The organism is Collinsella sp. BG-O-102 (genome assembly GCF_023656745.1).
Classification (GTDB): domain Bacteria; phylum Actinomycetota; class Coriobacteriia; order Coriobacteriales; family Coriobacteriaceae; genus Collinsella.
This window is the reverse complement of record NZ_JAMOKO010000001.1, coordinates 57,672-173,014: the sequence shown is the minus strand read 5'-3', so window position 1 is coordinate 173,014 and position 115,343 is coordinate 57,672. Positions and strand designations below refer to the sequence as shown.

98 protein-coding genes, 5 tRNA genes and 1 pseudogene (2 of these 104 cut by a window edge) are annotated in these 115,343 nt (G+C 59.9%); 23 read left to right on the top strand and 81 right to left on the bottom strand.

Features of this window, described 5'->3' with window-relative positions; genetic code table 11:
- Together NBH09_RS00770 and yqeB are read right to left on the bottom strand one after the other, a co-directional pair.
- A protein-coding gene (locus tag NBH09_RS00770) for an XdhC family protein (protein ID WP_250786779.1) crosses the window boundary here: on the bottom strand, window positions 1-970 show its 5' portion. 74 nt of this gene lie to the left of the window's left edge; only the first 970 of its 1,044 coding nucleotides appear in the window; the start codon lies at window positions 968-970; the stop codon falls past the left edge of the window.
- A 9-nt stretch (window positions 971-979) separates the two neighbouring features.
- Complete coding sequence (yqeB, locus tag NBH09_RS00765; protein ID WP_250786778.1) at window positions 980-1,774, bottom strand: selenium-dependent molybdenum cofactor biosynthesis protein YqeB; 795 nt, start codon at window positions 1,772-1,774, stop codon at window positions 980-982.
- 102 nt (window positions 1,775-1,876) lie between these two features.
- Here yqeB and yqeC point away from each other — a divergent pair, with 102 nt between their 5' ends.
- Window positions 1,877-2,611: a selenium cofactor biosynthesis protein YqeC gene (yqeC, locus tag NBH09_RS00760; RefSeq protein WP_250786777.1), complete on the top strand. Its 735-nt coding sequence runs from the start codon at window positions 1,877-1,879 to the stop codon at window positions 2,609-2,611.
- Window positions 2,612-2,721: 110 nt separating this feature from the next.
- Here the strand turns inward: yqeC and hydA are convergent, their stop codons facing one another.
- The 5 genes from hydA to dpaL all read right to left on the bottom strand — a co-directional run bounded on the left by hydA (window position 2,722) and on the right by dpaL (window position 9,107).
- Window positions 2,722-4,089, bottom strand: a complete 1,368-nt coding sequence (hydA, locus tag NBH09_RS00755) for a dihydropyrimidinase (RefSeq protein WP_250786776.1) — start codon at window positions 4,087-4,089, stop codon at window positions 2,722-2,724.
- Window positions 4,090-4,098: 9 nt separating this feature from the next.
- On the bottom strand, window positions 4,099-4,713 hold the full coding sequence (locus NBH09_RS00750; protein ID WP_250786775.1) for a nucleotidyltransferase family protein: 615 nt from the start codon (window positions 4,711-4,713) through the stop codon (window positions 4,099-4,101).
- Window positions 4,714-4,864: 151 nt separating this feature from the next.
- The gene (gene ygeW / locus NBH09_RS00745) at window positions 4,865-6,067 is read right to left on the bottom strand and encodes a knotted carbamoyltransferase YgeW (protein ID WP_195644111.1); all 1,203 of its coding nucleotides are present in this window, start codon (window positions 6,065-6,067) and stop codon (window positions 4,865-4,867) included.
- A 201-nt stretch (window positions 6,068-6,268) separates the two neighbouring features.
- Window positions 6,269-7,654 (bottom strand): YgeY family selenium metabolism-linked hydrolase, encoded by a 1,386-nt coding sequence (locus NBH09_RS00740; protein ID WP_099432046.1) that lies wholly within the window; start codon window positions 7,652-7,654, stop codon window positions 6,269-6,271.
- A 238-nt stretch (window positions 7,655-7,892) separates the two neighbouring features.
- Entirely contained in the window at window positions 7,893-9,107 is a 1,215-nt protein-coding gene (gene dpaL / locus NBH09_RS00735; protein WP_117583046.1) for a diaminopropionate ammonia-lyase, read from the bottom strand.
- 277 nt (window positions 9,108-9,384) lie between these two features.
- Between dpaL and NBH09_RS00730 the strand changes: the two genes are divergently transcribed.
- Together NBH09_RS00730 and NBH09_RS00725 are read left to right on the top strand one after the other, a co-directional pair.
- Window positions 9,385-10,038 carry a helix-turn-helix transcriptional regulator gene (locus NBH09_RS00730; RefSeq protein ID WP_040359230.1) on the top strand — a complete coding sequence of 218 codons (654 nt, stop codon included), beginning with the start codon at window positions 9,385-9,387 and terminating at the stop codon, window positions 10,036-10,038.
- Between the two features lie 123 nt (window positions 10,039-10,161).
- A complete protein-coding gene (locus NBH09_RS00725) occupies window positions 10,162-11,145 on the top strand; it encodes a hypothetical protein (RefSeq protein WP_117839667.1) in 984 nt (327 codons plus the stop codon).
- Window positions 11,146-11,182: 37 nt separating this feature from the next.
- Here the strand turns inward: NBH09_RS00725 and NBH09_RS00720 are convergent, their stop codons facing one another.
- Window positions 11,183-12,505, bottom strand: coding sequence for an ATP-binding protein (locus NBH09_RS00720; protein ID WP_117839666.1), 1,323 nt, complete (start codon window positions 12,503-12,505; stop codon window positions 11,183-11,185).
- A gap of 288 nt (window positions 12,506-12,793) precedes the next feature.
- Complete coding sequence (locus NBH09_RS00715) at window positions 12,794-14,917, bottom strand: DUF262 and DUF1524 domain-containing protein (protein WP_117839665.1); 2,124 nt, start codon at window positions 14,915-14,917, stop codon at window positions 12,794-12,796.
- 193 nt (window positions 14,918-15,110) lie between these two features.
- Between NBH09_RS00715 and NBH09_RS00710 the strand changes: the two genes are divergently transcribed.
- Together NBH09_RS00710 and NBH09_RS00705 are read left to right on the top strand one after the other, a co-directional pair.
- Window positions 15,111-16,577, top strand: a complete 1,467-nt coding sequence (locus NBH09_RS00710) for a restriction endonuclease subunit S (RefSeq protein WP_250786774.1) — start codon at window positions 15,111-15,113, stop codon at window positions 16,575-16,577.
- Between the two features lie 33 nt (window positions 16,578-16,610).
- Window positions 16,611-17,408: a tyrosine-type recombinase/integrase gene (locus NBH09_RS00705; protein WP_117839663.1), complete on the top strand. Its 798-nt coding sequence runs from the start codon at window positions 16,611-16,613 to the stop codon at window positions 17,406-17,408.
- On the opposite strand, the gene NBH09_RS00700 is transcribed toward NBH09_RS00705, so the two are convergent.
- The 6 genes from NBH09_RS00700 to NBH09_RS00675 all read right to left on the bottom strand — a co-directional run bounded on the left by NBH09_RS00700 (window position 17,398) and on the right by NBH09_RS00675 (window position 26,638).
- Window positions 17,398-18,999, bottom strand: a complete 1,602-nt coding sequence (locus tag NBH09_RS00700; RefSeq protein WP_250786773.1) for a restriction endonuclease subunit S — start codon at window positions 18,997-18,999, stop codon at window positions 17,398-17,400. The genes NBH09_RS00705 and NBH09_RS00700 overlap by 11 nt on opposite strands.
- Window positions 19,000-20,478, bottom strand: coding sequence for a class I SAM-dependent DNA methyltransferase (locus NBH09_RS00695; RefSeq protein ID WP_117839661.1), 1,479 nt, complete (start codon window positions 20,476-20,478; stop codon window positions 19,000-19,002).
- A 19-nt stretch (window positions 20,479-20,497) separates the two neighbouring features.
- Entirely contained in the window at window positions 20,498-22,828 is a 2,331-nt protein-coding gene (hsdR, locus tag NBH09_RS00690) for an EcoAI/FtnUII family type I restriction enzme subunit R (RefSeq protein WP_117839660.1), read from the bottom strand.
- Between the two features lie 191 nt (window positions 22,829-23,019).
- The gene (locus NBH09_RS00685) at window positions 23,020-23,754 is read right to left on the bottom strand and encodes a 3'-5' exonuclease (protein ID WP_117839659.1); all 735 of its coding nucleotides are present in this window, start codon (window positions 23,752-23,754) and stop codon (window positions 23,020-23,022) included.
- A 464-nt stretch (window positions 23,755-24,218) separates the two neighbouring features.
- Window positions 24,219-24,860 (bottom strand): SIMPL domain-containing protein, encoded by a 642-nt coding sequence (locus NBH09_RS00680; RefSeq protein ID WP_117839658.1) that lies wholly within the window; start codon window positions 24,858-24,860, stop codon window positions 24,219-24,221.
- Between the two features lie 398 nt (window positions 24,861-25,258).
- A complete protein-coding gene (locus NBH09_RS00675; protein WP_250786772.1) occupies window positions 25,259-26,638 on the bottom strand; it encodes an ATP-binding protein in 1,380 nt (459 codons plus the stop codon).
- Window positions 26,639-27,228: 590 nt separating this feature from the next.
- On the opposite strand from NBH09_RS00675, the gene NBH09_RS00670 reads away from it, so the two are divergent.
- Window positions 27,229-28,227 (top strand): hypothetical protein, encoded by a 999-nt coding sequence (locus NBH09_RS00670; RefSeq protein WP_250786771.1) that lies wholly within the window; start codon window positions 27,229-27,231, stop codon window positions 28,225-28,227.
- Between the two features lie 424 nt (window positions 28,228-28,651).
- On the opposite strand, the gene xdh is transcribed toward NBH09_RS00670, so the two are convergent.
- The 5 genes from xdh to NBH09_RS00645 all read right to left on the bottom strand — a co-directional run bounded on the left by xdh (window position 28,652) and on the right by NBH09_RS00645 (window position 38,028).
- Window positions 28,652-31,429 (bottom strand): selenium-dependent xanthine dehydrogenase, encoded by a 2,778-nt coding sequence (xdh, locus tag NBH09_RS00665; RefSeq protein WP_250786770.1) that lies wholly within the window; start codon window positions 31,427-31,429, stop codon window positions 28,652-28,654.
- Window positions 31,430-31,441: 12 nt separating this feature from the next.
- Entirely contained in the window at window positions 31,442-31,921 is a 480-nt protein-coding gene (locus NBH09_RS00660) for a 4Fe-4S binding protein (protein ID WP_055252516.1), read from the bottom strand.
- A gap of 11 nt (window positions 31,922-31,932) precedes the next feature.
- Complete coding sequence (gene ygfK, locus NBH09_RS00655; protein WP_250786769.1) at window positions 31,933-34,932, bottom strand: putative selenate reductase subunit YgfK; 3,000 nt, start codon at window positions 34,930-34,932, stop codon at window positions 31,933-31,935.
- Between the two features lie 149 nt (window positions 34,933-35,081).
- Window positions 35,082-36,437 (bottom strand): putative aminohydrolase SsnA, encoded by a 1,356-nt coding sequence (gene ssnA, locus NBH09_RS00650; RefSeq protein ID WP_250786768.1) that lies wholly within the window; start codon window positions 36,435-36,437, stop codon window positions 35,082-35,084.
- A 196-nt stretch (window positions 36,438-36,633) separates the two neighbouring features.
- Window positions 36,634-38,028, bottom strand: a complete 1,395-nt coding sequence (locus tag NBH09_RS00645; protein ID WP_161144905.1) for a uracil-xanthine permease family protein — start codon at window positions 38,026-38,028, stop codon at window positions 36,634-36,636.
- 352 nt (window positions 38,029-38,380) lie between these two features.
- On the opposite strand from NBH09_RS00645, the gene NBH09_RS00640 reads away from it, so the two are divergent.
- Window positions 38,381-39,037 carry a helix-turn-helix transcriptional regulator gene (locus tag NBH09_RS00640; RefSeq protein WP_250786767.1) on the top strand — a complete coding sequence of 219 codons (657 nt, stop codon included), beginning with the start codon at window positions 38,381-38,383 and terminating at the stop codon, window positions 39,035-39,037.
- A 240-nt stretch (window positions 39,038-39,277) separates the two neighbouring features.
- Here NBH09_RS00640 and NBH09_RS00635 read toward each other — a convergent pair whose 3' ends face one another.
- Entirely contained in the window at window positions 39,278-39,655 is a 378-nt protein-coding gene (locus NBH09_RS00635) for a RidA family protein (protein WP_035137477.1), read from the bottom strand.
- Window positions 39,656-40,033: 378 nt separating this feature from the next.
- On the opposite strand from NBH09_RS00635, the gene NBH09_RS00630 reads away from it, so the two are divergent.
- Together NBH09_RS00630 and NBH09_RS00625 are read left to right on the top strand one after the other, a co-directional pair.
- Window positions 40,034-42,529, top strand: a complete 2,496-nt coding sequence (locus NBH09_RS00630) for a U32 family peptidase (protein ID WP_250786766.1) — start codon at window positions 40,034-40,036, stop codon at window positions 42,527-42,529.
- Between the two features lie 15 nt (window positions 42,530-42,544).
- Window positions 42,545-43,204 carry an RluA family pseudouridine synthase gene (locus NBH09_RS00625; protein ID WP_250786765.1) on the top strand — a complete coding sequence of 220 codons (660 nt, stop codon included), beginning with the start codon at window positions 42,545-42,547 and terminating at the stop codon, window positions 43,202-43,204.
- Between the two features lie 431 nt (window positions 43,205-43,635).
- Here the strand turns inward: NBH09_RS00625 and NBH09_RS00620 are convergent, their stop codons facing one another.
- From NBH09_RS00620 to NBH09_RS00490, 27 genes and pseudogenes are all read right to left on the bottom strand, one after another.
- Complete coding sequence (locus NBH09_RS00620; protein WP_250786764.1) at window positions 43,636-44,382, bottom strand: DeoR/GlpR family DNA-binding transcription regulator; 747 nt, start codon at window positions 44,380-44,382, stop codon at window positions 43,636-43,638.
- A 3-nt stretch (window positions 44,383-44,385) separates the two neighbouring features.
- A complete protein-coding gene (locus NBH09_RS00615; protein ID WP_250786763.1) occupies window positions 44,386-45,465 on the bottom strand; it encodes a Gfo/Idh/MocA family protein in 1,080 nt (359 codons plus the stop codon).
- Between the two features lie 470 nt (window positions 45,466-45,935).
- Complete coding sequence (gene rplX, locus NBH09_RS00610) at window positions 45,936-46,241, bottom strand: 50S ribosomal protein L24 (RefSeq protein ID WP_099432059.1); 306 nt, start codon at window positions 46,239-46,241, stop codon at window positions 45,936-45,938.
- Between the two features lie 13 nt (window positions 46,242-46,254).
- Window positions 46,255-46,623, bottom strand: coding sequence for a 50S ribosomal protein L14 (gene rplN, locus NBH09_RS00605; protein ID WP_006235041.1), 369 nt, complete (start codon window positions 46,621-46,623; stop codon window positions 46,255-46,257).
- A 118-nt stretch (window positions 46,624-46,741) separates the two neighbouring features.
- Window positions 46,742-47,002 carry a 30S ribosomal protein S17 gene (gene rpsQ, locus NBH09_RS00600; RefSeq protein ID WP_006235040.1) on the bottom strand — a complete coding sequence of 87 codons (261 nt, stop codon included), beginning with the start codon at window positions 47,000-47,002 and terminating at the stop codon, window positions 46,742-46,744.
- Window positions 47,003-47,018: 16 nt separating this feature from the next.
- Entirely contained in the window at window positions 47,019-47,234 is a 216-nt protein-coding gene (gene rpmC, locus NBH09_RS00595) for a 50S ribosomal protein L29 (RefSeq protein WP_006235039.1), read from the bottom strand.
- 86 nt (window positions 47,235-47,320) lie between these two features.
- Window positions 47,321-47,737: pseudogene (gene rplP, locus NBH09_RS00590) on the bottom strand (50S ribosomal protein L16); the annotation flags it as partial.
- Complete coding sequence (gene rpsC / locus NBH09_RS00585) at window positions 47,737-48,447, bottom strand: 30S ribosomal protein S3 (protein WP_006235037.1); 711 nt, start codon at window positions 48,445-48,447, stop codon at window positions 47,737-47,739. The gene rpsC and the pseudogene rplP, both read right to left, overlap by 1 nt.
- Window positions 48,448-48,453: 6 nt before the next feature.
- Entirely contained in the window at window positions 48,454-48,825 is a 372-nt protein-coding gene (gene rplV / locus NBH09_RS00580; RefSeq protein ID WP_006235036.1) for a 50S ribosomal protein L22, read from the bottom strand.
- 14 nt (window positions 48,826-48,839) lie between these two features.
- Window positions 48,840-49,100 carry a 30S ribosomal protein S19 gene (rpsS, locus tag NBH09_RS00575; RefSeq protein ID WP_006235035.1) on the bottom strand — a complete coding sequence of 87 codons (261 nt, stop codon included), beginning with the start codon at window positions 49,098-49,100 and terminating at the stop codon, window positions 48,840-48,842.
- 32 nt (window positions 49,101-49,132) lie between these two features.
- Window positions 49,133-49,963 (bottom strand): 50S ribosomal protein L2, encoded by an 831-nt coding sequence (gene rplB / locus NBH09_RS00570; protein WP_250786762.1) that lies wholly within the window; start codon window positions 49,961-49,963, stop codon window positions 49,133-49,135.
- 179 nt (window positions 49,964-50,142) lie between these two features.
- Window positions 50,143-50,430, bottom strand: coding sequence for a 50S ribosomal protein L23 (gene rplW, locus NBH09_RS00565; protein ID WP_006235033.1), 288 nt, complete (start codon window positions 50,428-50,430; stop codon window positions 50,143-50,145).
- On the bottom strand, window positions 50,431-51,057 hold the full coding sequence (gene rplD, locus NBH09_RS00560; protein WP_006235032.1) for a 50S ribosomal protein L4: 627 nt from the start codon (window positions 51,055-51,057) through the stop codon (window positions 50,431-50,433). It lies immediately after the preceding gene.
- 46 nt (window positions 51,058-51,103) lie between these two features.
- Window positions 51,104-51,724 (bottom strand): 50S ribosomal protein L3, encoded by a 621-nt coding sequence (gene rplC, locus NBH09_RS00555; protein WP_035137484.1) that lies wholly within the window; start codon window positions 51,722-51,724, stop codon window positions 51,104-51,106.
- A 448-nt stretch (window positions 51,725-52,172) separates the two neighbouring features.
- On the bottom strand, window positions 52,173-52,799 hold the full coding sequence (locus NBH09_RS00550; protein WP_250786761.1) for a histidine phosphatase family protein: 627 nt from the start codon (window positions 52,797-52,799) through the stop codon (window positions 52,173-52,175).
- A 39-nt stretch (window positions 52,800-52,838) separates the two neighbouring features.
- Window positions 52,839-53,993 (bottom strand): cation diffusion facilitator family transporter, encoded by a 1,155-nt coding sequence (locus NBH09_RS00545; protein WP_250786760.1) that lies wholly within the window; start codon window positions 53,991-53,993, stop codon window positions 52,839-52,841.
- Window positions 53,994-54,142: 149 nt separating this feature from the next.
- Window positions 54,143-55,357: a PTS sugar transporter subunit IIC gene (locus NBH09_RS00540; RefSeq protein ID WP_250786759.1), complete on the bottom strand. Its 1,215-nt coding sequence runs from the start codon at window positions 55,355-55,357 to the stop codon at window positions 54,143-54,145.
- 40 nt (window positions 55,358-55,397) lie between these two features.
- On the bottom strand, window positions 55,398-57,122 hold the full coding sequence (gene accD / locus NBH09_RS00535; protein ID WP_250786758.1) for an acetyl-CoA carboxylase, carboxyltransferase subunit beta: 1,725 nt from the start codon (window positions 57,120-57,122) through the stop codon (window positions 55,398-55,400).
- Window positions 57,109-58,452 (bottom strand): acetyl-CoA carboxylase biotin carboxylase subunit, encoded by a 1,344-nt coding sequence (locus NBH09_RS00530; protein WP_250786757.1) that lies wholly within the window; start codon window positions 58,450-58,452, stop codon window positions 57,109-57,111. The genes accD and NBH09_RS00530 overlap by 14 nt, the downstream gene beginning before the upstream one ends.
- A gap of 10 nt (window positions 58,453-58,462) precedes the next feature.
- Complete coding sequence (gene fabZ / locus NBH09_RS00525; RefSeq protein WP_099432064.1) at window positions 58,463-58,885, bottom strand: 3-hydroxyacyl-ACP dehydratase FabZ; 423 nt, start codon at window positions 58,883-58,885, stop codon at window positions 58,463-58,465.
- Between the two features lie 9 nt (window positions 58,886-58,894).
- A complete protein-coding gene (gene accB / locus NBH09_RS00520; RefSeq protein WP_117629227.1) occupies window positions 58,895-59,368 on the bottom strand; it encodes an acetyl-CoA carboxylase biotin carboxyl carrier protein in 474 nt (157 codons plus the stop codon).
- Window positions 59,369-59,371: 3 nt separating this feature from the next.
- Complete coding sequence (gene fabF, locus NBH09_RS00515) at window positions 59,372-60,619, bottom strand: beta-ketoacyl-ACP synthase II (protein WP_117563765.1); 1,248 nt, start codon at window positions 60,617-60,619, stop codon at window positions 59,372-59,374.
- A 39-nt stretch (window positions 60,620-60,658) separates the two neighbouring features.
- A complete protein-coding gene (gene fabG, locus NBH09_RS00510; protein WP_089572490.1) occupies window positions 60,659-61,432 on the bottom strand; it encodes a 3-oxoacyl-[acyl-carrier-protein] reductase in 774 nt (257 codons plus the stop codon).
- A 30-nt stretch (window positions 61,433-61,462) separates the two neighbouring features.
- Window positions 61,463-62,389: an ACP S-malonyltransferase gene (locus NBH09_RS00505; RefSeq protein WP_117757103.1), complete on the bottom strand. Its 927-nt coding sequence runs from the start codon at window positions 62,387-62,389 to the stop codon at window positions 61,463-61,465.
- Complete coding sequence (fabK, locus tag NBH09_RS00500; protein WP_117563768.1) at window positions 62,377-63,321, bottom strand: enoyl-[acyl-carrier-protein] reductase FabK; 945 nt, start codon at window positions 63,319-63,321, stop codon at window positions 62,377-62,379. Before fabK ends, NBH09_RS00505 begins: the two co-directional genes overlap by 13 nt.
- Before the next feature lie 2 nt (window positions 63,322-63,323).
- The gene (locus tag NBH09_RS00495) at window positions 63,324-63,560 is read right to left on the bottom strand and encodes an acyl carrier protein (RefSeq protein WP_006235019.1); all 237 of its coding nucleotides are present in this window, start codon (window positions 63,558-63,560) and stop codon (window positions 63,324-63,326) included.
- A gap of 51 nt (window positions 63,561-63,611) precedes the next feature.
- The gene (locus NBH09_RS00490) at window positions 63,612-64,571 is read right to left on the bottom strand and encodes a 3-oxoacyl-ACP synthase III family protein (protein WP_055309399.1); all 960 of its coding nucleotides are present in this window, start codon (window positions 64,569-64,571) and stop codon (window positions 63,612-63,614) included.
- A 176-nt stretch (window positions 64,572-64,747) separates the two neighbouring features.
- On the opposite strand from NBH09_RS00490, the gene NBH09_RS00485 reads away from it, so the two are divergent.
- On the top strand, window positions 64,748-65,524 hold the full coding sequence (locus NBH09_RS00485) for a biotin--[acetyl-CoA-carboxylase] ligase (RefSeq protein WP_250786756.1): 777 nt from the start codon (window positions 64,748-64,750) through the stop codon (window positions 65,522-65,524).
- A gap of 116 nt (window positions 65,525-65,640) precedes the next feature.
- Here NBH09_RS00485 and rpsJ read toward each other — a convergent pair whose 3' ends face one another.
- The 6 genes from rpsJ to NBH09_RS00455 all read right to left on the bottom strand — a co-directional run bounded on the left by rpsJ (window position 65,641) and on the right by NBH09_RS00455 (window position 71,123).
- On the bottom strand, window positions 65,641-65,949 hold the full coding sequence (gene rpsJ / locus NBH09_RS00480; RefSeq protein WP_022094184.1) for a 30S ribosomal protein S10: 309 nt from the start codon (window positions 65,947-65,949) through the stop codon (window positions 65,641-65,643).
- A gap of 61 nt (window positions 65,950-66,010) precedes the next feature.
- Complete coding sequence (gene fusA, locus NBH09_RS00475; protein ID WP_022094183.1) at window positions 66,011-68,110, bottom strand: elongation factor G; 2,100 nt, start codon at window positions 68,108-68,110, stop codon at window positions 66,011-66,013.
- A gap of 19 nt (window positions 68,111-68,129) precedes the next feature.
- On the bottom strand, window positions 68,130-68,603 hold the full coding sequence (gene rpsG, locus NBH09_RS00470; protein WP_006235013.1) for a 30S ribosomal protein S7: 474 nt from the start codon (window positions 68,601-68,603) through the stop codon (window positions 68,130-68,132).
- 73 nt (window positions 68,604-68,676) lie between these two features.
- Entirely contained in the window at window positions 68,677-69,054 is a 378-nt protein-coding gene (rpsL, locus tag NBH09_RS00465; protein ID WP_006235012.1) for a 30S ribosomal protein S12, read from the bottom strand.
- A 523-nt stretch (window positions 69,055-69,577) separates the two neighbouring features.
- A complete protein-coding gene (locus NBH09_RS00460) occupies window positions 69,578-70,654 on the bottom strand; it encodes a DUF4179 domain-containing protein (RefSeq protein ID WP_195569127.1) in 1,077 nt (358 codons plus the stop codon).
- Window positions 70,605-71,123 carry an RNA polymerase sigma factor gene (locus NBH09_RS00455; RefSeq protein ID WP_195364297.1) on the bottom strand — a complete coding sequence of 173 codons (519 nt, stop codon included), beginning with the start codon at window positions 71,121-71,123 and terminating at the stop codon, window positions 70,605-70,607. The genes NBH09_RS00460 and NBH09_RS00455 overlap by 50 nt, the downstream gene beginning before the upstream one ends.
- Before the next feature lie 21 nt (window positions 71,124-71,144).
- On the opposite strand from NBH09_RS00455, the gene NBH09_RS00450 reads away from it, so the two are divergent.
- Window positions 71,145-71,303 carry a hypothetical protein gene (locus NBH09_RS00450; protein ID WP_250786755.1) on the top strand — a complete coding sequence of 53 codons (159 nt, stop codon included), beginning with the start codon at window positions 71,145-71,147 and terminating at the stop codon, window positions 71,301-71,303.
- Window positions 71,304-71,325: 22 nt separating this feature from the next.
- Here NBH09_RS00450 and NBH09_RS00445 read toward each other — a convergent pair whose 3' ends face one another.
- From NBH09_RS00445 to NBH09_RS00420, 6 genes are all read right to left on the bottom strand, one after another.
- Window positions 71,326-75,804, bottom strand: a complete 4,479-nt coding sequence (locus tag NBH09_RS00445; RefSeq protein WP_250786754.1) for a DNA-directed RNA polymerase subunit beta' — start codon at window positions 75,802-75,804, stop codon at window positions 71,326-71,328.
- A gap of 6 nt (window positions 75,805-75,810) precedes the next feature.
- Window positions 75,811-79,302, bottom strand: a complete 3,492-nt coding sequence (rpoB, locus tag NBH09_RS00440; RefSeq protein WP_199408647.1) for a DNA-directed RNA polymerase subunit beta — start codon at window positions 79,300-79,302, stop codon at window positions 75,811-75,813.
- 508 nt (window positions 79,303-79,810) lie between these two features.
- The gene (locus tag NBH09_RS00435) at window positions 79,811-80,719 is read right to left on the bottom strand and encodes a UTP--glucose-1-phosphate uridylyltransferase (RefSeq protein WP_117635355.1); all 909 of its coding nucleotides are present in this window, start codon (window positions 80,717-80,719) and stop codon (window positions 79,811-79,813) included.
- A gap of 314 nt (window positions 80,720-81,033) precedes the next feature.
- Window positions 81,034-81,411: a 50S ribosomal protein L7/L12 gene (rplL, locus tag NBH09_RS00430; RefSeq protein WP_006235005.1), complete on the bottom strand. Its 378-nt coding sequence runs from the start codon at window positions 81,409-81,411 to the stop codon at window positions 81,034-81,036.
- Window positions 81,412-81,513: 102 nt separating this feature from the next.
- Entirely contained in the window at window positions 81,514-82,035 is a 522-nt protein-coding gene (gene rplJ, locus NBH09_RS00425; RefSeq protein ID WP_006235004.1) for a 50S ribosomal protein L10, read from the bottom strand.
- Window positions 82,036-82,538: 503 nt separating this feature from the next.
- On the bottom strand, window positions 82,539-83,675 hold the full coding sequence (locus NBH09_RS00420) for a pyridoxal phosphate-dependent aminotransferase (protein WP_250786753.1): 1,137 nt from the start codon (window positions 83,673-83,675) through the stop codon (window positions 82,539-82,541).
- 93 nt (window positions 83,676-83,768) lie between these two features.
- Between NBH09_RS00420 and NBH09_RS00415 the strand changes: the two genes are divergently transcribed.
- Entirely contained in the window at window positions 83,769-84,431 is a 663-nt protein-coding gene (locus tag NBH09_RS00415; protein WP_250786752.1) for a hypothetical protein, read from the top strand.
- A 1-nt stretch (window position 84,432) separates the two neighbouring features.
- Here NBH09_RS00415 and NBH09_RS00410 read toward each other — a convergent pair whose 3' ends face one another.
- The 5 genes from NBH09_RS00410 to NBH09_RS00390 all read right to left on the bottom strand — a co-directional run bounded on the left by NBH09_RS00410 (window position 84,433) and on the right by NBH09_RS00390 (window position 91,648).
- Entirely contained in the window at window positions 84,433-84,996 is a 564-nt protein-coding gene (locus tag NBH09_RS00410; protein WP_250786751.1) for a DNA-deoxyinosine glycosylase, read from the bottom strand.
- Window positions 84,997-84,999: 3 nt separating this feature from the next.
- Window positions 85,000-86,376, bottom strand: coding sequence for an alpha-amylase family glycosyl hydrolase (locus NBH09_RS00405; RefSeq protein WP_250786750.1), 1,377 nt, complete (start codon window positions 86,374-86,376; stop codon window positions 85,000-85,002).
- A 153-nt stretch (window positions 86,377-86,529) separates the two neighbouring features.
- A complete protein-coding gene (locus tag NBH09_RS00400) occupies window positions 86,530-87,726 on the bottom strand; it encodes an MFS transporter (RefSeq protein WP_250786749.1) in 1,197 nt (398 codons plus the stop codon).
- Between the two features lie 121 nt (window positions 87,727-87,847).
- A complete protein-coding gene (gene feoB, locus NBH09_RS00395; protein ID WP_250786748.1) occupies window positions 87,848-90,259 on the bottom strand; it encodes a ferrous iron transport protein B in 2,412 nt (803 codons plus the stop codon).
- A 489-nt stretch (window positions 90,260-90,748) separates the two neighbouring features.
- Window positions 90,749-91,648 (bottom strand): alpha/beta hydrolase, encoded by a 900-nt coding sequence (locus tag NBH09_RS00390; RefSeq protein ID WP_161115128.1) that lies wholly within the window; start codon window positions 91,646-91,648, stop codon window positions 90,749-90,751.
- A gap of 243 nt (window positions 91,649-91,891) precedes the next feature.
- On the opposite strand from NBH09_RS00390, the gene NBH09_RS00385 reads away from it, so the two are divergent.
- The 10 genes from NBH09_RS00385 (at window position 91,892) to NBH09_RS00340 (ending at window position 103,935) form a co-directional block, all read left to right on the top strand.
- Complete coding sequence (locus NBH09_RS00385) at window positions 91,892-92,455, top strand: PTS sugar transporter subunit IIA (protein ID WP_040359007.1); 564 nt, start codon at window positions 91,892-91,894, stop codon at window positions 92,453-92,455.
- Window positions 92,456-92,636: 181 nt separating this feature from the next.
- Complete coding sequence (gene asnS, locus NBH09_RS00380) at window positions 92,637-94,040, top strand: asparagine--tRNA ligase (protein WP_055285210.1); 1,404 nt, start codon at window positions 92,637-92,639, stop codon at window positions 94,038-94,040.
- 259 nt (window positions 94,041-94,299) lie between these two features.
- Window positions 94,300-95,085 (top strand): hypothetical protein, encoded by a 786-nt coding sequence (locus NBH09_RS00375; RefSeq protein ID WP_195444122.1) that lies wholly within the window; start codon window positions 94,300-94,302, stop codon window positions 95,083-95,085.
- Between the two features lie 160 nt (window positions 95,086-95,245).
- Window positions 95,246-96,226, top strand: a complete 981-nt coding sequence (locus tag NBH09_RS00370; protein ID WP_250786747.1) for an ABC transporter substrate-binding protein — start codon at window positions 95,246-95,248, stop codon at window positions 96,224-96,226.
- A gap of 203 nt (window positions 96,227-96,429) precedes the next feature.
- Complete coding sequence (locus tag NBH09_RS00365; protein ID WP_006234992.1) at window positions 96,430-97,353, top strand: ABC transporter permease; 924 nt, start codon at window positions 96,430-96,432, stop codon at window positions 97,351-97,353.
- On the top strand, window positions 97,346-98,140 hold the full coding sequence (locus tag NBH09_RS00360; protein WP_055250279.1) for an ABC transporter ATP-binding protein: 795 nt from the start codon (window positions 97,346-97,348) through the stop codon (window positions 98,138-98,140). The genes NBH09_RS00365 and NBH09_RS00360 overlap by 8 nt, the downstream gene beginning before the upstream one ends.
- 157 nt (window positions 98,141-98,297) lie before the next feature.
- On the top strand, window positions 98,298-100,322 hold the full coding sequence (locus NBH09_RS00355) for a bifunctional metallophosphatase/5'-nucleotidase (protein ID WP_250786746.1): 2,025 nt from the start codon (window positions 98,298-98,300) through the stop codon (window positions 100,320-100,322).
- Between the two features lie 129 nt (window positions 100,323-100,451).
- Window positions 100,452-101,219 (top strand): mechanosensitive ion channel family protein, encoded by a 768-nt coding sequence (locus NBH09_RS00350; RefSeq protein WP_250786745.1) that lies wholly within the window; start codon window positions 100,452-100,454, stop codon window positions 101,217-101,219.
- A 92-nt stretch (window positions 101,220-101,311) separates the two neighbouring features.
- On the top strand, window positions 101,312-103,228 hold the full coding sequence (locus tag NBH09_RS00345; protein ID WP_250786744.1) for a BMP family ABC transporter substrate-binding protein: 1,917 nt from the start codon (window positions 101,312-101,314) through the stop codon (window positions 103,226-103,228).
- A complete protein-coding gene (locus NBH09_RS00340) occupies window positions 103,225-103,935 on the top strand; it encodes a metallophosphoesterase family protein (RefSeq protein ID WP_117799696.1) in 711 nt (236 codons plus the stop codon). Before NBH09_RS00345 ends, NBH09_RS00340 begins: the two co-directional genes overlap by 4 nt.
- 125 nt (window positions 103,936-104,060) lie before the next feature.
- Here the strand turns inward: NBH09_RS00340 and rplA are convergent, their stop codons facing one another.
- The 11 genes from rplA to NBH09_RS00285 form a co-directional block, all read right to left on the bottom strand.
- Window positions 104,061-104,768, bottom strand: a complete 708-nt coding sequence (rplA, locus tag NBH09_RS00335; protein ID WP_022093892.1) for a 50S ribosomal protein L1 — start codon at window positions 104,766-104,768, stop codon at window positions 104,061-104,063.
- A 117-nt stretch (window positions 104,769-104,885) separates the two neighbouring features.
- Window positions 104,886-105,314 (bottom strand): 50S ribosomal protein L11, encoded by a 429-nt coding sequence (gene rplK / locus NBH09_RS00330; protein ID WP_022093893.1) that lies wholly within the window; start codon window positions 105,312-105,314, stop codon window positions 104,886-104,888.
- 120 nt (window positions 105,315-105,434) lie between these two features.
- A complete protein-coding gene (nusG, locus tag NBH09_RS00325; protein ID WP_099432095.1) occupies window positions 105,435-105,971 on the bottom strand; it encodes a transcription termination/antitermination protein NusG in 537 nt (178 codons plus the stop codon).
- A gap of 3 nt (window positions 105,972-105,974) precedes the next feature.
- A complete protein-coding gene (gene secE, locus NBH09_RS00320; protein WP_035137537.1) occupies window positions 105,975-106,313 on the bottom strand; it encodes a preprotein translocase subunit SecE in 339 nt (112 codons plus the stop codon).
- 76 nt (window positions 106,314-106,389) lie between these two features.
- A tRNA-Trp gene (locus tag NBH09_RS00315) sits at window positions 106,390-106,465 on the bottom strand.
- Between the two features lie 13 nt (window positions 106,466-106,478).
- A complete protein-coding gene (rpmG, locus tag NBH09_RS00310) occupies window positions 106,479-106,628 on the bottom strand; it encodes a 50S ribosomal protein L33 (RefSeq protein ID WP_022093895.1) in 150 nt (49 codons plus the stop codon).
- Window positions 106,629-106,907: 279 nt separating this feature from the next.
- Window positions 106,908-108,098, bottom strand: a complete 1,191-nt coding sequence (tuf, locus tag NBH09_RS00305) for an elongation factor Tu (protein WP_035137538.1) — start codon at window positions 108,096-108,098, stop codon at window positions 106,908-106,910.
- A gap of 96 nt (window positions 108,099-108,194) precedes the next feature.
- A tRNA-Met gene (locus tag NBH09_RS00300) sits at window positions 108,195-108,271 on the bottom strand.
- Window positions 108,272-108,274: 3 nt separating this feature from the next.
- A tRNA-Thr gene (locus NBH09_RS00295) sits at window positions 108,275-108,350 on the bottom strand.
- Between the two features lie 10 nt (window positions 108,351-108,360).
- A tRNA-Tyr gene (locus tag NBH09_RS00290) sits at window positions 108,361-108,442 on the bottom strand.
- Between the two features lie 813 nt (window positions 108,443-109,255).
- Window positions 109,256-109,330: transfer RNA gene (locus NBH09_RS00285), tRNA-Thr, on the bottom strand.
- Between the two features lie 224 nt (window positions 109,331-109,554).
- Between NBH09_RS00285 and NBH09_RS00280 the strand changes: the two genes are divergently transcribed.
- Entirely contained in the window at window positions 109,555-110,895 is a 1,341-nt protein-coding gene (locus NBH09_RS00280) for a DNA-binding protein (protein WP_250786743.1), read from the top strand.
- Window positions 110,896-110,922: 27 nt separating this feature from the next.
- On the opposite strand, the gene NBH09_RS00275 is transcribed toward NBH09_RS00280, so the two are convergent.
- From NBH09_RS00275 to ispD, 5 genes are all read right to left on the bottom strand, one after another.
- The gene (locus NBH09_RS00275; RefSeq protein ID WP_055285223.1) at window positions 110,923-111,600 is read right to left on the bottom strand and encodes an NYN domain-containing protein; all 678 of its coding nucleotides are present in this window, start codon (window positions 111,598-111,600) and stop codon (window positions 110,923-110,925) included.
- 3 nt (window positions 111,601-111,603) lie between these two features.
- Entirely contained in the window at window positions 111,604-112,518 is a 915-nt protein-coding gene (gene rlmB, locus NBH09_RS00270; RefSeq protein ID WP_195520840.1) for a 23S rRNA (guanosine(2251)-2'-O)-methyltransferase RlmB, read from the bottom strand.
- A 186-nt stretch (window positions 112,519-112,704) separates the two neighbouring features.
- Window positions 112,705-114,171, bottom strand: coding sequence for a cysteine--tRNA ligase (gene cysS, locus NBH09_RS00265; protein ID WP_250786742.1), 1,467 nt, complete (start codon window positions 114,169-114,171; stop codon window positions 112,705-112,707).
- Between the two features lie 3 nt (window positions 114,172-114,174).
- Window positions 114,175-114,669: a 2-C-methyl-D-erythritol 2,4-cyclodiphosphate synthase gene (gene ispF / locus NBH09_RS00260; protein WP_006234975.1), complete on the bottom strand. Its 495-nt coding sequence runs from the start codon at window positions 114,667-114,669 to the stop codon at window positions 114,175-114,177.
- Window positions 114,659-115,343 carry the 3' portion of a 2-C-methyl-D-erythritol 4-phosphate cytidylyltransferase gene (gene ispD / locus NBH09_RS00255; protein WP_250786741.1) on the bottom strand. It continues 44 nt past the right edge of the window, so 685 of the gene's 729 nt are visible here — the last part of the coding sequence; its start codon lies off the right edge, out of view — the gene reads right to left on this strand; it ends in the stop codon at window positions 114,659-114,661. The genes ispF and ispD overlap by 11 nt, the downstream gene beginning before the upstream one ends.

Sequence of the window (115,343 nt, the reverse complement as noted above, 5' to 3'; positions counted from 1 at the left end):
TGGGGTCCTCGGCCTCGATGGCAACGCCGATCGGAAGGTGCAGCTCGTCGATCTGGTCCTGCGTAAAACCTTCCTGCTCCAGGCGGGCACGCACAAAGGCCGTCTTGCGGCGCGAACCCAGACAGCCCAGATAGGCAGGCTTGGCACGCATGGCCTGAATCACCACGTCGATATCGGACTTGTGACCCGCCGTGGCGACGACCACCAAGTCGCGCGGACCGATGGGACACAGCTCGCTCAGGTTCTTGTAATCGACCAGGCGACGATCGTAGACACCGGGCACCCATTCGGGCGTCAACGTGCCGGGGCGGTCATCGCAGGCCACGACGGCAAAGCCCGCCGCCGTGAGCACGCGCGCCGTCGCGGCGCCCACGTGTCCGCAGCCAAAGATATAGGTCAGGCCCTCGGGGCAGAGCGTCTCGATGTGCGCGGGAGGAATCTCGGAGGCGGCGTTTGTATAGGTAACCTTACTCCCCTCCTCCACCAGCGAAAGCCCGGGGCAACCCGCAATGGTGCGGCGCGATTCCTCGCCATGGTATTCAGTAGCGTCGCTTTCGAGCGCGCTTGCGATAAACGGCTCAAAGTCGATGACGAAGTCGCCGATACGTCGATACGTCAAGACGTCGGCAATTTCCTGGAACAACGGTGCCTGGATCGCATCCAGATGCAGATAGCACAGGCAGATGGCTCCGCCGCAGATCATACCGCTATCGGAGTTCTCGCCGCCCATGGTGTAGCGGACCAGACGCGATTGCCCCGCGGCCAGCAGCTCTCGCGCCTCGTCCAGCGCAAAAAGCTCGATCTTGCCGCCGCCGATGGTGCCCGCCTGGCTACCGTCGGCAAAGACGGCCATCCAGGCGCCCACGCCGCGCGGCGACGACCCCGCCGTGCCGGCCACGACCACGAGCTCGCACGTCTCGCCAGCACGCAGGGCGACAAGCGCCGCATTCACAACATCGAGCTTTTCCATTGCCGCCTTCTATCCTCTAAAGATATCGGTGAGCATAGCGAGTGCCTCGAGCACGCCGCCGCCGACCGACGTCGCCTTGTCCGAAATGTAGTTGATATAGCTGGCATCGCCGCGCGGATCGACATCGGCGCATTTAAAGCCCTCAGTCACCTGCACGCCGTTCGCCAAAAGCCCGCGCAGACAGCCATCGATCTGCGTGCACATGGGCGAATCGCCCGCATACCCGATCACATCGCCGGCACTCACGATGTCGCCGATCACATGGTCGGACCTAAACACGCCGGCGGCGGGGCTGTGGATAACACGCTCTTTGCCATATCCGGCGATGACGCCCGGCACGCCCGTGTTGGGCTGGGGCGAACCTTGGGTAATGACACGGCCCAGGAAATGCCCACGCATGGTTTCGATCACGGCGTCGCAGTCAACCGGCGCGGTGAAGCCCGGCCCCACAGCGATGACGGCAGGAGCCATGTCGCGCGTGGTACCCAGATTGCGCTTGGCTAGAATTGCGTCGACCACAGCCGCGGGCTCCAGTTCGTCGAGCATCTGTGCCTGGGGGTCCACCACAACGGCGACGTCTCCGGCCTCGGTAATCTCAAGCGCCTCGGCCGACGTCTGCGCCAAGCGGGCGCGAATGCCCTCGACCTCGACCTCGCCCAGGCGAATGGCCTCGCAAAAACTGATTGTGCGACGGATGCACGTGGGAACCGCGATATCGGCCATGACAACTGACACGCCGGCGCGCACCAAGCGAGCGGCGACGCCCGTGGCGATATCGCCGGCGCCGCGAACATAAACGAGCATTCCCGGGACACCTCCCTGTGCTACGGTTTGAGCAGAGCAAATGCGGTTCGACCGCTACTCTGATGATTATTTATTATCACAGTATTATACGGCGGTGAACAGATGGAAACGACGAGCGGAAACCTTGCCTCCGCGCTCAAGATCGAGCCGGGCATTACCGCGATTATCGGCAGCGGTGGCAAGTCGACCTTGCTAAAGACGCTCGGCCTTGAGCTTATGCGCGCTGGCGGCCGCGTGCTCCTCTGCACCACCACGCGCATGTTCCCCGTCGCCGGCGTGCCGTGGGACGGGTCGAGCCGTCGCCTGGACGCCGCGCCCTGGAAGCCAGGTGCCTCACACGCCCTAGGCTGCACCTGCGAGGCCTGCGCGGGGCTTGTGCGGGGAAGCATCTGCCAGACAGGTGTCTTGGACCCCCAGACAGGCAAGTTCTCCTCCCCTGCCGAGCCGCTCGACCAGCTGGCGCAGCGCTTTGACTACGTCCTGGCCGAGGCGGACGGCAGCAAGCGGCTCCCGCTCAAGGCGCATGCCGCCTGGGAGCCGGTGATCCCCTCTGGCACGGCCAACGTCATCTGGCTCGTCGGCGCCTCGGGGCTCGGCAAGCCCATCAACGAAGCTGTCCACCGCCCCGAGCTCTTTTGCGTGCGTTGCGGCTGCGAGCCCACCGACACTGCCACGCCCGAGCGCGTCGCCCAGGTGCTCAATGCCGAGCTGCAGGCGCTGAAACTCAGCACCGCACGCGTCGTGCTCAACCAAGTCGACACGCTCAGCGACCCCACGATGGCCGACCGCTTTGAGGCCGCCCTCGGCCGCCCCCTCATCGCCACCAGCCTCAAATAGCCGGCCCCATCTCCTCAGTTGCGGTGAAATACGGACTGTTTGGCCGCCTGACGGCCGCAAACAGTCCGTATTTCACCGCAACTGAGGGAGGGGACACGGCATCTTTGCTGCTAGCGGGGCACGTAGCGACCGGGCTGGGCTCCGGTAGGCTCGCCGTCGCGTGCCGCCAGCACGCCGTTCACAAACACGGCCTTGGCGCGGCCATGTGCCTCAAAGCCTTCGAGCGGCGTGTAGTCCACAGCCTGATGCTGTGTCGCGGCGCGAATGGTCCAGCGCGCCTGGGGATCCCACACGCACACGTCGGCATCGGCACCCTCGGCAAGACAGCCCTTGCGTGGATACATGCCAAAAACGCGCGCCGGGTTCTCGCTCATCAAGCGGCACAGATCCTCGGGACCCAGCTGTCCCTCAAAGCTCGTGGCAATCGCGACGGGACGATGCTCCACGCCGGGCCCGCCGTTGGGAATCGCGCGGAAATCGTCGCGCCCGCGGTCCTTTTGCCCGTGCAGGTTAAAGCTGCAGTGGTCGGTCGCAATCGTATCGATCTCGCCGGCCACAAGCGCCTCGCGCAGCGCGGCACGGTCACCGGCATGGCGCAGCGGCGGGCTCATCACATACTTGGCGCCCGCAAAGCCGTCCTCGCCCTGCTCCAGATAACAGGTGTCGTCGAGCATCAGATACTGGGGGCAGGTCTCGACATAGATATCCTTCTGCCCGCGCGCTTTGGCAGCGCGAATGGCCTCGAGCCCCAGCTTGGTCGAAAGGTGCACCACGTTGACCGGAGCGTCCCCGGCCAGGTGCGCCAGATACAGCAGGCGGCTCACGGCTTCGGCCTCACACACGTCCGGGCGGCTGAGCGCATGCCCCTCGGGCCCATGAATCCCCTGCTCGTACACGCGCTTCTGCAGCTCATTCACCAGCGTACCGTTCTCGCAATGCACGCACAGTATGCCGCCAATACGCTTGAGCTCCTCGAGCACCTCGAGCGTCTCGGCATCGTCCAGGCGCAAATGATCGTAGGCAAAGTAGGTCTTAAACGACGATACGCCCGCCTCGCGCATGGCCGAAAGATCGGCGCGGTTGCGCTCATTCCACTCGGCGAGTGCCATATGAAAAGCGTAGTTGGCCGTGCAGGTTCCGTCGGCGCGGCGATGCCACTCGGCCAAGGCATCGGGCATGGTCACGCCGCGATCGGCCGTCGCGTAGTCCACAATGGTCGTCGTGCCGCCGCAGGCAGCCGCGCGCGTGCCGGTCTCAAAGCTATCGGCTGTCCAATCCATGCCAGTCCAGCACTGCATGTGCGTGTGGCCGTCGATAAAGCCGGGGAACACCCAGCAGCCCGCGGCATCCTCGACGGTATCGCCCTCGGCCGGCTCAATCGCTGCGGCGATCCGCACGATCTTATCGCCATCCATGGCAAGATCGGCGCGGCGCAGCCCCTGGGACGTCACGAGCGCGCCGTTTTTGATGATGATCATAATTGCTCCTTATTGATTGATGCAGTTGGCCACGCGATCAAAATACGAGCAGGCGGCAATATGCTCCGTTATGCGTCGCTGTCCCTTGACGGTATCGACGTCCCACAGCTCGTAGGCACGCGCCTCGACCAGCGCAACGTCGACGCGACCTTTGAGAATCGAGCCCCCGCCGTCCTTGCCCTCAAGACACATAAGTGCATCGAACAGTTCCGCCGGAAAGAGCACCGGGCTCGAAGGCTCACCGTTGCACGCAAGACGCACCGGATGCTTGCGGCCACGCTCGTCAAATGCACGAACCATAGCCTCAAAAGAATCCGAACTCACGAGCGGCTGGTCGCCCGGCAAAAAGAGGCAACCTTTCCAGTTGCGTTCGACTCCCCACGAAAGGCCCGCACGGACGCTTTCGCTGCGCAGCTCGCCATCGTGCAGCACGCACGAACAATGCTTGTCCTCGCAAATCTGGGCGACCTCGGGCCAACGCGTCGAAACCACGACGTCAAAGCCCTGGGGAACCGAATCGATGGTCCGGGCAATCAGCGGCTCGCCATAGATATCGGCAAGCATCTTGTTAGAGCCAAACCGCTTGCCCTCGCCCGAAGCCATAATGACGCAACCAAGTTTCATGGCGATACCTCCCCTGAAACCATCGTACCCATAACTCGCGCCGCGGGCATCTACATCGAAAGCGCTTATCCCGCACGCCCACGATGCAAAAAAGGGGGCACCCCGCCGGTTGGCAGAGCGCCCCCTTTACATGGCTTACCTCAGCCCAGCTTTAGGCCTGGAACCAACGGGCGGTGTTGCGCTCGTCGAGGGCCTTGAGGGTAGCGGCGGGATCGGCAACCTTCTGCAGGAACATCATAGCTGCGATGGCGTACGGCTTGTAGCTGGCCTCCTTGTACATGCCCACACGGTGCATGTCGAAGACGTCGGCGTTGACCTCGCCGTGCTCGCAGGAGACACCGGAGATGTCGGCGGGCAGCGGGTGCATAAAGATGGTGTCCTGGCCGTTGGCGGTCTTCTCCATGAGCTCGGTCGTGGAGCACCAATCCTGATGCGTAGCGTTCTGAGCGAGCAGCTCCTTCTCGAGCGCGGCGATGCCGGCGTCGTCGCCCTCGGCGTACAGATTGGTACGCTTCTCCATAGCGGCAAACGGAGCCCAGCTCTTGGGGATCACGATGTCGGCGCCCTCGAAGGCCTCGGCCATGGTGTTGACCTGCTTAAAGGTGGTGCCGGACTCGGCGGCGTAGCTCTTGGCGCGCTCGACGACCTCGGGCATGAGGTCGTAGCCCTCGGGGTGGGCCAGGGTGACGTCCATGCCAAAACGGGGCAGCAGGCTGATCAGCGACTGCGGGCAGGACAGCGGCTTTCCGTAAGAGGGCGAATAGGCCCAGGTAACGGCGACCTTCTTGCCCTTGAGGTTCTCAAGACCGCCAAACTCGTTGATGAGGTAGAGCATGTCGGCAGAGGACTGCGTGGGGTGGTCGGAGTCGGACTGCAGGGAGATGAGCGTGGGACGGTGGTCCAGAACGCCATCCTCGTAGGCCTGCTGGACAGACTCGGAGACCTCGGCCATGTAGGCGTCGCCCTTGCCGATGTACATGTCGTCGCGGATGCCGATGACGTCGGCCATGAAGGAGATCATGGTAGCGGTCTCGCGGACGGTCTCGCCGTGGGCGATCTGGGACTTCTTCTCGTCCAGGTCCTGCAGCTCAAGGCCGAGCAGGTTGGCGGCCTTAGAGAAGGAGAAGCGCGTGCGGGTGGAGTTGTCGCGGAACAGGGAGACGGCCAGACCCGAGTCAAAGATCTTGGACGAAACGTTGTTCTCGCGCAGCTCGCGCAGGGCGTCGGCGACGATGTAGAGCGCCTTGAGCTCATCGGTGGTCTTATCCCAGGTGTGCAGGAAGTCGCTGCCGTACATGCCCTTAAAATCGAGGCCGTTCAGCTGCTCGACGAGCTCGGTAAACTTGGCGTCCATGTAAATGTCCTTTCTAAAGGTGAAACGATCGCAATGAGTAGATGCGCCCCGGCATGCGCGTGTGGCTAGAACATGCAGAGCACTATGACGAGGACCCGCTACCGTTGAGGAAGCATGGGAGATAACGACCGCGGGCCCCAAGTCAACAGGGGGTGCCGGGGACACGAGCGGCCCCCGGCTCAACAAGATCGAGGAATGGGACTAGTCGATCTTGTTGTTGGTCAGACCGGCGCGGAACACGGTGGCGTCGCCATCGGCCTGGCTCGGATCGTAGAGGTTCAGGGCAGCCACATACATGGCGGCAGCGGTGACCAGGTCGTCCTTGTAGGTGACCTCGTTGGGAGCGTGAGCCTGAGACTCGGCACCCGGGCCAAAGCCGACGCAGGGGATGCCATAGCGGCCCTGGATGGAAACGCAGTTCGTGGAGAAGGTCCACTTGTCGCACAGCGGACGACCGGTGCGCTTGTCCATGCTGGGCTCGCAGCCGATGCGCTCGTCACCAAACATGGCCTTGTGGGCGTCGACGAGGGCCTTGACGTGCGGAGCGGTCTCCTTGTTGATCCACGTGGGGAAGTAAGCCTCGGTCTCGTAGACCTCGCCGGTCCAGGACGGACGGTCGTACATGTACATGGAGACCTTCACGTCGTCGCCGTACTTCTTGGCGGCCGGAAGGTTGCGGATCTCGTCCAGGCAGGACTCCCAGGTCTCGCCGGCGGTCATGCGACGGTCGATGGAGATGGCGCAGGAGTCAGCGACAGCGCAGCGGCTGGGGCTGGTGTAGAAGATCTGGCTGACGGTGCAGGTGCCGCGGCCCAGGAAGCGGGCATCCTCGAAGTGCTCGGGGTTGTACTTGGGGTCGAGCATCTTGACGAGACCCTTGATGTCGGTCGACTCGTCGCAGCCGTTGTTGTTGAGGGCGCGGACGTCGGCGATGATGTCGGCCATCTTGTAGATGGCGTTGTCGCCGCGGTCGGGAGCGGAGCCGTGGCAGGAGGTGCCGTGAACGTCGACGCGGATCTCCATACGGCCGCGGTGACCGCGATAGATGCCGCCGTCGGTGGGCTCGGTGGAAATGACGAACTCGGGCTTAATGCCGTCCTTGTTGTAGATGTACTGCCAGCACATGCCGTCGCAGTCCTCTTCCTGGACGGTGCCGACGACCATGATCTTGTAGCCCTCGGGGATGAGGCCCATGTCCTTCATCATCTTGGCAGCATAGGTAGCGGAAGCCATACCGCCCTCCTGGTCAGAGCCGCCGCGGCCGTAGATGATCTCGTCGGTCTCGTAGCCCTCATAGGGATCGGCATCCCAGTTCTCGATGTTGCCGATGCCGACGGTGTCGATGTGGGAGTCGATGGCGATAATCTTGTCGCCCTCGCCCATAAAGCCCATGACGTTACCCAAGCCATCGACCTTGACCTCGTCATAGCCAAGGCTCTCCATCTCGGCCTTGATGCAAGCGACAACCTCGCCCTCCTCGCAGGACTCAGAGGGGTGGGAGATCATGGCGCGCAGGAAGCGAGTCATATCAGCACGATGGGACTCAGCCGCAGCCTTAATGGCATCAAAATCGAGTTCTTTAGTCATAACAGTCAACCTTTCTACAAGGGTTTACCTACAGGTAGATATTTCAGATAGATCACTTGTGCCAAGCAGCGTGAGGTCGAGCACCCGGCAAGCAAGTAAACGTAGGGTGGCGGAGCATATGTTTGCTCCGTCGCGAGTTCCGCACGAGCCGGAGAGCACTTAATGTGCTCTCCGTGCGAGCAGGACTGTCCGAGCAGGGAGTAAACATATGCTCCGCCACCCGGACAGGCTAGGCTCGCTAGCAGGTCGGATACTCGCCCTCCCAGACGATGCGACGGTACTGGTCCGGATCGGTGTCGCCCTCGGTGGAGAAGCAGAGCACGGAGCTCGTCTTGTCCAGGCCGATGAGCTCCTTGAGCTCGGCGTACTCGGGATCGAGCATGAGGGTCTCGACCAGGCCGGTGGTCACCGCGCCGGACTCGCCGGAGATGACGCGCGGGTCGCCCTTCTCGGGAGCGCCCAGGGTGCGCATGCCGCGAGCGGTGACCCAGTCGGGGCAGGACACGAAGGCGGTGGTGTGGTTGCGCAGGATATCCCAGCCCAAGATGTTGGGCTCGCCGCAGCACAGGCCGGCCATGATGGAGGGCATGTCGCCGTCCACGATGCGCGGGTCGCCGTCGCCGGCGGCAGCGCCCTTGTACAGGCAGGCGGCAGGCGCGCACTCGACCACGACGAAGGTGGGCGGGTTATCGGGATACAGGTTGGTGAAGTAGCCCACCACGGCGCCAGCCAGCGAGCCCACGCCAGCCTGGACAAAGACGTGCGTCGGGCGGTTGATGGCCATCTCGCGCAGCTGCTCGGCCGCCTCGGAAGCCATGGTGCCGTAGCCCTCCATGATCCAAGACGGGATCTTCTCGTAGCCCTCCCAGGCGGTGTCCTGAACGATGACGCCGCGCTCGCAGGCGTCGGCCTCGGCGGCGGCCATGCGCACGCACTCGTCGTAGTTGACCTCTTCGATGGTCACCGTGGCGCCCTCGGCGGCGATGTTATCAAAGCGGGGCTTGGTGGAACCCTTGGGCATGTGCACGACGGCCTTCTGGCCCAGCTTGTTGGCAGCCCATGCCACGCCGCGGCCATGGTTGCCGTCGGTGGCGGTAAAGAAGGTAGCCTGGCCAAAGTCCTCGGCCAGCTGATCGGAGGTCAGGTAATCGAAGGTGCAGTCGGCAACGTCCTTGCCGGTCTCGTCGGCAATGTAGTTGGCCATGGCAAACGATCCGCCCAGGACCTTAAAGGCGTTGAGGCCAAAGCGGTAGCTCTCGTCCTTAACGCACAGGTTGGACAGGCCCAGGCGCGCAGCCTGACCGTCCAGGCGGGCAAGCGGAGTGACGGTATATTGAGGGAACGACTGGTGGAAGGCGCGGGCCTTCTTCACGTGGTCGAGGCTCATGATTCCCAAGTGCTTATCATCGCTCTTGGGCATCGTGTTGCCCGCCCACTGGATCTTATCGGCCATACGGTGAACTCCTTAAGTCCTCTCTTGCCGGCCCCCGCATACGCGTTTCAGCCCATTCCCATTCATGCGGCTAAACTTTTATGTGGATGCCAAATAAAAAGTTTGTTAGTACTGTTCTATCACACTTTTTGATTGGCAAACCTAACAAATTGTTTGTTGCCGTAATCGGTACCTTTTCGCCGCCGAACGGTCACATAACGCAGCGACGCTTTCGTTATTTGCGAACAAGTGTGGTTTATGGCAAAGTGTGCCCAAACTAATTTTTAGGAAGGCACCCATGACCCCCGCACAGATTGAGTTCTATAAGCGCCTTGCACACGGTCTGGCGCTCCAATTTGGCCCCAACTGCGAAATCGTCGTCCACGATCTGGAGACCGATGACGTGGACCACTCCATCGTAGTGATCGAAAACGGCCACGTCAGCGGGCGCAAACTGGGTGACGGCCCCAGCCATATTGTGTTTGAGTCCATGCACGAGGGCGCCACCGACGTACACGACCGCGAGCCATACCTCACCAAAACCACCGATGGCAAGCTGCTCAAGTCCTCGACGATCTTTATCCGCAACGATGAGGGCAAGCCTGTCGGCATTTTGGGCATCAACTTTGACATTACGCTTATGAAGGCTTTTGAGCGTTCGCTCGACGCCTTTACCGGCACCGGCGGCACGGGCTATACCGAACCCGAGCCCATTACCAAGAACATCGGCGACCTGCTCGAAGACCTGCTGCACGAGTGCGAGCAGTTTGTGGGCAAGCCCGCGGCACTCATGACCAAAGACGAGCGCATTCGTGCCATTGGCTACCTTGACCGTCGCGGCGCCTTCCTCATTTCCAAGTCGAGCGAGCGCGCCTGCGAGTTCTTTGGCATCTCCAAGTACAGCTTCTATAGCTACCTCAATGAGGCCAAGGCGGCAGCAGGCGACAAGTAGGCACTCGCCTGGATTGCCTCTCCCCTTTTGGGCGCGAGTTCTGGAAAGCATGAATCCAAGACCGAGCCGCTTGGAAAGTTCCATATAATCGATGTTATTAGTATTTCGAAAGGGTGGAACAGAATGGCGTTGAGCAAGGCATCATGCACCGGTCGCGGATTGATTCCGGCAATTGGTGGACATGTGCACCGCATGTTCGATGAGGGTGAAGACGACTTGTTTTCGCTGAGCCTTGACGACGTGATGGATGATCGCCCGTGGACCGCCGACGAACTCATGGGCGGCGGGGCTCGCCCGTCAAACCCCAATCCCGCACTTGCGCCTAAGACCGCATCTGCGCCGACTCCTGCGCAGTCGGCTGTTTCGACGCCCGCGCCTACGCCCGCACCCACTTCGGCGCCCACGCCCGCTCCCCGCCCCGCAAGCGACCCGTCCGAGACGGCAGCATTTCTCGCTGCAGCGACGCAGGGCAAATCGGCCGACAGCACCGTTATGTACAGCGCCCAGCAGTTGCCTGTTCCTGCGGCACGCAAGCCTCCGGTCGCAAGGCTCGACGAGCCCGTTGCCCATCAAGTTGCCTACGATTCCTGGGCTGCAACCGATCTGGATGAGACCTCTACCGGCATGCCGGCGCTCGATGTTCCAGTTAACCCGCTTTTTGCCGCCAACACGAGCGCCGCGGACTATGAGGGCGGTGCGGCATATTCCGACTATTCCGATGGCTATGCTGGCACCGGTCGCATCGAGACCGAGGATTATGGCACCGCATCGAGCGATTATCTCAACGATCCGTACGCTGCCACGCCTGCACCGGAATATGACCCGGAGGCCGCGTCCGCGCCGGCGTATACCAAAAGCACGGGCGAAGAGCGCTTTGCCGATTATTACGCCGAGGAAAAGGCGCTGCGTTTCTCGGAATTTCCGCAGGCAGTCAAGGTTGCCTTTATCGCCATTATCATTGCCCTGCTCGGCGTCATTGCGTTTGAGGGATTCCAGCTGTTCCGCGGCCCCACCCAAGCGGAGTCGGAGACCCAGCAAAAAGAGGACGATAACCAGTACCTGGACATCAACACCCTCAAGGGCGACCCCAACGACGGGGACGAGTAGCGGGGGTTAAGGGAGGGCCGGAAGAGCCGGCGGCATGTTACGGCTCCAAAAGCCCTGCCATAAAGATGGGCAGATACAGCACGTCACCATCGCGGTGAAGATTACATTCCGCAAGTACCAGGGCGCGATCGATTCCGTAGCCCTTCGTCGCGAGCGCGTTGTCGAGCGCCGCATGGGACTTAAAGCTCTTGCCCGACTTGACCTCGATGGCAAGAACCTCCCCATCGAGCGTCTCCTCCACAAAATCGAGCTCGCCGACTTTTTTAGACGTAAAGTAGCGCAATCTGAATCCGTGGGCTTTGAGCTCTTGGGCAACGAAGCCCTCAAACGCCGCCCCCATGTTCATGCCAAAGGCGTCTTCCGTCCCCCCATCAAAAACGCCTTGGGCGACCCTTTTGGAATACGACGACATGAGCATTCCGGTGTCCAAGTAAAACAGCTTGAACAAATTTCGTTGCTCCCCCAATAAAAGGGGTGCCACGGGCGCCGTTACGTTATACACGGGAAGCGCGACACCCGCCTCCGATAGCCAGAGAAAATGATCTGTCACCTGCGAAAAACGTTTGACACCGTTAATCGATGACAGTTTGAATCGCTTGTTTTTGGAGCCGGCCTCGCTGGGAATCAGATCATAGATATCGCGAATAACCAAGCGTAGCTCAGGCGGAGCGTACTTTGCGATGTCATCGCGATACAGGGCGTGAAGATCGCGATGGATGTTTCGAACCTCGTCGACATTGCGCGTCGCCAAGAAGGAATTGACCGCGTCGGGCATGCCCCCCACCACCACATACTGATGGAACAGATTGAGCAAGCGGTCATACAGATAGCCGGGGAGCTCCTTTTCGTCCTTTAGACAACCCCTGAGCATGTCAAACGCTCCGGCAGCAACGCCGCTTGCCCAGCAGAACTCCTCAAAGTCGAGCGGGTACATCTGGACCTGCTCGACATACCCCACCGGCAGGGAATCGATGCCCTCGAGCTCAACACCAAGGAGCGATCCGGTAAGGATGTATCGAAAGTCGCCGCGCTGGACCAGGTATTTGATAAACGTCACTACGTTGGGGCATCGCTGCACCTCGTCGATAACCACAACGGTCTTGTTCGCAACCATCGGCTGCGTTGCAGCAATAGACATGCGCATAAGCAGGTCATCCGCGCTTTTTGCCGCCAAAAACGAATCGCGCACGGACGCGTCGGCGATAAGGTCGAACGTCACGACATTTTCGAACGATTCGCTTGCAAAGACGTTGACCAAATATGACTTTCCTACCTGTCGGGCGCCCTTGACCAAAAGAGCCTTGTTAGGCGACGAGGCAAGCCAAGATTCAAACTGTGCTTTCGCTTTTCTCTGTAGCATAAGCGTACCCCTTATTACGTGCTGTTTTAGCACTAGGATACACTTTTCCGTGATTGTTATGTGCTCAAATCGACACTTTTTCGAGGTTTTGAAGTGTGTATTACGACACTTTTCCGTACTTTTATACCAGTCAATATTGCACTTTTCCGGATTTAGGCCGAATAATTGCCCGCGATTCCGACACCAACCGACCAAGAGCAGCCTCTCCCACCAGATGCGCTTTACGGTGAAGAGCCACCAACAAATCTGAGGCAATGAGGGCCGGGGGGCCAATCCCCGGCCTTCAACCTAGCACTGCTTTATAAGATCGAGCACCGCCGGAATATCGTCAGCGCTACGGAGTGCAACATAGGTCGGCATACCCGGCCCAAATCCACCCTGTGCGCGCTTGTCCTGACACATGGCCTCCGGGTCAATCAGCTCGTCCACACTCTTTGCCAAGCCAACGGCAATCCAGCCGCCGTTGCTAGTCCTGCCTTCCAGCACGGCATGCAACTTCCGTTTGCCCGACCTGAATCCTACGTAGTACTTGGCCATATAGGATTCCCACGAAGGATTGGCGTTGAGGATAGACTCGCGTATCTCCTCGAACAATTTTTGATTAAGCCCGCCCTCGGCAAAGGTTGGATGGTTCTCTTGCAAGGTCCAAATAGGCACCTCGTCAGACTTCCCACGAGAGGGGCGATACTTGTCGACGACATCTGCCGGAAGGTCGGGATATTTCCATATCTCACACGCCTCTTTCGCCAGATCGTCCGCGCGCTGCCTAATCTCCTCCTCGCCCCATTTTTCATGCGAGGCGATCGACTTGTTTAGGTAGAGCGGGCTGCATTTAAGTCCCACGTTCGGAAGATTGAGCTTGTCCGAGAACGACCGGTTTGAGTACTCCTGGTTGTAGCCCGTCAGCGTAAGATTTCCCAAGTTGTTGCACAGCCTGTCGTGGATGTCTTCCCAGTTCTCACCAAGCGATTCCTTCCAGCCGTGCTCACCATCGATCGTCTGGGGCATGACGTGCTCGATCTGGTAATCGTCAGCCGAGATGGGCTCCTTCGGGTGGTGCCAGTTCTCCATACGCTCCAGGTAATAGCGCTTTTTAGAGAAGCGGTTGTAACAGTCACGCGTCTTAAGCTCCTCGACAAAATGCTCGTCTGTCGGGAAGTACGCGGTCATACCGCTGCTGTGGATAAGGAGCATCGCCGTAACGTACTCCTCTATATCGGCTTGAAGCTCCAGGTTGCGATACATGCCTGCAAAAAAGTTGTTTAAGCCCGTGGTAAGCCTGCCGCAAACCGCGCGTCTAAACAGAAACGACTCGATGGTCTCGCAGATGCGAAGGAACGCGTTGCGGTCTAGCCTATTTCTCTCGTAAACCGAGTAGAGCAGCATCAAAAGAGGCCTGATCTGTCTCACATCAAGGCTTACGATTCTGCTGAACACCCGACGTAGGCCAGCGTCCTTTTCTTTGTCTCGGAACAGGCTGGCATACCTTTGCGCATACTCGCGCAACTCCTTGAGCAGACTCTCGGTGTCTCCGTCGTAGTCATCGGTAAAATACCGTTTGAACTCGTAATAAGCCTCATTCTCCTTTGGCTGCCTATTGGGAGCCTTGAGCCACAGCCAGTACCAAATGAAGGCGTTAAACTCGCCCTCGCCCCCTTTTCCAAACAGACGCTCAATGGGATGCCAGTAGCCCTCGTAGAGCTTGGTCTGTTCGTCGTTAGGAAGCGACATAAGAACATAGTTGCGTATGAGATCGATGGGCATGAGGGGCTTGCCCTTGGAGTTCATGGACTCAAATATGAGCTGGGCATTATCGACGCCAGCGGTGAGCTTAGTATCGATGACCTGCACGCGGTTTAGCCCCGCCCAAAGCCTTGCCGGATCGAATGATTTTCCGCGCATCTTTTCGCGGAAGAACGCATGGTTCTCGACAATGCGATCCGATTTTTCATCTGGCATGGGAAACCCAGACACGATGGAAAACAGAGTCTCTTTATCGTCCTGCGAGAGCACTAATTTGTAGCGCGCCAGGCCGTTGTAGTCATCATCGTTAAAGAGATAGTTCTTCCGCAGCGCTGAGATCTTGAGATCGCCAAGGAAGCCGGCCTTGTCGGGATTATCCTCCAGATATTCAGCCAAGGCTGTAATCATCAACGAAAACGTCGTCATGCGCTGCTGTCCGTCAATCAGAAGCACGCGCGAAATACTCGTGGCAGAGCTCTCGGACTCGGGGATATAAAGCATCGACCCCACGAAGTGCGATACGCCATCACGACCCGCTCGCATGACGTCATCCCAAAGCACCTCGCACTCTTTTACACTCCACGAGTAAACTCGCTGGTACACGGGAATGACGAACTGCATCTTCGCCACGCCCATAAGGTCGAGCAGATTCGCCTCAGTTGCTTTCATTTGCGCAATCCCCCTTGTCTTGTTTACGCCGTTTGCAGTCAGTCCTCCACTGAGCGGAGGGCGCTAAAGACGAGAGCATCGAGGTGCTGAAGCAACCGGGATGCTCATATCACTAGATTTTACAACGCTTGTTGCAGGTGCGTTTTTGCATGCATTAAAGCATGGCGTTGGGACGCGATTCACTAGGACGCGATTGTATGCAATTGAATGCCCATCAAGTTCCCATGGCTCCCCCTATGAGAAGAGGGTGGATGCCAAGGGCCGCGTGACAAGCGATAAGTGTATCGCGAACGAAATACCGTTTGAGGAACTGCCCGAGGGGTGGTGCTGGACGAGATTGGGCAATCTGCTCTCACTTGTTTCGGACGGTACGCATAAGACACCTCAATATACTGAGACTGGCGTCTTGTTTCTTTCGGTGCAAAACGTTTCTGGTGGCTCGTTTGACTTGACTAAAGTGCGGTACATCAGTCGAGAAACTCATGAAGATCTTTGTAGGCGAGTGAAACCTGGCCGCGGAGACATCTTGCTTTGCCGCATTGGAACTCTGGGCAAGCCGATTATCGTTGACGTCGATTATGAATTCAGCATCTTTGTCAGCCTGGGATTACTCCGACCAGTTTCCATAGCTATTGCGGAGTGGATTTGTTCATGCATTGATTCTCCCGTTGGTTTCGCATGGATCGAAAAAGTTAAAGTCGGCGGCGGAACCCATACTTTCAAAATTAATCTCGGTGATATACCGGACTTCATTCTCCCCCTCCCGCCCCTCGCCGAGCAACGCCGCGTCGTCAAACGCATAAACGAGCTCATGCCCCTGGTCGAGGAGTACGGCGAGCTCGAGGACGCCCGCGAGGCGCTCGACGCCGCGCTGCCCGGCCGCCTGCGGAAGTCGGTGCTGCAGCTGGCGGTTCAGGGAGGGCTTGTGCCGCAGGACCCCGCAGACGAGCCCGCCGGCGTCCTGCTCGAGCGCATCCGCGGGCAGCGCCGGCAGCTCGTGGCCGAGGGGAAGATGAGGGCCCCGAAGGGCGGCGAGTCGATCATCTTCGCCGGTTCCGATGGCCGCCGCTATGAGAAGAGGGTGGACGCAAAGGGCCGCGAGTCCGAGCCCGTCTGCATCGAGGACGAGATCCCGTTCGAGATACCCGAGGGCTGGGAGTGGGCGAGATTTTCCACGTTAATTGATCTTGCGCCAGGTACTTCCTACAAAAAGCACGAAGTGACGAGTCAGGGGATTCGTATCCTGAGGGGAGGAAACATCCTCGAGAATGGGTCACTGACGATCGGCACAGACGATGTATTCCTCGATTACGGACACGTCGTACCCTCTGCTCAAGTTCAGGTCGGAGACGTACTGTATGTTGCGTCAACGGGCAGTAAAAAGGTGATCGGCAAGCCCGGATTCGTTTCGAGAGAGATGCCCAATACGCAAATCGGAGCATTCTTGCGGATTGCGAGACCCTTGGCCTGTCAAGGCTGGTGCTGGCTCATTTTCTTTTCCGACTTATATCGAAGCCGCATTAGGGTGCTTTCGACCGGTACTAACATAAATAACGTCAAGGAATCTTACGTGCTCAACCTTCTTGTTCCACTTCCGCCGTTGCCCGAACAACGTCGCATCTTCGAGTGGCTCGAAATGTTGCGAAACACTAACGATTAGCTGTTTTCATGGCATTGTCGAAAGGATGATGCCATGAAAAAGTTTGCTCAGCACTTACGGGAGAAGGGTTATGCGGAGAATACAGTTAACTCGTACGCATTTGCGATTGATCAGCTAATCAATCGTATCCAATCCCTCACGAACCAGTCACTTCTTGCCCACAAGGAATGGCTGGTTTCGTCGTTTGCACCCAAGACCGCTAACAGCCGCATCGGAGCCATTAACGCCTATTTGGATTACATCGCATTTGACGGAATACGACTAAAAGGAGTAAAGATCCAACAGAAGCCCTTCCTCGATAATATTATTAGCAATGAGCAGTATGCACAGCTAAAGGACGGCTTGAAGGGCGACAATAATTTGTTCTGGTACTTCGTTGTTCGTTATCTTGGCTGTACGGGTGCCCGTGTGAGCGAGTTGCGGCAGTTTAGGGCTAAACATGCCTTCGATGGCTATATGGACATAGTTTCCAAAGGCCAAAAGCTTCGCAGGGTCTGGATACCTGAAATACTCTGTCGGGAGACGAAGGACTGGATGCCGGAGCGTGACCATGGCGCATTGTTGTTTCCTGGCAAAGGAGAAAACGCGATTAGCTCTCGCGGAATAGCCCTTGGGCTCAAACGTGCTGCCATTCGTTACGGCGTTGATCCAAACGTGGTCTATCCGCATTCGTTTAGACACCTATTCGCAAAGAACTTCATCGACCGCAACCCAGACATTTCGCTGCTTGCCGACTTGATGGGGCACGAGAGCATTGAGACGACACGAATCTACCTGCGACGCACCGCCAATGAACAGCGCGCCGCGGTTGATGAAGCAGTTAATTGGTAAGAGCAAATACTTCGGTGATTCTAGAAACAATTCGTTTCTGCTCGCTGGCTGGGGGAACAGGGATTAGAGCGCGATACAGCCTGTTGTCATTGATTGCCGGATAGGCAACCCCCTTTGCGTTCTCATTGGCATTTGCATAAGAGTCAAAGCTAGGAGAAACCAAAAAGTAGAGAAGAAAACTAGGAAGGAATCCATCAAGACATGAAAGGACAGCAAACCCAGTACTTGCGATGGGCTCAATATTAAAATCTTTATCTACGATACAGGCATTATGCAAATAAGGGCGAACGGTCGCATAGAGCACATCATTCTTTGCGACTAGCTTTCTTGCTCGTGAAGGCGCGTCAGCTGCATTTATAACAGTTTCCTGTCCAAGCTTTTGGTTCACATTGTCAATCGACGAGATGTCGATATAGGCAAAACGCGCCTCAGGCCTCTTCTGCCCGCGATTCAAGACAAGAGACCCTAAGCGACGCCACTCCCAGCCCTCGGGTATCTCGAACGGGATCTCGTCCTCGATGCAGACGGGCTCGGACTCGCGGCCCTTTGCGTCCACCCTCTTCTCATAGCGGCGGCCATCGGAACCGGCGAAGATGATCGACTCGCCGCCCTTCGGGGCCCTCATCTTCCCCTCGGCCACGAGCTGCCGGCGCTGCCCGCGGATGCGCTCGAGCAGGACGCCGGCGGGCTCGTCTGCGGGGTCCTGCGGCACAAGCCCTCCCTGAACCGCCAGCTGCAGCACCGACTTCCGCAGGCGGCCGGGCAGCGCGGCGTCGAGCGCCTCGCGGGCGTCCTCGAGCTCGCCGTACTCCTCGACCAGGGGCATGAGCTGAGTGAGCTGATTTATAATTCTCGGCTCCTCATTTTCTGGCGGAAGAGCAAGAAGCGTAGACCTCAAGCATCCCAACGAAACTGTTTTCTGAGCGGTACCGGTAGCCTTGGCATTGAAATATGCGTATGTTGATGGTGCCGCAAGGGCATTTATCATGAACCGTCTGTAGCCCAAGGGGCGAAGCAAGGCAATGTGACGTTGAAAGCAAAAACGCTCTTCGGTATTGACTGGCACCACAATCCCGAACGATCCCGTTACGGTTAGCAGCAAATCACTGTAACGAGGCTTTCTTGAGCCGTCGAGTGAATCGAAATAATTCGATGAAACATGTCGAGTATTGGAAAAGTCAATCTTGCCTGACGAGACGTCGGAGATGACAAGAAACGGTATCCCATCTGCTTGTTGGGGTGGAGCTTGATGGTCGCCGTCGGTAATTACTGAGCACAAGCTTTCTAGTCTTGCCCAAGCCCATCCTTCGGGCAACTCCTCAAACGGCACCTCATCCGCGATACACCTATCGCTTAGCACGCGACCCTTGGCGTCCACCCTCTTCTCATAGGGGGAGCCATCGGAACCGATATAAATAATGCTCTCCCCGCCCTTCGGGAATTTGGCCTTACCTTCAGCAATTAGCCTATGCTTTTCCTCACGAATACGTTTAAGAAGGACGCTGGCAGGCTCGTCGTTCGGATCCTGCGGCACAAGTTTGCCTTCAATTGCCATTTGAAGGATTGAGTTCTTCAGGTCTTTTGCCTTCATCTACGCCTCAATCCCAAGAATCTCGCAAATTCGAGCCAACTTCTGGTCAATCTCGGCGTCGAGCCTAGCACGCTCTTCTTTGTAGCTCCTGATCAGTTCGTCCGGCGGTAAGATCTCCTCTTCCTCGTGAGGATAGCCGCATACGTCAAAGTTAAAGCCGCCGTCTCGCAGCTCGTCAACCGTATAGAACTTGGCCTTGGGATTGCCGTCTTCCTCGATATCCCGACGATTCTCCCACCACTCCTTTACAGGCGCAAAATGTTCGATCCTAATGGGCTTGGTCTTAGAGAAGTGTTTATACCCCTCGGGCATGTCCATGCGATAGAACCAAACGCCCTCAGAGGCCCCCGTATTATCGAAGAACAGAACGTTAGTAGTGATGGGCGTGTACGGAGCGAAGACACTCTGTGGAAGGCGCAAGACAGTATGCAGGTTCATGTCCTCAAGCAGGCGACGCTTGATCTCCGTCTTTGCACCATCCTGGCCAAAGAGAAAACCATCCGGAATGATAACAGCAGCGCGGCCGCCTCGCTTAAGACGATAAAGAATGAGTCCAAGGAATAGATCTGCAGTCTCGGAGCTACGGAGTGCAACAGGAAAGTTGTTTTGCACCGATGCACTCTCGGACCCGCCATACGGTGGGTTCATAAGTACAACGTCAAACTGGCCGTCAGGCTTGTGCTTCCACTCGCGAACGTCCTTCTCGAGAGAGTTATCGTGAAAGACTTCAGGATTATCGATATCGTGCAACAGCATGTTGGTCACGCACAGCAGGTAAGGGAGCTGCTTCTTCTCGATACCGTAGACCGATCTTGCATAGAGCTCACGATCGGCCGGAGTCTGAACCTGGGAGTCGAGAATCTTGAGGGCGCTCGTCAAAAAGCCGCCCGTGCCACACGCGAAGTCAGCCACAGTCTCGCCGAGCTTGGGCGCAAGCGCCTGGGCCATAAAGTCAGTCACCGCTCGGGGCGTGTAAAACTCGCCGGCATTACCTGCGGACTGCAAGTCTTTCAGGATGGTCTCGTAAATTTCACCGAAGGCGTGGCGCTCTTTGTACTCGGTAAAGTCAACCGACCCGTCAATCTCGTTGATGACTTGACGAAGCTGAATCCCATCCTTCATGTAGTTGTTGGCGTCAGTAAAAGCAGCCTTGACGACGACGTGTCGCAAAGGCGCATCAGGTGCAAGCTCAAGACTCTCAAGGGTCTTGAATAGATCATTGTTTACAAAGTCGAGAAGCTCATCACCAGTAAGCGCCTTACCGTCCTTCGCATCGTGCGCCCAGCTATGCCAGCGCAGGCGCTCGGGGATGATGGACTGATAGGAGTCATCGTGAAACTCCCACTCCTGCTCCTTGGCATCGTAAATCTTGAGGAAGAAAAGCCAGGTCATCTGCTCGATGCGCTGCGCATCGCCATTGATGCCAGCATCTTTGCGCATGATGTTCTGCAGGGTCTTTACAAGAGATCCCAGTGCCATTTGCTATCGTTACCTTTCTCTATGCGATGTAGAGCTCGTCCTCGAGCATCTGCGCTGCTTGAATGTACTGTTGTTTGCCGCCGAATGCGGCAACGATCTTCATTGGGCTGCCAAACCGACGGAACTCCTCGAGATCGAGGACATGGGTATCGTCCAAGTCTACGAGGTTCGACGTCGCATATTTGTCGAGAAGTGCTTCAAGGACCTCGCGCGCGACGCCGGCATACTCATAAAGCACGCCCTTTTTCTTGACGCTATTGGCTCTCTCGCTGCGCGTAAGAGGTCTCTGGTCGTAAGCAATATGGCAAATGAGGTCAAAGTCGCTCATTTGCTCCTGCCCAGTCTCGAGCCGCAGCTCATCCAGGAATACGCCACGTGCGCGCAGCTCATCGATAATTGCTTGCTTCTTATGTTCAGAGTTCCACGCCGCTAGGAAGTGGTCAAGAGTGTCGTATTCGCCAAGAATGTTCTTCCGCGTATAGTCCTTAAGGCTCTCAGTTACAAGAAGACCATCGGATGAGTAATACTGCACCATCTCCGACACTACATAGACGTCGGCCCCATGAACGTGATATTTCACATGAGAAGACGGATCGTCCGGCGGTAATACGGGTGGGTCTACGATTGGAGACGGAGGCGGAACGGGACTGCCGCCATTGCCGCCGGGACCCGGATCCGCAATGGGGTCACCCGGATTAGGCTCAAACACAACAACAGGTTCGCCATCAAACTCGGGATCTGCAAACAAACGCGATGCGTCACGAAAATCGAGGATGGTGAAATAAAGTTTGTCGTAGTCCTCACAGATACGGGTCCCGCGGCCGATAATCTGCTTGAACTCCGTCATTCCGTGCTCACCGAACTTGTTGTCGAGCACGACTACCTTACACGTCTTGCAATTAACGCCAGTGGTGAGAAGCTTCGAAGTCGTAACGATGGTCGGGTATTTCTCGTCGGGGTCGATGAAGTTATCTAACTGAGCCTTACCTTCCCTGTCGTCACCCGTAATCTTCATGATGTAGGTGGGGTGATCTCTTACGATATCGGCGTTCTCGTTTACAAGGGCACGTCGCATATTTTCGGCATGCTCGATGTCAACGCAAAAGACTATGGTCTTGGAGTAACGATCCGTCTCCTTTAGAAATTGAGTTATCCGCTTGGCAACTTCCTCGTAGCGCTCTTTGATGACAATCTCGCTGTCGAAGTCTTGCTTCTCGAAAACACGTTTGGGCAGAGCTTCGCCGCGATCATCTACGGTGCCTTCCTCAGTACGGTATCCGTAAATGTCGACGTTCAGCTTAGGGCGAATAACTTTATACGGGGCAAGAAAGCCATCCTCGATGCCTTGTTTAAGGGAGTAGGTATAGACAGGTTCGCCGAAGTAGGTAATGTTTGAAACCTCTTCAGTCTCCTTTGGCGTGGCCGTCATTCCGATTTGAATTGCACAATTGAAATACTCGAGCACCTTACGCCATGCGGAGTCCGCCGCGGCGCTTCCGCGATGGCACTCGTCAACGATAATCAAATCGAAAAATTCCGAGTCGAACTCGCGGAATATTTCTTCACCGTTTTCACCAACAAGCTGTTGGTAGAGCGAGAAATAGACCTCGTAAGCAGAATCGAGCTTTCGGCCTACGACTTTGGTTGTAACCCTCTTGAGAGGCTTGAAATCGCCGTCTATGGTCTGATCGACGAGAATATTGCGGTCCGCCAGATAGAGAACCTTACGAACCTCGGTAGTCTGTCGCAAGCGATGAACGATTTGAAAAGCCGTAAAAGTCTTTCCCGTTCCCGTTGCCATAACGAGCAAGATGCGATTCTTACCTCGCGCAATAGCTTCAAGCGTACGATTGATGGCGATGCACTGATAGTAGCGAGGATGATTGCCGCCGTGCTCCTGGTAATACGGAGCGGTCACAATCTCCTGGCTATACGGATGCTCAAGTCCCTTAGCTTTTGAGTATCGTGTCCAGAGCTCCGCCGGAGCGGGGAACTCGTTCATGGCGAGAGCGCGCTCTTTCCCGGTAAGAAAATCGTGCTCAACAAAACCCTTTCCGTTTGAGCTGTATGCAAACGGAATATCGAGCAGTTGAGCATATCCCATCCCCTGTTGGAGACCGGCATCAACGGTGTGCTCCGTATCCTTGGCCTCGACGATTGCGATAGGGATACCGGGAGCGTACATCAGAAGGTAGTCCGCCTTCTTCTTGTCTTTGCGGGAGACCATGCTTCCGCGCACGACAATCTCGCCACTGGTAAAGAAATACTCAGTGAAGACTTGGGTGTTGCGATCCCACGACTTCATAATCGCAGGATCGATGAGCTTAAGCCGTGTATCAGACTCGTTCATACGTCTCGGAACTCCTCATTGCGCAAGGCGGCAACTGTTGGTGTTGAACTTATTAATTTTATCATCACCATGCAATCTAGCAGCTGCTTTATACGAAATGAGACGAAGTAAAGTCAGCTCCGTGAGAAAGCTCCAAAGAAAGCAACATGAGCTCCGATGACTTGCATCAGAGGTCATTCCCGGAGTCCTGCCTACCTCCCCTCCGCTTTCAGCTTCAGCAGCAGGTCGCCCAGCTCGGGGCACTTGCTGGAAAGGCGCGTCTGGGGTCGCTCGCCCATCCCCCACCGCTGGCGGATCTCCTGGGCACGCGGACTCACGTGATAGTCCCCGTCCATCATCTGCCTGAGCAGCTTGGCGGTTACGCGCGCATCGGCTAGGGCGCTGTGGGCGTGACCCGTCGACTCGTCGAGCCCGATGCCAAACCACGTCGCCGCGTCACTCAAAGAGACACACCCGTGGCTGCCCACGTCCATGATCGAGGTGTAAAACGCCTGCAGGTCGGCCCAGTCCGTAGGAAATGCGGAAAGGTCGATGCGCTTTGCCTGGCACTCGGTCAAAAGCTGTCGACGGTCCGCCCCGCTCCAACAGACCACCTGGGCGGAGTAGCGACCGATCCAATCGCTGAGCCTTTTGATCACCACATAGAGCGGATCGGCCATCGCGGTATCCACGGCCGATATCCCTGTGAGCTCGCGGACGGGAAACGCAACGCCTTCGGTAAATTCCGTCTGCACAAACTGCGAGAACTCGCCCATAACGTTGCCGTGGTAATCGAGCTTGACGGCGCCGACCTCGATAACCTCATTGCGCAGTCCACGGCGCTGGCGCTGCTTTGGCACCGGCGCAAACTCAAAGTCCAGCACGATCTGGCGCGCAAAGTTCGTCGTATCGATAGCCGAGATGCACGGCGTCTTTTCAGCTGACACGGTTAGGGCCTTTCTCCGTTGCCTGCCGCTTGGTTACATAAGCGGCTACATTGCCGTAAGGATAGGCGCCCGTGCGGACACAAAAGCGGGGTGCAATGCCGTGCACCAGGCACGCGCCACACAAACGGACCCAAGGGATCCCGCCCGCTCTATTCAAATGCATGTGATAAAAATTGAGGACCGGTGACTTGAATCAGAGGTCATCCCGGGCCCATCAGAGCTCACAGAGCTCTTGGTTGCTTTGGTCTTGCTCTTCACGGCGCTTATCGAACTTTCCGAGGCACTCAAGCAGCATTCGAAGCATAACAAGTCGCTGCCATTAAGGCACTGACCTCTTGACCAAGCAACGGCGCTGCCCAGCTCTTCACTACTTGGGCTGCCGTCTGCCTTATTTTACCCACGGGCGCCAGGTTCAACAAATGGTTTTTCAGTCATGAAGTCTCGACGCTCGCCCGGCTCGTCCACTATTCCAGCCACCACTCCACGTCCGCGGAACACTCGACCTCGATGGGTTCCGGATCCAGCACCGTTTCCCCAAGGCCTCCGGATGCCCCATCGGGAGCGCCCATGGCAGCGCAGTACACCGTACCGTAATCCCCCGGCCGGCTGTTATACGAGATATGCTTGATGCCGCCCAGCTTAGTCCCCGCCGCCGCAGCAAGCGCCTGCGCATTACCGCGAGCGCGCTCGACAGCGCGGGCAATCAGGACGTCCTCTGCCGCGCGCTCATCCGCAAGTTCAAATCGAATGTTCATGTCGGCATGCGATCCGCAGGTGTTGAGCGCCGCCCACACAGCCGCACAGTCAACCGAATCGACAGGCGCGGCAACCGTGCCGTACGCATAGTAATCGTAGCCCACGATGATTGCCCTTTTGCGCGTCGTCTGCGCATAGCAGGTGTACCGGCGACACGTTAACTCGTCATCCAGACCAAAGGGCGCCAGCGCGGCGGCGACCTTGGCGCGATCGGCGTTGTAATCGTCCAGGCACGCCTCCTTGGTATCAAAGCGGCCGCCAAAGCCAATGCTAAAGATCACGCGATCGGGCATGACCTTATCCTCGATCCGGGCACCAACGCTCACATAACCGGTCTTATCCGTTGCCATGGCATCCGTCCTTTCCACGAATGGCTACGTTGCAGTAAACATAGCCGTCCGTGCGGACACAAAGTTGTGTGGCGACGCCGTGTGGGGCCCCGGGACGCATGTTCCATTTGAAGCCCCTGCCGGAAAACGAATCCCATTCTGAGCGTCGAATCCGGGACACAGTTTCCGCCTGCAGCCCCGCTGGGAAAGTTCATCCCGGTTTGAGAGCTCGTTCCGGGATGCAATTTCCGTTTGAGGGCCGATTCGGAAACGGCATCCCACCCTGGGGCCGAAATCTGGGACACGCTTTCCGCTGGCTTTCCACCGGCATTCCGCCGACAGCCAACACGACAAAAGAAGGGGCCCTATTCCAGCAATTCGAGGACAGGCTCTTGCCCTCGAGCAGAGCTACCCCGTCCTCACATCTCGGCAAAGGAGATCAACTTAACGTCTCCCCTGCTCTCCGCGGCATCCCGACATCCCTGCGTAAAGCCGCGTTTTGAGAAAAGCGCATAGCTTTTTCGTTGCCGTCTAAAGAGCTCGCTTCGACGAACGAGCTTTTGCAGCACGTCTTCGCCCGCCGGTTCATTGCGCCATTTGCACTCCGCAAACAGCGCAGTGCCCTCGCCATCGTCAACAATCAAGTCGATTTCTTCCTGCGTATGCGTGCGATTATCCGTCCCCCACCAGCGCCCGACGCTCGCCGGAACCACATCGAGCTGGCCCGCGCGTGCGAGTTCGTACACGTATTGTCTGCATATAAGCTCAAAGACCATACCCATGTAATCCGATATGTGCGGCTCAATGCGCTTATACGCCATCTCGGCCATATCGTTTTGAATCAGCCCGATGTTCTGCGGAACAAACTTGTACCAGAACCTAAACATCTGGTCGCTCAGCAGATACACGGCTCGCTTATTGCTCGTCTCGTTTAGGGGCAGCTCGCGCTCGACAATCCCAAGCGACGCCAGCTTATCCACATAGCTCTTTACGTTGCTCGCAGGGATTCCCGTAGAGCTCGCAATCTCCGAGATCTTCGAGCGCCCCTGAGCAATTGCTTGCACGATCGCATCATATTGCTCGGGATTGCGGCACTCTTGCAATAGCAGGTTACTCGGCTCCTCAAAGAGATAGCCCGTAGGAGTAAGAAAAAGACGTTTGATGTTGTCCTTGAGCGATGCGGCAGGATCGACTTTCTCGATATATGCAGGAATGCCACCTGTCATGCCATAGCAAACTGCAGCGTCTTCGCGACCCATGCTCTGCCACAACCCGAGGGTCGTCGTAAAATCGAGCGGCATGATCTTAAACTGGGCCGTACGTCTACCGTATAGTGGGCTCTCGTAGCCCAACACCTGTTCCTCCATAAACGAAAGAGACGAGCCGCATAGGATCAGCATGAGCCTGGTCTCTTTGTACAGGTGATCAATCTTGTCTTGCAGCAACGAGCTGATCTCGGGATTCGATTGGGCGAGATAGGGATACTCGTCAATCACGACAATCAAACGTTCCGCGCGAGCCATGGTGGCCAATGCATCGAACGCTTCGTCAAAACTACGAAACGACACGCCTGCAGCACCAACCGAGCCTGCAAGTATCGCCTGGCTAAAGCCATGCAGGTTTGCCTCCGCATTGGTACGACGAGCTTGAAAGTAAATAGCCTTCTTGCCTTGGATGAATTCTGTGATGAGACGCGTTTTGCCCACGCGACGGCGGCCGTAAATCACAGGCATCTCAAAGGAGCCCGTGCCATACAGTCGATTGAGCTCGGACATTTCCGCCGTTCTTCCGATAAACATAGGGCCATCCTTCCTTTGCGTTATAGCTAGCTATATTATACCTTCCTATAATATAGCTAGCTATAACGCAATTCGACAAGCGGCGCACGAAAAAGGGCGATACACCGCCGCACGTGGACCGTTCCGGAAAATGTATCCCGTTCTGGAACCAAAAACTGGGCCGTAGTTTCCGCTAAGCATGCCATCCGGAAAGCGTGTCCCGTTCTGAGCCTGAATTCTGGGATGCACTTTCCGCTGAAGCTTCTACCGGAAAATGCATCCCATTCCGAGCGCTCATTCCGGGTCACAGCTTCCGCAGATACAAGGCGACAGTCCGCCGCCCTTATCACATACCTTCAAATATGCGATCCAGAAACACAAAACAGCAGATAGAATGCTCTTTTTCTGAAAAGTACACGTCCCGAAACTTACCCAGTCTTCATAACTCGTCGCCGTTCACGGTCGCCGATTACCGCCCACCGATTCGGATATAAAAATGTCGCCGAAAATAGGCCATCTACCTGCATGGTTAGATTTTGGTCAGCTTTTGGTCAGCTGAGCGGCAAGTTCCGGCTGATACGTTTTTGCTACCCAAAAGGAGGCGGTAGCTCATGACCCATTGCAATGACCAGCTCATCGACCAGCTGCTAACCCAAGCCGAACACGAGAGGCGCTGTCTGATTCCCCCGAGCACGGCAATCAGAAAAGCGCTCCTTCGGCGCACCGGCAGCACGGTCGTCTCGCCCATGCCGGGACTGTTCGCACGCAAAATGCGTTGGGATGAACTCAACCGGGCACAGCGCCATTGCGAAATCCTCCGCGCCCTTGCGATCATCCACCCCGATTGGACGTTCTGCTCGTTTTCGGCCGCCTGTTTGCTGGGGCTCGAGGTCTCGTGGCGACACCTGAATGTCGTGCATGTCTGCAGCTCGACAAAGCCGTCGGCTCGTCCGGGCGCACATATTCAGCGGCACCAGATTGAGCCGGCCGGAGCAATACGCAGAGCCGGCATATCGGTAACGCCGCCCATCCAAACGGTCACAGATTGCCTGTTGCAGACCGGTTTTGCCGACGGCATGCCCATTGCCGATTCGACGATCTTAAAGCTCGGCCTTGCGCGGGAACAGCTGATGGAGGCCGTCGAGCAACGAGCGACCGCCCGCAATGGTCGCACGATTCGCACCGCCCTCACAACGCTTCGATATGCCGACGCCCGCGCCGAGAGCGGTGGAGAATCAGTCGCCCGCGCCGTCATGATCGAGACCGGCTTCGCACCCGACCAACTGCAATACGAGCTGACGGACCCCTTCGATTCGACCGAGACTATGCGAACGGACTTTGCCTGGGAGCGCCAGGCGCGGGAGCTCACGTTGGGAGAACTCGACGGGTTCGTCAAATATACCGACCAGGCCATGTTAGCCGGGCGCACCACCGCCGAAGCACTCGTTGCCGAACGGCAACGCGAAGCGCACCTGTCGCTCTACGGCCATCCCTTGCTGCGCTTTACCATGAGTGAAGTCCGCTCGACAGGAGTGCTCGCAAAAAAGCTGCAGACAGCAGGCATCCGGCAGACCGCGCTGCCGACATGGCTCAACGACGTGGACCTGTAGGAGCTGCTAGGCCACGCATCGCCGGATCGCACCCCCCTATTTGGGCCGCGTTTTCCCAACGACCACGCCAACGGAAAGCGCGTCCTAGCCTGGACGCTCAAAACGGGATGCACTTTCCGGATGGCGGGCCTAGCGGAAAGCGTATCCCGGAATCAGGTCTCGGAACGGGTCGTGCTTTCCGGTTGAGTCCTTCAGCGGAAACCGCATCCCGGAATAAACGCTCAAGCTGGGATGCACTTTCCAAGTGAGCGGTTAACGGAAAGCGCATCCCATTCTGAGCGCCAAATCCGGGACACAGTTTCCGTATGCGGAGGCGCTCCAAACAAAAGGCCCCGACTCGCGATGGAGCCGGGGCCAAAGGCGCAGCGTATGTAGTTGATGCTGAGCGCGAACTGCCCGTCAGCAATGCCGTCCGCGCTCTACCCTACCCGCGGTGACGAGCGCGGCTGTAGGGCGTATCCACCATGGGCAGATCCGGACGCAGCTTGCCGTCAAATGCGCGATAGGCGTTCTGTACGGCGGGCGCCGTGGGGATCGTTGCGATCTCGCCAATGCCCTTGCCGCCATATGCCACGGGCAGCAGCTCGTCCTTCTCCACGTAAATGGCGTGGATATCCGGGATCTCGGGCGCACGGAACAACCCGAGCGTGCCGTACCTTGCCTGGGGTACGCAGTCCTTGAGCGGCCAGTCCTCGGTAAGCGCATAGCCCATACCCATGAGCACGCCGCCTTCGATCTGACCCTGGATGGAGATGGGGTTGACCACCTTGCCGGAATCGTGCGCAGCATAGACCTCGCTCACGCGGCCGTCATCATCCAGAATGACCACATGCGTGGCAAAGCCGTAGCAGATGTGGCTCTTGGGGTTGGAAACGTCGGCGCCCAGCTTGTCGGTCGGCTCCAGGTACACGTAGCCAAACTCGCAGCCCTCGAGCGCCTTGATGGCGGCAGCGGGATCTTGGGGATGCATACCCTGGCCGGCGACGAGTTCCTGTGTGTGCAGCTGATAGGCGCGACCGTCGTCGTACTCGATCTTGACGCCGTCGCCATGCGCGCTCACGGGAGCATCGGGCGCAGGCTTGCCAGCCTCGATGCCAACCATAGCATCGCGCAGCAGGAAGGCGGCACCGCGCACGGCCTCGCCGGTCACAACCGTCTGACGCGAGCCAGACGTGGTGCCGGAGTCGGGGGCGTTCTCGGTAGAGCACTCGCCGTTGGCGATGCAGCGAAGCGGCAAGCCACATGCCTCGGCAACGTCCTGCAAAAAGACGGTATTGCAACCCTGGCCGATGTCGGACGTGGCGGCATAGACCGTAGCCACGCCGTTCTCGACGCGAATCTTGCAGCGGCCGGCATCGGGCAGACCCACGCCCACGCCGGCGTTCTTCATGGCGCAGGCAATACCGGCGTGTCCGGGATGCGCGTAGTAGGCATCCTTGACCTCGAGCAGCGTCTCCTTAAGCGCCGTGGAGCAATCGGCAATCTGGCCGTTGGGCAAAACCTCGCCCGGCTCGATAGCGTTACGGTAGCGGATCTCCCACGGATCCAGGCCGACCTTCTCGGCCAGCAGGTCGACCAGGCTCTCGAGCGCAAACTCGGACTGGCACACGCCAAAGCCGCGGTACGCGCCGGCGGGCGGGTTGTTGGTGTAGTAGCCAAAACCGCGAATGTCGGTGTTCTGGTACTTGTAGGGGCCGACGGCATGCGTGCAGGCGCGCTCGAGCACCGGGCCGCACAGCGACGCGTAGGCGCCGGTATCAAAGTTAATCTCGCAATCCAGGCCGGTAAAGTTGCCCTCGGCGTCGCAACCCAGCGTAAAGGTGCCGTCCATGGCATGACGCTTGGGATGGAAGGCAAGCGACTCGGCACGCGTGAGCTTGCACTTCACGGGACGCTGGAACTTATATGCGGCGAGCGCGGCCAGGTGCTGGATGGACACGTCCTCCTTGCCGCCAAAGCCACCGCCCACGAGCATGGTCTCGACGACCACGCGCTCGGGCTCGTTGTCCCAGCCAAACATGTGGGCGCACTCTTTGCGCGTATCGTAGGCGCCCTGGTCGGTCGACTGCACCTTGACGCCGTTCTTGTACGGGAAGGCGACGGCGCACTCGGGCTCCAAGAAGGCATGCTCAGTAAAGGGCGTGGTAAAGCGCTGCGTCACGGTGAACGCGCTCTCCGCCAGTGCCTTGGCGGCGTCGCCACGCGTCACGTGACGGCTCTGGCATACATTGTCCTTGAGCTCCACCGTGTTGCCAAAGGCAAAGAAGCTGTCGTGCAGGCGCGGGGCGTCGGTGGCCTTGGCCTCGGCGATGTTGCGCACGGGCTCCAGCGGCTCGTAATCGATCTTTACGAGCTTCTTGGCCTTCTCGAGCGTCGCCTCGTCCTCGGCAACCACCAGCACGATGGCGTCACCCACGCAGCGGGTGATATCGCCCTGGGCGATCATGACGTCCCAGTCCTGGATAAGGTGGCCGACCTGGTTGACCGGCACGTCCTCGGCGCGCAGGATGCCCACCACGCCGGGCAGGGCCTCGGCCTTGGAGGTATCGATGGAGAGCACACGGGCGCGCGGATACTTGGAGCGCACGGCGCTGGCGTAGGTCAGACCCGGCTGATCGAGCTCGTCGATGTCGTCGGGATACTTGCCCTCGCCGAGCACCTTCTTGCGCACGTCGATACGGAAGGCGCGCTTGCCCACGCCGTAGTCGTCGCCGCGCTCCAGATCATCGTCGATTTGCTTTTCGCCACGGAGCACCGCAGCGGCCAGCGAGATGCCCTCGATAATCTTTTTGTAGCCGGTGCAACGGCAGACGTTGCCGCGGATGGCGTACTTGATCTGCTCCTCGGTGGGCTCGGGATCCTCGGCGATAAGCGCTGCACCCGCCATGACCATGCCGGGGATGCAAAAGCCGCACTGCACGGCGCCCACGGCGCCAAAGGCGTACACAAAGGCCTCGCGCACGTCCTCGGGCAGGCCCTCGACGGTCACGATGTTGCGGCCAGCGGCAAGCGCGGTGGTCAGCACGCAGGCCTTGACGGCCGCACCGTCCACATGGATGGTGCAGGTACCGCAGGCGCCCTCGGAGCAGCCATCCTTGGCGGAGTGAATGTGCAGGTCGTCGCGCAGGTAGCGGAGCAGCGGCTTGTTCTGAGTCGTCGTGCGCTCGACGCCGTTAACGGTAAAAGTGAATTCCTGTGCCATGGTGATTCCCTTCTACACGCCGGCGGCGATGCCGGTGCGGTCGTGAATGGCGCCATGCGGGCACACGACGGCGCACATACCACACGACAGGCAGTCGGCGCCGTCGATGTGGGCGCAGTTGTCCTCGATGCGGATTGCGCCGGCAGGGCACTTTTTGGCGCACATGCCGCAACCGATGCAGCTCGTGTCGCAGATCTTGCGGGCGATAGCGCCCTTATCGGTGTTGTTGCAGCGCACCAGGATGTTCTGGTAGCCGGGAACGAAGGCAATCACGCGCTGCGGGCATGCCATGCCGCACAGGCCACAGCCCGTGCACTTTGAGCGGTCCACGCGGGCGATGCCATCGACCAGCGCAATGGCGCCGTGGGGGCAGGCCGTGACGCAGGCGCCACAGCCAATGCAGCCTTCGCTGCAGCGGGCGTCGCCGCCTGCGGAGGCGCAACCGCTTCCGCAGGCGACGTAGGCCACGTTATGTTGAATGGATTTGGCCATAAGAGACTCGCCTATTTCTTAAGAAGGTACGAATAGTTGTCGCGCACGGCCCTGATGGTCAGGCGGACGGCCTCGGGAAGGCCGGTGTTGACGGCATCGACCGAGACGGTGCGGACCGTATCGGCGACGCGGACCTTAAAGTGGTCCTCGTCCACGGCCAGGAAGCCCTCGTTCTCGGAGTTCTCCATGTCCTGCTCGCTCCAGAACAGGGTGAGCTTGTCCTTGTAGGGACGACCCTCCTGGTAAGGGCAGAACACGGCGCAGTTGCCGCACTCGTTGCACATGCCGTCGACATGGACGACCTGATGCTTGGCCAGGCCCGGCACCTTAATTGCCACGTTGGCGCGGTTGGGGCACACGTCGCAGCAGACCTCGCACACCGAGCCGCAGCCCAGGCAGCGGGTCTTGGTGCAGTTGCGCTTGTCGCGGCACAGCGACCCCTTGCGCTCGTAGCAGGTGTCCTCGCGGCCGGCCTTCTCGTTGCAGTCGGCGTACTTGTTAAAGTCCACGCCGGCGATAGCGCGTGCGACTTCGGCGGCGTCGGCAATAGCCTCGACCACGGTGGCCGGACCGCGACGGCAATCGCCTGCAGCCCAGACGCCCTCGACGCCGGTGGAGGTGGCGGCAAGACGGCCGCGACGGTCGTGCTCGACGCCCGCGGCATCGTACAGGCTGGCATCGATGCCCTCGCCCACGGCGCAGATCACCGTGGTGGCGGAAAGCTCGACGGTCTCGCCCGTGGCGACGGGGCTGCGACGGCCGCTTGCATCCGGCTCGCCGAGCTCCATAACGTCGCAGGTCAGCACGGAGCCGTTGAGCGCCTTGGGCGCCAGCAGCTCGCAGAACTCAACGCCGTCGGCAAGAGCAAGATCGAGCTCTTCCTCGTCGGCGGGCATCTGCTTCTTGGTGCGGCGATACACCAGGCGCACGTTCTTCACGCCAGCAAGGCGCTTGGCCACGCGGGCCGCGTCCATGGCGGTGTTGCCGGCGCCAATGACCACGACATCCTCACCCAGCTCGAGTTTCTCGCCCTTCTTGGCGGCCTCGAGGAACTCCAGCACATCGAGCTCGGCACCCTCGCCCAGGCCCGCAGAGCCGGGCATCCAGGCACCGGTGGCCACGACCACGTCGGTAAAGCCCTGGGCCTTGAGCTCGTCAATGGAATCAACGCGAGCGTTGAGCTGCACCTTGGCGCCAAAGGCCAGGCAAAGCTCGGCGTCGTGGGAGATATCGTCGCTCGCGATACGGAACTCGGGAATCACGTGACGGACCACGCCGCCGAGAGAGTCGCGGGCCTCGAAGATGGTGACGGGCACGCCGGCACGCGTCAGGAAGAATGCCGTCGCCAGGCCGGCCGGGCCGCCACCGATAACGGCAACGTTGCGCTCGCCGTCGTTGGCGATGGCCTGAGCACGCAGCTTGGGCAGCACGGCGGTCATGGCCTCGCGGGCGGCCTTGAGCTTGCTGGCGCGAATCTGGGCGCCCTCGGGCTCGTAGAACGCACGCTCGCAGGCACGGCCGCAGGGATGTGGGCAGATGGTGCCGGTAATGAACGGCAGGGCGTTGCGCTCGATGATAATGTTGAGCGCGTCCTCGTAGCGGCCCTCGTCAACAGCCGCCAGATAGGCGGGAATATCCTGCTGAATGGGGCAGCTCGTGCGGCACGGCGTGGTAAAGCAGTCGGAAAGCGGGCTCTTGCCGGCGACCTTGCGGTCGGGCAGCGGGCGCAGCGGCTTCTTGTAGAGCGGGTTGGTGAGCGAATCGGTCTGGATCGCGGTCACTGCCTCGAGCGAGACGCCCGCGAACGGCTTGCCGTCCAGATCGCCAAACTCGCCGGCCATCTGGCTAAAACGCTCGTAGCCACCGGGCTTGAGCACGTCGGTCGCCAGGGTAACGGGCCAAATGCCGGCATCGTACAGGGCGCGGATGTTGTAGACCGTGGCACCGCCGGAGTAGCTGATGCGCAGCTTGCCATCGAACTGCTCGGTAATACGACGGGCAGCCTCGATGGTCAGCGAGAACAGCGAACGGCCCGACATGTACATCTCGGTGGAAGGCAGCTCGTTCCTCGTCACGTCGACGGGGAACGTGTTGGTGAGCTTGACGCCAAACTCCAGGCCGCGCTCGGCGCACAGGGCAATCAGGCGCTCGAACATGGGCACGGCGTCGACCCACTGTAAGTCCTCGCGGAAGTGCGTGTCATCGAAGACGATGTAGTCAAAGCCCAGCTCGTTCAGACGCTGGCGGGCAAACTCATAGCCCAGCAGCGTGGGGTTGCACTTGATGTAGGTGTTGAGGCCCTTCTCGGTGATCAGATAGGTCGCGATGCGCTCGATCTCGGCCGGCGGGCAGCCATGCAGCGTGGACTCGGTGATGGAGTTGGACACGCGCGCCGGAATGGACTCGACAAACGCGGCGTCGACATGCTCAAACTTGTCCAGGTTGGCGAGCGCCCATGCGCGGCACTCGTTCCAGACGTCGGAGCCGCTGGCGTCCTTCATGCCCTCGATGTAGGCGTCGACCTTGGGGCTCTTAATACCCTCGAGGTCATAGCCCACGGACATGTTAAAGACAAAACCGTCCGGGCTGCCCAGACCGTACTCGCGAGCGATCAGGTGGCAGGCAAACCATGCCTTCACGTACTCGGCAAAGGCCTGCGGAACCTCGAGCTCGGTCGACCACTCGCAGTTGTAGCACTCGTCTTGTGCCACGATGCAGGGTTTGTTCACACACTTGGAGAGCTCCTCGCCGTCCATAACCTGAACGGTCTTGAGCTCAAAGAAGCGGGAACCGGCCACATAAGAGGCCACGATGTTCTGGGCCAGCTGCGTATTGGGGCCGGCGGCCGGGCCAAACGGAGTCTCGATGCGCTCGTCAAAAATGGGAAGCGCGCCCTCCTGGTTGGTCGTGACCATCTTGCGCACGCCAAAGATGGCGTCCTGGGTCTTGTGCTCCTCGATGATCCAGTTCATCAGCTGCGAAAACGGGATCGGCCTCATGATGTCGCTCATAATGAGCTCCTCTCTGTAACGCCCGGCGAGACCGCGCGGCGGACGCAAATACGGTGTAGCGCCAGCACAGCGCCGGCGACCCCGCGGAGGCCGCCTATACGCGCGTCGGATGCGGCGAAACATCCGACGCGCGCGAATCTACTTGTGAATTAGTAGGTGCGATCGTTGAGCGTGCTCCAGAGCTTCTTGGACTCGGCCATGGTCCACGCGTTAATCTTTTCCTCATCGATGCCAACGAACTCGCGATCCTTGTACAGGACGCGGCCGTTGATGATGGTGGTGCGGCAGTTTTTGCCCATCATGCCAAAGAGCATGTGGCCGTCGATGTTCTCCTCACTCAGCGGCGTAAAGGGCTTGTAGTCCATGACGATGACGTCGGCGGCAGCGCCGGGCTCAAGCACACCGAGCTTGCGATCGAAGTACTTGCTCGCCATCTTGGCGTTATTCTCGAACAGCATGGTCATGGCCTCGCACCAGCCCACGTTGGGCATAGCGGCGTTGTGGCGCTGAATGATCAGGAAGACCTTGAGGCTCTCGAGCATATCGTGGGTGTAGGCGTCGGTGCCCATGCACACGGGAATGCCGCGGCGGAAGAACTCGAGCACGGGGGCGCAGCCCACGGCGTTGCCCATATTGGATTCGGGGTTGTTGACCAGCCAGGTGCCGGACTCCTTGACGATATCCATCTCGGCAGGCGTCACGTGGATGCAGTGGCCCAGCATGGTGTCGGGACCCAGCAGGTTGTGCTGCAGCAGGCGCTCGACGGGGCTGATGCCGCCGCGGTTGAGGCGGGAGTCCCACACATCGTTCATGCCCTCGCACACGTGGATGTGGAAGCCGGTCAGGCCATTGTTGGCCTCGGCCATCTTATCCATGGTCTCGTCCGACAGCGTAAAGGTGGCGTGACCGCCAAACATGGCGGCGATCATGTGATTGTCGTTATCGCGACGCTCCTTGGCGGCCCACTGGGCAAACTCGGCGTTCTCGGCAATAGCCTGGTCGCACTTTTCCTGACCACGGCGGTCGGAAACCTCGTAGCACAGGCACGAACGCATGCCCAGCTCCTGAGCGGCGTCCTTAATGGTAAAGAGGCTGCCCGGAATCTCGCAGAAGCTCGCATGGTGATCGAAGATCGTGGTAACGCCGTCGCGGATGGAATCCAGAATCGTGGCATAGGCGCTGGCCTTGGTGCCGTCGAGCGTCAGGTTGTCGTCAATCTTCCACCACTGCTGCTCAAGATTCTCCAGGAAGTTGGTGGGGTTGCAGCCCTTAATGGCAAGGCCGCGGGCCAGACCCGAGTAGATGTGGGTGTGGCAGTTGATGAGTCCGGGCATGATGAGGTTGCCCTGGGCGTCGACGTACTCGGCATCCGGGTACTTGGCCTTGAGCTCGCGCTCGGGGCCCACTTCGACGATCGTATCTCCGTCAATAGCGACTGCACCGTTGGGAATGAACGGAGTCTGAGCGTTGCGGGTAAAGACGGAACCGTTAGCGACCAGAAGCATAAATGCTCCCTTCAACATCAGAGGCGGGGTTTGACACCTCTGACATGGCGGAAGTGCGAAGCGCCGGCCTACACCGGAAACGGGCCCTCTCCCGTCAACGCTTCACCAAAGGGACAAGCCCTTTGAAGTGCGGCTTGGCGCCGCATGGCGCCGGCGGACGAGGCGATGCATCCGCCGGCGAATAGCACCGAATTGGTTACTTCTTGCTCTCGGGCAGGACCAGATCAACAGCGGCATCCTTGGCGGCATCGATGTGCTGAGCCACGACCGGCGTCTGCGGAAGGATCAGGTTGAGCACGATGGCCATGATGGCGGTGGGGGTTACGGCGTTGGAGCCGATGACGGTGGACACCCAGGTGGGCATGCCCTCGCCGGCAAGGCAACCGCTGGCCATCCAGATACCCAAGCCAAAGACAACGGAGGTGCCGACGATGGTGGTGGTGCGCTGCGTGAGGCCCTCGCGGGTGAACATGCGCACACCGTTCATGGTGATGGTGCCAAAGACGCCGACGGTCGCGCCGCCGATGACGGGCTGCGGGATAGCGGAAAGGACGGCAGAGAGCTGCGGGAACAGACCGGCGATGGCAAAGACGGCCGCGATGATCACAAAGACCCACTTGTTGACGACCTTGTTGGAGCAGATGATGCCCACGTTCTGGCCAAGGGCGCTGGTGGGAAGACCGCCCAGCAGGCCGCCGACCATAGAGGTGAGGCCCTGGGACACGATAGCGCCGGAGAGCTCGCGCTCGGTGGGCATACGGTCGATGGAGCCCAGGCAGGCGGCGGAGACGTCACCGATAACCTGGATGGCAACCATGGGGAACACGACGGCGAGGGTAATGCAGACCTCGGGATCAAACTCGAGCGCGTAGGGCATGAGCTTGGGAAGGGCGAAGACCTGAGCGGTGGCGACGCTGGAGAAGTCGATCATGCCAAAGGGGATCGAAACGATCATGCCAACGATCATGCCAAAGAACACGGATCCCAGCTTGAGCGTGCCCTTGCCAAAGTTGGCGAGCGCAAAGACCACGGCGAAGGTGATAAGAGCGACGCACCAGGCCTGCGGGGTGCCCCACAGCGGCGTACCCATACCGCCGGCCATATACTTGACAGCCGTGGGATAGAGAGAGACGCCAATGGAGAAGATGACCGTACCGGTCACGACGGGCGGGAATAGCCACTTAATCTTGCTGTAAGCCAGACCAAAGAGGACCGCGACGGCGCCGCCGACGATCTCGCCGCCCAGCAGCGCACCAAAGCTAAAGCCCGAGGCACCCATGGCCTGGAGGGCCGGGAGGAACGCGAACGAAACGCCCATGACGATGGGCAGGCCGCCGCCGATGCGACGGAAGGGAGCGAAGGCCTGAAGGGCCGTGTCGATTGCCGAAAGAATGAGCGCGACCTGGATGATGTCGGTGCTCTGCTGGCTATTAAAGCCGTAGACGCCGGCCATGATGACAGCCGGGGTGATGATACCGGCAAACGAAGCCAGTACGTGCTGAAGGGCACACGGGATCATTTCCTTAACGGGAGGCATGCCTTCACGAGTGAACAGGGCTTCAGTGCCGTTCTTAACCGTCTCCTGGGTCATTTGACCACCAATCCTCGAAATAGTTGTTTTCGCATCTAACGCTCTATTGTGACGCAGTGCGGGGTTGAGGTTGTGCCTTCGTTGCATATCGTATTAAAGATGATTCTCATTCTCAATAATAATTTTTTGTTATCAGACTATTCTTGAGCTGAGACAATGCATTTCCGCAGGTCAAGAAAGTGTCTGGTCAAAATAACATCTAACTTTTCTTTTGGTCGACCGTTTACCGCTAAATTCCTACCGCTCGTCCGTATTACGCAATGTACCTGCGAATATGTGAATCAATAGACACCGTGTTACCATGAGAAAAAATTGTTATGAACATTTCCGATTTCACCCCAAGGAGTTGCCCGTGAACGAGACCGTACGTCGCTTTTTGCCGATGGTCGATTTCCTGGAGCAGGTACTCGGTAAGAACAGCGAGATCGTCCTGCACGATTTCTCGGATCCCGACCACGCCATCGTCGATATCCGCAACGGTATCGTGAGCGGCCGCAAGGTCGGCGGTCCCGCCACCGATCTGGCGCTCAAGATTATGCACGACCCCAAGTATCGCGATCTGCCGTTTATTACGGGCTATGAAGGGCGCGGCGCCGGTGGCAAGACGTTGGAGTCCGCGACGTACTTTATCCGCGAGGACAACGAGATCGTCGGCATGCTCTGCGTCAACACCGATCTTTCCACGGTACGCTCCATCAACGCCATGGCGCAGCAGCTCATGGCCTGCTTCGACGCTGTGCCAAGGCAGGCAGAGCCCGCGTCTATCGAGGTCGAAAGTCTTTCGGAGTCTACGCAGGAGCTCATCGACCGCAGTATTGCCGAGCTGCTGAGCGCGCGCGGGCTGGATGTAGCGTCACTTGGCCAGAGCGACCGCGTGGACGTCATTCGCCACCTCAACGGCAACGGGGTGTTCATGCTCAAGGGCGCCGTGGCCTGCGCCGCCACCGCGCTGGGCATCTCGGAGCCCAGCGTCTACCGCTACCTGCAAAAAGTCCGCAAGGAGGGCTAGCGAGCAAAATGGAGCGCGGGCAGTCTTTTTGGGACGGGGCTATTTTAGCTACCCTCCCTCTGCCCGCGATTTCGATGAGCCGCAAGTAAAAGCAATCCTGCATATTGGGGTAGCTAAAATAGCCCCGTCCCAAAAAGACTGCCCTTGGTGGCTCCACAAGTGACCCATCGCTTGACAAAGGACCCTGCAGCTCGCACTGCAGGGTCCTTTTGCATGTCATGTTTAGCTGTTGCCAACGCCTTAGAGAGCGGCGACGACCTCGATCTCGACCAGGCCGCCAGCCGGAAGAGCGGCAACCTGGAAAGCGCTGCGCGCGGGGAACGGGGCCTCGAACTTGGAGGCATAAATCTCGTTCACGGCAGCGAAGTCGGCAATGTCGGCCAGGTAGACCGTGGTCTTGACGACATCGGCAAAGGTGGCGCCGGCAGCGGTCAGCAGGGCCTCAACGTTAGCAAGGGACTGCTTAGCCTGGGCCTCGACGCCCTCGGGCATCTTGCCAGTTGCGGGGTCGATGCCCAGCTGGCCGGACAGGAACACCATGTTGCCGGTCTGGATACCGGGGGAATACGGGCCGATGGCTGCAGGTGCGTTATCGGAAGACACGACGGTCTTGCTCATGTTTTTCTCCTTACGATCAGATAGAGAGCGTGAGCGCGGCGTTCGCACCGGGAGGCACAATTCGGTCTGAACACCGCGCTTGATTTGGGATAGTACTCAAGGTTTCCGCGCGATGCAAGATTATTATCACGTTGCGAGAATATTTTATCGCCCAACGGTGCCTGTCGGCCGCTGAACGGCACGACCGGACGGTGAAGCTCAAAATGATCCGTTTCCCTCTGTCCCCTATGGATCGCCTGATCCGATGGGGACGGAGGGAAACGGATCATTTTTACTGCAAGGGCTGCTGAAGACTTTATCCTGCTTGGGCCACAGGGCTCGTCCGCCGCAACTGCACCACTATACTTTTGAGTATCTGAGCATTTTGAAAGGCAGGATATGACCGCAACCGCCAGTCGAACCACCAACCGCAGGCCCGAGCTTTTGGCACCCGCCGGAGGCCCGGAGCCCTTTGCCGCCGCGCTCGCCGCCGGGGCAGACGCCATCTACTGTGGCATGGGCAGCTTCAACGCCCGCCGCAAGGCAACGAACTTTACCGACGAGGCCTTTGAGCAGGCCTGCCGCGCCGCGCACCTGGCCGGCTCGCGCGTCTACGTCACGGTCAACATCGTCATCAAGGAATCCGAGATGAGCGATGCGCTGCAGCTCATCCATCGTTGCTCCACGCTGGGCGCCGACGCCTTTATTATCCAGGACTGGGGCCTGTTCTTTGAGGTCAAGCGCACCATGCCCGGCATCGAGACGCATATCTCGACCCAGGCGAACATCCACGATGACCGTGGGACTATCTGGTGTCGCGAGCAGGGCGCCGACCGCGTGACCCTCTCGCGCGAGCTTTCCATCGACGAGATCGCCGCCATTCACAATGCCGCGCCCGACGTTGACCTGGAGGTTTTTAGCCACGGCGCCATCTGCTTTTGCTACTCGGGCCTGTGCCTGCTGTCGAGCTTTGCCATGGCGGGCCGCTCGGCCAACCGCGGCATGTGCGCCCAGCCCTGTCGCCTGCCTTACGAGCTGATCGACGAGAACGGTCGCGCGCTCTCCCCTGCCGGTCGCGAGCGCGCGCTGTGCCCGCGCGACACCAACACGTCGCAGCTTGTTCGCCGTCTGTATGACGCCGGCGCCGCGTCGCTCAAGCTCGAGGGCCGCATGAAGGCCCCCGATTACGTGTATTCCATCGTCGACGTGTATCGTCATCAGATTGATGACATGTTGGCCAATGTTTCGACCTCTAAGGATGAAGAGGCCGCCCGCCAGCGCCAGCTCAAGCGCTGCTTTAACCGTGACTTTACGCACGCCTATCAGGACGGCACCTCGGGCGACGAGATGATGAGCTACGAGCGCTCCAACAACCGCGGCCAGATTGTGGGCACGGTGCTCGGTAGCCGCCTGGCCAACCGCGATGTGCGCGGCCTCAAGCCTGACGACCGCCGTCGTCGCGCTGCCATCGCCAGCGTTGAGCTGTTTGAGCCCGTGGGCAAGGGCGACCTGCTGGAGCTTCGCCACGACGATGAGTTCGACCAGTTCCTGACCACCATCGCCGCCGATGATGCCGCCGCGGGCGACATCATCGAATGCCGTGTGCCCCGCAGCATGCCCGAGGGCTGCCGCGTGCGCGTCATCCGCAGCCAGCGCGCTATCGACGCCGCCGGCGCCGCGCTCAAACGCGACGTGCTGCGCCGCCGCGCCGTAGACGTGTCCGTCGTGGCGCGTCTGGGCGAGCCGTTTACCGTTACGCTCACCTGCTGCGACGACCCCGCGCTCACCGCCACCGCCACCGGCTTTACCGTCGAGGCCGCCAAGACTCGCGCCGTCGAGGCGGCCGATCTGGTGGAGCACGTCGGGCGTATGGGCTCCTCGCCCTTTGAGGCTGCGAACTTTGATGTGGCGCTCGATGAGGGCTGCGGCATGGGCTTTTCCGCCGTGCACAAGGTGCGCGCCGCCGCTTGTAAGGCGCTGGAGGAGGCCATTCTGGCACCCTACGAGGAGCGCGCCCGTACGCTAGAGCTGCCGGCGATTGTCACCAGTAATTCCCGCCCCGCGCCCGAGCATTACCGCGATGAGCCGCAAATCTGCGCCACTGTCACCTCGCTCGAGGCCGCCGAGGCAGCGCGCGTGGAGGGTGCAACGCGCATCTACATGACCACCGACGCGCTCGATGCGGCCGGGCTCTCCCCCGCCGATGCGTTTGAGCAGGGCATCGTGCCCGTACTCGACGAGGTCTGCCGCGCCGTCGACCACGAGCGCGTCGATTCGTGGATACAGGCTGGGGCCACCATCGCTGTCGGTAACATCTCTGAGCTTGCCCTGGCCGCCCAGGTTGGCGCCACGGCCGAAATTCGATCCTGCCTGCCCGTGCACAACACGCCTTGCATGGAGGCACTCGCCGAGCGCGGGGCCGGCGCTTTTTGGCTCTCGCCCGAGATTACGCTCGACGAGATTATCTCGCTTGGCACCTCCGCGCCCGCAGCCCTGGGCATCACCGTTTTCGGCCGCCCGCGCGTTATGACGAGCGAGCACTGCATCCTGCAGGTTGCCAACGGTTGTATCCACGATTGCGCCAATTGCCGCCTGCGCGCCCGCAAGCTGTCGCTCAAGAATATCGATGGCAAGGTCATGCCCGTGCGTACCGATATCCACGGCCGCTCGCGCTTGTACGACGCCTACCCCATCGACCTCACACCGCAAGTTCCGCAGCTGCTCGATGCCGGCGTGCGTCGTCTCATGGTCGACGGAACCTTGCTCGAGGCCGATGATGTTGGCCGTGCCGTCGCTCGTGTCCGCCGCGCCATTGAGGCCGCGCAGGCAGGTCGCAAGCCCGCTGCCCGCCTGCGCGGCGCGACCTCGGGCTGCATGTTTGTGGGAATTAGCTAACCGAAAGGCTTACACGTGAACGAAGAACCTCAAGTCCTCTACTGCGACGCCTGGCTCATGGCCATCGATAAGCCCGCCGGCATGATCGTCCACGGTGACGGCACCGGTGAGCGCACACTTACCGACTACGCCAGCGACCTGCTGTTGGCCATGGGCGACGGCTTTGCCGCGACCGACATGCAACCGCTCAACCGCCTGGACCGCAACACTACCGGCGTGGTGTTGTTCTCGCTCGACAAGCAGACACAACCCGCTTTTGACCAGATGGTGATCGACCACGCATTCGAAAAGCACTATCTGGCGCTGGCCGAGGGCAAGATCGACTGGAACGAGAAGCTCATCGACAAGCCCATCGCCCGCGACCGCCACGATAGCCGCAAGATGCGCGTTGGCGCCAGCGGCAAGCCGTCTCAGACGCGCGTCAAGGTGCTCAAGCGCCTTAAGAGCCGTCGTGGCCTGCCCACGCGCTCGTATATCGATGTCGAGCTGCTCACCGGCCGCAAGCACCAAATCCGTGTGCATCTGGCGAGCGAGCGTCATCCCCTGGTAGGCGACGAGCTGTACGGCACGCCACGTCCTTGTGGCCTCATGCTCCATGCCCACAGCGTGTCCTTTACGCATCCCGTAACCGGCGAGCACATCCACATCGAAGCTCCCTGCCCCTGGGAGCCCTAAACCACCACAATGGGGACAGGCACCTTTGTGGTGGTTTTGCCGCAATGGCCCAGCCACAGTCCCAAAACGTCTCGATCTGTAACAGTTAGAACCCATTTTCCGGTCTATTTGTTATAGATCGAGACATTCGAATCCCTCTCAAGGAAAAATCTCAATCTGTAACAATAACTCGGCAAAATCGGTCCCAGATGTTACAGATTGAGACAAAGGGACGGCGCGGCTCGGAAGTATCTCGATCTGTAACACCTAGCCCACTTTTAACGGTCCAGTTGTTACAGACTTAGACAAAACCGGTAGACAACGAAAGCGGCAACGTCCGTGATGGACGTTGCCGCTTTTCTATTGAGAAAACTACTCGGTTTCCGTTGCTAACCACCACAATGGGGACAGGCCCCTTTGTGGTGGTTTTGGCCTTAGCCCGTCCCCTGCTGTTAGACCGTGATGACGTTGTCCATTGCCCGGTACTTGGCGGGGACCTCGCCCGCGGTAATAATCGTTGCGTCGCGGAAGTCCGCGAACTTGACGGGCGCCACCATGCCAAATTTGCTGGCGTCCGAGATTACGAAGCGTTTGGCCGTATGGCGCATCGAGATACGCTTTACTTGCGCTTCCTCGATATCGGGCGCCGTGAAGCCCTGCTCGGCGGCAATGCCGTTAGAACCCCAAAAGCCACAATTGAAGTTGTAGCGGTCTAGGGTTGCCAAAGCATCGGGGCCAACGAGTGCCTCGGTCTCGGGCTTGAGCTCGCCACCCAACACCACGGTGCGCATGCCGCGCAAAGCGAGGTGCTGAGCATGGATCACAGAATCGGTCACATAGGTGACATCTTCAAGGTGTGGAAGATGCTCGATGAGTTTGAGCGTCGTCGAGCCCGAGTCGATGTATACAAAGCTCTCGGGCTCCACAAGCGCCGCCGCATGGGCGCAGATACGCTCCTTGTCGTCGTTATGGAGGTCGCTGCGCTCATTGAGCGTTAGGTCGCGCGTCACGTGTGCGCGCTCAAGACTCGTCGCTCCGCCGTGGACCTTGGCGATGCGGTGTGCTCGATCGAGCGTCTGCAGGTCGCGCCGAATGGTAGACGCCGTCACGCCCAGGGCCTCGGCAAGCTCTGGCACAGTAACCGAGCCAGCCTGCTGCACCATCGACACGATCGCGTTGAGCCTATCTTCCGCTAGCATCGCTTACTCCTCCTCGGGGTACACGACTCCCCAATCGGCGCGGAGCTTGGTCATAAGCTCCATAACATCAGAAGCATAATCCAGCAGCTCGCGCTTGGAGTCGTCGCCGGCAACGGCATTCTCAAGATCGGCCATCTCGTAGCAAAGGGCGTAAGCTTCGGTGCCGGCGTGGACCTCCTCGCGGTGGCCGTCCGCAGTCCACACGATGGTCGCGTGATCGGCACGCGGATACTCGTTGACCTCGATATAGCACTTGTCAAAGCTGATGACCGAGCGCTTGGGCTGCTTGGAGTGAAGCGTAAGGCTCACAACACCCAGCTGCTGCTCGGCATTACGGCAGACGATGCCGCCCGCAACGTCGACACCGGTCTCACAGGTGTTGCCCAGCGATACGACCTCAGCGGGCTGGCGTGCCATAAAGAGGCGCATAACGGACAGGGCATAGACGCCAATGTCGAGCATGGCACCGCCAGCAAGGTTGCGGTTATAGAAGCGGTTGGTCAGATCGCCGTACTCCTTATAGCTGCCAAAGTTGAGTTGGGCGAGGTTCATGCGGCCAAATTCGCCGGCATCCATGCGGCGGCGCAGCTCCTGATACAGGGGCATGTGGAGCACCGTAGTGGCGTCCATAAGGACCACGTTATGCTCGTCGGCAATGGCACGTGCCTCGTCGAGCTCGGCGGAGTTGAGGGTAATGGCCTTCTCGCAGAGCACGTGCTTGCCAGCTGCCAGAGCGGCGCGAAGATAGGTGATATGCGTGTTATGCGGGGTGGTGATATAGATCGCGTCGATGTTCGGATCGGCATAGAGGTCCTCGACCGATTCATAGACCTTTTCGATGCCATACTGATCGGCAAAAGCTTGAGCCTTGGATAGGGTGCGGTTAGCGACGCCCGCAAGCTTGCGGCCGGCAAGAGCAAGAGACTGGGCCATCTGGTTGGCGATTACGCCGCACCCGATCACAGCCCAACGAAGCTCGGGAGCCGTAAAGATGTCGTTAGGGAACGGCTTGCCCTGGACCGAAGCGAACGCTGCCTTTGCGGCTGCCGCAGAGTCGAGTGGAGCCTGCTTGGAATCTGCCATATGTGCCTCCTGCGTCGTGAAAAGTCTTTTATTTCAGACAGCTCTATATTCGCACAAATGCGCGCGTATATGCACGTATATGCGTATTTAGGTGCTTAACGGTCATCATATAGCCATAATTTGCACATGTTTGCGCGGTTACACGCAATGTCACGCAATGACATGCGCGTAAATGCGCATGCAACGATCCTTGTGAAACATAAAGGGACGGAACACCAAAGCCCTAAAAGACAGAGTAGGTCGTTTTACTCCACACCTATAGAAGCATCAGGCATCAAAGGACCGTACCAAACTGCCGGCACATAGGGACGTTCCCAACGACCACTCATTTAAGTCTGTCCCCAATGACTGCCAAACAACGACCACTCATTTAAGCCTGTCCCCAATAAGTACCCAATGAGTAGGGATCAAAAAAGGCCCGGGTGCCGTGGCATCCGGGCCTTTGCTAGCAACTTGATGTTGCGGGCAGCTTAGAACTTGTGGCCGCACTTCTTGCAGACGCGCAGCTTGTTCTTGCCGTCCTTCTCGTGACCGACGCGGGTAACCTTACCGCACTCGGGGCAGACGAGATTGACGTTGGAGGCGTCGATGGGAGCCTCCTGCGAAACGATGCCGCCCTGCTGGTTGGCAGCGTTGGGCTTGACGGCCTTCTTGACGACCGAAACGCCCTCGACAACGACCTTGTTCTCGGCGGGGAGAGCACGCAGGATAACGCCCTGCTTGCCGCGATCCTTACCAGAGAGAACCTGGACCTTATCGCCCTTCTTGATATACATATATCTCCCCTAACTACAGGGTCTCGGGAGCGAGCGAGACGATCTTCATGTACTTCTTGTCACGAAGCTCGCGAGCGACGGGCCCGAAGATACGGGTGCCGACGGGCGAACCATCGTTGTTGATGACAACGCAGGCGTTCTCATCAAAGCGAATGTAGGAGCCATCCTTGCGGCGGATCTCCTTAACGGTGCGAACGACGACGCAACGGACAACGTCCTTCTTCTTGACGTTGGCGCCAGGGGTAGCCTCCTGGACAGCACCGATGAACACATCGCCGATGCCTGCATAACGACGCTTGGAACCGCCAAGCACCTTGATGCAGCGAATCTTGCGAGCGCCGGAGTTGTCGGCGACGTTCAGCATGGTTTGCATCTGAATCATGGTAGATGTTCCTCCGAACTAAGAACCGAAGAGAGGTGCGCAGCCTTTATACGGCCTGTGGTATGCAAGCCAGGCATACGCACATCTTCGGAAACGTACAAGTCGTATGAGCGACTGCTTATTTAGCGCGCTCGACGACCTCGATGAGGCGCCAACGCTTCATCTTGGACATAGGACGGGTCTCCATAACGCGGACGGTGTCGCCCACGCCAGCCGTGCACTCCTCGTCGTGAGCGTGCAGCTTCTTGGAGCTGGTCATCATCTTGCCGTACTTAGGGTGACGCTTGCGCTCGGTGATGGTGACAACGATGGTCTTGGCACCGGAGACGGAGGTAACGACACCCGTACGGACCTTACGCGAGTTACGCGAATCAGTCATGTTCTCTCCTTAGGTCCTACTCGGCGACAGCGGACTTCTCCGCTGCGATCTCGCGGGCGCGCTGCTCCGTGAGGACGCGAGCGATGTCCTTCTTCACGGTGTTGACGCGAGCGGTGTTGTCCAGCTGGCTGGTGGCCATCTGGAAACGAAGGTTAAAGAGCTCGGCGCGCATTTCCTTCAGCTTCTCAACGAGCTGAGCGTCCGAGAGCTCACGAATCTCTGCGGGCTTCATTAGTTCTCCTCCTTGGCGGCGGCGGCGTCCTCAGCAGCCCACTTGGCCTCGAGAGCGGCCTCCTCAGCCATCTCCTTCTCGATGCGCTGCTCAGCGTTCTTGGCAGCAACAATCTTGGTCTTGATGGGAAGCTTGTGCTGTGCAAGACGCAGAGCCTCGCGAGCGACCTCCTCGGGCACGCCCTTGACCTCGAACATGATGCGGCCGGGCTTGACGACGGCCACCCACTCCTCGGGGTTACCCTTACCAGAACCCATGCGAGTCTCGGCAGGCTTCTTGGTGATGGGCTTATCGGGGAAGATCGTGATGTAGACACGACCGCCACGCTTCATGTAGCGAGTCATGGCAATACGAGCGGCCTCGATCTGACGGTTGGTGATCCAATGGGCCTCGAGAGCCTGGATACCAAACTCGCCGAAATGCAGCTCGGTATTACCCTTGGCCTGGCCCTTCATGGAGCCACGCTGCACCTTGCGGTGAAGAATACGCTTAGGGGCAAGCACTACTGACCCCTCCTCTCGGAGTTACGACGACGAGGACGGGAAGAGCCCTCGAGTGCAGGGTTGGGAACAGGCTGGCCCGGGAGCTTCTCGCCCAGGTAGATCCAGACCTTCACGCCGCAAGCGCCCATGGTGGTGCTGGCGACAGCCGTGCCGTAGTCGATCTTGGCACGGAGGGTGTGCAGAGGCACGCGACCCTCACGGTACCACTCACGACGACCCATCTCGGCACCGCCGAGACGACCGGAGCACTGGATACGGATGCCCTTGGCGCCGGCCTTGCGGGCGGACTGGACAGCCTTGCGCATAGCGCGACGGAAGGCAACGCGGCCCTCGAGCTGCTCGGCGATAGACTGAGCAACGAGGTTGGCGTCGAGCTCGGGGCGCTTGATCTCGACAACGTCGACGGAGAGCTGGCCCTTGGAGACGCCAGCAACCTTCTCGAGCTCGGTGCGGAGGGTATCGATCTCGGCACCCTTCTTACCGATGACAACGCCGGGGCGAGCGGTGAGGATGATGACCTTCACCTTGTCGCCAGCGCGCTCGATCTCGACGCGGGAGACAGCTGCGCGGGAAAGACGCTTCTCGAGGTACTTGCGGATCTCGAGATCGTTACCGAGGGTCTTAGCGTAATCCTTCTCTGCGAACCAGCGGGAGCGCCAGTTCTCGGTGATGCCAAGACGGAAGCCGGTGGGGTAGACTTTCTGACCCATACAGCTTTACGCCTCCTTTCGAGGAGCAACGACGACGGTGATGTGGGAAGTACGCTTCAGAATGCGAGAAGCGGAACCCTTGGCGCGGGGACGGATGCGCTTAAGCGTCGGACCCTCGTCAACATAGGCAGCGGCGACAACCAGGTTGTCGGCACGCAGACCGTTGTTGTTCTCGGCGTTCGCAACGGCGGAACGGAGAACCTTCTCGACATCCACGGCGACAGCGCGGTCGCAGAAGTGGAGGATGTCGAAGGCCTGAGCGACAGGCTTGCGGCGGATCAGATCGACCACCAGGCGGGCCTTGCTGGGGGAAACACGCACGTACTTAGCGACGGCGCGAACCTCGGTGGCCTCAGTTTCAATAGACTTAGTTGCCATTTACGGTTAACCCCCTATTTGGCCTTGTGGCCACGGAACGTACGAGTCGGCGCGAACTCGCCGAGCTTGTGACCAACCATGGACTCGGTAACATACACGGGCACATGCTTGCGGCCGTCGTGGACGGCGATGGTGTGACCAACCATCTCGGGGAAGATGGTGGACGCGCGGGACCAGGTCTTCACGACGTCCTTCTTGCCAGCCTCGTTCATCGCGGTGATACGCGAGAGAAGGCGAGTCTCCACGAACGGGCCCTTTTTGAGACTTCTGCTCATAAGTGCTTTCTCCTAAAACTCGGTATCCGAAATTACTTCTTACGGCGACGAATGATGTGCTGGTTCGAGACCTTCTTCTTCTTGCGCGTACGAAGGCCCTTCGTCGGCTTACCCCAGGGAGTAACAGAGGGACGACCAGAGGTGTGGTTCTTGCCCTCGCCACCGCCGTGCGGGTGGTCGACAGGGTTCATGACGGTACCGCGGACGGTCGGGCGCACGTTCAAGTGACGCTTACGGCCGGCCTTGCCGATGACGATGTTGGCGTGATCGGCGTTGCCGACCTCACCGACGGTGGCGCGGCAGGTAACGAGGATGCGGCGCATCTCGGAGGAAGGCATACGGACGATGGCGTACTTGCCCTCCTTACCCATCAGCTGGCAGGAGTTACCGGCGGAACGGGCGATAGCAGCGCCCTTGCCCGGCTGGAACTCGACGGCGTGGATGAGCGTACCGACGGGGATGTCGGCGAGGGGCAGAGCGTTGCCCGGCTTGATGTCGGCGTCAGAACCGGACATGACGGTCTGACCGACCTCGAGGCCCTTGGGGGCCAGGATGTAGCGCTTCTCACCGTCAGCGTAGTGCAGCAGAGCGATGCGAGCGGAACGGTTCGGATCGTACTCGATCGTGGCAACCTTGGCGGGCACGCCGTCCTTGTTGCGCTTGAAGTCGATCACGCGGTAACGACGCTTCACGCCGCCGCCCTGGTGGCGGGTGGTGATGCGGCCGTTGTTGTTACGACCGGCCTTCTTGGGCAGGGGCTCGAGAAGAGACTTCTCGGGCTTGGTGCAGGTGATCTCGGAGAAATCGGAGATCGTCTGCCAACGCCTACCAGCGGAGGTCGGCTTAAGGTGCTTTACAGCCATTACAATCCCTTTCAATAGGAATCCGTTAGCCATCGCAGACAGGGATTCGAGGTTCTGCCTCGGGTGCGATGACACCGGACGTATACACGGTTCCGGGCGTGTCCATTTTATACGCCCAAAACCTCGAGCTCTCGCCTCCCCTATTTGGGAGGCATGAGCTCACTCAACAGCAGCGAGTCTTAGGCCTGGTTGCCAAAGACCTCGATGGTGTCGCCCTCGGCCAGCGTGACGATGGCCTTCTTCCAAGAACGGGTCTTGCCGGCGACATAGCGCACGCGCTTGGTCTTGGGCTTGACCGTCAGGGTGTTCACGCGAACGACCTTGACGCCGAAGATCTCCTCGACAGCGTCCTTGATCTGATACTTGTTAGCATCCTTGGCGACCTCGAACGTGTACTTGTTCTGCTCCATGCCGGAGAAGGAACGCTCGGACACGATCGGACGGATGATGATCTCGTGGGCGGTCATTTATGCAAGCACCTCCCCGAAGTGAGCGGCGATGTCGGCGGGCATCAGCACAGCGTTGTTGTTGACGAGATCGTAGGTGTTGGCCTCGTCGGCGGTGATGATGAACGTCTTGGGAATGTTGCGGAACGACAGGTAGGCGTTGACGTCCTCATCGCGAACGATGATGGTCAGACGCTTGCCCTCAAGGCCGAGAGCCTTGAGCATGGCAACGGCAGCCTTGGTGGAAGGCTTCTCGAAGCCGTAGTCGTCGACGAGCACGAGCTCGCCATCGGCCAGCTTGGCGGACAGCGCGGAGCGCATAGCCAGCTTGACCTCCTTGTTGTTCATACGCTTAGCATAGGAACGGGGCTTGGGGGCGAAGACAACGCCACCGTGACGCCACTGGGCAGCACGGATGGAACCCTGGCGGGCACGGCCGGTGCCCTTCTGACGCCAAGGCTTCTTGCCGCCACCGGAAACCTCAGAGCGGCCCTTAGCGGACTGGGTGCCCTGACGCCAAGAGGCCATCTGGCACTTGACGATGTGGTGCATAACGTGGATGTTCGGCTCGATGCCGTACACCTCAGCGGCGAGCTCGGCCTCGGCGACCTTCTTGCCCTCGCTGTTCTTTACTTCAAACTTTGCCATTTAAGTGTTCTCCTTGGTATGACGCTGGGCTAAATGGGCTGGGCCCTTAGGCCATACGGATGGCGACGAGACCATTCTTGGCACCCGGGACAGCGCCCTTGACCAAGATGAGGTTCTGCTCGGCATCGATGCGGACAACGGAAAGGTTCTTGACGGTAACGCGCTCGTTACCCATGTGACCGGCCATCTTGACGCCCTTGAGGACGCGCGCAGGATAGGCGCACTGACCGATAGAACCGGGGTGACGCTGGAAGTGAGAACCATGCGTCATAGGACCGCGGCGCTGACCCCAGCGCTTGATGCGACCCTGGAAGCCCTTACCCTTGGAGGTACCGATGACGTCGACCTTCTCGACATCAGCGAAATCAGCGACGGTGACGACCTCGCCGACCTTGTGCTCCTCGCCGTTCTCGACGCGGACCTCACGAAGGAAACGGACAGGCTCGACGCCAGCCTTGGCGAAGTGACCAGCCATGGGCTTGTTCACGTTCTTGGCCTTGATGTCGCCGAAACCGATCTGGACGGCGTCATAGCCGTCGGTTGCCTGAGTTTTAACCTGCGAGACAGCGCAGGGGCCAGCCTGGATGACCGTGACGGGAACGACGTTGTCGTCCTCGTCCCAAACCTGGGTCATGCCAATCTTGCGGCCGAGAATCATGCTGATCAAGATATGATCCCAACTCTCGCGTGGTCTTGGGACAATGCGTACACCACCGAGCGTACGCCCCTAGAGGACCACTACTTACACGACGTGCTCCCCAGTCTTGTATTGCGTCCGGACTACCTGACAACCCTATTAAGCAGGCATTTTGTCCAGCCAGAATACTCCCCTGGTTACACACAGCTGTTTAGTATACACGGCTGCGGGCGTATCCATCGAGATTCATATTTCACTCACATTGTTTACGCAGGTAAAGTGCGTGGAGTCGCCTGGGCTTGGCAGAGGGGCGGCGAAATATATTAAGTTTGCTGCTCTACAGTCCTGCGCAAGACGGAAAGCACATTAAGTGCTTTCCTTTGCGTGCGGAACTCGCGACAAACTTAATACATTTCGCCGCCCCTCTGCCAAGCTCGGGAGACGACACGTTAATTTCTGCTAAACCTTGCTCGCTCAGCTAATTACTTTGTTGAGGGTCCACTATTTGCTGGAGGGAAAACTTGCATTGCATTGGCTCGCCTTCTGCTTGTGGCTTTTCCTCGTCAAAATCGAAGATCATGATGGCGCAGTTGGGGAGTTTTGCTGGGAGTTCGAAGCCTTCTGGGGCTGCAGCCTTGATGAATTGGCGGCTGGCGCTGCCGTGGCTTACTGCTAGGAGGGTTTCGATGCCCTCGGAGCCCATGAGATTGGTGAGGGTGTCTACCATGCGCTCTTGCAGCGCGCGGCTTCCTTCTCCTCCGAAGGGGACCAGATCCTCGCCGGGATCCCAGACGTCGGTAGGTAGCGCGTCGTGCGGGCCCTCTTCGAAGGAGCCGTAGCAGCGTTCGATGATGCCTTCGCAGGGCTCGGCAGCGGCGTCCGGACCGAGGAGTTCGCATGCGACGAGACTTGCCGTGTCCATGGCTCGGCCTAAGGGTGATGAGATCACTTTGTCGGGGACGACGCCGTTGGCTTTGAGCCACGCGGCGGCTGCCTGTGCCTGTTGACGGCCCAGGCTGGTCAGCGGTGAATCGCAGCGGCCCTGGACCAGCTTTTTGACGTTGAATTCCGTCTGGCCGTGGCGGAGTAGATAGAGACGCTTCATGCTCTCCCCTTCTGCTTCAGTTACCTTGCCGGCACAGCCCTACTCGTGGGTATGGCCGACATAGTCCTCGTCGATCGTAATTTTGGCAATCGACTTGGGATATTCCGATTCGACCCGTTGTGCCAGCGCGCGCTTTACGTCTTCGGCACTCATCTGCAGATCCGAGGGTCGCACGCAGTCAAAGATCACGTTGGTGTGCGTAGGGCCCGGCACGCAACGCAGATCGTGAATCGAAAGGCGGCTATCAATCTCCTGGGCCATTGCGTTGATGCGCAGGCGCATGCTCGCCAGCTTGGGGTCATCGGTCACGATGGGATCGTAATGGAGCGTGACGATCATGCCGTCCTCGTCCCTAAACGACTGCTCGATGTTATCGAGCGTGTCGTGGCTTTCCAGTGGGCTGGCCTCGGCCGCCATCTCGGCGTGCGCACTTGCAAACTTCCTGCCCGGACCATAATCGTGAACCATAAGGTCGTGGACGCCCAAAACACCGGGGTAGCTCATGATCTTGTCTCGGATATGTTTGACCAGCTTGGGATCGGGCGCCTGGCCCAAAAGCGGGCTCACCGTATCCTGGATGAGCTCAAAACCACTCCAGCCGATATAGGCGCCAACGGCAAGGCCGACCCAAGCATCAAGATTGATGCGCGTCACCTGCGAAACAATTGCGCACGCTAACACGGCGCCTGTGGCAAGGACATCGTTTTTGGAATCCTGAGCGGTCGCACGCAACGTCTCGGACTCAATGCGGTCACCGAGCTTTTGGTTGAGGGCCGCCATCCACAGCTTTACGACCATCGAAAGCACTAGAACTGCCACCAGGGCAAGCGAAAACTCGACAGGTTCCGGGTTGACGATACGCTCAACCGAGGACTTCACCAGTTCGATGCCAATAAGCAGCACGAGCGCCGCCACAACCAGACCCGAGAGATACTCGTAGCGGCCATGTCCGTAAGGATGCTCGGGGTCGGCCGGCTTGCTCGCCAGCCTAAAGCCCAGCACGCTCACGATATTCGAGCTGGCATCGGACAGGTTGTTCATGGCATCCGCCACGATCGAAACCGATCCCGACAGCACGCCAATTACGCCCTTCGCAGCACAAAGCGCAACATTGGCGAGAATACACACCACGCCCGTCAACGTGCCCACGCGCGCACGGTCGCCCTGCGCACGACGAACAATCCACTCAACCATCTATATCCGCCCCCACGGTACTACCTATATATCTATTGCTCAAACGGATTGTAGTGTAGCCACTTTGCCCCACAGATACAAAAAGGCCGCAACCCACACGGGCCACGACCTTGGAACATGACAAAGAAATCGCCCTTTGTCGCACAGGTTTACGCATTTACTTCGACCACGCTCTTCGAGGTTTCGGGTGAATCGGCTTCGTCTTCTGCCGCCTGCCCCCTCGCCGGCACCACGCCAAAGCAGTAGCTCAGCGCCGCAGACACCGCAAATGCCACACCTCCGGCAGCACAGCACCACAGCAGATTCGAGATGCCGCCCGTGGCAAAGCCAATGACCATGAGGACATTCGTCATGCCGATGGTATAGGCCGTAACGTGGCCCACGGCCGCAACAAGGCCTCCGACGGCGCCGCCAATGGCCATGCACGTCAGGCACCTGCCATATTTAAAGCCGCAACCGTACAGCGACGGCTCGCTTACGCCGCCAAGCACGCCCGAGATCGAATAGCCCAGCATGAGCGCCTTCTCGTCCTTATCCGCAACGCGGAGCGACACGCCAAAGGGCATGCCCCAAACGGCGAACGTTGCCATCGTCGCGGCGATCAAGATGCACGAATCCGTTCCCACACTCATAAACTGCGCATAGGCAAGCGATAGGACAACGTTGCTGACGCCCGCGATCTTAAGGAACTCCCAACCCGCGGCAAGCCCCATGAGCGTGAGCAGCGACACGATGCCACCGGAATTGCCAAGCATAAACATAAGCTGGCCCAACAGCATGCCCAGATAGCTGCCCGCCGGCGCCGTAATACACAGCGAAACCGGAACCATGACAAGCATGGTTGTAAACGGAACGAACGAAAACGCCACGGCCTTAGGGATAATGCGCGAAAAGAAACACTCCACTCGCCATAGCACAGGCACCGAGATAAGGACCGGAATAACAGTCGTCGTGTAATCGTTGACCGGCGCGGGAAGCAGACCATACACGGAAGTCATCGATGCCCCCGTCGTCGATGCGGCATCGACGAGCTTAAGCAGATCGGGCGCAATCAATACGCCGCCCAGCATCATGCCCAGCTGCTCCGAGCAACCGAGCTGGCGGGCGGCCGCCCAACCAAGATAAATGGGCAAAAAGTAGTAGCCGGCGTTATAAAGCCAACTGTAGAACAGGCGATAGATTTCGGAATCGGCCGACCACAGGCCCAGCATGCCTTCGCCCATAATGACGGCGACGGTGCGGAACAACGCCGCGCAGACAATAAAGGGCAGCGCCGACATCATGCTTTTGGACAGATAGTCCACCACGGCCATGGCGTTTGATGAGACCGTCGTTGTAAACGAGGTGTTAGAAACTTGTGACATGGAACGCCTTTCCCAATGTGACATACGGGCTGCCCCTTTGTCACATCGTGCGGTACCGACCGATTGTGCGGTACTTTTCATAGCGGAGGTTTGTGAGGGTCGCGTCGTCGAGCTGCCCAAGCGTATCGAAGGCATCAAATGCCGAAGACATGACGGCACCGGCGATCTCCTCATGCGACAGGCCCCTATCGTCGACAATGCCGTCGATGATGCCGAGCGCCAGCAGATCGGGGGCCGTGAGCTTAAGCGCCTCGGCGGCCTCATTCGCGCGCTCGGTATCCTTCCACAGGATCGACGCGCAGGCCTCGGGACTCACGACCGAATAGGCCGAGCTCGAGAGCATCAGGATGCGGTCGGCCACGGATAGCGCCAGCGCGCCACCAGAGCCGCCCTCGCCTGTCACCACCGAGACAATCGGCGTCTTAAGGCCGCTCATCTCCATGAGATTCTGGGCAATCGCCTCGCCCTGGCCGCGCTCCTCGGCACCGATGCCGCAAAACGCGCCCGAAGTATCGACCAGGCACAGAACCGGTCGACCAAACTTTTCGGCCTGACGCATAAGGCGACGCGCCTTGCGGTAGCCCTCGGGATGCGCCATACCAAAGTTGCGGCGCATGCGCTCTTTGGTCGTGGTGCCGCGTTCGATGGCGATGACCGTTACGGGGCGTCCGTCTTTCCAGCCAATGCCAGCCACCACAGCGGCGTCGTCGCCAAAGTAGCGGTCCCCGTGCAGCTCCACAAATCCATCCAGGCCCAGCGAGATCATCTCGCCTGCCGTGGCGCGATCTGCCGAGCGGGTCTGCTTGACAATCTCGAGCGCGGTTTTTGGTACGGCCGAGCGCTTGAACAAGTGTCCCAACTTTTTGCCGCGGCGACCCGTATGCACGATCTCATGCGGTGCCCCCAGGCCGGGCGCGTGCCCTTCGTGCAGCGCCAGCAGCTCGCCTACCGTGAGCGCAATCTCGCCACGCGGAACAACGGCATCGCAAAAGCCGTGCTCCAGCAAAAACTCGGAGCGCTGGAATCCCTTGGGCAGGCGCTTGTGCATGTTCTGCTCGATCACGCGCGGGCCGGCAAATGCCGTCAGGGCATCGGGCTCGGCCAGGATAATGTCGCCCTCCATGGCAAAGCTCGCGGTCACGCCGCCAGTCGTGGGGTCGGTGAGCACCGTGATATACAGGCCGCCCGCCTCGCTGTGGCGCCTAACCGCCGCAGAAATCTTGGCCATCTGCATAAGCGATGTCACGCCCTCTTGCATGCGCGCACCGCCCGAAACGGTAAAGCCGACAACTGGCAATCCCATCTCGGTCGCGCGCTCAAATGTGCGACAGATCTTCTCGCCCACCACGGAACCCATCGAGCCCATCATAAAGTTGGCGTCCATAAAGAAGAGAGCTGTATCGCAACCGCAGATTTTGCCCCTGCCGCACACAACGGCATCGCGCTCGCCCGAACGCTCGCTCACGCTCTTGAGTTTGTCGGCATAACCGGGAAACGAGAGGAAGTCCTCCGACGCCAGATTAGCATCCCATTCCTCAAACGTGCCCTCGTCGACCGTCATGCGCATACGGTCGCGCCCGCTCACGCGAAAGTGCTTGCCGCAACGAGGGCAGACCTCGAGGTTGTCGTGCAGGCGTGCCTCATCGATTACGCGGCGGCACTCCGGGCACTTGATAAACACGTGGCGCGCGGGAAACTCGGCGCACGACTCGGTCATCGGTCCCTCGAGGACGTTGACCGTCTTCGCTTTTCTATTCATCAGCATAGAGATGCCCCATCAGATCGGTGTGATACATGCCCGACAAGAACTCGTCGTTTGCCAGCACGTCGAGCTGAAGCTCGCTGTTTTCGCTCACGCCCTCAATCACGAGCTCGCCCAGGGCCGAGCGCATCTTGCGAATGGCGCCGTCACGCGTGGGCGCACACACGATGAGCTTGCCGAGCATGGAGTCGTAGTACGGCGGAACGTTCGCACCGGTAAACATGGCGGAATCCCAGCGCACGCGCGGACCACCCGGCACGCGCAACGCGGTGACCGTTCCGCATGACGGCAGAAAGTCCGGCGTTTCGGCATTGATGCGGCACTCCATGGCGTGGTTGCGAACCGGCATGTCCTCCTGCTCAAAGGGCAGAGGCTGGCCGGCTGCCACGCGCAGCTGCCACTTGACCAAGTCGGTATCGGTCACAAACTCCGTAACCGGATGCTCCACCTGCAAGCGCGTGTTCATTTCCATAAAGTAGAAATTGCCGTCGTCCGAATACAGGAACTCGATGGTACCGGCTCCTTCGTAGCCGACGGCACGAGCCAGGTCACGCGCCGCCTTGTGCATGCGAGCACGAATGTCGTCGTGTCCGTCGAGACACGGCGCGGGGCTCTCCTCGATCAGCTTTTGGTTGCGACGCTGCACCGAGCACTCGCGCTCGCCGAGCGAAAACACATGGCCCTGCTTATCGGCCATAATCTGCACCTCAACGTGGTGCGCCGGCGCGACGAACTTCTCCATGTAGCACTCGCCGTCGCCAAAAACGGCCTCGCCCTCGGCACGCGCCTCGATGAACGCCTTTGCCGCATCTTCCACGCGCTCGACTTTACGAATGCCGCGACCGCCACCGCCTGCACGCGCCTTAATGAGCACGGGACAGCCAATGCGCTCGGCCTCGGCCGTTGCCTCCTCGGGGCTTTTGAGCAAATCGCAGCCCGGCACGATGGGCACGCCCGCGGCAGCGGCCGTTCGGCGTGCGGCGTCCTTGTCGCCCATGCTGTCGATGACCTCGGCCGAGGGACCGACAAACGCCAGACCGTACTTGTCGCAGTCGCGCACGAAGCTCGCCTTCTCGGAAAAGAAACCGTAGCCAGGATGGATCGCCTTTGCCCCCGACTTTACGGCACAGGTGAGCACAGCATCGTCGTTGAGGTAGCTCTCGGCAAGACGCGGGCCGCCGATGCAATACGCCTCGTCGGCAAGTTGCACGTGCAACGCGTCCGCATCGGCCGTGGAATAAACGGCGACGGTCTTGATGCCCATATCGCGGCACGCGCGGATAACACGGACCGCGACTTCGCCGCGGTTGGCGATGAGCACTTTGTCGAACATGAAGCCTTCCTTAACTTTCGTGCATGAGTGCAAAAGACATATCGGCGCGGCAGCAAACCTCACCGTTGACGCTCGCGGTACCCGTCGCAAAGCGGAACGGCCCGCGCGCACGCGTGATGGAGCACACCAGATCCACCGTGTCGCCCGGGCGCACCGGACGCTTAAAGCGAACCTTGTCCAGACTCGTGTAGAACGGCGTCGCGCCGCGCGCCTCCTCATCGCCCATCAGCAGCACGCAGCAGTTCTGGGCGAGCATCTCGCACTGAATCACGCCGGGGACGACCGGGTTTCCCGGAAAATGCCCCTGCAAAAAGTACTCGTCGCCCGTGATCGTAATCTTGCCGTGGGCCTCGTCGCCCACCAGCTCGGCCTCGTCGAGCAAAAGCATCGGCTCGCGATGCGGCAACAGCTTCTTGAGCTCTTCTTTGTTCATGGATATCACCTATCCGATCCTCATGAGGCAGCTGCCAAACTCCACGAGGTCGCCGTCGGCCACGCAGATCTCGAGCACCTCACCGTCTGCCTCGGCCGTCACCTCGTTGAGAACCTTCATGGCCTCGATGATGCAGAGGGTCTCGCCGGCCTTGACCTTGGAGCCCACGCGCACAAATGGCTCGTCGCCCGGCGCAGGGGCAGCATAGAAGACGCCCACCATGGGAGCAGTCACCTCGGTGCCCTTGGGCTCCGGCGCGGCGGCAGGTGTCTGCGTGGCGGGTTCCGGTGCGGCAGGCGCGACTGTGGGAGCTGCAACTTGAGCGGCCATGGCGCTCGGCATAGGCATGGGCACGGCAACCGGCTGCGCCACACTCGCGCGCTCGAGTTCGACCGCGGTGCCATCGGGCTCCTCAACACGTACGCGCGTAAGGCCGCGGTCCTCCATCACATCGGCTATCTCGGCAAGTCTTTTGGAATCCATGCTCTAGCTCCTCGTATATCTACGCAGCGCGATGGCGGCGTTGTGCCCGCCAAAGCCCAGGTTGGTCGAAAGCGCCCAGGTAAGGTCGGCGCGAACCGCTCGATTAGGCGTGTAATCAAGATCGCAGGCGGGATCGGGCGTGTGGTAGTTAATGGTCGGGGGCACCACGCCCTGCTCGAGCGCCATGGCACAGGCCATGACCTCGATGGCACCCGTGGCACCGATCATGTGCCCGGTCATCGACTTGGTCGACGAGACGTGTGCGGCGCGTGCCGCGTCCTCGCCGAGCGCCCGCTTAATGCCTGTCGTCTCGGACGAATCGTTGAGCTTGGTCGAGGTGCCGTGGGCGTTGATGTAGAGACCCTCGGAAGGCTTGACGTCGCCCTCGGCTACCGCCAGCGATATCGCACGGGCAATGCCGGCGGCATCGGGGTCGGGACTCGTAATGTGATAGGCATCGTCGGTGTTGCCGTAGCCCACGACCTCGGCATAAATGTGCGCACCGCGCGCCTGCGCATGCTCCATGCTCTCGAGTACCAGCACGCAGGCGCCCTCACCCATCACAAAGCCATCGCGGTCTGCGTCGAACGGGCGGCAGGCCGTCGCGGGATCGGGGTTGGTGGTCAATGCGCGGCAGGACGTAAAGCCTGCAACAGCATCGGGGATAATGGCCGCCTCGGCACCGCCCGCGAGGATCGCGTCGGCATAGCCGTGCTTAATAGCACGGAACGCCTCGCCCACCGCATGGGCCGAGGTCGCGCACGCAGTCACGACTGGCAGGGTCGGTCCCTTTGCCTTGTGACGGATTGCGATATTGCCCGATGCCATGTTGGGGATCATCATCGCGATCATGTAAGGCGATGCGCGGCGGGGCCCACGGTCGGCAATCGTATGGACGTTGTCGACGAGCGTCTGCATGCCGCCCACGCCCGACCCCACGTAAACGCCCAGGCGCTCGCGATCGATGGCGCCTTCGGCATCAAAGCCCGCATCGTGCATTGCCTCGTCCGAAGCCACCAGCGCAAACTGAACGCAGGGGTCCAGATGCTTGGCGTCGCGCTTGCCAAAGTACTCGTTGCCGTCAAAGCCCTTGACTTCGGCCGCCACCTTGACGGTAAACGCATCGGTATCAAAGTGCGTGATCGGGCCGATGCCACAGGTCCCGGCGCACATGGCCGCCCAGGTGGCAAGCGCGGTGTTGCCGAGCGGCGATACGGCACCGATGCCGGTGATTGCAACTCTCTGTTCCATCATGGTCTCCTCATCCAAGCCGTTCTTCGGCCCTGGTTTCTACATCGCCATTCCGCCGTCGACGCGCACGACCTCGCCCGTAATGTAAGCAGCCGCATCGCTCGCTAAAAAGCGCACCACGCCGGCCACTTCCTCGGGACGTGCCATGCGCTTAAGGGGAATCTGTTCCTCGGTTGCCGTACGCACCTTCTCCGAGAGCTTTGCCGTCATATCTGTCTCGACAAACCCGGGAGCGACCGCGTTCGCTCGTACGCCACGAGGCGCAAGCTCGCGCGCCACCGCCTTGGTAAGCCCTATCACGCCCGCCTTGGAAGCAGCGTAGTTGGCTTGCCCGGCATTGCCCATCAGGCCCACGACCGAGCTCATGTTGACGACGCAACCGCCGCGCTGGCGCATAAAGGTCTTGGTGAGCGCGCGCGTCATATTGAATGTTCCCTTGAGATTGACATCGAGCACGCGATCGAATGCGTCATCGCCCATGCGCATGAGCAGGCCATCGCGGGTGATGCCGGCGTTGTTGACGAGCGCCCAAATGGAACCAAAGTCGTTGAGGACCGCTTCCACGCACGCGTTGACGGCAGCGGGATCGGCCACGTCGCATTGATATGCGCGTGCCGTGGCGCCAACCGCCTCACAGGCTTCGCACGTCTTGCGCGCCGCATCGACGCTGCCGGCATAGACGACGGCGATATCAAAGCCGTCCTCCGCCAGACCGACAGCGCAGGCGCGGCCGATACCCCGCGAGCCGCCCGTGACCAGTGCCACGCGACGTGAGTCGTTGCGCTCGAGCGCGCCGTTGTTCAAGTTGCCCATGTCATTCCTTTCGGGTTACAGCCCTGTGGACTATGCGAGCTCGTCGGCAATAGCTGCGACCTGCTCGGCCGTTTCGCACGAATACACGCGAACGTCGCTCAGCGTACGCTTGACCAGGCCCGACAGCGTTTTGCCAGGGCCGACCTCAATAAACGTGTCGATGCCCTGATTCTGCAGAGTATGCAGCGTGTCGACCCAACGAACGGCATGACTCACCTGATTGGCCAAGACATCCGATGCCGCTCGCGGGTCCGCCGGATAGGGCGCCGCCGTCATGTTTGCCATGACCGGAATCAGCAGCGGTGACGGCGCGTGGCCGGCTTGGATATACGTCGCCAGCCCCTCAGTCGCCTCGGCCATATAGGGGCTATGAAATGCGCCCGACACCGCGACTTTCATAGCGCGGCCGCCAGCCTCTTTTACTAGGACGTCGAGCTCCTGCAGCGCCTCGGGCGCTCCGGCAACAACCGTCTGCTGCGGACTGTTGTAGTTGACCGGCCAGCAGTCCTCGCCGGCCTGTTTTGCCAGGTTCTCGACTTGCGCCGCATCGAGCTTGATGACGGCGCGCATGCCGCCCGGATGGCGCTCGGCAGCCGCGGCCATCAGCGCCGCGCGCTCGCACACGAGCTCAAAGCCCGCTCGCGTATCGAACGCCCCCGCAAAGGTGAGCGCGGCGACCTCGCCAAGCGAAAAACCCGCACAGGCGGCAGGTACCACGCCGCGCTCACGCAGGGCGGCAGCCGCTGCCAGATCGTGAACGAACACGCACGGCTGCGTGTTCTCGGTCTGCGAGAGTTCCTCCTTGGAGGCGCTTCGGCACTGCTCACTGGTCCCCGGGCGCACCTCGTCGACAATGGCGAACACCTCGGCGGCCGCCGGCGATGCCTCGATCAGGTCGACGCCCATCGCGGGGTGCTGGGCGCCCTGGCCGGCAAACAGAAACGCTACGCCACCCATGCGCACGCACCCTTCAGGACGTGCTCGGCGCCATCGACTAGGTCGTCAACGATTTCACGTGCACTTTGGCGCTCGTTGACCATGCCGGCAATCTGTCCACACAAAAACGAGCCCTCTTCGTAATTGCCGTCCTTGGCGGCCTTGCGAAGGGCGCCCGTGCCCATGGCCCCGAGCTCCTCGACGCTTACGCCCGCCGCCTCGCTCTTGGCGTAGGCGTTAGTGAAGGGGCTCTTGAGGGCACGCACCGGGTGTCCCGTCGAGCGGCCGGTCGCACGCGTCGAGGTGTCGTTGGCCTTCAGGACCATCTCCTTGTACTGCTCCGATACGGTGCACTCATCTGCGATCAGAAAGCGCGTACCCACCTGCACGCCGGCGGCGCCCAGCATAAAGGCGGCCGCCACGCCGCGGCCATCGGCGATACCGCCAGCCGCAACCACGGGAATATCGACCGCATCGACAACCTGTGGCACCAGTGCCATCGTCGAGGTCTCGCCAATATGGCCGCCTGATTCGGTACCCTCGGCAACCACGGCAGTGGCTCCACGACGCGCCACGAGACGCGCCAGCGCCACCGAGGCAACGACCGGGATGACCTTGATGCCCGCCTCGTTCCACGCCTTCATGTACTTGGTGGGATTGCCGGCACCCGTCACGACGACCGGCACCCGCTCGTCAATCACGACCCGCGCGACCTCGTCGGCAAACGGGCTCATGAGCATGACGTTGACGCCAAAGGGCTTATCCGTCCTGGCGCGCAGCTCATGAATCTGGTCGCGCAGCCAGTTGGCGTCTGCGTTCATGGCCGCGATAATGCCTAAGCCGCCTGCCTCGGACACGGCAGATGCCAACGAGGCGTCGGCAATCCAGGCCATGCCACCCTGGAACACGGGCTTTTCGATTCCGAGCAAATCGCAGAGAGGAGTCTTGAGCATCTCTACTTCTCCAATGCCGCCTCGACCGTATCGGCGAACTCGCCGACCGTCTTGGGGTTCTCCTCGGTATCGAGCTGGATGCCAAACTCGTCCTCGACGGCGACGAGGATCTCGACGGTGCCCAGGCTGTCGAGACCAATCTCCTCGAGCGTGGACTCGGGCTTCATCTCAACGTCGTCAAGACCAGCGGTCTCGCGGATAACGTCGCAAACGCGCTCGAAGGTCTTCTGATCTGCCATGGTAGTTCTCCTTTGGTTGTGCCCTAGGGCGTTTTTATTTCCTATGTGCGACTACTTCCAACGAAGCAGATAGCCACCTATATCCAGACCGGCGCCAAATCCAACCAAGGCGATCGTGTCGCCCGTGTGAAGTGCACCGGCGTTTGCCAGCCGGTCGAGGGCAAGCGGAATGCATGCGCTCGAAATGTTGCCGGTCTCGCGCAACGTGCGAACCACACGCTCGTCCGGCACGCCCAGACGCTTGACCGCCTGGCTCAGGATTCGTTCGTTAGCCTGATGGAATACAAAATGATCGATGTCTTCGACCAAAATGCTCGCATCGATCGCAAGCTTATGGACCGTGTCACAGATGGCGTTGACGCCGAACTTGAACACGCGGCGGCCATTCATGGACAGCACGCTCGCGCTATCTGCGGAAGCCTTAAACGGCGAGGTACCGACCAGACCGGGAACGCGCAACGTCTCGACGTCGGGCGCCGTCGAAAGCTCAACGGCAAGGGGGTTGTCTCCCCCAGCTTCAATCACTGCGGCGCCTGCCCCATCGCCAAATAGCACGCAGGTGGCACGGTCGGTCCACTCGAGCGCGCGCGTCATCTGCTCGGCAGCAACAACAAGCACGCGCTCGGCACGGCTGCGGGCGATATAGCCCTCGGCGACATCGAGCGCAAATACGAAGCCGGCACAAGCCGCCGAGACATCGAAGGCAGGGCACGTCGCGCCTAGTCGCTCAGCAACGGCACACGCCTCGGCGGGAACAAGGTGGTCACCCGTCGTCGTCGAGCAGACGATCAGATCCAGCTGGCTCGCGTCGATTCCGGACACCTGGAGTGCCCGCTCGCTCGCTGCTACGGCAAGGTCGTCAAGTGACTCGGTGGTGCAGACGTGGCGGCTCTTGATACCTGTGCGAGTAAAAATCCACTCATCCGAGGTATCGAGGAACTCAGACAGCTCGTCATTGGAAACACTGCGCTCAGGAAGTGCCGAACCTGTTCCAAGAATCGTGAAACCCATCACTAACCTCCTTTGAGTTGTTGACGTGTTTACATCGACCAAGAGAGGATAACGCATTTCAGTCTTTGTTGACGTGTTAACATTAAATTGTCCAAATGCGACAAAGGCTTCACATTGTGTCTATCTCTCGACACCATTGCGTCATTCACTTATTCAATAAGGAGGTAGCAGCCGCTATGGATGCCCAATTAACGATTGTCGATGTAACCGGATCGACCAACGATGACCTGCTCGAGGCAGGAAAACAGGGTGCGCCGCACGGCACAGGACTTGCCGCCCGCGCGCAAACGGCAGGACGCGGCCGGCGCGGCCACAAGTGGGATTCAACCGCCGGCAACCTATTGCTTTCGATTGTCCTGCGTCCATGCGTTAATCCCGCAAAGTACTCTGGTCTTGCCGCCGTCAGCGGCCTAGCGGTGCTCGAAGCACTCGAAAAGCAAGGCCTTGCAAGCGAAATAGCCCTCAAGTGGCCCAACGACCTGGTCGCGCGAGGACGCAAGCTCGGCGGCATTCTGGTCGAGGCCGTACGCGATAACGAAGGCAAACCTTTCGCCGTCTGCGGCATTGGTGTCAACGTAAACTACACGCCCCAAGAGGTGCCCGATGGCGGCCTGGCGGCAATTGGCCTCTCGGACCTCAACGAGAGCGTTCCCGCCGTCGACATGCTCCTCGATGAGGTCTATCACGCAGTTATAGACGCTGTAGATACCTGGGCAGAGCGCCTCAACGCCATGGAAGAAAACGCCGGACCGCTCGCGCCCGTCCACGACGAATATGTCGCACACCTCAATTGGATTGGGGAGCACGTTATCGCCCGCTCCCCCGCTGGAGACGAGCTGGCACGCGGCATATTTAGAACGGTCGACGATTGCGGCCGCGCAAGCATTGAGACCGAGAGCGGCTTGTGCGTCTTCCACTTCGAAGAAGCGTCCTTGCGCCCCCTGAGCGAATAGGGCGCCGCAGCCATCAGCTCGGCAGACGAATTCGCTATCCCAAAATCTAAACTCAAAACAAAAGAGCCCCGCTACCAAGATGGCAGCGGGGCTCTATAAGCTATGAGCGATATCGCTTAGAGCTTGATGTCGATGTCGACGCCAGCGGGGAGGTCGAGACGCATGAGCGAATCAACGGTGCCCGAGGTGGGGTCGAGGATGTCGATGAGGCGCTTGTGGGTGCGCATCTCGAACTGCTCACGGGAGTCCTTGTTCACGTGCGGCGAGCGGATAACCGTGTACAGGTTGCGCTCGGTGGGCAGGGGGACAGGACCGGAAACGCGAGCGCCGGTCTTCTGAGCGGTCTCGACGATGAGCTTCGCGGACTGATCGACGACCTCGTGATCATAGCCCTTGAGGCGAATGCGGATCTTCTGGGTAGCCAACTTAAACCTCCAAAGAGTGCGAGAGGTGTTCTCGCAGGATTACGTAACAGAGAGCTCGAACTTAGGCGTTCTTGCTCATGACCTCGTCCACGATGGACTTGGGCGCGGGCTCATAAGAGTCGAACTGCATCGTGTAGGATGCACGGCCCTGGGTCTGGGAGCGAAGGTCGGTAGCGTAACCGAACATCTCGCCCAGCGGCACCTTGGCACGGATGAGCTTGCTGTTCTTGCGATCCTCCATGCCCTCGATCTTGCCGCGGCGACCGGAGAGGTTGCCCATAACGTCGCCCATGTACTGCTCGGGGGTCTCGACCTCGACAGCCATGATCGGCTCGAGCAGCTGCGGATCGGACTTCTTGAGGGCGTCCTTGATAGCCATGGAACCGGCGATCTTGAAGGCGGCCTCGGAGGAGTCGACCTCGTGGTAAGAACCGTCGAACAGGGTGACCTTAACGTCGAGGACCGGGAAGCCGGCGATAACACCGGTGTTCAGGGCCTCCTGGATGCCCTTGTCGATGGACGGGATGTACTCCTTGGGCACGACGCCGCCGACGATAGCGTTGACGAACTCGTAGCCGAAGCCCTCCTCCATCTTCTCGAGCTTGATGACGGCGTGGCCGTACTGACCGCGGCCGCCGGACTGACGGACGAACTTGCCCTCAGCCTTCTCGACGTCGTGACCAGCGGTCTCGCGGTAGGCAACCTGGGGCTTACCAACGTTAGCGTCAACCTTGAACTCGCGGAGCAGACGGTCGACGATGATCTCGAGGTGCAGCTCGCCCATGCCGGCGATGATGGTCTGGCCGGTCTCGTGGTTGGTGGACACCTGGAAGGTCGGGTCCTCCTCGGCGAGCTTGGTCAGAGCCAAGGACATCTTGTCCTGCTCGGCCTTGGTCTTGGGCTCGATGGCAACGTCGATAACGGGCTTAGCGAACTCGATCTTCTCGAGGACGATCTCCTTGCCCTCGGCGCACAGGGTGTCACCGGTGGTGGAGTTCTTGAAGCCGACGCAAGCGACGATGTCGCCGGCGGCAGCGTCGTCACGGTCGATACGCTCGGCGGCGTTCATCTCGAGGATGCGGCCGAGGCGCTCGCGCTGACCGTTGGAAGCGTTGACCACGTAGGAGCCGGACTCGGCGCGACCGGAGTAAACGCGGACGTAGGTGAGCTTACCGACGAACGGGTCGGTCATGATCTTGAAGACCAGGCCGGAGAAGGGCTCGTCGAAGGAAGGATGACGCTGGATCTCCTCGCCGGTGTCCGGATCGGTACCGGTGACGGCCTCGACGTCGAGCGGGCTGGGCAGGTAGTCGACGACAGCGTCGAGCAGCTCCTGAACGCCCTTGTTCTTGTAGGCGGAGCCCACGAAGACGAGGTTGAGCTCGTTGGCCAGAACACCCTTACGCAGAGCAGCCTTGAGCTCCTCGACGGTGAAGTCCTCCTCCATGAGGATCTTCTCCATGAGCTCGTCGTCAAAGCTGGCAGCAGCGTCGAGGAGCTCCTCGCGCTTGGTGGCAGCGATGTCGGCGAACTCAGCCGGGATCTCGTCCATCGGCTCGGGGTAGGTCATACCCTTCTCGTCGGCCTTGAAGTCCCATGCAGTCATGGTGACCAGGTCGATGACGCCCCAGAAGTTGTCCTCGGCGCCCATCGGGACCTGAGCGGCCACGGCGTTAGCGTCGAGACGATCCTTCATGGTCTCGATAGCGTTGAAGAAGTCAGCGCCCACGCGGTCATACTTGTTGATGAAGGCGATGCGGGGGACGTTGAAGGTAGAAGCCTGACGCCAAACGGTCTCAGACTGGGGCTGAACGCCGGCAACGGCGTCGAAGACGGCGACAGCGCCATCGAGGACGCGCAGGCAGCGCTCGACCTCGGCGGTGAAGTCAACGTGGCCCGGGGTGTCGATGATCTGGATGCGGTAGTCCTTACCGTCCTTGTTCCAGAAGCACGTGGTAGCAGCGGAGGTAATGGTTACGCCGCGCTCCTGCTCCTGAACCATCCAGTCCATGGTGGCAGCGCCCTCATGGACCTCACCGATCTTGTGGGTCTTACCGGTGTAGTAAAGAATACGCTCGGTCGTGGTGGTCTTACCGGCATCGATGTGGGCCATGATGCCGATGTTACGGGTATCGGAAAGCTTGTACTTAGGCTTAGCCATGTTAGTTCCTTACCTTAACTTACCAACGATAGTGAGAGAACGCGCGGTTGGCCTCGGCCATCTTGAAGACGTCCTCACGCTTCTTGACGGAAGCGCCCAGGCCGTTGGAAGCGTCGAGGATCTCGTTGGCGAGACGCTCGGCCATGGTCTTCTCCTTGCGAGCGCGGGAGAAGTTGACGATCCAGCGGATACCCAGAGCGGTGGAACGACGGGAGTTGACCTCCATCGGGACCTGATAGGTAGCGCCACCGACACGCTTGGGCTTAACCTCGAGCGTGGGCTTGACGTTGTCCATAGCCTTCTTGAAGGTAGCGAGAGCGTCGCCACCCTCGGACTTCTCGGCAACGATCTCGAAAGCGGTGTAAACGATGCGCTCAGCGGTGGCCTTCTTGCCGTCAAGAAGGACCTTGTTGATGAGCTGAGTCACCAGGCGGTTGTTGTAAACGGCGTCAGGCTGAACCTCACGACGATTAGCTGCTGCACGACGCGGCATGTGAAATCTCCTTAAGTGTCTACCGTGCGGCGCTTAGGCGGCACACGGCGAAAGTATCAAAACGTTATCTGGCTTATTTGGCCTTGGGGCGCTTAGCACCGTACTTGGAACGGGCCTGCATACGGTTCTGGACCGGAGCAGCGTCGTAGGCGCCACGGATGACGTGATAACGGACACCAGGGAGGTCACGGACACGACCGCCGCGGACGAGCACGATGGAGTGCTCCTGCAGGTTGTGGCCCTCACCCGGGATGTAAGCAGTAACTTCGATGCCGTTGACAAGGCGAACACGGGCAACCTTACGAAGAGCCGAGTTCGGCTTCTTGGGGCTCGTGGTGAAGACGCGGGTGCACACGCCGCGCTTCTGGGAGTTGTGCTGCAGAGCAGCGTTCTTGGACTTCTTGGGCACGGAACGACGGCCCTGGCGAACCAGCTGGTTAATAGTAGGCAAAGCGTACTCCTTCTCGAATGATTCCAGCTTTCTGTAAAGTGCAACGGCTTGAATCGAGGGGTCAGCATCCCCCTACGAAACACGCAGTTCGATAGGATACGTGGCGTTAGCTGTGCCGTCAACAGACCACGCCGCCGGGCGTATCCTTAAATAGCCACATTTCCGCAAAGCCTACACAAAAGGAATCCCCTCCTGTGCGCTGGGAGGATTCCCGGACCGGGTGGCCCAGGTTTTAAGTTTGCTGCTCTACAGTCCTGGCTCGCACGGAGGCCACATTAAGTGGCCTCCGGCTCGTGCGGAACTCGCGACAAACTTAAACCGCAGGCCGCCCGGTCCGGGAATCCGACATGCTCGGCGGGGCAACGCCACCTGCCAAAAAGGGACAGGTTTATTTTGGTCGGTTTTATCTGGGGAAACGTCGCGCTCCAGCGGTGATCTGCTCTCATCTGTCGCATGGAAATCGGCGGCGTTTCCATTTAACGCAAAAGAGGCCGCTTCCCCTAGTAGGAAGCGACCCCAAATCTTACGAATAGACGATGGTAAAGGGCTCTTTCGTTTCGGTCTCCCCTGTTGATGTATACCTCACAATTTCAAGGGTTACCGAGACAACTTGATCGACATCAATCAACTTCGTTGGCACCCAGATGTTCTCTCCGCTATTGCGCCCATAAGAAAAATATAAGTTGAACACCCCTGCGTCGTCATCTTCGATAATCTGCTCCGATCCATCCTTGTAGCTGACGGTCAGCTTATTATCAACTGCTTCATAGCCCAAATCATCGATGTGCGTCTGGATGGAAAACGGGCTAATCTCAAGAGGCGAGTCACCGGAGCGGAGTTCCTTTGTATCGACGTACGCTCCAATATTGAACTCGGGTGTCGACGCCTCAAACCGCCTCGCACTCTCACCTTCACCCTCGGTCCAATGGATATTCCAGGTGACAGCATGTTGCAAATCTCGCTCGCGATCCATAGCGGCAAAGTACATCGTGCCATTAATGACAGTATCGCTTGATGTGTCCTTATCAATTGTGCTGCGTGTGTCAGGCCATTCCTCGCCGAACTTCATATCGGGCGTGCCGATGCCCTGCTCTTCTTCACCATAGAGAACAAGTTCGCCAATCTCTGCTGCTGGCTTGTAGTAGTTAACTCCATTTGGATTGGACAACGTAAACGTCACGGCTCCGCAGCCGTTTTGGTCGATTGCCATCTCATGGATATCAAGCGTATAGCCGTTGCCCTCGACGGACAGATTAACCTCCTGGACTGCGCCTTCCAGGCTTTGGGGCGCGATGCCATCGCCAAACTCTCTGGTGTAGGTATATTTAGTTCCCGATGAGCCGCCGTTGGTCCAGGTAATGGAATCCCCGTTGCCGTGGTTTCCCCAGGCAGAGGCAAAATAGCTGGAATTGACGACGGCGTAGGCGACCCCTCCGGTCGCCAGCACTCCGGCAAGGCATCCGATCACGGCAACATACAGAGGCTTCGCGTGACCCTTTCGGCGAAGCGGCTCACCAGCAGCGGCATAAAGAACACGGTCAGCAAGATCGCTATCGGCTTGGACGGACTCGAAGGCCTGCTTGATTTGATTGGATTTCACGGTCGCCCTCCTCTAGGATGAACTTGAGCTTCGATCTGCCGCGAGCCAAACGCGTTCGAACAGTCGCGGCTGGCACATGCAATAACTCGGCAATCTCTGAGGTCGAAAAGCCCAGATAGTAATAGAGCATGATGGGAACACGGAATCGTTCCGGAAGTCGCATAACGTCTGACAGGACCGCCTTGGTCTCCTCCTGCGCCGTCGAAAGCGAATCGGCCAGGTTCTCAATATCCTCCACACGCCTCCATGGCTTTCGAAAGAGAGATTTGCATTCATTGATCGTGACCCGGATAAGCCATCGACGAAGATGTTCCCAGCTTTCAAATTGCGCATCGCTTTTGAGTAACTTCAGAAAGACGTCTTGAGCGACATCGTCGGCATCGGCACGATCGCGCAGATACGTCAATGCGATTCGAAACACGACATCCCTGTGATCTTCGACCGCCTGTCTAAAAGCTTGTTCTTCCATAATCACCTCCCGGTGACGTTAATGATTCTTGATGAGGCCCTCACCATAGATACGCTCTTGCCGGACGAAATGTTTCAAATTCAAGCAGGAAAAACCTACCAAAATAAACCTGTCCCTTTTTGGCAGGTTTTCTTCAACAAAAAAGGCCCGCCCCCCCTGTTGGGAAGCGAGCCTTTATAAGCGCGGTTAACGTACTTGGAAGTTACTCCTCGTCGTTGTCCTTGGCCTCTTCGGCGTCGTCGGTGTCCACGAGCTGGTTGAGCAGCTCGTCGAGGGAAGCCATGTCCTCGTTGATGGCACCGTTGGCGGGAGCCTTCTTGTCGCCGATCGGAGCGCCCAGGAGCTCCTCGTCGGCGTCGGCGTGATGCGTCGGCGCGGCAGAGGTGCCCAGCAGGATGTCGTCCGGACCGTCGGGGCTAAAGACCATCTGCAGCAGCTGCGAGAGGTCTTCCTCGTCGGCAACGTCGTCGTTGTTCTCGAGGATGTAGAGCAGGTCGTGGGCCTCAAGGCCGTCACGGAGCTCCTCGATCGCCTTGGCACCGATGCCGTCGATGCGCAGCAGATCCTCCTCGGACTTGCCGACCAGGTCGCCGACCGTCTCAATGCCGACCTCGCTGAACTTGTTGGTCCAGCGCTGCGACACGCCCAGGTCGTCGAACAGGTACAGGCGAGCCTTCTCGGCGGAGATGGTGTGGCCGTTGCGGGTGAACGAACCGTCAGCACCACCGAACTCGTCGTAGCCGGCCCAGTCGAGCTGCTGCGGAAGCTGCTCGTCCAGGTCCTTGAGCTCCACCGGAGCCCACTCGGGCAGCGACTTGGCGTTGGGCGAAACCGGGCCGTCGATGTCCACGTAGCCGTCGGCCGTGCGATACGTCAGCTTGGCGTTGGCGTACGGCTTGAGGCCGGTACCGGCCGGGATCTTCTTACCGACGATGACGTTGGACTTAAGGTCGAGCAGGTGGTCGACCTTGCCCTCAATGGCAGCCTCGGTAAGGACGCCGGCGGTACGGATGAACGAAGCGCTCGACAGCCAGGAGTCGATGTTGGACGCAACCTTGAGCGTACCCAGGATGACGGGCTCGGCCACGGGAGCCTGACCGCCCAGACGGGCAACGCGCTCGACCTCGTCGGCGAACTCGTAGCGGTCGACGTACTGACCAAGCAGGTACTTGGAGTCGCCGGGGTTGGTGATCTGAACGCGACGCAGCATCTGACGTGCGAGCACCTCGATGTGCTTGTCGTTCAGGTCGACGCCCTGGCTGGTGTAGACGTCCTTGACGCTCTCGACGAAGGTGTGCATCGTCGACTCGATGTCGGTCAGCTTGCGCAGGTTGCGGAAGTTGACGAAGCCCTTGGTGATCTGGTCGCCGGCGCGAACCTCGCAGCCGTCCTCGATCTCGGGCATAAAGCGCACCGATGCGGGGACGCGACGCTCGTCGAGGACACGGGTGTGGTCCTCGGAGTCGGTGAGCGTCAGCACGTACTCGGACTTCTCGGGCTTAATCGAGAGGTGGCCGGAGTACGGAGCCAGCTCGGCCTCGCGACCCAGAATCTTCTCGTTGACGTTGCCGACGATATCGAACATACGGCTGACCGTAGGCAGACCCTGCGTAATATCGTCGACGCCAGCGACGCCGCCGGAGTGAATGGTACGCATCGTAAGCTGCGTACCGGGCTCGCCGATGGACTGGGCGGCAATAATGCCGACGGCAGTACCGATGGCGACCGGACGACGGGTGGAAAGATCCCAACCGTAGCACTTCTGGCACACGCCGTACTTGGAGCGGCAGGTGAGCAGCGCGCGGAGCTTGACCTTCTTGAGGCCCGCATCGACCATCTTCTGGATGTCGGCGACCTTCTCGATGTAGCCGTCCTGCTCAAAGAGCACGGTGCCATCGGGAGCCACGACGTCCTCGATGAAGCAACGGCCGACAAGGTCGGTGTTGAGGTCGGTGGTGCCGGGGATGATGAGGTTGTAGGTGACGCCCTCGTGCGTACCGCAGTCCTCCTCGCGGACGATGACGTCCTGGGCCACGTCGACCAGACGACGGGTCAGGTAACCAGAGTCCGAGGTGTGGGATGCGGTATCGACCAGGCCCTTACGGGCGCCGTAGGTCGAAATGAAGTACTCGAGCGGCAGCAGGCCCTCGCGGAAGTTCGCCTTAATGGGAAGGTCGATCGTCTCGCCGGACATGTCTGCCATCAGGCCACGCATGCCGCCGAGCTGACGCAGCTGGGTCTTAGAACCACGGGCGCCGGAGTCGGCCATCATGTACAGCGGGTTCTCCTCGTCGAACAAGTCGAGCATGAGCGCTGCGACCTTGTCGGTACAAGCGGTCCACTCGTTAACGACTTCGATGTGGCGCTCCGTCTCGTTGATGAAGCCCTCCTCGAAGTACTCGTTGATCTGGTCGACGTTGGCCTGGGCGCGGTCGAGCAGCTCCTGCTTCTCGGCAGGGATGAGAGCGTCCCACACCGAGATGGTGAGACCGGCGCGGGTAGCGTAGTGGAAGCCGGAGTACTTGATGGCGTCGAGGATCGGGCCGACCTTGGCCTCGGGGTAACGATCGCAGCAGTCGGCAACCAGCTTGGCCACATCGCCCTTGACCATCTTGTAGTTCATGAACTCGTAGTCTTCGGGCAGGCACTGGCGGTTGAAGATGATGCGGCCGATAGAGGTCTCGAAGCGCGCGGTCTTGTTGCCGGTGACGTCGTAGTCGACGAACTCGTTCTTGCCGTTCTTGACACGGAAGATACGGGTGCCGTCCTCGTTGATGACGTTGGCGTTCTCGGCGGACACGCGGACCTGGATCTTGGCCTGCATGTCGACCTCGGAGCGGCAGTCATAGGCGTGCAGCGCGTCGTCGAAGCTCGAGAACACGTGGTTCTCGCCCGGCAGACCCTCGCGAACCTGGGTGAGGTAGTACACACCGATGATCATGTCCTGCGAAGGGATGTTGACCGGCTTGCCGGATGCCGGCGAGCGCAGGTTGTTCGCAGAGAGCATGAGCACGCGGGCCTCGGCCTGAGCCTGGCTGGACAGCGGCACGTGGACAGACATCTGGTCGCCGTCGAAGTCGGCGTTGAAGGGCGAGCAGACCAGCGGGTGCAGGTGGATAGCCTTGCCCTCGACCAGCACCGGCTCAAAGGCCTGGATGGACAGACGGTGCAGGGTCGGTGCACGGTTGAGCAGCACGACGCGGCCGTCGATGACCTCTTCGAGGATATCCCACACAAAGGTGGCACCGCGGTCGATAGCGCGCTTGGCGCCCTTGATGTTCTCGACCTTGCCAAGCTCGACCAGGCGCTTCATGACGAAGGGCTTGAAGAGCTCCAGTGCCATGGTCTTGGGCAGACCGCACTGGTGCAGCAGCAGCTTGGGGTCGGTAACGATGACCGAACGGCCGGAGTAGTCGACACGCTTGCCCAGCAGGTTCTGACGGAAGCGACCCTGCTTGCCCTTGAGGGCCTCGGCGAGCGACTTGAGCGGGCGACCGCCACGGCCAGAGACCGGGCGACCACGACGGCCGTTGTCGAACAGGGCGTCCACGGACTCCTGGAGCATGCGCTTCTCGTTATTCACGATGATCGCAGGGGCGTCCAGGTCAAGCAGGCGCTTGAGTCGGTTGTTACGGTTGATCACGCGACGGTACAGGTCGTTGAGGTCGGACGCGGCGAAGCGGCCACCGTCGAGCTGGACCATCGGGCGCAGATCGGGCGGAATGACCGGAATGACGTCCAGAATCATATTCGCGGGGCTGTTACCGCCCTTCAGGAAGGCGTCAACGACCTCGAGGCGCTTAACGGCCTTCTCGCGCTTCTGCTTCTGGGAGTCCTCGTCGGCGATGATGGCCTTGAGCTTCTCGGCCTCGGAGGGGAGGTCGATGGCAGCGAGCAGGTCGCGGACGGCCTCGGCACCCATGCCACCCTTGAAGTACATGGAGTAGTAGCGGGTCATCTCGCGGAACAGCGGCTCATCGGAAATGAGGTCGCGCTCGCTGAGCTTCATGAAGGCGTTGAAGGCGTCCGTGCGGAGCTGCTTCTCGTCCTTGCACTCTTCCTCGATGTCGACGATGCCAGAGGCGATCTCCTCGGGGGTCAGCGGCTCCTCGTCGGAGAACTCGTCGAAGTTCTCGGGGTTGCCCTGCTCCTTGAGGGACTCGATCTGGCGGGCGCACTCGGCATCGATCTCTTCCAGATCGGCGGCGAGCTCCTCGCGCAGGTCGTCAGCGTCGGCCTCGCGAGCCACGTAGTCGACCTCGGTGATGATGTAGCTGGCAAAGTACAGAACCTTCTCGAGGTCCTTGGACTTGATGTCGAGCATACGGCTCATCGGGAAGCTCGTGGGGCTCTTGAAGTACCAGATGTGGGACACGGGAGCGGCGAGCTCGATGTGGCCCATGCGGTCGCGACGCACCTTGGCCGAGGTGACCTCGACGCCGCAGCGCTCGCAGACGATGCCCTTAAAGCGGATGCCCTTGTACTTGCCGCAGGAGCACTCCCAGTCCTTGGCGGGACCGAAGATCTTCTCGCAGAACAGGCCGTCCTTCTCGGGCTTGAGGGTACGGTAATTGATGGTCTCCGGCTTCTTGACCTCACCGTGCGACCAGGAACGGATCTGGTCGGCGGAGGCAAGGGAGATCTTTACCGAGTCAAAATCAGTAGCTTCGAAATCTGCCACAGTCAACTACTCCTTATCAGTGGTCGTGGCGGCGACAGCCTCGGGTGCCTCGGCGGTCTCGGCATCCTGGGCTTCGACGTCGGCATCAACGCCGGCGAGCGCGGCCAGGTCATCGAGGGCAGAGGTCTCCTCGGCGGTCACAGGGGCGGAGGCGTCCTCGTCGGCATCGTGCATGGGCTCGATGTCCAGTGCGAGGGAGCGAATCTCCTTGACGAGAACCTTGAAGGACTCGGGGATACCCGGGACCGGAACGTTCTCGCCCTTGACGATGGACTCGTAGGTCTTGACGCGGCCCACGGTATCGTCGGACTTGACGGTCAGGATCTCCTGCAGGACGTTGGAAGCACCGTATGCGTACAGTGCCCAAACTTCCATCTCGCCGAAGCGCTGGCCGCCGAACTGAGCCTTGCCGCCCAGCGGCTGCTGGGTAACCAGGCTGTAAGGGCCGGTCGAACGGGCGTGGATCTTGTCGTCGACCATGTGGCCGAGCTTGAGGATGTAGGACGTACCCACGGTAATGGGCTCGCGGAACTCCTCGCCGGTGCGGCCGTCGAACAGACGGGTCTTGCCGCGCTCGTCAAGCTGGGTGACAAACTCGGGGCGCATGTGATCGCCAAAGGCAGCGGTGGCCTTGTTGAGCATGTTCTTGTTGGCACGACGAATGACCTCGGCGATCTCGTCCTCCTTGGCGCCGTCGAAGACGGGCGTCGCGGTGAAGAACGGGCCGGGGACGTACTTGTCGGAGTCGGCCTGCTCGGTATCCCAACCGCAGGCGGCAGCCCAGCCAAGGTGGCACTCGAGCAGCTGGCCGACGTTCATACGCGAAGGAACGCCCAGCGGGTTGAGGATAACGTCGATCGGGGTACCGTCAGCCATATAGGGCATGTCCTCGACCGGCAGAACGTTACAGATAACACCCTTGTTGCCGTGGCGGCCGGCGATCTTATCGCCCTGCTGGATCTTACGACGCTGGGCGACGTAGACGCGCACCTGCTCGTTGACGCCGGGGGCCAGGTCGTCGCCGTTCTCGCGGCTAAAGCGGACGACGTCGATGACGCGGCCGTAAGCGCCGTGAGGCATCTTAAGGGAGGTATCGCGAACGTCGTGAGCCTTGGCACCGAAGATGGCACGCAGCAGGCGCTCCTCGGCGGTCAGAGCGCTCTCGCCCTTAGGCGTGACCTTGCCGACCAGGATGTCGCCAGGGCCGACCTCGGCGCCGATGCGGATGATGCCGTCCTCGTCGAGGTTGGCAAGCATGTCCTCGGAGAGGTTCGGGATCTCGCGGGTGATCTCCTCGGGGCCGAGCTTGGTGTCGCGGGCGTCGATCTCGTGACGGGTGATGTTGATGGTCGTCAGCAGGTCCTCGGCCACCAGGCGCTCGGACACGACGATACCGTCCTCGTAGTTAAAGCCTTCCCACGGCATGTAGGCCACGGTGAGGTTCTGGCCCAGTGCGAGCTCGCCGTGATCGGTCGAAGGACCGTCGGCCAGAGGCTCGCCCTGCTCAACGGTGTCACCGACGCGCACGAGCGGACGGTGGTTGATGCAGGTGGACTGGTTGGAGCGCTGGTACTTGGCCAGATGATACTCATCCATGCCGCCGGCATGCTTGACGATGATCTTGGCGGCGTCGGCAAAGATGACCTCGCCGGCGTTCTTGGCCAGGGTGACCTCGCCGGAGTCCAGAGCGGCGCGACGCTCCATGCCGGTACCGACATAGGGAGCGGCGGGGTGAACCAGCGGCACGGCCTGGCGCTGCATGTTAGCGCCCATCAGCGTACGCTTGGCGTCGTCGTGCTCAAGGAACGGGATCAGCGTGGCTGCGACGGAGAGCATCTGACGCGGCGAGACGTCCATGTAGTCGACGTCCTCGACAGGCACGTCGGCGGGGGCGCCGAAGGAGCCGTCGAAGTCGCGGGTACGAGCGATCACGGTGTGCGGACGGACGATCTTGCCCTCGGCATCGGTCGTGATGAACTCGTTGGTCTTGGGATCGAGCGGCGTGTTGGCCGGCGCGATGACGTGCTTCTCTTCCTCGTCAGCGGTCATCCAGTCGATCTGGTCGGTGGCAACGCCGTTCTCGACGCGACGGAACGGGGCCTCGATGAAGCCATACTCGTTGACGCGGGCGTAGAGGGCGAGCGAGCCGATCAGGCCGATGTTGGGGCCTTCGGGGGTCTCGATCGGGCACATGCGGCTGTAGTGCGAGTTGTGAACGTCGCGGACGGCCGTCGGCACGTTGGTGCGGCGGCTGGAGCCCGACTTGTGGCCGGCAAGACCGCCAGGGCCGAGTGCGGACAGACGGCGCTTGTGGGTCAGACCGGTCAGGGGGTTCGCCTGGTCCATGAACTGCGAGAGCTGCGAGGAACCGAAGAACTCCTTGATGGAGGCCACGATCGGACGGATGTTGATGAGCGACTGCGGGGTGATCTCGTCGATGTCCTGGGAGCTCATGCGCTCACGGACGACGCGCTCCATACGGCTCATGCCGATACGGAACTGGTTGGCGACGAGCTCGCCGACGGTACGGATGCGGCGGTTGCCAAAGTGGTCGATGTCGTCGACCTTGAAGCCCTGCTCGCCGGCAGCGAGGGACAACAGGTAGCGCAGCGTCGCGACGATATCCTCGTCGGTGAGCACCGTGACCTCTTCCTCGGTGGTGAGGTTGAGCTTCTTGTTGACCTTGTAACGACCGACGCGGGCCAGATCGTAGCGCTGCGGGTTAAAGAGCAGGCCCTCGAGCAGGCTGCGGGAAGCGTCCACGGTGGGAGGCTCGCCCGGGCGCAGGCGACGGTAGATCTCGATGAGGGCGTCCTCGCGAGTGAGGGCGGTGTCGCGCTCCAGGGTGCGCTTGATCACATCGGAGTTGCCGAGCAGCTCGATGATGTCGTCATTGGTGACGGCGATGCCAAGGGCGCGCAGGAACATCGTGGCGCTCTGCTTACGCTTACGGTCGATGGAGACCATGAGCTGGTCGCGCTTGTCGACCTCAAACTCAAGCCAGGCACCGCGGGACGGGATGATCTGGGCCTTGTAGATCTGCTTGCCCGAATCCATCTCGGAGCTGTAGTACACGCCCGGGGAGCGGACGAGCTGCGAGACGACGATACGCTCGGTACCGTTGATGATGAAGGTGCCCTGATCGGTCATCATGGGGAAGTCGCCCATGAAGACGAGCTGCTCCTTGATCTCGCCGGTCTCCTTGTTGGTGAGACGGACGTCGGTCAGAAGCGGAGCCTGATAGGTCATATCCTTCTCGCGGCACTCCTCGACGGTGTGCGCGGGGTCGCCGAACTGATGCTCGCCGAAGGTAACCTCGAGAACATGGTTCTGGCTCTGGATGGGGCTGGATTCCTTGAACGCCTCACGAAGGCCCTCGTCCTTAAAACGCTCAAAGGATTCCCTTTGAACAGAGATAAGGTTGGGGAGCTCCATGGCCTCCGGGATTTTCCCGAAGCTGACGCGCTTGCGCTCAGTGGCAGTGTATGCGTAGGTCACCAGGTTTTTCCTCCTTCACGGAAATGCTCGGTGGGTTGGCGAGGCATGGCTTCGCCAGTTATCGCAACCTAATAGTTTATCAGGTACCGACCGTTGGGCAAGAAAAGCCTTGACGCGATTGAGTTTTTGGAGTAGCAAAGTTTTTCGACAGAAAAGGTGCAGGTAGATAAGTGTGCATCGAACACCTGTTCATATATTTTCTGTGAACGAGGTTGCTGGTGCGGACCGCTGAATGACGGAATGGCGGCGAGGGTTAATCGGGCGGAAACTGCGTCCCGTTTTGAGGCCTCAAACTGGGTCGCGCTTTCCGGTTGGACCCTGTTTGGGAAACCGCATCCCGTTCTGAGCCGAAATTCCGGGTCGTAGTTTCCGCTAGTGGCCTCAGCTGGAAAGCGCATCCCAGAATTCGGCCGAATTGTGGGTCGCAGTTTCCGGGGCTAAGCTGTAGCTCGCATAAAAAACGGGTGCAGACCGAAGTCCGCACCCGTAAATGTCGATGCCCGAAGGCTTATTTGCGCATCAAACCGCCGCGCTCGTCGATGGCGTCCCAGAAGGCGCCGGCAAAGCGAGGGTCGTTTGCAGCCATGAGGGCGTTGGTGGCCATCCAGCCAGACGGGGTACCGGTATCGTAGCCCGACAGCGGGTCGATGACGACGGCGTACATGGCCTCGCGATCGAGCGAACGTGCCATGGCGTCGGTCAGCTGGATCTCGCCGCCCTTACCGGCCTGCTGATCGGCCAGCAGGTCCATGACCAACGGGCTCAGCAGGTAGCGACCGACGATGTACAGGTTGGACGGAGCCGCCTCGGGAGCGGGCTTCTCAACCAGGCCGCCGATGCGCCAAACGGCACCGGGCTCGTCGTCAGCGGCATTCTCGAAGCCCTCGAGAGAGCCCACGCGATCGCCGGCGATGACGCCATAGCGGCTGACTTCTTCGGGAGCGCACGCGGCAACGGCGATAACCGAAGCGCCACCGTGCTCCTTGGAGACGGCCAGCATCTTGTCGCAGATGTCGCGGTTGGGAACAACGTAGTCGCCCAGAAGAACCAGAAAGTTCTCCCCTGCCACAGCGTCAGCGGCAGAGCGAATGGCGTGACCGAGGCCCTTGGGCTCGTACTGATAACGGAAGTCGACCGGCATACCGCCCGCATGGGCGACAGCGTCGGCGTAGGCGTCCTTACCGCGCTCGCGCAGCAGGTTCTCGAGCGAACGGTCGGGCTGGAAGTAGTTCAGCAGCTCGGGCTTGCCGGGCGAGGTAACGATGATGGCGTCGTCGACCTCCTCGGGGTCGAGCGCCTCCTCGACGACATACTGGATGACCGGCTTGTCGAGAACCGGCAGCATCTCTTTGGGCGTGCACTTGGTGCCAGGCAGAAAACGCGTGCCAAGACCGGCGGCGGGGATGATTGCCTTCATATTATTCAAGGATCCTTTCGCAGGCGCAGGATGCGCCCTGTGCGTGCGGCACGGCGGCCGCAGACCAAATTGCGATACCGAAGTATCTTACCGCCGGGACCAGGCACTACCGCTAGGCAAACGCAATTCTTCAGCAGGTCAACGCAAATTATTGCTCGAATGGTGCAATTTTATCGACCAACGGTAGCGAACCCAAAGCACCGCAAACGACAGCAATTTGCATGCCGAGCCAGCAAAATAGAGGGGTCATAACAAAAAAGACGGGGCTCGCAATGCGAACCCCGTCTGCAAAGAAATCTGGCGAGAAAGCCTGATTACTTGAGGGTGACAGCAGCGCCAGCAGCCTCGAGCTTCTCCTTGGCAGCCTCGGCGTCCTCCTTCTTGGCACCCTCGAGAACAGCCTTGGGAGCGCCCTCGACGACCTCCTTAGCCTCCTTCAGGCCAAGGTTGGTGAGCTCACGGACGGCCTTGATGACCTGGATCTTGTTGTCGCCGAAGCCCTCGAGCACGACGTCAAACTCGGTCTTCTCCTCGGCCTCAGCAGCGCCAGCAGCGGGAGCGGCGACAACAGCGGCAGGAGCAGCGGCGGAAACGCCGAAGGTGTCCTCGATAGCCTTGACGAGCTCGGAAGCCTCGAGAAGGGTCATTTCCTTAAGAGCATCGATGATCTCATCGGTGGTAAGCTTAGCCATTTCTAAGTCCTTTCGGTTTCCGTGTCTGTGCACGGAGATCAGTTAAAACACGGCGCGAATGCGCCAGGGGTGCGGCGTTGCCGCCGCGGGTGAAAACAGCGACTAGGCTGCCTTCTGCTCGGAGACCTGCTGGATCGAACGAGCGAGACCAGAGGAAACGCCGTTGACGCAGACAGCGATGTCGCGAGCGAAACCGGAGATGAGACCGGCGATCTGGCCGAGAAGCTGATCCTTGGTAGGCAGCTCGGCGATAGCCTTAACATCATCAGCGGAAACGGCCTTGCCGTCGGAGATACCGCCCTTGATCTCAAGGACACCCTTGGACTTAGCGGAGAAGTCCTTAAGGGCCTTAGCGGCCTCGACCGGCTCGGACTCGTAGAACACATAAGCGACGGGGCCGGCGAGGATCTCGTCGAGCTCGGGCTGCTCCTGGTTCTTGAGAGCGATCTTGACCAGATTGTTCTTGTAGACCTTCATCTCGGCGCCGCACTCGCGAAGCTGATGACGCAGCTCCTGAGCCTGCTTAACCGTCAGACCGTTGTAGTTGACGACGAACAGACCGGCGTTCTCGGCGATACGGGACTCGATCTCTGCAACCTTGTCGATTTTGTACTGCTGGGGCATGAATTACACCTCCTCGAATTCTTTCCGGGCACGGTCCGCCACAAGGACGTGACGGGGGCATGTCCAAAAAGAAAGCCCCCGCGCTGCATGAGCGACGGGGGCGAGAAGACATATCTACTCGACCACCTCGGCTGGCGGGATATCCCATTAAGCTCGCGGGCGATGCCCGTTTGCACCGGCTGTCTCTGGCAGCGGATTCGTGCGTGAACCGAAAGTATTATGGCGGGGACCCCGGCGTCGGTCAACGGAAAACCGGGCTGTACACAATTCCACCATCCGGCCGCGCAGCCAAAGGCCAGGCGCAAGGTTTTCGCTCGGTCAAGTCCTGGCTCGCACGAAGAGCACATTAAGTGCTCTTCGGCTCGTGCGGAATCTACGAAAACCTTGCGCCTGGCCTTTGGCGGCGCGGCCTGCGTTGACTTTGGGCAGCCCGGGTTTTCGTTGGGTGACGCCCCCACTCATAAAGCTTGGGTCGGTGGGCTGATGTATTGCGTCCCGTTGGGCTATAAGGTTGAAATGAAGGTGGACAGGCGATTTAGGCCTTCGTCCAGGTTTTCGTCGGAGACGCAGTAGCTGAGGCGGATGTGGCCTTCGGTGCCGAAACAGTCGCCCGGGACTAGGGCTACGTTTGCCTCTTCGATGGCTTTGATGCAGAAGTCTTCGCTGGTTAGGCCGAACTTTTTGATGCTCGGGAAAGTGTAGAAGGCTCCTGCGGGCTCTACCACGTCGAGGCCCATGGCGTCTAAGGCTGCGAGTACGCGTTCGCGACGGGCTCGGTAGACTTTGAGCATGGGGGTTGGGTCGACGGTCAGGGCTCGGGCTGCGGCGTCCATCTCGAAGGAGACGGCGCTCGATACTAGGTATTGGTGGGCTTTTGCGATCTCGGCGATGACGGGGGCTGCCGCTGCGAGCCAGCCCAAACGCCAGCCGGTCATGGCCCAAGGTTTGGAGAAGCTCTCGATGACCACTGTCTGCTCGCGTAGCTCCGGGTGGCGCTGGGCAAAGCGCTCGTAGCCATCCACATAGACCAGACGGTTATATACGTCGTCGCAGACCACGTAGATGCCCGCCTGCTCTGCCACGCGTGCCACGGCGTCGAGCGATGCCGCGTTGAGAATGCAGCCCGTGGGATTGTTGGGCGTGCAGATGACGATGGCCTTGGTCGCCGGCGTCACGCAAGCACGAAGTGCGTCCTCGTCAATCTGAAATTGCGCAGGCTCCGTATCCAAAAAGACCGCCTTGGCATGGTTGGCCACGGCAATGCTCTCGTACAAGCCAAAGGCCGGCGTGGGGATAATGACCTCGTCGCCGGGGTTGAGCATAGCCATAAATGTTGCCGACAGGGCCTCGGTCGCGCCGTCGGTCAGGATGACCTCGTCGGCCGAAAACATAAGGCCCGCGTCCCCCATGTAGGCAGACAGTGCCTCGCGCAAGGCAGGGCGACCGTTGTTGGGCGGATAGTGCGTGTCACCGCGGTCGAGCGAGGCCGTCACCTCGGCGCTAATCACATCGGGCGTGGGAAAATCGGGCTCGCCAAGCGCAAGCGCGATGCACCCTGGGTGCTGGGCGGCGAGCGCGTTAATCCGACGGATGCCGGAGGGCTTGAGCGTGGCAAGCGAGGTATTCATAGGCAGACGCATGGCGTTCCTTTCGTAAGGGTTGCACTAGGATAGCGCGGCGAGGCGCCGTCAGACGGTGTAACCTAAACGGAAACCGACCGGAAAGGAGGCGGCATGGAGACGACCGCACGCGGCGATAAGCCCAAAACACTGCAAACCATTGCGTATATCAGCATTCCCGAGAGCGTCGATCTTGAGTTTTTGCTCTGGGACCTGCAGGATGCCATCGCTGCCTATGCACAGCTTTCTGGCACCGCGCTCCCCCACTCGGTTGATTTGGAGGCGGACGATGCCGGCTGCGTTGTCGATGGCATCGTGCTCGCTGTTGATGATGCATTTGATGATGAGGCCATGATCGCTGTCGAGCAGATACTCGATCGCCTTGGGAATACAGAGACACGCATCTATGTCGTCATTCTTGCTGGGTCCGAGGACGCCAAACGGGCACACGAAACCGCTGCGCGGCTGCGTCGGGCCTGCCGTCTTCGTGACCTGTCGTGGTGCGGCGGCGTTGTCATCTGCGCCGGCAGCGGCATTGCGGCGCTTCGCCATTCCCCACGCATGGGCCTCTTGCGGCGACCGTTTTCGGAAGCGATGGATAAGCTTGTGGGCGCTGTGCGCATGGGCTGTTCCATTGAGCATGCGCAGCTGCTTGGCGGTGGCAATGCCGATAGTGTCGACGTCGACGGCATGGTGCGCGCTAGGCCTGCTGTGCCCGCGCTAATCTGGCGCACCATCATCAAACATCTCGGCGCCCATGCTCAATCAAATATCTAAATTAGAGAGCGACCCAGTCAACTGACTCGCGCCAGCGCTCGACAAGCCGCTCCAGGCGCCAGGCCGCATTGGCAGGACTTGTCGAGGGCAGGACGATGGCGGGCAGCCCGGTGCGTTCTTGTAGATAGCGCTTGTAGAGCCGGCCAGCTGTGCCACCGTTGCATATCACCTGCTCAATGGGAGCCACGTCGGTAATGCACTCGATATGTGCCGGCACAACGTTGCGAATGCTCGCATCACTCGAGCCCTTAATGTCGCAGCTCTCAATCACATCCCACAGGGCTACGCCGCCGTTCAGCAGCATGAATCGCTTGGCGGCAATCGAGGCGTCGAGCGTCGCAGGCTCGCTGCCTGCCAAAAGGTCGCCCTCGTTGGGCGGCACGGGCACACCGAGGCACGCGGCCATCACGCGCCAAAAGCGGTTCTGGGGATTACCGTAGTAGAAGGCATTGGCGCGCGAGAGCACCGAGGGAAACGATCCGAGCACCAAAACGCGCGAACACTCGTCAAACACGGGCTCAAACCCATGCTCAATATGTTGATAGCCCTCGTCAGACGTTGCCATGGCCTAGGCCCTCAGCAGATAACGCACCTCGTAGGGCGCAAGCTCAAGGGAGCCCGGCAACTCGACCGTGGGCATGCCGTCGGCAAGCAGGTCGACAAAGGAGCCGTTGAGCTCGCCGGCGCCAAAGGTATAAGGCTCGCCCACGGCGTTCACCGCTACGAGCACCGTCGCGCCGTCGCAGGCGCGTTCGAACAGCAGCTGCTTGTTCTGGATCACCACGTTGCGGTACGCGCCGTAGTTGAGAGCACGGGCCGCCGCGTCGTCGGCCGAGCGAAGGTGCGCAAGCTGCGTGATGAACGCCGTCAGCTCGTTGGGCGCAGGCTCATCGAGCGCAGGGCGCAGCGCCCAGTCGCCATCGGGGCCACCCTTTTCGCCAGCAATTCCCCACTCGCTGCCATAGTAGACGCACGGAATGCCCGGCATGCCAAAGAGCATGCCATAGGCGGGACGCAGGCACGACTTGTCGGTGAGGATGCTTGCCAGGCGCGGCACGTCGTGGTTGTCGACAAACGACAGCAGATGCTTGCCGCGGTAGATGCACCAGGGGTCGCCACCAAACTGACGGTGCAGCGAGTGCGCGATCTCGAACATGTTGACCGAGTTAAAGCTGGAGTACAGGCCCTTGTAACATTCGTAGTTGGTGCAGGAGTCGAGCATCTCGTCGTTGACGATCTGGTTGTAGTCGCCGTGGAGCGTCTCGCCGATCAGCACGAAGTCGGGCTTGAGCTCACGGGCAAAGCTATGCAAACGACGCATGAAATCGCGGTCGAGCATGTAGGCAACGTCCAGGCGCAGGCCATCGACACCAAAGACGTCGGCCCAACGGCGCACGGACTCGAGCAGGTAATCGACCACAGCGGGATTTTGCAGGTTGAGCTTCACAAGCTCAAAATGGCCTTCCCAGCCCTCGTACCAAAAGCCGTCGCCATAGCAGGAGTCGCCGTCAAAGCTAATGTGAAACCAATCCTTGCAGGGCGAGTCCCACTTACGCTCCTGCACATCGCGGAAGGCCCAAAAGCCACGACCGACGTGGTTGAAGACGGCGTCGAGCACCACGCGGATGCCGTGGGCATGTAGCGTCTCGCAGACGGCGGCAAAGTCGGCATCTCCACCCAGGCGGCGGTCGATATGGCGCAGGCTGCGCGTATCGTAGCCGTGGCTATCGGACTCGAGCGGCGGGTTGATCAGCACAGCGCCAACGCCGAGTTCCTGCAGGTAATCGGCCCATTGAGCAATCTTCATGATGGGGGCATCGGAGTTGGGCGCGTCGTTGGCAGCCTGGGCGAGCTCATCCTCAGCAACGGGCGCGGCGTTTTCGCGCGGAGCTCCGCAAAAGCCCAGCGGATAGACCTGGTAGAACGTCGTCTCGTATGCCCACATAGCAACCTCCCGGTAAGCTCAACACAACGACATCCATTGTATGCCCAGCCTGTATCCACTCCCCCAAAATAAGTTGCGGTGAAATACGGACTGTTTGCCAGGTTTATTGGGCTAAACAATCCGTATTTCACCGCAACTGATGAGGGGACGTGATTAGGCGACGGGCTTGGCGCGGCGGATGGCCGGGAACATTACCGTGATAGCGAGGATGACGCCCACGACGGCGATCGCACCGCCCGCGTAGCCGATCCAGGCGATACCGGGGCCCGACACCACGGCGCCGCCGATCGCCGTACCGGTGCCGATCCCCAGGTTGAACAGGCCCGAGAAGATCGACATGGCGACGGCCGACGAATCTGCCGGCGTGTGCTTGATGAGCTCGGCCTGAAACGCCACGTTAAAGGCCGTGGCGCAGCAACCCCACAGTGCGCAGACGGCAAGCACTGTCACGAGCGACGATGCGGCCGGCCCCATGAGCAGCAGGGCCACCGGCACGCCGGAGAGCGTGATAGCCAAGAACGGGAAGCGATGCCCATCGAACAGGCGGCCAAACAGCCAGCTTCCGAGCAAACCAGAGCAGCCAAACGCCGTCAGCGTCATGGTAATGGCGCCCGCATCGACGTGCGCGACCTGCGCCAGGAAGGGCTCGATATAGCTGTAGCTTGCGTAATAGCCGGTCGCCATGAAGACCGTGACTGCGTAGAGCGCGATGAGGAGCGGGTTCTTGAGCAGCTCGGGCAGCTGTTTGAACGTAAAACGCTCGCCCGCTGGCATGGCAGGAAACACCGTGGCCTGGTAGACGACCGCGACAGCAGACAGCGCTCCGACCACGGCAAACGTCATGCGCCAGCCCACGGCCAAGCCAATGGCGCGACCGAGAGGCAGGCCAAAGATCTGCGCGATGGACGAGCCCGTAGCGATCATGCTGATGGCGAGCGCCCCGTGACGTGTGTCAACCAGGCGCGACGCCATAATCGAGGCGACTGACCAGAACACGGCATGTGCGCAAGCGACCACCAGGCGCGCGCAGACCAGGATGGGATAGGTGGGCGCCACGGCGGACAGGAACTGACCCAACGAAAACACGGCCAGCACGCCCAGCAGCATCCGCTTGAACTCAAAGCGCGAAGCGAACACCATAAGCGGCAGCGACAGCAGCATGACGCCCCAGGCGTAGACCGAGATCATGATGCCAGCTTGGGCCTCGGTGAGCGAAAACGATGCGGCGATGTCGGTCAGCAGGCCGATGGGCATAAACTCCGACGTGTTGAACACGAACGCACAGCAGGTGAGCCCGACGAGTGGGAGCCACTGCTTGAGCGTGATGCCGTCTTGCCTTGTCTGAGTCATATATAACGTCCCCAATCGTTTTGAGCGGAGGCGATTATATAGCAACAGCCCCGCATCCGTCAGCAACAGATGCAGGGCCGAAAACAATTCGATACACAAAGGTTGCGCCGTCAATAAATAACTAAGCCAGCCCCAGCAATATGCCCGCCGAATGCACGACAAACGCCACGATCCAGGCGACCGTCACTTGAAACGCGAATACGGCCACGGCATAGCGCGCGCCCAACTCGCTCTTGACAGCGCCGATAGCGGCCACGCAAGGCGGGTACAGCAGCGTAAAGACCAAGAACACGTAGGCGGTAAACGGCGAAAACATGGTTGACAGCGCCGCGGGCGACGTTGCGCCCAAAAGCACCGTGAGGGTCGAGATGACGCTCTCCTTGGCGATGAGCCCCGTGACGAGCGCCGTCGAGGCGCGCCAGTCGCCAAAACCGAGCGGGGCCAGCACCGGCGCGATAATGCTACCCAGACCGGCAAGTAGACTCTGCGACTGATCGGCGACCACGTTAAAGCGAATATCGAACGTCTGCAGGAACCAGATGACCACGGTAGCGGCAAAGATAATGGTAAAGGCCTTGGTAATAAAGTCCTTGGCCTTATCCCATGCCAGCATCACCGTCGTCTTGACGCTCGGCAGGCGGTAATTGGGCAGCTCCATGATAAACGGCACTGGGTCGCCCTTAAATGCCGTGCGGTTGAGCACCAGGGCGGCAATGCAGCCGACCACGATACCGATCAGATAGAGCGAGACCATGGCGGGAACTGTCGCCTGCGGGAAGAATGCTCCGCACAGCAAGCCGTAGACCGGCAACTTGGCCGAGCAGCTCATAAACGGCGTGAGCATGACCGTCATCTTGCGGTCGTGCTCGGATGGGAGCGTACGGGTCGACATGATAGCCGGCACGGTGCAGCCAAAACCGACGAGCATGGGCACAAAGCTGCGGCCCGACAAGCCAAAGCGACGCAGCACCTTATCCATGACAAAGGCCACGCGCGCCATGTATCCGGAGTCTTCCAGAATGGAGAGGAACAAGAAGAGCACGACGATAATCGGTAGGAAGGTCAGCACGCTGCCCACGCCCGTAAGCACGCCGTCGACAGCCAGCGAGCGCACCACGTCGTTGGTTCCGAACGCCTTGAGGCCCGCATCGGCCGAGGCGATGATGGCAGCGATACCGTCCTCCATAAATCCCTGCAACGCCGCGCCGATCACGCCAAACGTCAGCCAAAAGACGAGGCCCATGATCACCAGGAACGCCGGAATGGCCGTGTAGCGACCCGTCAGGATGCGGTCGATCTTGACGGAGCACACGTGCTCGCGGCTCTCGTGCGGCTTGACGACGCAGCGCCCACACACGTCGCCGATAAAGCTAAAGCGCATATCGGCCAGCGCGGACAGGCGATCGGTGCCGGCCTCGCCCTCCATCTGGGTAATGATGTGCTCGATAGCGTCGAGCTCGTTGCGATCCAGGTGAAGCGCCTCGGTCACCAGCTCGTCGCCCTCAACCAGCTTGGTCGCCGCAAAACGCACGGGAATGTGCGCCGTCGCGGCATGGTCCTCGATAAGGTTGGCGATGCCGTGGATGCAGCGATGCAGCGCACCGCCGTCTGGACCATCGGGTGCGCAAAAGTCCAGGCGACCGGGGCGCTCGCGGAACCGCGCCACGTGCAAGGCATGATCAACCAGCTCGCCGATACCCTCGTTGCGGGCAGCGCTAATGGGGACAACAGGCACGCCCAACAGGCTCTCGAGCAGGTTGACGTCCACGGCGCCGCCGTTGGCCGTCACCTCGTCCATCATGTTGAGCGCGATGACCATGGGGCGGTCGAGCTCCATAAGCTGCAGCGTCAGGTACAGATTGCGCTCAATGTTGGTGGCGTCAATGATGTCGATGATAGCATCCGGGCGCTCGTCGAGGATGAACTGACGACTCACGACCTCTTCGCCTGTGTACGGCGACAGGGAGTAAATGCCAGGCAGGTCGGTAACGCTCGCCTCGGGATGGTTGCGGATGGTGCCATCTTTGCGGTCGACCGTCACGCCGGGAAAGTTACCGACGTGCTGATTGGAGCCCGTCAGCTGGTTGAATAACGTGGTCTTGCCGCAGTTTTGGTTGCCGGCGAGGGCAAAGTGCAGCGGCGCGCCCTCTGGCACGGCCGTCTTTGCCGCACGGGGCGAATACGTCCCCTCGCCCAGGGCCGGATGCTCCGTCGTGCCGATTGCGGCGTTAGCGCGCGGACCCGTATCGGTGTCGTGAATACCCACGAGCTCGATGCGAGCGGCATCGTCCTTACGCAGTGTCAACTCGTAGCCACGCAGGCGGATCTCGAGCGGGTCACCCATGGGGGCGTACTTCATCATGGTGACTTCGGTGCCCGGCGTTAGACCCATGTCCAAAATATGCTGTCGGAGTGCCTGATCGTCCGATGCCACCGATGCGACAACGGCGTCCTTTCCAATCTCGAGTGTATCGAGCTTCACGTCCGTGCTCCTCCCCCGGCGCCCGCAGGGCGTTGTATTTATGTTCACCATGGCTAACCGTTTGCCATGGCTAACCAATTTTAAGCTTACATGATAGCGTGAACACACAACGACGTTCAATCGACAGATCGGTGCAAGGGGAATTCTGGGCCATTGCTTCCCAGACGGGCCTGTTGCGGAAACCGAATCCCACTCCGGAACACCTAAACGGGACGGGCTTTCCGGTTGAGGCATCTAGCGGAAACTGCAGCCCGGAATCGGCGCTCAGACTGGGATGCGATTTCCCGATCGAGCCCCTCGGGGAAACTGCGACCCGGAATCTGCGCCCAAAACGGGTCACGATTTCCCAAACGGGACGTGGTTTCCCGCGGGAGCAGAAACAGCCGCCCGCTCCCTCGACAAAATGATCCATTTTCCTCCGTCTCCAACAGATCAAAACGAAGTTGCGGTGGAATAGTTCCTGTTTAAAGCCCCGTGACTTTAATTGGAACTATTTCACCGCAAGTTATGAGGGACGGGATGGGGCTGGCCCTCTTACTCTTACAGATGGCGCTCCAGGAAGCGGAAGGCTAGGCGGATCCAGGGACGGACTGCCACCTGCTTGTCCTCGTTGTCGACCGCGGTGTTGGCGTTGCCGAGCGAAAGGCCGTGACCACCCTGGTCGAAGACGTGCATCTCGCATGCAACGCCCTCCTCGGCCATGCGCTGCGCAAACGGGTAGACCTGCGCGATCGGCGCCGTCTTGTCGTCGGACACGCCCCACACAAAGGTCGGTGGCATCTGACGCGAAACATGCGTGGTGGGGCAGATGTCGGCCAGATGCTCGTCAGTTGCCTCGCCGCCCGTCACCATCGACAGGTAGTCGTTGAGCAAATCGCGCCCCGTCTTGCCGCCCGTCTTGGGCACACGCAAGTCAATGCGCGGATCGCGCGCCTGCATGTCACGCACATAGGCAAAGTCGAGCAATGGATAGCCCAGCACCACGGCATCGGGACGAATGTCGTCCGGACGCGCCCCGGCAAGTGCCGCGAAGGGGCCGGTCTTCCACTGTGTTGCCAGCGAGGCGCAAATCATGCCGCCAGCAGAAAAGCCCACGACGCACACGCGCTTAGGATCGACATGCCACTCGTCGGCGTTGGCGCGCACCGTGGCGACCATCTTGGCAAGATCTGCCTGGGGGTGCGGAAAGCTCACGTCACCCGTAGAACTCGTGACATAGTTAAGCACAAAGGCCTGGTAGCCGCGATCCAAAAATGCAAACGCCACCGGGTCCTGCTCGTGCGGAGCGATATGCGTAAACCCGCCTCCGCCGCAGATGATCACCGCGGGGCGGCGGCCATTCGGTTTATCGGGCAGCGGCTCGGCACCCAAATACGTAAACGTCGCCGGATAATCCTCGGTCGGCTCCTCGCCCCACAGCGCATGGTTCTCGACAATCATATGTGCTCCCTTCGCGCAAATTATGCGCCCTTGTTTTTCGCCTTCAAGCGTACCCCACTTGAACCCGTGGCGCAGAAACACTCCGGCAATAAGTTTCCCTTCAACTGATATATCACATAATCCCAGTTCAGAGGTATCGTTGAGCAGCGTAGAATAGGGGCGTTGACCAAGCCGCGAAACACATGTGAAACGTTTCCGGCAAACCAAACGCGCGATATGCGCCTATTTAAGTTGGAGGCAACTATGGGTCTGCTCGATTCGCTTAAGTCCACCTTCACCTCGACCGGCGAGGCGTCCGTTCCGCCCGCAGCAAGCTTCGCTACCCGCGAAGGCGTCATCTACGCCCCCGTCAACGGCGTGCTCGTCAACCTGAACGAGGTTCCCGACGAGACGATCGCCTCGGGCATGCTTGGCCAGGGCTATGGCATCGAGCCCATTACCGGCACCATCTATGCGCCCGCCAACGGCCGCATCGGTGCCACCACTGTCACCAACCACTCCATCGGCATGATCACCGAGGACGGCCTGCGCGTGTTCATCCATGTTGGCCTGGGCACCGTGGAAATGAACGGCAAGGGTTTTGCCCGCTTTGTCGAGATGGGCGATGTGGTCAAGGCAGGCCAGCCGCTTATCAGCTTCGACCGCGAGGCCATTAAGGCCGCTGGTCACGAGGACATCGTGACCGTCATCGTCTCCGAGCTCGATCGTCTTAAGAGCATCGACCATGTCGGCGAGTCTGGAACGCTTATCGGCGGCAACCCGCTCGTCAAGCTTGGCGACCCGCTGCTGGTTGCCAAGACCAAGTAGCCAGGCCCCACGCCACACAGCCAAAAGGCACCTCGTCAAGCGCCCGCGACCATTTGGCCGCGGGCGCTTTTCGTTTGAAAAACCATCCCGCCAATGCCTTATCTGTATAGCCCAAATGAGACGAGCTGCTAGAATAACGAACTGTATGGATAACTATCATTCAACCGTTATGGGAGGATACGTGAACCGCACCAAAATCGCGCAGCTCTATGCCGATGCCGAGTCGCTCGGCGGCCAAACCGTCACCGTCGCCGGCTGGGTCAAGTCCGTCCGCGACATGAAGAACTTTGGCTTTGTTACGCTCAACGACGGCAGCTGCTTCCGCGACCTGCAGGTCGTCATGAACCGCGAGGCACTCGACAACTACGACGAGATCGCCCATCAAAACGTCTCGGCCGCACTCATTTGCACCGGCACCGTCAAGCTGACCCCCGATGCGCCCCAGCCTTTCGAGCTTTCTGCCACCTCCATCGAGGTCGAGGGCACGAGCGCCCCGGATTACCCGCTGCAGAAGAAGCGCGCAACCGTCGAGTTCCTGCGCACCCAGCAGCACCTGCGCCCGCGCACCAACCTGTTCCGCGCCGTGTTCCGCATCCGCTCTGTCGCGGCTGCCGCCATCCACCGCTTCTTCCAGGAGCAGGGCTTTGTCTACGTCAACACCCCCATCATCACCACGAGTGACTGCGAGGGCGCCGGCGAGATGTTCCGCGTGACCACGCTCGACCCCAAAAATCCGCCCCTCACTGAGTCCGGCGAGGTCGACTGGAGCCAGGACTTCTTTGGCAAGCATGCGAGCCTCACCGTGTCCGGCCAGCTCAATGCCGAGAACTTTGCCATGGCCTTTGGCGACGTGTACACCTTTGGCCCCACCTTCCGCGCCGAAAACTCCAACACCACGCGCCACGCCGCCGAGTTTTGGATGATCGAACCCGAGATGGCCTTTGCCGACCTTAACGACTACATGGATAACGCTGAGGCCATGCTCAAGTATGTCCTCAAGGACGTCATGGCCACCTGCCCCGACGAGCTCAATATGCTCAACAAGTTTGTGGACAAGGGTCTGCTCGAACGCCTAGACCATGTCGCCAACTCCGACTTCGCCCGCGTTACCTACACCGAGGCCGTCGAGATCCTGGAGCAGGCCGTCGCCGCCGGTCACAAGTTTGACTACCCCGTGAGCTGGGGCATCGACCTGCAGACCGAGCACGAGCGCTTCCTGACCGAGGAGCACTTTAAGCGCCCGACCTTCGTAACCGACTACCCGGCCGAGATCAAGGCCTTCTACATGCGCATGAACGAGGACGGCAAGACCGTCGCCGCCGCCGACTGCCTGGTTCCCGGTATCGGCGAGATCATCGGTGGCTCCCAGCGCGAGGAGCGCCTGGATCTGCTCGAGGCCCGCATCAAGGACCTGGGCATGAATCCCGAGCAGTACAAGTACTACCTTGACCTGCGCCGCTACGGTTCCTGCAAGCACGCCGGCTACGGTCTGGGCTTCGAGCGCTTGGTCATGTATCTGACCGGCGTGGGCAACATCCGCGACGTCCTGCCGCACCCGCGCACCGTGGGCAACGCCGACTTCTAATCGTCGGACGCTAGCTCGCGTCGCCACACGCCAACGCTCATCGCACAAGCGCCTCTCGACATCGGTCGAGAGACGCTTTTTTTCAACAGCATCCGTCAAGCTTTTGGCAAGTTTTTGGTCAGTTGAGCAGGGCTGTTGAAAACTCGACCCGCCGTTTGCCGACGACTACCGACCGCCCAGAGCGCCCTGCGCCCCTGGGAAAGCCCCACGTCCTAGGCTCCATACCGTCGCCACCCAAAACGGAAAGGACGTGGGCACCATGACCGAAGCCGCTGTTGAAACCTACGACACCACGACTAGAGGCGCCGCCTCGATGGCAGCCTATCGCGCCGTTCGCATCCTGCAACTATTAAGCGAAAACACCGGCGAGGACAAGGCCATGCTTTCCGATGAGTTGATCCGGCGCCTCGCCCATCCCGACGACCCCGCCCGCATGCCCATCTCGGCGGCGCGGCGCAGCATCTACACCGCCATCTCCGCGCTTCGCCATGCCGGATACGAAATTGAGTACAAACGCGGCGTGGGCTACAAACTTCTTACCCGCCCGCTCACCGATGAAGAGATCATCCGGCTCCACGGTATGGTCATGCGCAACCGCTCCACGCCTATCGCTATCCGCAAGAGCATGGCGCAGCACTTAGTTGCCATGGCGAGCGCCGACGTTCGCGGCTACCTCGATACACCCGAACCCGCTCCAAGCGCAGGCAGCAAGGCTACCAAGGCAACACGCACGCCCATCAAGCGCATCGACACGTGCGAGCTCGTCGAGCAGGCCATCGACCACGGAACCACGGTGAGTTTTGATATTTCGAGCGTCACGACGCGTGGCGAAACCGAAGCAGCACGGATGACACTCCGTCCCTTTGCCATCAGGCAGCGCGATGGCATCTCGTATTTGCTGGGAACGGTCTACGACGCCCGAGGCACCGACGATACGCTGCGCACCGTCGAGATCGCCCGTATGAGAAACGTCACCACACGTCTCCTCGACGGCAAGAAGCTCTTCGCCGCCCTAGACGAGGACGACGCCTCCTCCGCCGCATAAGACCCTCCGCCGCCCATTCGACTACCCGTACCGCCCATCCGATTCTGTATTAAAAAACCCGCCAGGCTGTTGTAAAAATGGACATCAGCGCTACTATAGTTCCACTTGCACTTTGTCCCAGTGCAGTGTTTCCAGCCATTTTTATACTGGGGGTAATGATATGAAGGACATCACCATCAGCCGCAGGAGCCTTCTGGTCTCCGCTGGCCTGCTCGCGCTCGCCCCGCTCGCCGGATGCGGCGGCAACTCTGGTTCCGGCTCTGCTGCCGCCGGTTCCGACTACACCATCGGCGTTCTGCAGCTCACCGAGCACTCCGCGCTCGATGCCGCCAACGACGGCTTTGTCAAGGCCATCAAGGAGAGCGGCCTTAAGGTCAAGATCGACCAGAAGAACGCCCAGAACGACCAGTCCACGTGTAAGTCCATTGCTGACAAGTTTGTGGGCGACAACGTCAACCTGATTTATGCCATCGCCACGCCCGCCGCGCAGGCTGCCGCCGGCGCCACGGCCGATATCCCCATCGTGGGCTGCGCCATCACCGACTACGCCGCCTCCGGCCTGGTCCAGGACAACGACAAGCCCGGCACCAACGTCACGGGCGCTTCCGACCTCACCCCGGTCGCCGAGCAGCTCGAGATGATGCAGAAGGTCCTGCCCGACGTTGAAAAGGTCGGCCTGCTCTACTGCACCGCCGAGTCCAACTCCGACGTCCAGATCAAGGCCGCCAAGAAGGAGCTCGACAAGCTGGGCCTCGAGTACACCGATTTCACCGTCTCGAGCTCCAACGAGATTCAGTCCGTCGTCGAGTCTGCCGTGGGCAAGGTCGACGCGCTGTACTCCCCCACCGACAACACCATCGCCGCGGGCGCCTCGCAGGTGGGCCAGATCTGCAAGGAGAACAAGCTTCCCTTCGTGACTGGCGAGGAGGGCATGTGCATGGCCGGCGGCCTGTTCACCCTCTCCATCAATTACGAGGATCTGGGCTACGCCGCGGGCGAGATGGCCGTCAAGATTCTGAAGGGCGAGGCCAAGCCCGAAGACATGCCTATCAAGCACCTCTCGAGCAAGGACCTGGTCGTCGTCAAGAACGACGAGATGGCCGAGGCCCTGGGCATCGACCTTTCCGCTCTGGACGCGTAATGCCATACGCGGCATGCGCCTAGAGCCCGTGCTCGCGCTTTAGCCGCGTTATTCAATATCTGAGCCACAGGGGCGGGCGCTGTAGACCGGCGTCCGCCCTGCTTGTTTCAGGTAAAACAAAACGTCTGTCCGCAGCTCTTCTATGCATTGTTACCGCTATTATGGTGAATCACGTGTCCACCCTATCCTAGGAGGTATGAAGCATGCTCATTGCATTGCAGGGCGCCGTTTCGCAGGGCGTCCTCTGGGGCATTATGGTGCTTGGCGTGTTTATCACGTTCCGCCTACTCGATATTCCCGATATGACCTGCGACGGCAGCTTTGCCCTCGGCGGCTGCGTCTGCGCTGTGCTCATCGTCAATAACAACGTCGACCCGCTGCTCGCCGTGCTGGCCGGCATGTGCGCCGGCGCCATCGCGGGCGCCGTCACGGGCATTTTGACCACCGTCTTTGAGATTCCCGCGATCCTCGCCGGAATCCTCACCCAGATCAGCCTGTGGTCCATCAACCTGCGCATCATGGGCAAGTCCAATACGCCCATTCTTGCCAAGGGCACCGTGTTTTCGGCCGTCAGCAATATGACCGGTCTGCCGCAGTCCACCGTTGCCATCATCTTGGGCATCCTGCTCGCCGTGGCTATCGTTGCCATCCTGTATTGGTTCTTTGGCACCGAGATCGGCTCGGCGCTGCGCGCCACCGGCAACAACGAGTACATGATCCGCGCCCTGGGCGTTAACACCAACTCCACCAAGATGATCGCCCTCGTGCTCTCCAACGCCCTCATCGGGCTTTCGGGCGCGCTCATCTGCCAGAGCCAAAAGTACGCCGACATTGGTATGGGCACCGGTGCCATCGTTATCGGTCTTGCCGCCATTGTTATCGGTGAGGTGCTCGGCCGCCTGCTGCCCGGCGGTCTCACGCAGTTTAGCGTCCGTCTTGCCTCCGCCGTCTTTGGCTCCGTGGTGTACTTCCTTATCCGCGCCATCGTGCTGCAGTTGGGCATGGACGCCAACGACATGAAGCTGCTTTCCGCCGTAATTGTCGCTGTGGCCCTGTGCGTACCCGTGGTTTGGGAGCGCTATAAGCTCCGCAGCTCCTACACGAAGGGGGATGAGGCAGATGCTTAAGCTCTCGCACGTCAAGAAGACCTTTAACAAGGGCACCGTCACCGAGAAGCGCGCGCTCACCGGCGTCGACCTCACCCTGAATGACGGCGACTTTGTAACCGTGATCGGCGGCAACGGCGCCGGCAAGTCCACGCTGCTCAACATGATCGCCGGCGTGTACCCGCTCGATTCGGGCGTTATTGAGCTCGACGGCACCGACATCTCGCGCCTGAGCGAGTCGCAGCGCGCCAAGTACCTGGGCCGCGTGTTTCAGGATCCCATGCGCGGTACCGCTGCCGACATGCAGATCGCCGAAAACCTGGCCCTCGCCAAGCGCCGTGGCCAGCGTCGCGGCCTTTCGTGGGGCGTCACCAAGGCCGAGAAAGATGAGTACGTTGAGCTGCTCAAGCGCCTGGACCTTGGTCTTGACACGCGTCTTAACGCCAAGGTCGGCCTGCTCTCGGGCGGCCAGCGCCAGGCACTCACCCTGTTGATGGCCACGCTCACCAGGCCGCGCCTGCTGCTGCTCGACGAGCACACGGCGGCCCTCGACCCCAAGACGGCCTCTAAGGTGCTCAACCTGACCGAGGAGATCGTCGACGAGAACCACCTGACCACGCTCATGGTCACGCACAACATGAACGACGCCATCCGTCTGGGCAACCGTCTGATCATGATGCACGAAGGCCACGTGATCTACGACGTGGCCGGCGACGAGAAGAAGTCGCTCACCGTGGCCGACCTGCTGCAGAAGTTCGAGGAGGTCTCGGGCGGCGAGCTCGCCAACGACCGCATGCTGCTGAGCTAAAACCTGCCAAAAGGGACAGGTTTATTTTGGCAGGTTTTATCTGCGCAAACGTCAAAACCGCCGCTAAGGGACAGACGCCCTTGCGGCGGTTTTCGCATATTATGTCGATAATCCGATATTCAACCAGACATTCTGGCTAAGGACTAAGGAAACTGCCATGAATAGACTCCCCCGCCTTGCGTTAGCCGCCGCGTTGTTTGCCGGCGCGCTCGCAGGCATCCCAAGCCTCGCTTTCGCGGGGAACCTGCCCGCCGCTATTGACGGCTCCGTGGCCGTCATGCACACCAACGACATCCACGGCAGCTACAAGTACAGCTACAACGCAAGCAAGGGCACCGGCACTGTGGGCTTTGACGGACTGGCGGTTCTCTATAGCGCCCAAAGCAGCGTCCCCGATCTTTTGCTCGATGCGGGCGACACCTTCCACGGACAGTCCTTCGCCACCATGAGCGAGGGCAAGAGCATCGCCGAGCTCATGGACACCTTCTACGCCGACGGCTACGACGCGACCACGCCAGGCAACCACGACTGGAGCTACGGTGCGGACAAACTCCGCACCATGACCGGCTACAGCACCACCGGCACGCCCTTCGCCATGCTCTGCGCGAACGCGAAGTCTACGAGCGGCGTATGGAGCTCGAGCATCACGAAGACGCTCGATCGCACCTGGGAGGATAGCGAAGATCACTCCACATTCGACTACAAAATCAAGGTCGGCGTCGTGGGTGCCATGGATGAGTCGCTAGGTTCCTCGCTGCGCGCGGACCTGGTCGCGGGCACCAGCTTCTCGAGTGCCGCGAACGCCATCAATACCGAGGCAGAGCAGCTGCGCAGGGAGGGCTGCGATGTTGTTGTGTGTATCGCGCACACGCTCGACGCCAAGACCTTTGCCACGCGACTCCGTGGCGTCGATGCCCTTATCGCAGGCCACGAGCACATCAACCTTAACGAGAAGGTGACGGGAGCCGACGGCAAGACAATCCACGTTGTCGAGGCGGGCAGTGCCTTTGCCGAGGTGGGACTGCTTTCCATTCCGTACAAATACGACACGAATGGCACCGAGACGACCGACGATGACACGGTCACGGTCCCTGCAGACGGCAGCGACGAGAAGCTCTACACCGCCAAGAACGTCAACGACCTTTTGACAGACCCCGACAAGGGCTCCGACTACCAAAGCCGCCTTGAAGCCGTCCGCAACAAGATCAAGCCGCTCGACGAGGACTTTGAAAACGAATCGAACAAGGTGCTCGGCACATCCACCACCAACTATTTCTACGGCGAGGACGCCGCAGGCACGCATGGTTGGGAAATGGTGCGCACCACCGATTTCCGCCCCGGCAAGGAGGGCGACACCACCAAGGCCCAGACCATCGGCCACGTGATTTGCGGCTCTTATCTTGCCCTGACGGGCGCGGACCTCGCTATCGAAAACGCTGGCGGCATCCGCGGCGGCATCGCGGCGGGCAACGTGACCGCTGGCAACGTCATCGCCATCTCGCCCTACGGCAACACCGTGGAGACCTGGACCATGACCGGCGCGGACTTCCTCGCAGCGCTCGAGCACTCGCTACAAATCAGCGACGATTGCAACGACAGCTACGAGCTTCAGCAGGCTTATGTGGCGGCCGGTCACACCGAGCAGGAGGCGCAAGACAAGTACAAGTGGCGCGATGACTCTGGCAGCGTTCTCTCCTTTGGCGGCATCAACGTGACGATTGATTGGACGCAGCCCGAAGGCAAGCGCATTGTGAGTGCCACACTCACCAAAGACGGCAGCACGCTCGACCCCGCCAAGACCTATACCGTCGCCACCAACAACTACATCATTACCAACACGACCGACTTTCCCACCTTTGCACACGCCACCAAGTACACCGAGTGGGGCACGTGCGAGGCGGCGCTGAGGGCGCTGATTGGGCAGAACGGCTGGGAGAGCAAGATGGCCGGGCTCGCCGGCACCATCAGCTTCGGCTCCGTAGCCGTGGACCCCACGCCCACACCGGCCCTGACGCCTAAGCCCTCGCCTAAGACGGACACGACGACCACGAAGGTCAGCACCAAGAAGACGAGCGGTAAGCTCGCCGCAACGGGAGACCGCACGCTGGCAGTAGTTGGCGCGTGCCTTATCGGCGGCATCATCGTCATCATCCTCGGCATTATCTGGAAGCGTCGACGCTAAGTTACACCGCCGGGCCTTGCAGCCCCGCCGCGTAAACCTTATATCGAGCACAGAAGCCCGTCTGAATTTGATCGGACGGGCTTCTTGGTGGGTATCATGGTTGGACGATCATTAGGAGGTTTTCCCTACATGGAATTGTTTGAGCCGATTCTTCATTTCTTTGAGCAACGGTGGGTCCACAACATCATCTGGGCCGTCATCTTGGCGATAGGCACCGCCGTCGCCGCCGAGGTCGTATCCAAGACCCTGAACCATCTGCTTAACCGTGACGATAACCCGCTTCCGGCATCAAGTATCTTCATCAACATCGCGCGCGCCGTCATCTGGATGATTGGCGGCAGCTTTATCCTCGACAACTGCTTTGGCATTAACGCAAACGCGCTCGTCGCCGCTCTTGGCGTCGGCGGCATCGCCATCTCGCTCGGCTTTCAGGACACGCTGTCAAACCTTATCGGCGGCATGCAAGTGACCTTTATGGGCATCATCAAACCCGGCGACAATATCGAGGTCGGCGGCGTATCCGGCGTGGTCCAAGACATCACTTGGCGTCATACAACGATTGAGGATGCCTGTGGACAGACCATCATTGTGCCCAACTCCAACATCTCCAAGAACACGCTCGTGCATTTGATGCCCTTTGGACGCGTGGCCGTGCCCGTTGCCGTAAAGGACACGTCTAAGTGGGCTTCCCTTGACGTGCTGGCAGACGAGCTCACGAGCGCAACCAAAACGGCCGTCTCGCCCATCTCGGGCTTTGACAAAGAGCCCTACGTGCTCTTTAGCGAAATCGGCGACTTTGGCATCAAAGGAAAGATCATCTTTATCGTCAGCGACGACAGCACCACTTTCACCGCTGCCGACGCCTGCATCCGCGCCATCGCCCCCATCATCGCCTAAACCACCGCAAAGGGGTCAGGCATCTTTGTAGTGGTTTTCATTCGTGGTACCATGGTTCATATAGTTGTTTAAACGACTAAGGGAGCAACATTATGGAAGAGGCCTATCGTCAAGCACGCAAGCGCGGCGAGCAAGGACGTCGACGCGCCATTAGCCAAAGCGAGCATCCATACCTTACGGACCTCGATAGCTTGGTTGCTCAGCTCCCCTTAGGTCAGCGAGAGAATGTCGGCCTGCGGGATATTCCGCTCGAAATGGTCGTCGGCACGGTCACCAAGGGCCGTCAGTCCGCCTTTTCGTGTAACTTTATGCCCCTGCTTCCGTTTAGCACCGAGTTCGCCCGCAAGTGGTCCAACCTCTACGACATCCAGGTGACCGAGGGCTATCGCGACCCCGTCATCGTCACCGAGTTCATGCATCGGTTCTATGTCCAAGAAGGCAACAAACGCGTCAGTGTCCTCAAATTCCTAGACGCCCCGACGGTTTCGGCCAAGGTCACCCGTCTCTACCCCGGCACATGGGATTCCGTCGAAAGCCGCCTGTACGGCGAGTTCTGCGCGTTTTGGCGCGTCTGCCCCCTATACGAGATCGAGTTCTCGCGTGAGGGAAGCTACGAAACGCTCGCGAAGATGCTCGGTCAGAACCTTATCGAAAAATGGCCGCAGAAAAAGGTCGACTACCTGCGCCACACTTTCCTGCTCTTTAAGCGTGCCTACCTTCGCGCAGGCGGCGATCACCTGGACATTACGCCCGCCGACGCCATGCTCGTCTACCTCAATGTGTACAACCAGGACCGCCTGCTGGATACGCCAACGGATATCGTCGTAAACCGCCTGTGCAAGATCTGGCGCGAGCTGGTCATTGCCGGCAAAAATGACGAGGACAAGGTCGATCTTGTCGAAGCACCGAGCGTCGACGAGGAGGAGACGCCCGCCAAGTCCACCTCTAGCGTGCTCAACTTCTTTATGGGCAAGACCGTCTACTCGACGGCCAACCCCCTGCGCATCGCCTTTATCCATGAGTTCCCCTGTGCGACGTCGAGCTGGGACAGCCTGCACGACCAAGGGCGTCAGTATCTCGATGAGCACTTTGGCGGTATCGTGCGCACCGAGGCGTTCGAGGACTGTCACGATCCGGATGTGTTCTACGCCGCCGTGGAAACGGCTGTCAAACATGGAGCAAACGTCATCTTCTCGACCTCGCACCGCCTGATGGAATACACGCTCAGGGCTGCCGTTGAGTATCCCCGGGTTCGGTTCCTCAACTGCTCTATCGGCCTTCCCCATCAAAGCGTCCGTTCGTACTTTGGCAAGATGTACGAGGCCAAGTTTCTGCTGGGCGCCCTTGCGGCCAGCATGGCGGACAACCACCGCATCGGTTACCACGCGTCGGTCTTCGCCTCGGGCGCACTCAGCGAGATCAACGCCTTTGCGATTGGCGCCTCGCTGCTCGACCCGCGCGCGCAGGTCATCCTCACCTGGGGCGATGTTCCCGCCGGTGGTCTTGCCGAAGCCATGTGCCGCGAAGGCGTAAGCGTCATGACCGGCGCTGACATGTCAAAGTCGCTCGAAGACCCAACGGCCTACGGGCTTCACCGCTTGGTCGACGGCAAAGTCACCGGCATCGCCATGCCCGTATGGAACTGGGGCCGTTACTACGAGCTCATCGTTCGCAGCCTTCTTCACGGCACGTGGGACGAGACCAGCGACGACAACCAAGTGCGCGCTGTCAACTACTGGTATGGCATGAGCTCCGGCGTTATCGACATCCGTTACGCTCCGGGCCTACCCTACCAAACGCGCAAACTCGTGCAGTTGCTCCGCAACGGCATTGTTGTGGGATCCATCAACCCCTTTGGCGGCGAGCTCCACAGCCAGAACGGCGTGGTACAGATCGAAGGCTTCCCTCCGCTGCCGAGCAGGCAGATTGTCGAGATGAATTGGCTGGCGGACAACGTGGTAGGCACCATTCCGCAGCTCGACGATGAGCCGAAAGTCCCTGCCCTATGAAAATCCTTGCCATAGCCGATACCGAAGAACGATGCCTTTGGGAGTGCTTTCGCAAGGAACGCTTTGAGGGAGTCGACCTGATTTTGTCCGCCGGCGATCTGGACCCGGACTATCTTGAGTTTTTGGTTACGGTCATCAACAAACCGCTCATCTACGTGCGCGGCAATCACGATGACCGCTACGCACGTCATGCACCGGGTGGATGTATCTGCGTAGAGGACAGCGTGTACACGTACCGAGGGATTCGCATTGCGGGCCTTGGCGGGTCCATGCGTTATCGCGACGGCGCCAACATGTACACCGAACGCGAGATGTCCAAGCGCATGCGTAAGCTGTCGCGTAAGGTTAGGATGGTCGGCGGGTGCGACATTCTGCTTACCCATGCACCCGCCGCCGGCATGGGTGATCTGGACGATCTGCCGCATCGAGGATTCGAGTGTTTTAACACAGCACTCGAATCCTGGAATCCCGACTACATGGTGCACGGGCATGTGCACCAAAGCTACGGTTGCGATTTTCAGCGCGAGCGTCAGCATGTGTGTGGAACGACGATCATCAACGCCTGCGGCTATACGCAGTTTGAGCTCGACCAGACGCACTACCCCATCCGCGGCTGGCAAGCAGCTTGGCTCAACTCACAAACCATGCGCCGCGAGCTCAAACGCCACGAAGCCATCGAGTCTTCAACAGCCAGAACACCCTGGTAACCACCATAAAGGGGACACTGTCCCCTTTATGGTGCTTTTGACGCGATAGCAAGAAACCCGGTCCTGCACAAGGCAGAACCGGGTTTCTTTAGCAATGCTTGCTGTACTCAGGCAGTAACTAGCAGTTACTCAGCCAGGAAGTCACGCTGGACAGCGGGATCGACCTTGACGCCAGGGCCCATGGTGGAAGACACGGAGATGGACTTGACGTACTTGCCCTTAGCAGAAGAGGGCTTGACGCGCAGAATCTCGGTGTACAGGGCAGCGTAGTTCTCGACGAGCTGCTGCTCAGAGAAGGACTTCTTGCCCAGGGGCACGTGGCAGATGCCGTAGCGGTCGGCGCGGTACTCAACGCGGCCAGCCTTGAGCTCGGAGACCATCTTGGCGACGTCCATGGTCACGGTGCCGAGCTTGGGGTTCGGCATGAGGCCACGGGGACCAAGGATCTTACCGATGCGGCCAACCTTGGCCATCATGTTCGGCGTAGCGATAGCGGCGTCGAAGTTGATCTCGCCCTTCTGAATCTGGGCGACGAGCTCGTCGGAACCGATGATGTCGGCGCCGGCAGCCTCAGCCTCACGGGCCTTCTCGCCCTCGGCGAAGACGGCAACACGAACGGTCTTGCCGGTGCCGTGGGGCAGGGAGATGGAACCACGGATGTTCTGGTCAGCCTTACGAGTATCGATGCCCAGACGGAAGTGAGCCTCGACGGTCTCGTCGAACTTGGCGGTGTCGAGCTCCTTGATGAGCTTGGCAGCCTGAAGGGGGGTGTAGAGCGTTGCGCGGTCGATCTTCTCGGCAGCGGCGTTATAGCTCTTACCATGCTTAGCCATGTGCATTACCTCCTGTGGTTAAACGGGCGTGAGCCCTCCCACATCGTATCGTGTGCCCTATTGCACACATTTAACGGGCGCCCCGGTCGGAGCACCCGCCGTTACCATAAGAAATCGCTACTCAGCGATGGTGACGCCCATGGAACGGGCGGTACCGGCGATGATCTTCTTGGCGGCGTCAATGTCGTTGGCATTGAGGTCCGGCATCTTGATCTCGGCGATCTTGGTGAGCTGCTCCTGGGAGAGCTGACCAACCTTGTCAGCCTGGGGCTTAGCGGAACCAGACTTGAGGTTCAGCTCCTTCTTGATAAGGTGAGCCGCCGGCGGGGTCTTGGTGATGAAGGAGAAGGACTTGTCCTCGTAGACAGAGATCTCAACGGGGATGATGTCACCCTTCTTGTCCTGCGTCTCGGCGTTAAAGGCCTGGCAGAACTGCATGATGTTCACGCCAGCAGCGCCCAGGGCGGGGCCGACGGGAGGAGCGGGGTTTGCTGCACCAGCAGGAATCTGGAGCTTAATGACGTTGGCAACCTTCTTCTCAGCCATGGTCATTCCTTTCGAATCACGAGTGTGAAGTACTTGCTATATCGTAAGCACGCACGTGTTAGAAGCACTCCTGAGATGAGCAGTCACAGAAGAAGCACGCTCGCGCGAACGGACGAAAACTTAAGCGATGACAGCGACCTGGTTAAAGTCGAGCTCGACCGGCGTCTCGCGGCCAAAGATCATCAGCGTGACCTTGAGCTTGCCAGCCTCGGTGTTAACCTCGGAGACCTTGCCATCAAAGTCGGTAAGCGGGCCATCGGTGACGCGGACGGACGTACCGACCTCAATATCAACCGAGGTGCGCTTGGGCGAATCGCCCTTACCGGGACGACGAGTCATCTTGTTGTACTCGTCGCGGGAAAGCGGAGCGGGCTTGCCGTTGCCGCCTAGGAAACCGGTGACGCCAGGCGTGTTACGAACACACGTCCAAGCATCGTCATCCATCTCCATGCGGACCAGGACATAACCCGGGAAGATCTTGGAATCCTTGGTCTCACGCTTGCCACCCTCTTTAATCTCGGTGACGCGCTCCATAGGAATCTCGATATCAAAGATACGGTCCTGCATGCCCATAGTCTCGATGCGATGCTCGAGATCGGACTTAACGCGGTTCTCGTATCCAGAGTAAGTGTGAACGACGTACCAACGCTTAGACATGGTTTAGCCCCTCAATCCAGAGAACAGAGCAAGAGCCTCGCCAAAGCCAGCATCGAGCAGAGCGATGACGACGCCGACGACGATCAGAGAAGCGCAAACAACAACCGAGTAGTTCACGAGCTCCTTCTTATCGGGCCACGTGACACGCTTCATCTCGGACTTGACCGAAGCGAAATACTTCTTGGTGCGGGCGAAGAAACCAGGCTTCTCGTTCTTCTTGGACTTCGCAGCCTTCTCGTTCTTCTTGGCAACGGCCTTCTTGGCCTCAACCTTGGAGTTGGCGGCAGCTTTGTTGGCAGGTGCCGGCTGCTGAGCCTTCTTCTTGTTCTTCTTGTTGGCCATTTGGGTTACCTCCGCGCAATGCGCTTATACATGAGTAAACCGTAAGCCCCCAAGTGGGAGCTTACGGAATAATGACTGGCACGCCAGGAAGGACTCGAACCCTCAACACTCGGTTTTGGAGACCGATGCTCTACCAATTGAACTACTGGCGTATGTGACTAGAGACTAGCGAGTCTCTTTGTGCAGCGTGTGGTGACGGCACCAGGGGCAATACTTCTTGATCTCCATACGATCAGGCATGGTCGACTTGTTCTTGGTGGTCGTATAGTTGCGGCGCTTGCACTCAGTGCACGCAAGAGTAACTAGAGTACGCATGTATCCTGAACCTTTCATTTCCGCCCCGTACGGGCACGAGTTGTTACTTTATCAGCTCCACGTAAGTGCTGTCAATGAAAACCTCGAGTCAATTGGTTCTCGGTGGATCCATTCATATTTGGAACACATCAATGAAGCCATCGAGAGCTAATCGACGGTGCATCCAGGACCATTATCGATCCTCTCGACACCAGCAACGGCTCAATATCCATTGCAGAAAAGAACCCGGCACCCATATAAGTGCCGGGTTCTCTAAGTCAGCTATATCAAAGAGCTAATTTACTCAATGATCGTGGAGACGATGCCCGAACCGACGGTGTGGCCACCCTCGCGGATAGCGAAGCGCAGGCCCTCCTCCATGGCGATCGGGTGGATGAGGTCGCCCTCGATGGTGATGTGGTCACCAGGCATAGCCATCTCGGTGCCCTCGGGGAGCTTGACCGTACCGGTAACGTCGGTGGTACGGAAGTAGAACTGAGGACGATAACCATCGAAGAACGGGGTGTGACGGCCGCCCTCCTCCTTGGTCAGAACGTAGATCTCGCCGGTGAACTTGGTGTGCGGGGTAACCGAACCGGGCTTGCAGAGAACCTGGCCGCGCTCGATGTCCTCACGCTTGATGCCGCGGAGCAGCAGACCGACGTTGTCGCCAGCCTCGCAGAAGTCCATGGACTTACGGAACATCTCGATACCGGTAACGACGGTGTTCTGGGTATCCTTGATGCCGACGATCTCGACGGGCTCGTTGAGCTTGAGCTCACCGCGCTCGACACGGCCAGTAGCAACGGTACCACGGCCGGAGATGGTCATAACGTCCTCAACGGCCATCAGGAACGGGAGGTCGTTGTTACGAGCAGGCGTCGGGATGTACTCGTCGACGGCCTTCATGAGCTCGCGAATGGCGTCCATCCACTTGGCGTCGCCCTCGAGAGCGCCCAGAGCGGAGCCACGGATGACGGGGATGTCGTCGCCGGGGAAATCGTACTCGGAGAGGAGCTCACGGGTCTCCATCTCGACGAGGTCGATGAGCTCGTCATCGTCGACCATGTCGCACTTGTTCAGGAAGACGACGATGTAGGGAACGCCGACCTGACGGGCGAGCAGGATGTGCTCGCGGGTCTGAGCCATGGGGCCGTCGGTAGCAGCGATGACCAGGATAGCGCCGTCCATCTGAGCAGCGCCGGAGATCATGTTCTTGACGTAGTCAGCGTGGCCCGGGCAGTCAACGTGAGCGTAGTGACGGGCAGCGGTCTCGTACTCAACGTGGGAGACGGAAATCGTAATGCCGCGCTCGCGCTCCTCGGGAGCCTTGTCGATGTTCTCGAACGCAGTGAAGTCAGCCTTGCAGCCCTCGGTCTCGGAGAGAACCTTGGTGATGGCAGCGGTCAGCGTGGTCTTGCCGTGGTCGACGTGACCAATGGTGCCGATGTTAACATGCGGCTTAGTGCGCTCAAACTTCTCTTTGGCCATAAAGCCCTCCTCTTAACAGGTCGTCCCCGGACGGGACTTTGCCTTTATACCATAGTGGCCTCTCAACATACTATTGAGAAGCCACCGTGTTACCTATGGTAGCGGTGACTGGATTCGAACCAGTGACGCCACGGGTATGAACCGTGTGCTCTAACCAACTGAGCTACACCGCCGGATGGAGCCTGCAACCAGACTTGAACTGGTGACCTCTTCGTTACCAACGAAGTGCTCTACCGACTGAGCTATACAGGCACTTGACGGGTGGGAGCTATAGGATTCGAACCTATGTAGGCAGAGCCAACGGGTTTACAGCCCGTCCCCATTAACCACTCGGGCAAACTCCCAATCGTTCAAGTATCCGCAGGTCCTTTGGTCTTTTGGACCGCCGCCCCCGCGAACGAAGAAGATAATACGATGCCACCTTGGGGGCTGTCAACGAAAACCTCTAGATACACGGTGCCGGGCGTATCTATATAGCCGTGACCTGCGGTTTTATTGAGTTTGGATATGAAGGACAGTGGTTTTGGATACTGAGGTGACGTTTCCCAAGGTAACACTTTGCTGTAGTGGAGTACACCTTCAGTATCGAACTTCGATACCAGCTTATTTGCACCTATATATAGGTCGAGATCGGGGCTGCCCAGACAGAAGATTGCTCTTCCCAGGCAAAATCGAGCGTGGATTTTCTTCCGTTTGAAATCGAGCGTGGATAATCTCCCACTTTGCCGTGCCATCGAATCCAAAGTGGCAGATTATCCACGCTCATTCACTAGGCGGAAGATTTTCCACGCTCGTGTGTCCGATAATCCACGCTCGATGACGATGACCAACCTCGCCCCGGCCTATGTCTCGACCTATAACAGTAAGAGGGTTATTCCTCCCCTATCTGTTACAGATCGAGATGTTTCGCAGAAACCCCCGCTTACGTCTCATTCTGTAACAGTAAGAACGGTTTTCAGCCTCTTCGTGTTACGGATCGAGATGTTATCGGCCTTCCCTTGGCAATGTTTCGATCTGTAACTATAAGGAGGGTCTTCAGCCCACTCGTGTTACGGATCGAGACAAACCTGAAGCTTGGTTGGCGCCAAACACGCTGACTTATCGACATAAATAGAAACGGGCCCTGTCCCACAAGGAAACAGAGCCCGAAACTCTCATGGAGCCAGTGACAGGAATCGAACCTGCAACCCACTGATTACAAATCAGTTGCGCTACCGTTGCGCCACACTGGCACACTTGGCGCTTTCACGCGAAGCGAGTTAAGAATAAAGGAATTGCGGACGGGGCGCAACAGGCCGCACGGCGTTATACAAATATGCAAAATCCAGCAACAACGCGTACCAGGCCCGTTCATTTCTGTCAGTGCGCCCTCAATCTTAAAACCATTCGCCAGAACGAATAGTTTTAATTACAATTGCTATATATAAAACTATTCGTTCTGGCGAAGGGTTTCGCGATGCTTACTACCAAAGAAGCCGCCGAGCTGCTCGGCATCACTCCGCGCAGGGTGCAGGAGCTCATAAAAAACGGAGCACTTGAGGCCCGCAAGGCTTCTGGTGTATGGCTCATCGACAAAGACAGCGTCGACACGCGACTCCGCTCTGTGACCAAAACGGGGGGACGTCCCCGCCGCGGCCACGGTAAGAGCGAGATCGCGTTCACCCTCATGAACCGCACGTACGAAGTCGCTCAGCTGGTCTACAGTACATCGCGAAAAGACTTTACCCACATCGGTGCCGACATCGATTACGCCCACGCCCCTATTGGAGTATTTGGCCCTAATAGCCCCATATCGCTAGACTCCTTCCGCATCTGGTGGCGCGGCCGCGGTATCCCGCTCGCACGCATTGGGCTAGCCTCCCTGCTTGCAGAAGCCGCAGTCGATGTTCCCGATGAACTCGTCCAGCGAAATCTCGGCCTCTCCTTATCCGACCAGTATTGGATTAGGCCCCAAGGTTCCGGTCTCACCTGGGAGGATATCAACTTCTTCAATAACGCCTTTGATGACGTCTCGCTGTCCATTGCACCCTTTGCCCCAGAGGGAAAAGCGGCTGCCGCAAAGCCCGACAACACCTCGGACGGCAATCTTCAAAAGTACTGGACATGCGAGGGCGGGCGTCGAATTCTGCATAAGGCAGGAGCGCACCTGAACCAGGAACCTTATAACGAGCTGGTGGCGACCACGCTCCACCGTCGCATCCTAAACACCTGCGATTATGTGCCTTACTCGCTCGAGGGCACGGGCACTTCCGCCCTGAGCATATGCGATGTCTTCTTAACTGATGAAGAAGAGTATGTCCCTGCGTTCTATGTAAACCAGCACGCAAACGCAGATGAACGACTAACCGACTACGAGCGATACGTAGCAAACTGCGAGGAGCTCGGGGTGACAGGCGTCAAGGATGCCCTTGACCGCATGATCGTGTGCGACGACATCATCGCCAACTACGATCGTCATTGGCGTAACTTTGGCCTTGTGCGAAACGTAAACACGCTAGCCTGCAGACCTGCCCCTATCTTCGATTCGGGCTCATCACTCTGGTGCAACATATCACTAGAGGAGCTTAGGGCGGGAGAGCACAGTTTTACCAGCGCACAATTTCATTCAAGCCCCGCCAAACAAATGTTGCTCGTCGAGGACATGGGCTGGTTTGACGGCGACAAACTCGAGGGTTTCGTTGACGAGGCAATCGAAATCCTATCCAAAAACGACGCTCTTACAGCGAGACTGCCTTATCTAAAAGAGGCGCTAACATGGCGCCTCGAAAGAATGATCGACATCGCTGAATGGAGTTAGCGAGACAGCATCGCCCCGCCAACTCCCCTACCTCCCGCGCAGAGCTTTGAGCTTGGCCAGGGCCTCGGGGCTTAGACGGCTGCCCAGGGTCATCTTGATCTGCGGGGCCTCCTCGGCCTCGTGCACGTCGTTGTCGATCTGTTTGATCTCGTCCACCAGCATACGGCTCGAGATGCGCGTAACGCCCTTGCCCATGACGACGGCCTGGATCGTGCCGTCGCTCGACACAACAGAGCACGCACGGCCTTCCTCGCGTGCCTCGATGCAGAGCTTCTGTACCACGGTATCGGCAGAGACGCCCGTCGGCGAAAACTCGATGCGCACGCCGCGGGCCGGCAGGTTGGGGCGCTCGCTGGAGATGTTGCCCGCGCCGTCAAACACGATCACGGCCTCGTAGCGGCCCTGGGCAAACGCGGCGACGTCGTTGATGAGGGCGGTGCGTGCCATATCGTGAACGTCGCTGGAATACGGATCGTCTGAATGGTCGTACACGAGCTTTTCGTAGCGCGGCGTGCAGTGGATCACGTTGTAGCCGTCGACCACCAGCAGCTCGGGCTTATTGGAGTGCACCGTCGAGACCGGGTCGGCGATGGCCTGCGCAAACGCATTGCCGCCCACGCCGTAGGTCGCGGCCGAAACAATCGGCTTGGCCGAGCCCTCGCCAAAGCGCTTGGCCTTGGACTTGGCACGGTTCTTTTTGGACATGCGCTACTCCTCCCCCATGAGCTCGCCGACGTTGCGGCGCAGCCACTCAAAGCACAGCGCCGTGGTCGCCTGGGCAACATTGAGGCTCTCGGTCATGCCGCGCTGGGGAAGCTTGGTCAAAAAGTCGCATTTCTCGAGCACCAGGCGCGAGATGCCGTCGCCCTCGGAGCCCATGACGAGCGCCACGCGGCCCTCGAAGGGAGCATCCCAGCAGCTGCCCTCGGCGTGCTCGGAGGCGCCGCCCACCCAAAAACCAGCGGCCTTGAGGTCATCGAGCGCTCGGGCGATATTGGGAACCTGCGCAATGGGCAGGTGCATGACGGCGCCGGCAGAGGTCTTGTAGCTGCCCACGGTCACGCCGGCGGCGCGCTTGTTGGCGATGATGACGCCCGCGGCGCCCACGACCTCGGCGGAGCGCACGATAGCGCCAAAGTTACCGTCGTCGGTCACATGGTCGAGTACGATGACGAGCGCCGGACCGTCGCCCGCGCGGTCGAGGATATCGGCGACATCGGCATAGGGGAAGTTACCAACCTCGAGCGCAATGCCCTGGTGAGCGCCATGGCTCGACAGTGCGTCGAGCTGCGCGCGCGGCACATACTTAATGCGGACGCCCGCGGCGTTGAGGTCATCGACCAGACGCGACAGGGCGGCATCGCGCTCCCCGCCCTCGGCAATGAGCGCGCACTTGATGGGAAAACCAGTGCGCAGCGCCTCGGCGGCAGCACGACGACCTTCGATAAACTCGCCCTTGGGAGCCTGGACAGCGTCGCGGTTTCGATCGCGCTGCGGACGCGCAACCTGGGTGCGATCGCGCTGGCCCTTGGGAGCGGCAGCGCGGTCATTGCGGCGAATCGGACGCGAGCCAGAAGCAGCCTGCTTGCCACCACGAGGCGCACGCTTGCGATTGTCGGCCATAAAGCGACCTCCTAAATACAACTATCAAACGAAACAAAATAAACGACCGCCCATGAATATTAATTCGGGCGGTCGGTACGGGTTTTCCAAGTGCCCGAGATTGCCGCGAAAGAGGAGCGACGCGTACTTGAGTACGCGAGCGACGGTTTGAACGGCAAGGTCGGGTGCTTGGGAAAACCGCGGGGATTAGAGAGATTTGATACGAGTGCCCGCGGCCGTATCTTCAATGGTGAGGCCCAGGTCCTTGAGCTGATCGCGGATGGCGTCTGCCAGATCCCAGTTCTTGGCGGCGCGGGCCTCGGCGCGGGCCTCGAGAATCTTGGCAGCGGCCTCGTCCACGTCGTCACCCGTGTAGGCAACCAAACCGGCGGCAACGCCCAGCAGGCCCAGCGGCAGCTCGACCTTGGGCTCGGGAAGCTCAACGCCAAACGTATCGAGCAACTCGGCCAGCGTGTCGGCGGCGGCAAGCGCGGCGGCCTTGTCGGCAGCGTCGCCCGCCTGCTCCAGGTACTGGTTGCACTCGGTCACAAAGCCAAAGACGGCACCCATGGCACCGGCGGTGTTAAAGTCGTCGTCCATGCACTCCTTAAAGGCAGTACGAGTCTCGGCGGCCTTGGCGACAAACGCCTCAGATGCTGCCTCCTCGGCATCGGCCGTCGCATGGTTCGCGGCCCAGCGCAGGTTCTCGACCGTACCGGCGATACGCGTGAGCGAGTTCTCGGCACCCTCCAGGCGCTCCCAAGAGAAGTCGAGCGGCGAACGATAGCTCGTCTGCAGCATCAGCAAGCGCAGAGCCGCGGCAGAGTGCTGCTCGAGCACCTCGGCCAGCGTAAAGAAGTTACCGAGCGACTTGGACATCTTCTCGCCGTCAACCAGCAGCATGCCCGTGTGCATCCAGGTGTTGGAGAAGCCCTGGTGCCAGGCGCAGGTGGCCTGGGCGCACTCGTTCTCGTGATGCGGGAAGGCAAGGTCGGAGCCACCGCCGTGAATGTCGATCGGGGTGCCCAGGTAGCGGTGCACCATGGCGGCGCACTCGGTGTGCCAGCCGGGACGGCCCTCGCCCCAGGGGCTCGGCCAGCTGGGCTCGCCGGGCTTGGCGGCCTTCCACAGGGCAAAGTCGAGCGGGTCGTTCTTGTCCTCGTTCTCCTCGATGCGCGCGCCAACCATAAGGTCGTCGATGTTGCGGCCCGAGACCTGACCGTAGTTGGGATCGCTGCGCACGGCAAAGTACACGTCGCCGTTATCGGCGGCATAGGCGTGGCCCTGCTCGATGAGCGTCTTGATCATAGCGATCATGGGGCCGATCTCCTTGGTGGCGCGGGGGCGCACATCGGGATCGAGCACGTTGGCGGCGCGCATGACGCCGATGAACTTGTCGGAGAACTCCGTCGCGACCTCGGCAGCCGTACGGCCTTGCTCGTTGGCGCGCTTGATGATCTTGTCATCGACATCGGTGAGGTTCTGGGCGAACGTGACCTCGTAACCGCTTGCGATGAGCCAGCGACGAATCACATCGAAGCTGATGAACGTGCGGGCGTTGCCGATGTGGATGTTGTCGTAGACCGTGGGGCCGCACACGTACATGCGGACCTTGCCGGACTCGATGGGCTGGAACTCTTCCTTTTTATGGGTAGCGCTGTTGTAGATACGCATTCGTTACTCCTTAACAGTTTTCTGTAGCAGGCAGACGGCCCAGGCGCCAATTCCCTCGCCTTGGCCTTCCCAGCCGAGCTTTTCGGTCGTAGTGGCGGCGACGCCCACGTTTTCGACGTCAACGCCCAGAGCATGGGCGAGGTTGGCGCGCATGGCATCGCGGTGCGGGGTGATCTTGGGCTGCTGGCAGGCAATGGTACAGTCGGCATCGACAAACTCAAAGCCCAGCTCGCGCGCATAGTCCATTACGCGGGCAAGCAGCACCATCGAGTCGGCACCCTCGTAGGCGGGATCGGTGTCAGGGAATAGCTTGCCGATGTCTCCCCCGCGGCAGGCGCCCAGAATGGCGTCGGCCAAGGCGTGCGCGAGCACATCGGCATCCGAGTGGCCCAGCAGGCCGCGCTCGTAGGGAATGTCGACCCCGCCGATAATACATCGACGCCCCTCCACCAAACGGTGGACGTCGTAGCCGTGGCCAATGCGCAGGTTACTGAACATGGGGAAGGTCCTCTCCCTCGGCCATGCGACCGAGCAGAATCGCGGTTACGGGACGCAAGTCCTCGGGTACCGTCACCTTAAGGTTGTCGCGTGGGCTCTGGACGCAGCGGACACGCCCACCCATGCGCTCGACCAGCGACGAATCGTCCGTGCCGATAAAGCCCTCGGCAATCGCTGCGGCATGGGCGCGCTTCATGGCGTCGACACTAAAGATCTGCGGCGTCTGCGCGGCCCAGTACAGCTCGCGTGGCGGTGTCTCGACGATATTATCGCCATCGACGATTTTGAGCGTGTCGATCGCGGGCTGACCGCACACGACACCGTCGAGGGCGCGGTCGCTCACGAGCACGTCGATCGCATGATCGATGGCCTCGGTCGTAATGAGCGGACGGGCGCCGTCGTGGATGGCGGCGTATTCGAAACCCGCCGGAACCGCATGCACGCCGGCACGGGTGGAATCCTGACGGGTATTGCCGGCATCGGCAAAACTGATAGGCGTGTCATAGTCAAACGGGTCGATGGCCAGGCGGCGCATCTCGGCACGACGCTCGGCAGGGCAAACCACGACGATGTGGCCGACCTTATCGCTACGGTCAAATGCGCGGATGGACCAGCTCATAAGCGGACGACCCGCTACATTGACGAGCTGCTTGCCGCCGGGATTTCCAAAGCGC

Coding starts and splice junctions, on each gene's coding strand:
- yqeB (WP_250786778.1), bottom strand. CDS start 1,774: ATGCTCGTTTATGTTCGCGGCGCCGGCGATATCGCCACGGGCGTCGCC.
- yqeC (WP_250786777.1), top strand. CDS start 1,877: ATGGAAACGACGAGCGGAAACCTTGCCTCCGCGCTCAAGATCGAGCCG.
- hydA (WP_250786776.1), bottom strand. CDS start 4,089: ATGATCATCATCAAAAACGGCGCGCTCGTGACGTCCCAGGGGCTGCGC.
- NBH09_RS00750 (WP_250786775.1), bottom strand. CDS start 4,713: ATGAAACTTGGTTGCGTCATTATGGCTTCGGGCGAGGGCAAGCGGTTT.
- ygeW (WP_195644111.1), bottom strand. CDS start 6,067: ATGGACGCCAAGTTTACCGAGCTCGTCGAGCAGCTGAACGGCCTCGAT.
- NBH09_RS00740 (WP_099432046.1), bottom strand. CDS start 7,654: ATGACTAAAGAACTCGATTTTGATGCCATTAAGGCTGCGGCTGAGTCC.
- dpaL (WP_117583046.1), bottom strand. CDS start 9,107: ATGGCCGATAAGATCCAGTGGGCGGGCAACACGATGCCCAAGAGCGAT.
- NBH09_RS00730 (WP_040359230.1), top strand. CDS start 9,385: ATGACCCCCGCACAGATTGAGTTCTATAAGCGCCTTGCACACGGTCTG.
- NBH09_RS00725 (WP_117839667.1), top strand. CDS start 10,162: ATGGCGTTGAGCAAGGCATCATGCACCGGTCGCGGATTGATTCCGGCA.
- NBH09_RS00720 (WP_117839666.1), bottom strand. CDS start 12,505: ATGCTACAGAGAAAAGCGAAAGCACAGTTTGAATCTTGGCTTGCCTCG.
- NBH09_RS00715 (WP_117839665.1), bottom strand. CDS start 14,917: ATGAAAGCAACTGAGGCGAATCTGCTCGACCTTATGGGCGTGGCGAAG.
- NBH09_RS00705 (WP_117839663.1), top strand. CDS start 16,611: ATGAAAAAGTTTGCTCAGCACTTACGGGAGAAGGGTTATGCGGAGAAT.
- NBH09_RS00700 (WP_250786773.1), bottom strand. CDS start 18,999: ATGAAGGCAAAAGACCTGAAGAACTCAATCCTTCAAATGGCAATTGAA.
- NBH09_RS00695 (WP_117839661.1), bottom strand. CDS start 20,478: ATGGCACTGGGATCTCTTGTAAAGACCCTGCAGAACATCATGCGCAAA.
- hsdR (WP_117839660.1), bottom strand. CDS start 22,828: ATGAACGAGTCTGATACACGGCTTAAGCTCATCGATCCTGCGATTATG.
- NBH09_RS00680 (WP_117839658.1), bottom strand. CDS start 24,860: ATGGCAACGGATAAGACCGGTTATGTGAGCGTTGGTGCCCGGATCGAG.
- NBH09_RS00675 (WP_250786772.1), bottom strand. CDS start 26,638: ATGTTTATCGGAAGAACGGCGGAAATGTCCGAGCTCAATCGACTGTAT.
- NBH09_RS00670 (WP_250786771.1), top strand. CDS start 27,229: ATGACCCATTGCAATGACCAGCTCATCGACCAGCTGCTAACCCAAGCC.
- xdh (WP_250786770.1), bottom strand. CDS start 31,429: ATGGCACAGGAATTCACTTTTACCGTTAACGGCGTCGAGCGCACGACG.
- NBH09_RS00660 (WP_055252516.1), bottom strand. CDS start 31,921: ATGGCCAAATCCATTCAACATAACGTGGCCTACGTCGCCTGCGGAAGC.
- ygfK (WP_250786769.1), bottom strand. CDS start 34,932: ATGAGCGACATCATGAGGCCGATCCCGTTTTCGCAGCTGATGAACTGG.
- ssnA (WP_250786768.1), bottom strand. CDS start 36,437: ATGCTTCTGGTCGCTAACGGTTCCGTCTTTACCCGCAACGCTCAGACT.
- NBH09_RS00645 (WP_161144905.1), bottom strand. CDS start 38,028: ATGACCCAGGAGACGGTTAAGAACGGCACTGAAGCCCTGTTCACTCGT.
- NBH09_RS00635 (WP_035137477.1), bottom strand. CDS start 39,655: ATGAGCAAGACCGTCGTGTCTTCCGATAACGCACCTGCAGCCATCGGC.
- NBH09_RS00630 (WP_250786766.1), top strand. CDS start 40,034: ATGACCGCAACCGCCAGTCGAACCACCAACCGCAGGCCCGAGCTTTTG.
- NBH09_RS00620 (WP_250786764.1), bottom strand. CDS start 44,382: ATGCTAGCGGAAGATAGGCTCAACGCGATCGTGTCGATGGTGCAGCAG.
- NBH09_RS00615 (WP_250786763.1), bottom strand. CDS start 45,465: ATGGCAGATTCCAAGCAGGCTCCACTCGACTCTGCGGCAGCCGCAAAG.
- rplX (WP_099432059.1), bottom strand. CDS start 46,241: ATGTATATCAAGAAGGGCGATAAGGTCCAGGTTCTCTCTGGTAAGGAT.
- rplN (WP_006235041.1), bottom strand. CDS start 46,623: ATGATTCAGATGCAAACCATGCTGAACGTCGCCGACAACTCCGGCGCT.
- rpsQ (WP_006235040.1), bottom strand. CDS start 47,002: ATGACTGATTCGCGTAACTCGCGTAAGGTCCGTACGGGTGTCGTTACC.
- rpmC (WP_006235039.1), bottom strand. CDS start 47,234: ATGAAGCCCGCAGAGATTCGTGAGCTCTCGGACGCTCAGCTCGTTGAG.
- rpsC (WP_006235037.1), bottom strand. CDS start 48,447: ATGGGTCAGAAAGTCTACCCCACCGGCTTCCGTCTTGGCATCACCGAG.
- rplV (WP_006235036.1), bottom strand. CDS start 48,825: ATGGCAACTAAGTCTATTGAAACTGAGGCCACCGAGGTTCGCGCCGTC.
- rpsS (WP_006235035.1), bottom strand. CDS start 49,100: ATGAGCAGAAGTCTCAAAAAGGGCCCGTTCGTGGAGACTCGCCTTCTC.
- rplB (WP_250786762.1), bottom strand. CDS start 49,963: ATGGCTGTAAAGCACCTTAAGCCGACCTCCGCTGGTAGGCGTTGGCAG.
- rplW (WP_006235033.1), bottom strand. CDS start 50,430: ATGACCGCCCACGAGATCATCATCCGTCCGATCGTGTCCGAGCGTTCC.
- rplD (WP_006235032.1), bottom strand. CDS start 51,057: ATGGCAAAGTTTGAAGTAAAGAACAGCGAGGGCAAGAAGGTCGCCGAG.
- NBH09_RS00550 (WP_250786761.1), bottom strand. CDS start 52,799: ATGAAGCGTCTCTATCTACTCCGCCACGGCCAGACGGAATTCAACGTC.
- NBH09_RS00545 (WP_250786760.1), bottom strand. CDS start 53,993: ATGGTTGAGTGGATTGTTCGTCGTGCGCAGGGCGACCGTGCGCGCGTG.
- NBH09_RS00540 (WP_250786759.1), bottom strand. CDS start 55,357: ATGTCACAAGTTTCTAACACCTCGTTTACAACGACGGTCTCATCAAAC.
- accD (WP_250786758.1), bottom strand. CDS start 57,122: ATGCTGATGAATAGAAAAGCGAAGACGGTCAACGTCCTCGAGGGACCG.
- NBH09_RS00530 (WP_250786757.1), bottom strand. CDS start 58,452: ATGTTCGACAAAGTGCTCATCGCCAACCGCGGCGAAGTCGCGGTCCGT.
- fabZ (WP_099432064.1), bottom strand. CDS start 58,885: ATGAACAAAGAAGAGCTCAAGAAGCTGTTGCCGCATCGCGAGCCGATG.
- accB (WP_117629227.1), bottom strand. CDS start 59,368: ATGGATTCCAAAAGACTTGCCGAGATAGCCGATGTGATGGAGGACCGC.
- fabF (WP_117563765.1), bottom strand. CDS start 60,619: ATGGAACAGAGAGTTGCAATCACCGGCATCGGTGCCGTATCGCCGCTC.
- fabG (WP_089572490.1), bottom strand. CDS start 61,432: ATGGGCAACTTGAACAACGGCGCGCTCGAGCGCAACGACTCACGTCGC.
- NBH09_RS00505 (WP_117757103.1), bottom strand. CDS start 62,389: ATGGGTGGCGTAGCGTTTCTGTTTGCCGGCCAGGGCGCCCAGCACCCC.
- fabK (WP_117563768.1), bottom strand. CDS start 63,321: ATGCTCAAGACTCCTCTCTGCGATTTGCTCGGAATCGAAAAGCCCGTG.
- NBH09_RS00495 (WP_006235019.1), bottom strand. CDS start 63,560: ATGGCAGATCAGAAGACCTTCGAGCGCGTTTGCGACGTTATCCGCGAG.
- NBH09_RS00490 (WP_055309399.1), bottom strand. CDS start 64,571: ATGGGTTTCACGATTCTTGGAACAGGTTCGGCACTTCCTGAGCGCAGT.
- NBH09_RS00485 (WP_250786756.1), top strand. CDS start 64,748: ATGGATGCCCAATTAACGATTGTCGATGTAACCGGATCGACCAACGAT.
- fusA (WP_022094183.1), bottom strand. CDS start 68,110: ATGGCTAAGCCTAAGTACAAGCTTTCCGATACCCGTAACATCGGCATC.
- rpsG (WP_006235013.1), bottom strand. CDS start 68,603: ATGCCGCGTCGTGCAGCAGCTAATCGTCGTGAGGTTCAGCCTGACGCC.
- NBH09_RS00455 (WP_195364297.1), bottom strand. CDS start 71,123: ATGGAAGAACAAGCTTTTAGACAGGCGGTCGAAGATCACAGGGATGTC.
- NBH09_RS00450 (WP_250786755.1), top strand. CDS start 71,145: ATGATTCTTGATGAGGCCCTCACCATAGATACGCTCTTGCCGGACGAA.
- NBH09_RS00435 (WP_117635355.1), bottom strand. CDS start 80,719: ATGAAGGCAATCATCCCCGCCGCCGGTCTTGGCACGCGTTTTCTGCCT.
- rplL (WP_006235005.1), bottom strand. CDS start 81,411: ATGGCTAAGCTTACCACCGATGAGATCATCGATGCTCTTAAGGAAATG.
- rplJ (WP_006235004.1), bottom strand. CDS start 82,035: ATGCCCCAGCAGTACAAAATCGACAAGGTTGCAGAGATCGAGTCCCGT.
- NBH09_RS00420 (WP_250786753.1), bottom strand. CDS start 83,675: ATGCGTCTGCCTATGAATACCTCGCTTGCCACGCTCAAGCCCTCCGGC.
- NBH09_RS00415 (WP_250786752.1), top strand. CDS start 83,769: ATGGAGACGACCGCACGCGGCGATAAGCCCAAAACACTGCAAACCATT.
- NBH09_RS00410 (WP_250786751.1), bottom strand. CDS start 84,996: ATGGCAACGTCTGACGAGGGCTATCAACATATTGAGCATGGGTTTGAG.
- NBH09_RS00405 (WP_250786750.1), bottom strand. CDS start 86,376: ATGTGGGCATACGAGACGACGTTCTACCAGGTCTATCCGCTGGGCTTT.
- NBH09_RS00400 (WP_250786749.1), bottom strand. CDS start 87,726: ATGACTCAGACAAGGCAAGACGGCATCACGCTCAAGCAGTGGCTCCCA.
- feoB (WP_250786748.1), bottom strand. CDS start 90,259: ATGGTGAACATAAATACAACGCCCTGCGGGCGCCGGGGGAGGAGCACG.
- NBH09_RS00390 (WP_161115128.1), bottom strand. CDS start 91,648: ATGATTGTCGAGAACCATGCGCTGTGGGGCGAGGAGCCGACCGAGGAT.
- NBH09_RS00385 (WP_040359007.1), top strand. CDS start 91,892: ATGGGTCTGCTCGATTCGCTTAAGTCCACCTTCACCTCGACCGGCGAG.
- NBH09_RS00375 (WP_195444122.1), top strand. CDS start 94,300: ATGACCGAAGCCGCTGTTGAAACCTACGACACCACGACTAGAGGCGCC.
- NBH09_RS00370 (WP_250786747.1), top strand. CDS start 95,246: ATGAAGGACATCACCATCAGCCGCAGGAGCCTTCTGGTCTCCGCTGGC.
- NBH09_RS00365 (WP_006234992.1), top strand. CDS start 96,430: ATGCTCATTGCATTGCAGGGCGCCGTTTCGCAGGGCGTCCTCTGGGGC.
- NBH09_RS00360 (WP_055250279.1), top strand. CDS start 97,346: ATGCTTAAGCTCTCGCACGTCAAGAAGACCTTTAACAAGGGCACCGTC.
- NBH09_RS00355 (WP_250786746.1), top strand. CDS start 98,298: ATGAATAGACTCCCCCGCCTTGCGTTAGCCGCCGCGTTGTTTGCCGGC.
- NBH09_RS00350 (WP_250786745.1), top strand. CDS start 100,452: ATGGAATTGTTTGAGCCGATTCTTCATTTCTTTGAGCAACGGTGGGTC.
- NBH09_RS00345 (WP_250786744.1), top strand. CDS start 101,312: ATGGAAGAGGCCTATCGTCAAGCACGCAAGCGCGGCGAGCAAGGACGT.
- NBH09_RS00340 (WP_117799696.1), top strand. CDS start 103,225: ATGAAAATCCTTGCCATAGCCGATACCGAAGAACGATGCCTTTGGGAG.
- rplA (WP_022093892.1), bottom strand. CDS start 104,768: ATGGCTAAGCATGGTAAGAGCTATAACGCCGCTGCCGAGAAGATCGAC.
- rplK (WP_022093893.1), bottom strand. CDS start 105,314: ATGGCTGAGAAGAAGGTTGCCAACGTCATTAAGCTCCAGATTCCTGCT.
- nusG (WP_099432095.1), bottom strand. CDS start 105,971: ATGTCTAAGCGTTGGTACGTCGTTCACACTTACTCTGGATACGAGAAC.
- secE (WP_035137537.1), bottom strand. CDS start 106,313: ATGGCCAACAAGAAGAACAAGAAGAAGGCTCAGCAGCCGGCACCTGCC.
- rpmG (WP_022093895.1), bottom strand. CDS start 106,628: ATGCGTACTCTAGTTACTCTTGCGTGCACTGAGTGCAAGCGCCGCAAC.
- tuf (WP_035137538.1), bottom strand. CDS start 108,098: ATGGCCAAAGAGAAGTTTGAGCGCACTAAGCCGCATGTTAACATCGGC.
- NBH09_RS00280 (WP_250786743.1), top strand. CDS start 109,555: ATGCTTACTACCAAAGAAGCCGCCGAGCTGCTCGGCATCACTCCGCGC.
- NBH09_RS00275 (WP_055285223.1), bottom strand. CDS start 111,600: ATGTCCAAAAAGAACCGTGCCAAGTCCAAGGCCAAGCGCTTTGGCGAG.
- rlmB (WP_195520840.1), bottom strand. CDS start 112,518: ATGGCCGACAATCGCAAGCGTGCGCCTCGTGGTGGCAAGCAGGCTGCT.
- cysS (WP_250786742.1), bottom strand. CDS start 114,171: ATGCGTATCTACAACAGCGCTACCCATAAAAAGGAAGAGTTCCAGCCC.
- ispF (WP_006234975.1), bottom strand. CDS start 114,669: ATGTTCAGTAACCTGCGCATTGGCCACGGCTACGACGTCCACCGTTTG.